The following is a 112977-nucleotide window of genomic DNA, read 5'->3' as shown; positions in this document are numbered from 1 at the left end:
GGATCGCCCTCGTCGGTTCACCGGCCGAACTGCCGGACCTCGCCGGTCCGCACGTGGGCCACCTGGATCCCGTCGTTCGTTGGGCGAGCCGCCGAGTAGGCTCGTGACATGCGGATCTCCGTCTCCTCGGACATGGACGAACCAGTCGCGCGCACCCTCGTCGACGAACTGCGCGCACGTGGCCACGACGTGGTCGCGTACGGCGCCCTGAGCCCCGGCGCCGACCCGCAGTGGGCCGCCTGCTCCGAGGCCGCCGCCCGTGAGGTGGCCGCGGGGACGGCCGACCAGGCCGTCGTGTGCTGCTGGACCGGCACCGGCGCCTCCATCGCCGCGAACAAGGTCCCGGGCGTACGGGCCGCCCTGTGCACGGACGCCTACACGGCGGACGGCGCCCGCCGCTGGAACGACGCCAACGTCCTGGCCCTCAGTCTCCGCCTCACCTCCGAGCCACTCCTCAAGGAGATCCTCGACGCCTGGTTCACCGCCGAGGCGAGCGAGGACGCCGAGGACCGGGAGAACGTGGCCCGGGTGGGACGCCTGGACGCAGGCCGGGCCCAGGCCCGGCCGTGACCCGCCTGCCGCGCGACGCCTGGCACGCGCGCTCGCCGCGTTGCCGAACCGCCGACGTGGCTCCGCCACGACGGCGCTCCGGTGCCTTGCGATCGCACGCTCCCCTACGCTCGCGCGGGAGGGCCCCCATCGCCGCCGCGCGGCCCTCCGGGCGGACGACGGGAAGGTGACGACCGGGCCTGGAAGCGCGCGTCCGGTCAGACGCTGAGCGGGCCGGCCACCTTCAGCTCCTCGTGGTCGATCAGCCATCGCACCGACTCCAGTACGGCGGCCTCCGGTTCGTAGCGCGGCGCGTAGCCGAGGAGGGTCCTGGCCTTCTCGATGGACAGGCACTGGCTGCGGTAGAGGTGCTCCCAGCTCGCCTCGGCGTGCTCCGGGGCCGTGGTCCGGCGGAACTGTTCCCAGGTGACCGGCTCCAGCGACGCGGTCCGACCGAACCAGCCGGCGGCGATGCGGGCGTACCCCCGGACGTTCAGGGCAGTGGGGGCGACGACGTTGAAGTCCTCTCCCGCCGCCGCGTCCCGGTGCTCGACCGCCCGTTCGAAGGCCTGGGCGACATCGTCAGCGTGCACATGGTGCATCAGCTCGACCCCGATCCCCGGGACCGGCAGCGGCTGTCCGGCCGAGAGGGCGTACCAGACCGCCGGGTCGAGGTTTCCCAGCGGACCGATCGGGTGCCAGCCCGGACCGACGATGTGCCCGGGGTGCAGGGATGTGGTCACCAGACCCCCGGAAGCGGTCTCCTCCTTCAGCATCCGGGCGATCCGGTCCTTCTGGATGCCGTACTCCCCGATCGGCGCGGTGCCCGTGGTCTCGGAGATCGGCAGCTTGTCGCTGGGGCCGAAACGCCACACGGTGCCGCAGTGCAGCAGGTGTCCGACCTCGCCGCGCAGCCGCTCGACCAGTGCGGTGGCCGCTTCCAGGGTGAAGCAGACCAGGTCGATCACGGCGTCCGGGGCCAGCCCGGCCACCCGGTCTCCGAAGGTGCCCTCGGCGTCCTCCTGCTGCCGGTCGGCGACGACCTGGCGCACCTGCTGCCACTCGGCAGCCTCGGTGTAGGCCGTGCGGGAGCCACGGCTGATGGTGATCACTTCGTGGCCGGCTTGCACCAGGCGGGGGACGAGGAAGGTGCCGATGTGGCCGCTTCCGCCGATGACGACGACTCGCATACGTTTCCCCTCAGGTCGAGCAGGTCAGTGTCAGGTAGGAGTATCCGGCGACACCGTCAGGCTCCACAGCGCCGCCACCAGCGGTCGGCGCAGATCGGACCGCCGAACGCACAGACCGATCGCGAAGTGTTCGGGCCGTGGATCGGCGGGAACCTCTGTCAGCCGTTCGCGCACCGCGCTGTGTTCCAGTACGAGGCGGGGGACCACGCCCGTGCCGCAGCCCAGGGCGACCAGCGTCAGCAGTCCTTCGTGACCGTCGGGCTCGCAGGCCACGTCGGGGACCGTGCCCCGGGCGCGGAACCAGCGGTCGGCGGCCTCGCGGACGAGCCCGCGGTGGGGGAGGACGAACGGCCCGTCCAGATCGGGGTCAGGACGGTCCCGCGCGGTGACGAGGACCAGGTCGGTCACCGCGACCGTCCGGCTCACCAGCCCTTCCGGCAACCGCGCCGGGATTCCCGCCACGGCCACGTCCACCTCGCCCTCGTCAAGGCGGGCCAGGGCGGCCGCCGCGTCACCCGTGCGCAGGTCCAGCCGTACCTGGGGATGGGCCGCGCGGAACGGGGCCAACAGGTCGGGCAGCAGGGACTGGCAGGCGGTCACCGTCGCGAACATGGCGAGTCGGCCGGTCAGTTCGGCCGGGTCCGGGTGCTCCTCGCGGTAGGCGCGCCACAGCTCAAGCGCCTGGACGGCGTATGCGCGGAAGCGGTGCCCTTGCGCGGTCAGCGACACCCCGCGCGGGCCGCGGTCGAACAGCCGATGCCCGAGGCCCGCCTCCAGCCGCTGCACGGTCCTCGTCAGCGTGGCCGGACTGACATGGCAGTCGAGGCTGGTCCGGCCGAAGTTCAGCGTCTGCGCGAGGTGCAGGAAGAGACGCAACTCCCGGTGATCGTCCATGTGACCTCGGCCTTTCAGGTCATGCAACAGTGCGATGCGAAAGTTGCGCTTGCTGCAATGCCCGGCCGGAGCCTACAACTCCACCATGACCTCCACCACGTACACCTCCGGCGTCTTCGCCCTCGAAACCATGGACGTCCCCGGCGGCACGGAGACCGTCCTGCGCGGCGGCCGGCACCTGTTCCCCCTGCTGCCCCAGGCCTTCACCGGGGTCCGCCGCATCGGTGTGCTCGGCTGGGGACCGCAGGGCCGCGCCCAGGCCCTCAACCTGCGCGACTCCCTCGCCGGTACCGGCATCCGGGTGGCCGTGGGCCTGCGCCCCGGCTCCCGCTCGGCCGCCGACGCGCGCGCCCACGGCTTCACCGAGGAGAACGGCACGCTCGGCGACTGGCTCGCGATCACCGCCGACAGCGACCTGGTCGTGCTGCTGATCGCGGACGCGGCACTCGCCGCCCACCACCAGGAGATCTTCGGGGTGCTGAAGCCCGGCGCGGCCATCGGGCTCTCGCACGGCTTCCTGCTCGGCCATCTCCGGGAGACCGGCGGCGAGTTCCCGGCCGGCCATCCAGTGATCGCCGTGTGCCCCAAGGGCATGGGCGACTCCGTGCGGCGTCTCTACCAGCAGGGCGCCGATGTCAACGGCGCCGGGATCAACAGCAGTTTCGCCGTGCACGCCGACCCCGACGGCCGGGCGGTCGACCTCGCGCTCGGCTGGTCGGTGGCGCTCGGATCGCCGTACACCTTCCGGACCACGCTGCACAGCGAGTACCTCTCGGACATCGTCGGCGAGCGCGCGATCCTGCTCGGCGCCGTGCACGGCATCGTCGAGACGCTGTACACGCGGTACCGCCTGGCCGGGGACGACGAGGTGACGGCGTACGAGAGGTCCTGCGAGAACGTCACCGGGCCGATCGCCCGCACCATCTCGCGCTCGGGCCTGCGGGCGGTCCGCGACGGCCTCTCCCCGTCCGGCCGGGAGGTCTTCGACCGGGCGTACACGGCGACGTACGGGCCCGCTCGCGAGATCGTCGCGGAGATCTACGACGAGGTCGCCGACGGCACCGAGCTGCGCAGCGTGATCCTGGCCGAACGCCGGCTCGGAGCGCGGGCGATGAGTGAGATCGGCGCCTCGCCCATGTGGGGCGCCGGTGAGAAGGTACGGGCGCGGCGGGACGAACGCGAACTGCCCGTCGAGCCGTTCACCGCCGGGGTCTTCGTCGCCACCATGGTCGCCCAGATCGACGAGTTCACCGAGCGCGGCCACCCCTGGTCCGAGATCGTCAACGAGTCCGTCATCGAGGCCGTCGACTCCCTCCTGCCCTACATGCACGCCCGTGACGTGGCCCACATGGTCGACAACTGCTCCCGTACGGCCCGGCTCGGCGCCCGCCGCTGGGGGCCGCGCTTCCAGGCCGCCTACGAGCAGATCGCCTACCCGGCCGCCGAACTCCCGGCGGACGAGAGCCTGGTGGCGGCCTTCGTGGGCCACCCCGCGCACGAGGCGCTGGCCGCGGCGGCGAAACTGCGGCCCACGGTGGACATCTCGGTGGCATAGGGCCGTTGTCAGTGGCGGCGATTAGCCTCCTGGGCATGATCGAGACGACTGAGGGCGACCGCGCCTTTCCGGCCGCCCTGGCCGACGTGGCCCGCGTGGAGTTCGACTACGACGACGGCGAGGGTGTCGACTTCGAGCCGTACGACGCCTTCGACGCCGCCGAGGAGACCACCGACTGGCTGCGCCACTGGACCGGCAACCACCAACTGGACGGCGACGCCTACCGGGTCTTCGGACAGGACGGCACCGGTGGCCTCGCCGCCCTGTGGTGTGTGCGGCCGGGGCGGCCCCTCGTCGAGCAACCCGTGGTGTTCCTGGGCTCGGAGGGCGAGCGCGGTGTGGTGGCGGCGAACCTGTCCGACTTCCTGTGGGTGCTCGCCGATGGCCTCGGGCCTTTGGAGGTCGTGGATCTCGAGCAGTACGAGGGCCGTCCGAGCGCGACGCTGACCGCACTCGCCGAACGCCACGCGACCACCCCGCGCCGCACCACCCGGGACATCGTCACCACCGCCCAGGCGGAGTTCCCGACCTTCTCCGAGGACATCGACGCGCTCTGCCGGTGAGCGGCGTCATGGTCGGCTCCACTCCACGGCCAGGGCTCGGCCAGGGTTGTCGGCGAGGATGCGCCGCACCAGTTCCTCACCCAGGTCGGCTGTGAGCCGCGGCCGCACCCGGCGTAACAGATACGGCATCCCCGGGCCGCCGTTGACCGAGCGGGCCGCCGCGGTCGTGGTGTCGCCGCCGAGCAGCAGCCGGTCGCCGTGCCCGGCGTCCGCGAGCTCCCGCACCGCGTCGGGCATGCGCCAGTCCGTGGCGTGGTGGGCGCGCGAGGGCCCGTCGAAGGCGAGATAGCAGCCCGACGCCGCGGCCTGGCGGTGCACCGTGAAGTCGGGGGAGCGGTTGAGATGCCCGAGGATCACGCGCTGCGGCGGCACCCCCAACTCCCCGCACAGCAGCTCCAGTACGTCCAGAGCACCGGTCCCCAGCTCCAGGTGGACGGCGATCGGCGCCCCTGTCGCGTGATGCGCCTCGGCCGCCGCGGCCATCGTCCAGCGGGCGTGCGCGTCCAGCGCGTGGAACCCGCCCGCCACCTTGATCAGCCCCGCGCGGACCCCCGACGGCCCGATGCCCTCCGTCAGTTCGGTGACGAACACGTCGGCCAGCCGGCCGCGCAACCCGGCGAGCGTGGCGTCGTCGTAGTGGACGGCCTGGTGCAGCCCGGTCGCGGCGACGATCCGCACCCCGGTCTCCCGTGACAGCGTCGGCAACTCGTCGGCCTGCCGGCCCAGCCCGTACGGTGTCCACTGCACCACGGCGCCACCGCCCTGCGCGGCGAACGCCGTCAGCTCGGCCCGCGCCGCCGGGACGCTCCGCAGCTCCTGCCCCGGCAGTCGGGGGCTGCCGAAGAACAGATGGTCGTGCGCGTCGCACACGCCGAGCGCCTCGGCGGGGACGTCCCCGGCCACCGTACGGACCGCGACCGCGCTCACCACTGACGCCCCCGCGGCAGCCGCTCCCGTCCCGGCGCCGACACGTGCAGCACCTCGAACAGATCGCCGTCCGCCTTCGGTGCTTCGTGCGCCCACAGCGAGAAGTGCACGAGCTCCCAGCGGGCCGTGTCCACGGCGGCCGCCGCGAACAGCGCGCCGTCCTCCCCGGCCAGCCGCTCAGTCTCCTCCACCGCTTCCACCATCACCTCCGCCAACTCCACGCCCTCGGGCACCGGTTGACGCCTGCGGACCGCCGACCGAGCGGGGGAGCCGACGGTGCCGCCCTCCTCGTACGACAGACCTGTCCACTGCCGCACCGACGGTCGCCCGAAGTCGTTGCTGAGCCCCTGGAAGGGGCCTCCCCAGAGGAAGGTGTTCATGCCCTCCACAGTGTCCCAGAGGTAGAAGGGGGCGTACTGGTTGACGGGCGAGCCGTTCACCCCGCGCTCGCGCATCAGATACGTCTTGAAGCCGAGCCCCTCCCAGTCGTCCAGCAGATGCCCGATCCGGGCCACCCGGGCGCGGATGACGGCCATGTCGTAGTCGGCGGGCAGCGTGAGCTCGTACTGCATGGCGTGCATCGGATGCCTCCTCAGGCGGAGTGGTCCTCGCGGACGACGTGCGCGCCCCAGTCGGCGGTCGTGCCGTCCTCGGCGGCCTCGACGACCGCGAGATGGGTCATGAAGGTGCGCGGCCCGGCCCCGTGCCAGTGCCACTCGCCCGGCTCGATCCACACCGTGTCACCCGCGCGGATCGGCTCGGCGGCACCGCCCCTGCGCTGCACCAGCCCCTCGCCCTCCAGGACATGCAGCACCTGGCCGTGCGGATGGCGGTGCCATGCGGTGTGGGCGCCGGGCGCGAAATGGATTTGAACATCCGCAGCCGGGACGGCGGGGCGGGCGCGGCGACTTCGTCGAGCCACACCGTCCCCGTGAAGTTCTCGGCCGGCCCCTGCCGGGTCTCCGGGCGCTGACGGGTGATCTGCACGTGGGTCGACTCCCTTACGACGATGGTGGTGTGAGCAGCGAGAGCAGACCCCGCACGCCCGTGTCGAACGCGGCGGGCGAGCCGGACGCGCGGGCGAGGACATAGCCGCCCTGGACCGTCGCGAGAACGGTCGCCGCGATCTCCTCGCCGTCCAGCGAGGACGCGAACTGGCCCTGTTCCTTGCCCTCTTCGACGATCCCGGCGATGCGCTCACGGATCCAGTCGATCGTCTCGTCGACGGGCGCGCGCAGTTCGTCGCTGGCGATGACGTCCGGGTCCATCGTCAGTCGGCCGATCGGGCAACCGCGCAGCACGTCCCGCTCACGCCGCAGATACGCCTCGATGCGCTCATACGGCGTGCCGGGCCCGCCGAGTACTCCCTCCGCGGTGGCCCGCAAGTCCTCGGCGGTCCGCCGGATCGCGGCCAGGGCGAGGTCGGGCTTGCCCTTGAAGTGGTGGTACATGCTGCCCTGTCCGGCCCCCGCGCGCTCCAGGATCGCCTTGGGGCTGGTCCCCACATAGCCGCGCTCCCACAGCAGCTCACGGGTGGACTCGATCAGTCGGTCCGAGGTGCTCATGCGCTCACTGTACATACTAGTAGTTACAGAAGTCGAGGCCAATTCTCGTACTCCCCAGGAGGTATCCGCACTGCCGCTGTCCGTACGACGACCCGGCCCCCTCTCCGGAGCCAGTCTCGAGTCATCACGCCAAGACGCACCAAGGAGATGACTCAAGATGCAGACACTCGCGCACTGGGACGGCGGCCCCGGCCCGTGGATCCTCTTCTTCCCGCTGATCTGGGCGGCCGTCGTGCTCGGCGTCGTCACCGTCCTGCGCCGCACCGTCTGGCGCGGCCGCCGCGGACCGTGGCGCGCCATGGCCGACGCCGGCCCCTCCGGCGACTCACCGATCGCCATGCTCGGCCGCCGCTTCGCCTCCGGTGACATCGACGAGGACGAGTACTGGCGCCGGCTGTCCGTCCTGGACGAGCAGTTCGGCCGTGCGGCGGGCAACGGCGGTGCAGCATGACCGCCACGACCGCCTCGACGAGGACGCTGCCGGCCGCCCGGGTGGTCGACGCCGTGAAGGTGTACGGCAGCGGTGACACCGGGGTGCGGGCCCTGGACGGGGTGAGCGTCGACTTTCCGGCCGGCCGGTTCACCGCGATCATGGGGCCCTCGGGCTCCGGCAAATCCACCCTCATGCACTGCGCGGCCGGCCTCGACACGCTCACCGAGGGCGCCTCCTACATCGGCGAAACCGACCTCGGCTCGCTCGACGACCGCCGTCTGACCCTGCTGCGCCGGGACCGCGTCGGCTTCGTCTTCCAGGCGTTCAACCTGGTGCCGACGCTGAGCGTCGAGGAGAACATCAGGCTGCCGCTGGACCTCGCGGGAGGCAAGGGTGACCCGGAGTGGATCGACGCGCTGATCGAGGTCGTCGGCCTGCGCGACCGGCTCCGGCACCGGCCGGCCGAGCTGTCCGGTGGACAGCAGCAACGCGTCGCCGTGGCCCGAGCGTTCGTCGGCCGCCCGGACGTCGTCTTCGCCGACGAGCCCACCGGGAACCTCGACTCCCGCTCCGGCGGTGAGGTCCTCGGCCTCCTCGGCAGCACCGTGCGCCAGACGGGCCGCACGGTCGTCATGGTCACCCACGACCCGGTCGCCGCCGCCCACGCCGACGAGGTCGTCTTCCTCGCCGACGGGCGCCTGGTGGACCGTATGGAGTCCCCCACCGCCGACCGGGTCCTGGACCGTCTGAAGGCCTTCGAGGTGCCCTCATGAACGCCTCCGTACGGCTGAGCATGTCCTCCCTGCGCGCCCACAAGCGGCGCTTCGCCGGGACCTTCCTCGCGGTGTTCCTCGGCGTGGCGTTCCTCGCCGGGACGCTCGTCATGGGCGACACGCTCCGCGCCGGTTTCGACACCGTGTTCGGCAACGCGACCAGCGGCACCGACGCCGTGGTCCGCAGTGCCGAGGCCATCACCACGCCGGGGGAGAGCCAGGGGGTGCGCGAGCCGGTCGACACCGACCTGGTCAAGACCCTCGAGCAGGTCCCCGGTGTCGCGGCGGCCGCCCCCGACATCCAGGGGGCGGGCCAGTTGATCGGCGCCGACGGCAAGCCCATCGGCGGCCAGGGCCCACCCACCCTGGCCGGCAACTGGATCGACGACCCCGAGCTCAACCCCTACCGACTCGCCGAAGGCCGTGCACCGAAGAAGTCCGGCGAGGTCGTGGTCAACCGCGGCACCGCCGAGCGGGGCGATCTGAGGATCGGCGACACGACGATCCTGCGTACGCCCGACCCCGTCGAGGTGACGATCGTCGGCCTCGCGACCTTCGGCGGCGAGGACGGCATGGCCCAGGTGACCTTCACCGGCATGACTCTGTCCGACGCCGAGAAGTACCTCACGGCCGGGCCCGGGGAGGCGTCGAGCATCCAGGTGCGCGCGGGTCCCGGCGTCGGTCAGCAGGAGCTCGTCGACCGGTTGACTCCCGTGCTGCCCGGAGGTGTCGAGGCGATCACCGGTCAGGAGTCGACCGAAGAGAACACCGATATGATCTCCAGCCAGTTCCTGGACATCTTCACGACCTTCCTGCTGGTCTTCTCGGGCGTGGCCCTCCTGGTCGCGACCTTCTCCATCCACAACACCTTCGCGATCGTCGTGGCCCAACGCACCCGCGAGAACGCCCTGTTGCGGGCTCTCGGTGCCTCCCGCCGTCAGGTCACGGCATCCACCCTGACCGAGGCGAGCCTGGTCGCGGTGACCGCGTCGGCCGCGGGCCTCGTGGGCGGCATCGGCATCGCCGCCGGGCTCCAGGCGCTGTTCCCGGCGATCGGATTCCCCTTCCCCGAGGGCGACTTGGTGATCGGCGTGCTGTCGATGACGCTGCCGCTGGCGGTCGGCATCATCGTCTGCCTGGGCTCCGCGCTGCTGCCCGCCGTACGTGCGGGCCGCACCGCACCGCTCGCCGCACTGCGCGAGACGGCCGTCGACCAGTCGGGCGCATCCCGGGTCCGAGCCGTCATCGGCGGGGGACTGGCGGCACTCGCGGTGGCCGTGACGCTCACCGGCGTCCTGGTCTCGCCGTCCATCTGGCTCGCGGGAGCCGGTTCCGTGACGGCCCTGGCCGCGTTCGTGGTCCTCGGCCCGGTCGCCTCCACGACAGCCGTACGGGTCATCGGGAGCCCCCTCGACCGGCTCCGCGGAGTCACCGGCTCCCTCGCCCGGCGCAACGCCCTGCGCAGCCCCAGGCGAACCGCCGCCACCGCGAGCGCGCTGATGATCGGCGTGTCCGTGGTCTCCCTGTTCACGGTGTTCGGAGCGTCCCTGAAGGCCACCATGGACCAGACCGTGTCCCGGTCCTTCGCGGGCGACGTCGCCGTCAGCACCCCCTCGTTCGGCGCGGGCGGCAGCGGCCTCAGCCCACGGCTCGCCGGAGCGGTCCAGCAACTGCCCGAGGTGGACACGGCCGTGGGCCTCGGTCGCGGTGTCGCCGAGGTCGACGGCAAGGGGCGCGCGTTGACCGTCACCGACCCGCTCGCACTGGAACGCACCTTCGACCTCGGCAAGGTCCGGGGTTCACTGAGCGACCTCGGCACCGACGGCGTCGCCATCACCGAGAAGGAAGCGGAGAAGCAGGGCCTCACGACCGGCGACAAGGCTCGTCTGACCTTCACCGACGGTGTGAAGGACACCTTCACGGTCCGCGCGGTCTACGGGCAGTCCGAGCTGGCGGGGGACTACGTCATCACCCGCGCGGCCTGGGCCCCGCACCGCACGCAGGACTCCGACACGCTCGTCGCGGTCTCCTTCAAGGACGGTGTGAGCACCGACGCGGGCAAGGCGGCGGTGGAGAAGGTGGCGGCGCGGTACGGCGATCCCGAGGTGCAGACCCGCGACGAGTACGCACAGTCCTCGGCCGGCGGCATCGACATGATGCTCACCCTGGTCTACGCGTTGCTCGCCCTCGCGGTCCTCATCGCCCTGCTGGGCATCGCCAACACGCTGACCCTGGCGATCCACGAGCGCACCCGGGAACTGGGTCTGCTGAGGGCCGTGGGCCAGACCCGGTCCCAGCTCCGCTCCATGGTCCGCTGGGAGTCCCTCCTGGTCGCCGCCTTCGGCACGGTCGGCGGACTCGCCCTCGGCGCCTTCCTCGGCTGGGTCCTGGTCGAGGCCTCGGACGGCGCGAGCGACAGCGCCTTCGCCTTCGCGATGCCGCCCCTGCAACTCGGGGTGGTGGCCCTGGTGGGCCTCGCCGCGGGAGCCCTCGCAGGACTGCGCCCGGCTCGGCGCGCGGCCCGTCTGGACGTACTGCGGGCGATCGCCGCCGAGTGACGGGCAAGGGCCCCCCGCACACCCACTGCGCCGGCGCGCCGGCCGCGAGTGAGCCGGAGGGGCGCGCCGGTGCCGGGACGACTGGGGGTACCCCCTCTGGGGGAGCGTGCAGGCCCGAACGGCCGAGCACGATCGTCGTCCCGGCACCGGCTGAAAGCGCCCCGCGGGCGAACGAGCGAAAAGAGCAGTCGTCACCGCCCGGTCAGCCGGCAACGGCGGACCGGGCGGGAGCGTGTTCGGGCCTGCGGCCGTCGACCCGCACCTCCGCGTACCTGAGCGCGGTCTTGTCAAGAACGGTGCGCCGCTGTGGCCGCGCGGCGGAGGGTGTCGGCAGGGTGAACCACACGGCCTTCCCCGACTCGCCCTCCGGCCGCACGCCCCAGCTCTCGCTGACCGCGGCGACCATCGCGAGCCCCCGCCCGCACGTGGCGAGCGGCTCGGTGTCCTTGATGTCGGCCACGACCGGCAGACGCGGGTCGTGGTCGTGCACCGAGACCGTGAGCCGGTCGAGCAGCAGCTCGATCTCCACGGTGCACGTCTTGTCGGGCTGGGCATGACGGTGGACGTTGGTCAACAGCTCCGTCACACCGAGCACGGCCCGGTCTATGAGGGGATCCATATGCCAGTAGCGCAACTGCGCCGAAAGGATTCTGCGGACCTGGCCGATCCGCGACGGCAGGGCTTGAAGCTCCACCGTGCAGTGCCTGCTCGGATAACTGATCACGGCTGCGACTCCCCGACGTGAGGTCCGGAAGAACACGGAGTTCGGATCGATCCAGCAGGTGCCTGCGTGAAAACGGCCGCCTGCTGTAGTGCCCGGCGGGCTGGTTCGCAGCGTGATCGCCGGTTAACCCAGAGTGATGTGAGATCAGAGTGACTCAGGAGGTGAGGTACCGCAACTCGCGATGACTCAGCCCCTACGACCCGCAGCCCTGCGTACGGCCTCGATGAACCGGCGTGCGGCGGGCGGCCCCGGCTCGCCAGGAGCGGGATCGTGATCGCCCAGGGTCAGCAGATACCGGTTGCCGTTGAGGTCCGCGAGGGCCCGGTCGTCCGCCGCGAACCAGGGCTTGGACGCGCGCACCGCCTGCACGGGTGCGCTGTCGATCTCGCTTCCGTAACTGGTGAGCAGTTCCAGTCGGCCGTCGTTGATCCGGACCTGACCGGCCCGGGTGAGCGAGCGCAGCCTCTTCCCGATCCGCACGCCCGTAGCCGTGAACTCCGGCTCCGCCATGCCGCCCCGCCCCCTTGTGAGCGTCGGTGTGCCGGCCCGTCGCTCCCGCGTGGGCCGAGAGCCGGCTCCTGTCGTGATCCAGTGTGCGCCCCCGTGCGAGACATCCGTCCCGTCCGGTGCAGTCTGCCCGCCACGGGCGTCCAGCACCAGTGCGCATGACTTCTCGCCGGGGGTGCCCGGAGCACTCGTCCGAATGCGCCCCCGTGGCCGCGTTCCGTTGTGACCCCAGGGGTGCCTTTGGGGCTCTCAAAGGTGTGTTTATGCAGGTGAGAAGCGTGCGGAAGGTGTCTATGATCGACCCATCGGCCGCGCGACGCGCCGTCGGCGCGAAGTGTTAGGAGCCCCGCCGTGAGCACCCCTCAGCAGACCCGGACCGGCGACACCCTCGATATCGACCGCAGCGACACCGCCTATCGCGGCTGGCTGAAAGAAGCCGTCCGCAAGGTCCAGGCCGACGCCAACCGCTCGGCCGACACACACCTTCTGCGCTTCCCGCTCCCGGAGATGTGGGGCATCGACCTGTACCTCAAGGACGAGTCGACCCACCCGACCGGCAGCCTCAAGCACCGGCTCGCCCGCTCGCTCTTCCTCTACGGCCTGTGCAATGGCTGGATCCGGCCGGGACGCCCGGTGATCGAGGCGTCCAGCGGCTCCACGGCCGTGTCCGAGGCGTACTTCGCCAAGCTGATCGGCGTGCCCTTCATCGCGGTCATGCCGCGCACGACGAGCGCCGAGAAGATCCGCCTCATCGAGTTCCACGGAGGCCGGTGCCACTTCGTCGACGACCCGCGCACGATGTACGAGGAGTCCGCCCGCCTCGCGGTGGAGACCGGCGGCCACTACATGGACCAGTTCACCTACGCGGAACGGGCCACGGACTGGCGCGGCAACAACAACATCGCCGAATCCATCTTCCGCCAACTGGAGTTGGAGCGTTTCCCGGAGCCCGCGTGGATCGTCGCCACGGCCGGCACCGGAGGCACCTCGGCGACCATCGCCCGATACGTCCACTACATGCAGCACGACACCCGCATCTGTGTGGCCGATCCCGAGAACTCCTGTTTCTTCGAGGGCTGGACCACCGGCGATCCGGACGTCACATGCGACTGCGGCTCGCGCATCGAGGGCATCGGCCGGCCGCGCATGGAGCCGAGCTTCGTGCCCGGGTCGATCGACCGCATGATGAAGGTCCCGGACGCGGCCAGCGTGGCCGCCGTCCGCGCCCTGGAGCGGACCATCGGCCGCAGGGCGGGCGGCTCGACCGGCACCGGACTGTGGAGCGCGCTGAAGATCATCGCCGAGATGGTGGCCGAAGGACGCCGGGGGAGCGTCGTCACCCTGCTCTGTGACCCCGGCGACCGGTACCTGGACAAGTACTACTCGGACGCGTGGCTGGCCGAGCAGGGCCTGGACATCGAGCCGTACACGGCGGCGATCGCCTCACTGCTGGAGACGGGGGTCTGGCCCGGCCACGTCTCTCCCGGCAGGTCCTCGTGCAGGTGAGGGTGCGCCTCGGGCGGACCACACGGAACGCGTTGTCCTCCGGATCCGCCGGCACGGTCCACGACTCGCCGACCTCGATCTGACGTCGGCGGAGGAACCGGAGGCCGAGACCGAACGCATCCTCGCCCTCTGGCGGCGGTTCTTGGTGACCTTGCGGTCCGTCACCGGCCTGAAGCAGATGCCCACCGCCGTGGTCTCGTCCGGCCCGGTCACGACCTCCCGCTCCCGCTCCGACACGATCCGCCGGCAGGGGGCCTGGGGGACGCCCCGGCTAGGACCCCTGCGTCGCGAGCCGCCGGTCCAGTGTCCGGACCGCATCCCGGAAGGCCCGCCCCAGCCCGGCGCGCCCGAGCTTGGCGACGACGCGGAAGGCCGCCGTGCCGTCCACGGCGAACGTCCAGCGCACACGGGTGCCCGCCCCGGCGGGAGTGAGCCGCCACTCCTCGGCGATGGCGCGGGCACCGGGAGCGTTGGCCACGTCGACGCGGTAGGCGTACAGCTCGGGGGCCTTCGCCGCGAGGACCGTCTCCCGGAAGCGCCCGCCGCCCTTGAGGTGGATCTCCCGGGTCGAGCCGTCCCCGGTCGAACGGGCCAGGGTCACCGCGGAGAACCATTCCTCCCAGCCCGGTACGTCCTCGGCGAGTGCCCGGTGAACGGCCTCCGGCGGGGCGGACATCTGCTGCGCGAACACCAGTCGTACCGGCGCGGTCCCGATGAAGTCGAGCCCCACCTCACGCAGTTGGTGAACCATGGACACACCCCCTGGCCTCGAACGGGAAGTGTCACCCTAGCTGACGCTCAGTCAGCTGTCTGTACCGTCAGCGGACTCACCGGCCACGACCAGCCGCCGCAGATGCTCGGACACCTCCGCGCGCGCCCCGGCCGGCAGCCCCGCATCCGTGACCAGCGTGTCGACCTGCTCCAGAGAGGCGAACGAACTCAGGCCCACCGTGCCCCACTTGGTGTGGTCGGCGACCACCACGACCCGCCGTGCCGACTGCACGAGACGCCGGTTGGTCTCGGCCTCCGCGAGGTTCGGCGTCGACAGTCCGGCCTCGACCGATATGCCGTGCACACCGAGGAAGAGCACGTCGAAGTGGAGCGCCCCGATCGCCTGGTCCGCCACCGGGCCCACCAGCGAGTCGGACGGGGTGCGCACACCGCCGGTCAGCACGACGGTCGCCGCGCCCTGGCGGGGGCCCGTGGTGCGCTGCGCCGCGTGGAACACGTCGGCGACCCGCACCGAGTTGGTCACGACGGTCAGATCGGGCACATCGAGCAGATGGTGGGCCAGCGCGTACGTCGTCGTACCGCCCGACAGCGCGATCGCGGTGCCCGGGGCGACCAGCTCCGCCGCCGACCGTGCGATGTCCTCCTTGGCGGTCAGCTCCAGACCCGACTTCGCCTCGAAGCCCGGCTCGTGGGTGCTCGCCTCGACCACCGGGACGGCGCCGCCGTGCACCTTCTCCAGCACACCCTGGCGGGCCAGCGCGTCCAGATCACGTCGCACCGTCATGTCCGACACGCCGAGCTTGCGGGTCAGCTCGTTGACGCGCACCCCGCCTCGGCGCCGGACCTCGTCCAGGATCAGGGCACGCCGCTGCTCCGCGAGGAGGTTCTGATTCTCACTCACGTACGCTCTCCGGTCCTTTCGCCTGGGGCCGTCCGACATGCCCTGCGCACCCTCTCCCACAAGCACATTTTGCCCGACCCTGGTGCGCGGGACGTCCCATACTCGCACGGGCCCCGGCGGGGAGCGCCATCGACCGCCCCGTCGCGCTCCTGCCGCCGGGGTGACACCCGGGCTCCGGCTGTCACCCGGATCGGGGAGATTCCGTGACAGGGGGTGTGCGCACCGCGCAGAGCGGAGATCCTGGTGTCCGCACGGACAGATGCCGACAGCGCGTCACGGGGGAAGTGCGACAACAGTGGAACGAGTCACGACGATGGGCGGGGACGGCTCGGCCGCCCGGCCAGAAGAATCCGGAACCGCCCTGGAGCTCCTGGTCCACGGAGTGGGCGGCACCACGCCGGAGAAGATGCTCGACGATCCGCGCACGGTGCGGATCACCGGCGACGACATCGCGGCCGTCTTCCGGCGCGCCGACGACGTCGACGCCGAGAAGGGACAGCGCGACGGCCGCACCGGCCCGGTGCCCGAGGCGTACGTCTGGTGCAACCTCACCTCCGGCAACGGCACCCGCGCCCTGTGGCTGCTGTTGCTGCCGTTCATGGTGGTCAACCTCGCGCACTGGATGCGTCCCACCGCACGCGGCCGCAAAAGGACCGTGCGCCTCTACGGCCTCCTGGTACGACTCGCCGGCCTGACCCTGACCGTTCTGCTGGTCGCCGCCGCCTGCGAGGTCGCCCTGGACCTCGCGGCCTGGCAGTGCGCGGGAACACGCGCGTGTGCCGAGTCGCACTCCTGGCTGGGCTTCCTGTCTCCCGACGTGTCGGACGGCGGCTGGTGGAGCAGGCCGGGCCGCCGCCTCGCCCTCGCGGCCCTGGTCCCGGCCGCGCTCACCGGCCTCCTCTGGTACCTGTCGCACCGCACCTGGAGCGCCTACGAGTCCCAGCAGCCCATGTCCCGCGAGGGCGATCCGGAGGAGGACAACGGCCGCACCGCGCTCGGCCGGCCCGGCTTCTGGTACGGCCGCCGCCTGGTCGCCCGCCTGCGGGCCGCGCACACCGCTGCGGGCCTGCTGACCATCGCCGCGGCGGTCAGCTCGACGGCGGCCCGCTTCGACCGCGAACCGGGCGGCCCCGCACTGCTCGACACGCTCGGTCGGGTCCTGGAGGCCGGTCTCGTCGCTGCCGGGGTCGCCGTCGTCTGGGTGGTGTGCCGCCGCGGCCGCAGCGAGAGGCATCTCGACCGGCAGCTCGACGAGCACCTCGTACGACGTCTGCCGCTCGCCGCGCTCGTCCTGCTCGCCCTCGCCGCGGTGTACGCCGGGTGGGCGCGGCCCGGGTGGGAGTCGCACGGCAGGCTGTCGGGGGACGCCACCTTCGGCGGCATCGCCTTCGTGCAGGGCCTGCTGATCATCGCCCTGGCCGCGGTCGCCCACCTGCTGTACCGCACGCATCCCGACCCCCGCTCCGCGATGCGGGGCCTCGGCGGACCCGCCGTGGCGATGCTGGCCTGCGCCCTCGGCGGTGTGATGTCCGGCGGCGTGTCGCAGCGCGTGGCGGACTGGCTGGACGGCACCGGAGCGACCATCCTCGGGCCGCCGGTCCTGCTGACCTGGCAGGCCTCGGTGATCCCTCTGGTCCTCGTCGTGCTGCTGGGGCACTGCGCCTGGCTCGGCCGGCGCACCTGGCGCTCCGGCCGGGCCCAACTGGGTACGGTGGAGAGCGAGTACCCCGCAGAGCCCAAGGACGCGGCACGGACCCGCCGTATCGCCCGCACCCGCGCGATGGCGGCGCTGACGGACCGGGGGCCCCGTCTGATCGGGGTGACGTCGGCCAGCACCCTGCTCCTCGGCGCCGGAGCGCTCGTGGGCGCCCTGACCTCCCACAAGACACCCGGCAAGGCCGCCGAGGGGGCGTACGCCTTCGTCGAGAGCGCCGCGGAGACCGCGCAGGCCCTCGGCTCCTGGTTGATCGGACTCGGCTTCATCCTGTTCGTCACCTGGGGCCGCCGCGCCTACAAGGACCCCTCCGCGCGCCGGACCATCGGCATCCTCTGGGACGTGGGCACCTTCTGGCCGCGCGCCGCCCACCCCTTCGCCCCGCCCTGCTACGCCGAGCGTGCCGTACCGGACCTGACCTGGCGGATCGCGACCTGGACCCGGGCCACGCGCGGCCGACTGGTCATCTCCGGCCACTCCCAGGGAAGCGTGCTCGCGGCCGCGGCGGCCTGGCAGCTGGATCCGTCGGTCCGCAAGCGGGTCGCCCTGCTGACCTACGGCTCCCCGCTGGAGCGCCTCTACGGCCGCTGGTTCCCGGCCCACTTCGGACCGGCCGCGCTGACCGCGCTGCACCACGACGTGGACTGCTGGCGCAACCTCTACCGGCTCACCGACCCCATCGGCGGCCCGGTCCGGCTGCCCGGCGACTGCGGGCCCGAGGTGGACCGGGAGCCCCTGAAGGACCCGCTCGCCTACGGCCGTACCGATCTGCACCCGCTGCCCGCGCAGATCCTGGGCCACTCCGACTACCAGGCCGACCCCGTCTTCGCCGAGGAGCGGGCGAAACTGCTGGGCCGGCTGCAGCCGGACGTGCCGGGCCCGCGGACTCAGGACGACTCGGGCAGATCCTCGGCGTAGAGCAGGGTCAGGTCGTCCGTGGTCGGGTCGTCCACCTGGGCGACCCGGCTCGCGTGCCGCTCCACCATCGCCTCGAAGGTCTGGCGCGCGGTACGGCCGTTGCCGAAGGCGGGACCCTTGGGCAGCACCGTGAAGTACTTCAGCAGAGCCTCCGCGGTACCCGGCGCCAGCCGGTACTCGTGCTCCTCGGCCTGCTGCTCCACGATGCTGAGGAGTTCCTCGGGGTTGTAGTCGCTGAAGGTGATGGTCCGTGAGAAGCGGGAGGCCACACCCGGGTTGACCGACAGGAACCGCTCCATCTCGGCGGTGTAGCCCGCGACGATCACCACGACCGCGTCCCGGTGGTCCTCCATCAGCTTCACCAGCGTGTCGATGGCCTCCTTGCCGAAGTCCCGGCCCGAGTCCTCCGGTGACAGCGCGTACGCCTCGTCGACGAACAGCACTCCGCCGCGCGCCTTGTCGAAGGCCTCCTGGGTGCGGATCGCGGTGGAACCGATGTGCTCGCCGACCAGGTCGACGCGGGACACCTCGACGAGATGGCCCTTCTCCAGGACACCGAGGGAGGCGAGGATCTCGCCGTAGAGCCGGGCGACCGTCGTCTTGCCGGTGCCGGGGGAGCCGGTGAAGACCAGGTGGCGCTTGACGGACGCCGCCTTGAGGCCCGCCTGCTGGCGGCGCCGGCCCACCTCGATCATGTCGGTGAGCGCTCGCACCTCGCGCTTGACGCTGTCCAGGCCCACCAGCGCGTCGAGTTCGCCGAGAACGGCCTTGGAGGTGCGCGAGGGCTTCTCCGGCTCCGCGGGGACGACCAGCGGCTCCTGCTCGGTGATCCGCTGCCCCGGGATCGCACCCAGCAGGCCGGTCGAGCGGGACTCGGTCTGTACGGCGGTCTCGGGGGCCGCGGGCGGGGTCAGGCCCCCGCTCTCGTCGCTGGTGCAGTCCTCGACGACCGGACCCGCGCCGGCGGCCGCGTCCGGGGCGTCCGCGAACTCGTAGCCCCCGCGCGCGCAGCGCTCGGTGCGGCACTTCTTGAGCGTCGTACGACAGCCGTCTATCACATGGAAGCCGTACCCGCCGCTGCCCGTCACCCGGCAGTTCAGGAAGCTGCCGCGGCCGCCCGCCGACACGTAGAAGCCCGCCTCGGCGGGGGAGTCGACCGTGCAGCGCTCGATGGTCGGGTCGGCGCCCTTGGTGACGATCACGCCGGTCTGGGTGGCGTCCACGGTGCAGTTGTTGAGGGTGCCGCCGCTGCCGTGGTCGCGGAACCAGGCGCCGGTCGCCGCGTCCCGGATCCGGCAGTCGTCGAGCTGCGCGGTGGCGCCGTCGCTCACCGACACGGCCGTGTTGCGGACCTGGGAGATGTCGCTGTCGACGACGTCCGCGCGGGAGCCGCGGTCCAGGACGAACAGGGCGTCCGGCACGTCGTGCACCCGGCAGGAGTCCAGTACGGCGGTGGCGCCGTCGCTGACCCAGACGGCCGGGTAGTCGCCGGTGCTGTCGAAGATCTCGCACTGGTTGGCGTCCACACGGGTGCCCGGATCCCACACCGACAGGCCGTTGCGCCCGAACTGACGGACCGTCGTGCGGGTCAACGTGAGCACCGAGCGGGAGCGCAGGTCGACCGCGTTCTCCGGGATGTCGTGGATACGGCAGTCGGCGAGGGTCAGCACCGCGTCGGTGTCGAGCGTGACGCCGTCGGTGGTGGTGCGGTGCACATCGCAGTCGGTGAGGTGGGCGGTGGCCCGGCCGGTGATCTGCACGCCGCTGCCGCGGACCTCGTAGACCTCGCAACCCACGGCCTCCAGCGCGGAGTTCTCGCCGGTGGCCGCCAGTCCCGCGCCGGAGGTGTGGTGGACCCGGCAGCGCTCCAGGCGGGGGTGGGCGCCGCCGCGCACCGCGATGCCGGACTGGCCGGCCGCCACGATCTCGCACTCCTCGAAGACCCCGCCCGCCCCGTCCAGTACGGCGATGCCGATGCCAGCCGGGTTGTCGACGGTGCAGCGCCGCACGGTCGGGCGGGCTCCGCCGCGGACCTCGATGCCGGCCGCGGACCGGGTGACGACCCGGATGTCGGCGAGCTCCGGGGTGCCCTCCTCGACGAGCAGGGCGGGCGCGGCGGCGTCCTGGCCCTCCACGTGCAGATCCTGCACCACGGCGGAGGCGCGCACCGTCAACGGCACCCCGTCCAGGGGCGCGATGCGCACGGAACCGGGCGAACCTTCAGGGCCGCGCAGGGTCACCGCCCGCTGCACGACGAGGTTCTCGCGGTAGGTGCCGGGCGCGACCGTGAGCACGTCGCCGTCGGCCGCGGCCTCCAGGGCAGCGGCGAGGGACGCGTACTCACCCGTGCGGCGCCGCCACCGCGATGTACCGGTGTGCGTCACCTGGACCGTGCCCTGTGCCATGGCGTTGCTGTGCCCCCACCTCGACGTACGCGGGTTTGTGCTGCCGAAGAACCTCGGCCGGTCCACCGTAGCGTGCGCGCGGGTGGTGGGTTGACCAGAGCCGTGAGGCCGTCAGCTGCCGGTGCCGGTCCGGCCCCAGTCCGGGCCCGCGCGGTCCCAGGCCTGGTCCCAACGGGCGTACCGGCGACGGACCATGCGCCAGACGGCGAGCCGCCTGGCGCCCTCGATCAGGCCCGCGGTCAGCAGGGCCGCCCCTGTGCCCGCGAGGACGGCATGGGTGGTGGCGGTCGTGGAGTCCAGCGGCCGGGCCGCTATGCGTCCGTGGAGGTCCGTCCACATGCTGAAGTGGTCGCCGCGGTGCGGGGTCTGGAGGGCGGCCGTCACCGTGCCCTTGTGCGTGGTGCCGTCCGGCGCGGTCCAGTCGGCCACCACCCGGCTGCGCACATCCCGTCCCGAGGCGGCCTCGGGGTCGGCGTCCAGCGGCGAGCGGTCCAGTTTGCGGATCACGGTCGCCGTCACCAGTCGGCGGGATTCCTGCTGCTCATGGACCGACCGCTGCAGCGCGTCCTGGGCCACACGCCCGGTGACGGACCCGATCACCGGTCCGGCGACCAGGATCAGCAGCAGGGCCAGCAGGCCCACCCAGGCCTCGGCCAGGTCGGTCCCACGGCGCAGCGGGTTGCGCCGCCACCGCCAGAGTCCGCTGATCGCTCGCACCGTCCGCACCCCCTTCCCGCTCCGTGATAACCCCCGGCGGAGTCGTTCACGCGCGGGACCGGCCGAAGAGAGAGCGAAATCACCTGCGGCCGGGTCCTCTCATGAACTCCTCATGAAAGTCCCAACGTGCAGGCCCCCGGGCGGTGTTCCCGTGCCCGGGGCCCGGGTTGATCTTTGACGGAACCTGGTCCGTCACCGCCGTGTCGATCCGCTGCTCGCCTATTCGAGAATCCTGACCGGGTCGCCGACCCGGATGGTGCCGCGGGACCGGGGCACCAGATTCTGCCCGAAGACGAGCTTGCTGCCGAAGCGGCGGTGCCGGCCCAGGGTGTGCAGGGGCTCCTTGCCGCGGACGGCGGCGGTCTGGTCGGTGGTGGTCACCACGCATCGCCCGCACATCTTGGCCACCCGGAAGGTCACGTCCCCGATCGCGAGGAGCGACCAGTCGTCCTCGGCCCAGGCGTCGGTGCCGCCCACGACGACGTTCGGCCGGAAACGGTTCATGGGCAGGGGCCCTTCGGCCGCGTGCCGGCCTTCGGAGATCAGGGAGTTGAGGGCGTCGAGGGAGGCCGCGGAGACGAGCAGCAGCGGATATCCGTCGGCGAAGGTGACGGTCTCGCCCGGCAGCGCGTACTCGGGTTCGACCGGGCGCCGGGTGGCGGGGTCGTCCATGTGGACGAGGCGGGTCCGAGCGCCGAGGTACTCGCTGCACCACGCGTGCGCGGCCGCGTCGGCGGCGGGTACCCCTTCGACCTTGTCCCCGAAGATGTCCAGCGTCATGGTCTCGGCCGACTCGGGAACCGGCACGGTCAGCGGGTCCATGCCGGGCGCGGACAGAACGACGCCGCCGCCGGGCAGCAGCTCGGCGGCGGCCAGCGCGAGGCGCGGCTGCTGGCGTTGTGTGACGACCTTTCCCCCGTCGTCGACCAGTGCCCAGCGCCGGTCTCCGGCCAGCCCCCAGGGCTCCACCTCGGCCTCCCGGGGTGCCAGACCCCGGAACGCCTTGACCGGATGGACGTGGATCGACAGCAGCTGCGCATTCCCCATGAGGCCATCGTGCCAGGTGGCACCGACAGCCCGGGAGGGGAATCAGTACCCGCGGTACTGCTGGTTGTTGTAGGGGTCCTGGTAGGGAGCCGCCGGAGCGGGTCGGGGAGCCGCGGGGCGCATCGCCTCGTAGCCCGTGCCCATGCCGGGGCCGGCCGGACGCGGTTGCTGCTGTTGCTGTTGCGGACCGGGGTAACCACGAGGCGCGGCCGCCTGCTGCGGGATGTACGCCCCGGGCGCCTGCTGCAGCGGAGAGGGCTGCTGTGCCTGCGGGTAGCCGTAGGAGGAGTAGGAGGGACCCGCGGGAAGAGCGGGCAGCCCGGACGACAGCGCGGGCAGGTTGCTTGCCGGGACGTCGTACGCGGCCGGGACCCGGATCGGGGCGATCTGCGGGCTGCCCCGCTCGGCCACGAGTGAGTCGTAGATCGGAGTGTCCGGGAAGGAGGCGGAGTAGTAGCCGCCGCCATAAGTGGAGCGGGGGGAGGTCATGGCACATAAGTTAAGCCCACGATGTGCTGGTTGGGGAGACCGATAAGAGGGTTGTTTTCCGTGTCGGTAGTGACGTGGGATCCCCAATGCGAGCGAACTCGGCAAAAAAGGACGCCAATCCAGGCCCGATCCGTGTAAAGGCCGAGTTCCCGGTGGGTTACCGACGGTTGACCGGCGATCTTCCTGTCCGCGGGATGGGAGTTCGCTGTCCCGGGGGAATAGGTTGAGCGGGTAGAACTCGAAGGACCTCCGGGGCGCGTCCTGGACTGCCGACACCTGATGGGGGCGGACATGTCAATGTCGAAAGGGGCGAACGCTCCGGTGCCCACGACGGCACTGCGCGTCGAATTGGGCTGGCGCTCGGGACCGGGAGTCCCCGATGCGGACGCCTCGGCTCTGCTCCTCGTCGGCGGAAAGGTCCGCTCCGACGCCGACTTCGTCTTCTACAACCAGCCGCAGCACTCCTCCGGAGCGGTACGCCACGAGGGCAAACGGACCGACGGCGGCCGGGTGACCGACACACTGCTCGTCGACCTCGCACGCGTGGAGCCGTCCGTGGAGACCGTCGTACTCGCCGCCTCCGCGGACGGCGGGACCTTTGCCCAGATCCCGGGCCTCTATATCGAAGTACGGGACGCGGCTCAGGGCACGGTGGCGGCGCGGTTCGACAGCGCGGGTGCGACCGTAGAAACCGCTTTCGTCCTTGGGGAGTTCTATCGCCGTCAGGGCGCCTGGAAGTTCCGTGCCGTCGGTCAGGGTTATGACAGCGGACTGGAAGGTCTCGCAACGGACTTCGGTATCACCGTGGACGAACCCCAACAGGCAGCGCCCATGGCGCCGCCACCCGTCCCCGCTGCCCAACCGGTCCGCCTTTCCAAGGTCACGCTGACCAAGTCGGCTCCTTCGGTCTCCCTCGCCAAACAGGGCGGCACCTCGGGCGCGATGCGCGTGAACCTCAACTGGCAGGTACGTAAACAGTTCTCGGGCTGGGGCAGCAAGCGCGGTCGCGCGGTGGCCATGCACGCCGACCTCGACCTCGACCTGTGCGCCCTCTACGAGCTCGCCGACGGCCGCAAGGGGGTCGTACAGGCGCTGGGCAACGCCTATGGAGCCCTGCACCAGCCGCCGTACATCCACCTCGACGGCGACGACCGCACCGGTGCCCTCGCGAGCGGCGAGAACCTCACCGTGAACCTCGACCACAAGCGGGACTTCCGGCGCATCCTGGTCTTCGTGACCATCTACGAGGGGGCGCGCTCCTTCGCCGACCTGCACGCCACGGTCACCCTTCAGCCGCAGCACGGCGCCGCGATCGACTTCTCCCTCGACGAGTGCACGGTGCCCTCGACGGTGTGCGCACTGGCCCTGATCACCAACACCGGCGACGACCTGGTCGTCCAGCGCGAGGCCCGCTACCTGGTGCCCGACCGCGGGGTGAGTCCGCAGCGGACGGTGGACCACGTCTACGGCTGGGGCATGAACTGGACACCGGGCCGCAAGTGAGGTCTCACCCCTCCTCGCCTGCGACGGCGTCCGGGCGCGCATAGGTGCGGCCCTTCCAGGCCGCGCCGCGCCCCCTGTAGTGCTGCCCCGCCGAGTCGACCGTCATCAGGAGGTAGAGGAACGCGGTGAACGGCAGCAGGGGTGCGAGCCACAGCGGCTGCCGGTAGTAGCGGAGCATCGGGACGTACGTCCCCGTCATGACCAGCCACGCGAGAGCACCGGGCACCACGGTCGCCGTACTCCCCGCGGCCAGACCCGTGAGGACGGCGACGGGCGGCACCAGATAGACCAGCACGAGCCCGGCCACCGTTCCGAGCAGCACCAGGGGGTTGTGGCGGAGCTGGGCGTAGGCGCTGCGCGACACCATCCGCCACAGGTCGTGCAGCCGGGGATAGGGGCGCACGCTGTCCACCCGCTCGGCGAGGCCCAGCCAGATGTGGCCGCCGCCGCCCTTGACGGCCCGCGCGAGGGCCACGTCGTCGATGACGGCCTGCCGGATGGCGTCCGGGATCCGCGCCCGTTCGGCGGTGTCGGCGCGCAGCAGGACGCAGCCGCCCGCCGCGGCCGCCGTCCGAGACCCCTTCCTGCCGATCCGGCGGAACGGATACAGCTGCGCGAAGAAGTAGACGAACGCCGGCACCACGAGCCGCTCCCACAGGCTCTCCACCCGCAGCCGGGCCATCTGCGAGACGATGTCGAAGCCCCCGGCGTGCGCGGCGGCCACCAGCCGCCGCAGGCTGTCCGGCTCGTGGGCGATGTCGGCGTCCGTCAGCAGCAGGTACTCCGGGCCACGCGCGCGTGCCAGGGCGATACCGTGGCGCACCGCCCAGAGCTTGCCCGTCCATCCCGCCGGCGGCTCGCCCGGCGAGGACACGGTCAACGGCAGCCCGCCCCCCAGGCGCGCCAGCTCGCGGGCCAGCTCCCCGGTGCCGTCCGTGCTGCCGTCGTCGACGAGGAAGACCTCCGCCGGGCCCGGATAGTCCTGGGCCAGGAGAGAAGGAAGGCTCGCGGGCAGCACCTCGGCCTCGTCACGAGCCGGCACCACCACACCCACCGAGGGCCAGGCCCGCGGGTCCCGCTCCGGGGGGAGTCTCACATCCGTGCGCCAGAAGAAGCCCTGGCAGAGCAGCAGCCACAGCCAGGCGGCGAGGGATACGGCGGCGGTCCACGCGATGGCGCTCACGCGCGCAGTCTGCCCCACGGGACCGGCGCTCAAGGGCGCATCGTCTATCGTGGCCGGGTGAAGATCGCGCTCCTGGACTCCGGAATCGGCCTGCTGGCGGCCACCGCCGCGGTACGGCGACTGCGCCCCGACGCCGATCTCGTGCTCTCCCTCGACCCCGACGGCATGCCGTGGGGCCCCCGGACGCCGGACGACATCATCGGGCGCGCTCTGACCCTCGCCGCGGCCGCCGCCGCCCATGGTCCCCAAGCCCTGATCATCGGCTGCAACACCGCCACCGTGCACGCCCTGACCGCCCTGCGCGCCCGCCTCGAACCGGATCTGCCGGTCATCGGCACCGTCCCCGCGATCAAGCCCGCGGCGTCCGGCGGCGGCCCCTTCGCCATCTGGGCGACGCCCGCCACCACGGGCAGCCCCTACCAGCGCGGTCTCCTCGAGGAGTTCGCCGACGGGGTACCGGCCACCGAGGTGCCCTGCCACGGGCTCGCCGAGGCGGTGGAGCACGCCGACGAGGCCGCCATCGACGCCGCCGTCGCCGCGGCCGCCGCCCTGACCCCCGAGGACGTGACGACCGTCGTCCTGGGCTGCACCCACTACGAACTGGTCGCCGAGCGCATCCGCGCCGCCGTACAGCGTCCCGGCCGTCCGCCACTCGTCCTGCACGGCTCCGCCGGAGCGGTCGCCGCCCAGGCGCTGCGCCGGATCGGCGAGCAGCCCGCTCCCGAGACCGCGGCCACCGGCACCCTCACGGTGCTGCTGAGCGGACGCGAGGCAAGCGCCCTGCCCGCCCCCGCCCTGGCCTACGCGGAAGGCCGGCTCCTGCGCACGACCACACCCGCGCGCTGACCGCTGCGGGGTGGCCGAGAACCCCCGCCCGGAGCAGTCACTCTCCGCGACGAGGTACCCGCACGGCGAAACCTGAGTAACCTCATAGGCATGAGGGACCACCCCCACGGCGAGCAGACCTCGCACCACACCGACGTCTGGACCGGTCGCGCCTCCAACCGGGTCCAGTGGCTGCTGGCGCTCGGCGGCGCCGCGATCGTGGCGCTCGGCGTCGAGCTCGCCGTCGACTCGGCGTGGACCTCGGGCGCCGCCCCGCTGGTCATGTCCGTGGTCGGCTGCATCGCGGCCGGGCTGCTGGTCCTCTTCCTCACGCTCGGCTTCGTCCATGTCGCCCTCAAGGTCGACATGGAGTGCCTGGAGGTGCGCTGCGGCCACATCGGCGTACCACGCCGGCGGATCCCGCTGACGCACGTCGCCGGTGCCGAGTTCGCCCCCCACGTCAACCCGCGCCAGTGGGGCGGCTGGGGCTACCGGTGGCGCCCCGAGAAAGGCACCGCGGTAGTCGTACGCCGTGGTGAGGGTGTGGTCCTCCGACTGTGGGACGGGCATACGTTCACGATCACCGTGGACGACGCGGAGTCCGCCGTACGCGTCATCCGCGACCGGCTGCGGCCCGGCGTCACGGGTCCGCGACGCTGAGACCGGGCCGATCGGTCACTTCGGGGCCGGTTCCTCGGTGAGCGGGTGCGCCGTCGCCAGACCCGCCAGGAGCCCTGCGCCCACCGACACCATCGTGAAGCTCAGCGCGTTGCCGACCGCGGCGATGCCCGCCAGCGCCGTCAGGGCCGCACCCGCGGTGAGGACGACAGGCGTGGGACGGGGAGAGCGCCACAGTGCGTACAGCAGCCAGCAGAAGGCCGCCCCCAGCAGGAGTACCCCGACCAGCCCCTGCTCGGCGGCCATCTGAAGCGGTGCCGAGTGAGGTTTCCCGTCGGGCAGCAGCGACTGGACCGCCGTCGTGCTGAGCTCACCGAAGCGGCCCGGTCCCACCCCGAGGGCGGTGTCCTCGCGGGCCAGGCCCAGGGCGTCGTGCCACAGGCCGATCCGGTGCGGGGTGAGCCGGCCGCGCAGCGACTCGGCGAGTCCGTCCGGTACCGCGTTCCCGGCCACCGCCCAGGTCAGGCCGGTCACCGCGGTCGCGGTGAGGATGAGACCGGCGATGCCCGGACCGCGGTGGCGCATCCGGCCCGCTGCGAGGGAGCAGAGCAGCACCGCCGCACAGGTGACCAGCCCGGAGGCCGACCCCAGTCCCGCCGAGGCCACCACGATGCCGACGGCCATCAGGCGCAGGAGGAGCCGCAGGGCGGGCGATCCAGCGGTCCAGGCGGCACAGCACGCAGCGCCGGTGGCGAGCGTCAGCAGTGCGGCCGTGGCGCCCGCGTGACCGAGCGGGGCGACGATCTCGGGGCCCGGCGCGAGGTGGGGGAGCCCCACCGCCAGGCCCAGCCCGGTCAGCGCGGCGGCGCAGGGGGCGGCGACCGGTAGCAGCGCCCCCGAGATCCGGCCGGCGGCATACCCCGCGGCCACGGCCAGCAAGGCGAGCAGGACGCCCTCCGGACGGCCGTCGTGCGCGGCGGCGGTGATCAACGACCAGGTGGCACTGGCTCCGAGCACCAGCACGCCCACTGCGTCGGAAACGTTTCGTCTGTCGCCGTCCTCCGTAGAACCGGCCACAGACGTCATCCCCGTGGAACCCACCCCGCCCCCCGAAACCCCGGTCCCCCGACCTGTGGTCCTCGCCGCCCGCGCGCAATCGGCCCGTACGACGGGGACTCCGGCACACCGTAACGGCTGATGGGTGATTTGTGGACGAGTTGTGCCGGGTCGCGCGGCCACATCACGGACAACGTGCCGGGCCACGGGCGACGGTCACCAGGCGGACCGCGCTGTCGAGGCCAAGGTCAACGGCCGTACACTCCCGGAGTGACCGTCACCGCAACTTCCGTGGACGAGTCGGACCGGCTGGAACCGCGGTCCGCGCCCGCCTCCCGCTGGGCCGCCCGGCTCCGCCGTCTCGTCCCGGCCGCCGCCGCGGCGCTCTCCGGAGTGCTGCTGTACGTCAGTTTCCCGCCCCGCACCCTGTGGTGGCTGGCCCTGCCCGCCTTCGCCGTCTTCGGCTGGGTGCTGCGCGGCCGCGGTTGGAAGGCGGCCTTCGGTCTCGGCTACCTCTTCGGTCTGGGCTTCCTGCTGCCGCTGCTGGTGTGGACCGGCGTCGAGGTGGGCCCCGGGCCCTGGCTCGCACTGGTGGCGATCGAGGCGATCTTCATCGCGCTGGTCGGCGTGGGTGTCGCGGCGGTGTCGAAGCTGCCGGGTTCGCCGGTGTGGGCGGCCGCCGTGTGGATCGCCGGAGAAGCGGCACGCGCGCGTGCGCCGTTCCACGGCTTTCCCTGGGGCAAGATCGCGTTCGGACAGGCGGACGGCGTCTTCCTGCCGCTCGCCGCGGTGGGCGGCACGCCCGTCCTGGGCTTCGCCGTCGTCCTGTGCGGGTTCGGCCTGTACGAGATCGTTCGGCTGGTCGTGGAGCGGCGGTGGACCGGTGCCGTGCGACGTCCGGCGGCGGCCGTGGCCCTGCTGAGCGTGGCCGTGCCGGTGGTCGGGGCGCTCGCGGCCCGGACACTGGTGAGCGACAAGGCCGAGGACGGCACCGTGACGGTCGCGGCCATCCAGGGCAACGTGCCGCGCGCGGGGCTGGAGTTCAACGCCCAGCGGCGGGCCGTGCTCGACTACCACGCGCGCGAGACCGAGCGGCTGGCCGCCGAGGTGAAGGCCGGCAAGGTTGAGAAGCCCGACATCGTGCTGTGGCCGGAGAACTCCTCCGACGTCGACCCCTTCACCGACGCGGACGCGGCCGTGGTCATCGAGCAGGCGGCCAAGGCCATCGACGCGCCGATCTCCGTCGGCGGCGTCGTCGAACGGGACGGCAAGCTCTACAACGAGCAGATCCTGTGGGACCCGGTCAAGGGCCCCACCGACACCTACGACAAGCGGCAGATCCAGCCGTTCGGCGAGTACCTTCCGCTGCGCTCCCTCGTCGGCGCGATCAACAACAACTGGACCTCCATGGTCCGCCAGGACTTCAGCCGGGGCACCAAGCCGGGCGTGTTCCAGATGGCCGACGCCAAGGTCGGACTGGTCACCTGTTACGAGGCCGCGTTCGACTGGGCGGTGCGCTCCGAGGTCACCGACGGCGCGCAGTTGATCTCCGTGCCGAGCAACAACGCGACCTTCGACCGCAGCGAGATGACCTACCAGCAGCTCGCCATGTCCCGGGTGCGTGCCGTGGAGCACAGCCGGACCGTCACCGTGCCGGTGACCAGCGGCGTCAGCGCGATCATCATGCCGGACGGGAAGATCACTCAGAGGACCGGGATGTTCGTGGCCGCCTCGCTGGTGCAGAAGGTGCCGCTGCGGTCGACGCAGACCCCGGCGACCCGGCTGGGCATCCTGCCCGAAATGGCCCTGGTGCTGGTCGCCGCGGGTGGGCTCGGCTGGGCGATCGGCGCCGGAGTGCGAGGGCGTCGCGCCGGTGACGCGTAACCGTACGCCGGTCGTACGCCCCCTGAAGATCGCCAAGGCGCCATGACCGGCCGTTAGGGTCGGAGACATGGCTACTCCTGATTTCATCCGCACCCTGCGCGGGTCCATAGGTCATGAACTGCTCTGGCTCCCCGGCGTCAGCGCCGTCGTCCTCGACGACGAAGGCAGAGTGCTGCTCAACCGCCGCTCGGACACCCGCAAGTGGTCGCTGATCGGTGGCATCCCGGAACCGGGGGAGCAGCCTGCGGCCTGTGCCGTGCGGGAGGTCGAGGAGGAGACAGGAGTGCACTGCGTCGTCGAGCGGGTGATCGTCGTCCAGGCGCTCAAGCCCGTGACGTACGACAACGGCGACACCTGCCAGTACATGGACATCTCGTTCCGCTGCCGGGCCGTCGGCGGCCAGGCCCGGGTCAACGACGACGAGTCGCTGGAGGTGGGGTGGTTCGCGGTGGACGCCCTCCCGGAACTGAACGAGTTCGGGCTGCAGCGGATCAAGCAGGCCCTGACCGACGCACCCACATGGTTCGACTCTACGAGTTCGGCGTGAAGTATGGGGTGTGACCACATGTGGTGAGGGTCGGGCGCTCCCTAGGATCGGAGCATGACCGCTAGCAGCGCCCTCCCGGGCCCCCACGCCCCCACGCTCGACCTCGGCGGCCGCACCGCCCTCGTCACCGGCGCGGCCGGCGGCATCGGCCGCGCCTGTGCGCTGCGGCTCGCTGCGGCCGGGGCCAAGGTGAGAGCGGTCGACCGGGACGCGGCCGGTCTGGACGCGCTCGCCGAGCGGTGCGCGGGGCTGGCGGGCACCGTCGAACCGCTGGTCCTCGACCTCACCGACCTGGACGCCGCCGAGCACGCCGCCGCGGGCACCGATGTCCTCGTCAACAACGCCGGCCTCCAACTGGTGCGCCCCATCGAGGAGTTCCCGCCCGAGGTGTTCCACACGGTGCTCACCGTGATGCTGGAGGCACCGTTCCGACTGATCCGCGGCGCCCTGCCGCACATGTACGGGCAGGGCTGGGGGCGGATCGTCAACGTGTCCTCGGTCCACGGACTGCGTGCCTCGGCCTACAAGGCGGCCTATGTGGCCGCCAAACACGGTCTGGAGGGTCTGTCCAAGACGGCCGCCCTCGAAGGCGCCACCCACGGAGTGACTTCCAACTGTGTGAACCCCGCCTATGTGCGTACCCCACTGGTCGAGCGGCAGATCACCGACCAGGCCCGTGCGCACGGCATCCCCGAGGAGCGGGTGGTCTCCGAGGTGCTGCTCCAGGACAGCGCGCTCAAGCGGCTCATCGAGCCGGAGGAGGTCGCCGAGGCCGTGGCGTACCTGTGCGGCCCGCAGGCGTCCTTCGTCACCGGAACGTCCCTCGTCCTCGACGGCGGCTGGACCGCGCACTGACCGGCATCCGGCCGCACGTCGCCCCGCCCGGAGTTTTCCACAGGCCTGACGGGGTGAGCGTGCGATGAGGAATCCTGTGGGCATGTCCAGCGATCACCTGCAGTCCGCCGAGCGTCCCGTCGGCAGTGCCGAGGCCCCCTTCCTCGAGTTGCTTGCCAGGGGCGCGTCCGCCGACGCCTACGAGCAGCCGGTGCTGATCGCCCGCGCCGAGGGAAGGCCGGCCGAGCGGATCGCCGCGCTCGAAGCGGCCAAGGCGGTCGCCCTGCGGGTGCGCTCCGAGCTGGAGGGCCGACGTCGGCGGGAGGCCGAGCTGTCCGCCCTGTTCGAGACCGCCCACGACCTGGCGGGGCTCAGAGACCTGGACGCCGTGCTGCGGGCCATCGTGCAGCGCGCCCGGTCCCTGCTCGGCACGGACGTTGCCTACCTCAGCCTGAACGACCCGGCGCGGGGTGACACCTACATGCGGGTCACCGAGGGCTCGGTCGCGGCCCGCTTCCAGCAGCTGCGGCTGGGGATGGGCGAGGGGCTCGGTGGACTGGTCGCCCAGACCGCCCGTCCCTATGTGACCGACGACTACTTCAAGGACGACCGCTTCCAGCACACCCTCACCATCGACGCGGGCGTCCGGGACGAGGGCCTGATCGCCATCCTCGGCGTGCCGCTGACGCTGGGCCACCACGTGATCGGGGTGCTGTTCGCGGCGGACCGGCGTGCCCGGGTCTTCGAGCGGGAGCAGATCGCGCTCCTCGGTTCCTTCGCCGCGCTGGCCGCGGCCGCCATCGACACCGCGAACCTGCTCACCGAGACCCGCTCGGCCCTGACCGAGCTGGAGCGGGCCAACGAGATCATCCGGGACCACAGCGGCGTCATCGAGCGCGCCTCCGACGTCCACGACCGGCTCGCCGAACTGGTGCTGCGTGGTGGTGGGGTGCACGACGTGGCCGCGGCCGTCTCCGAAATCCTCGACGCCACGGTCGAGTTCTCCGAGGTCGCCCCCACCGAGGCGCTGGAGGCCTCCCGGGCCGAAGGCCACGCCGTACGGCACAAGGACGACTGGATCGCCGCGGTCGCCGCCGGCGGAGAACTCCTGGGCGCACTCGTGCTGCGCGGACACCCCGGACTCGACCCCGTCGACCAGCGCACCCTGGAGCGCGCAGCGATAGTCACCTCGCTGCTCCTGCTGGCCAGGCGTTCGGCCGCCGAGGCCGAACAGCGGGTGCGCGGCGAGCTCCTGGACGATCTGCTCGACGCGCGCGACCGCGATCCTCGTCTGCTGCGCGAACGAGCCGCCCGGCTGGACGCCGACCTCGACGCCACTCACATCGTGCTGGCCGCCCGTCTCGACGGCACCGCGGCCGACGCCGACCAGGAGGCGGCCGCCCGCAGACGCCTGTGGTCCGCGGCCTCCCACCTCGCCGCCACCCGGCGCGGCCTGGCCGCCGCCCGTGACGGCGGCACCGTCCTGCTGCTGCCCCTCACCGCCGGCGACACGGCCACCGACCTGGCCCGCCGCACCGCCGGACACCTCGGAACAGCCGTTCACGAGGCGGTGACCGTGGGCGCCTCGGCCCCGGTCCGCGATCTCGCCGACCAGCCGGACGCCGTGGCCGCCGCCTACGAGGAGGGCCGCCGCTGCCTCGACGCGCTGCGCCTCCTGGGCCGCTCGGGGGACGGTGCCGCCGCCGAGGACTTCGGATTCCTCGGACTGCTCCTCGCCGGTGACCGGGACATCGCGGGCTTCGTCGACCGGACCATCGGTCAGGTCGTCGCGTACGACGACCGGCGGGGCACCGATCTCCTGCGTACCCTCGACGCCTACTTCGCGTGCGGGATGAGCCCCGCCCGCACCAAGGACGAGCTGCACGTCCATGTGAACACCGTCGCCCAGCGCCTCGAGCGCGTGGGCCGCCTGCTCGGAGAGGACTGGCAGAGCCCGGCACGCGCGCTGGAGATCCAACTCGCGCTGAAACTGCACCGGTTGTCGGCGCCGACGCGCCACTGACCCCCGCACGCACGCGCGTACGGGGGCCGGTGGGGGTCGGGCACCGCCCAGGATTCAGGCGGTCCGGGCGTCCGCGGCGGGGGACTTGGCCGCGGGCTCCGGCTCGGTGGCGGGCTCGGTGTCGGCCAGATCCCGGTGGCGCGTCTCCTTGGCGACACCTACGGCGACGACCGTCAGGACGGCCGCGGCGATGACGTACAGGGCGATCGGGGTGGAGCTGCCGTAGTCGGAGAGGAGCGCGGTGGCGATGAGAGGTGCCGGGGCGCCTGCCGCGACGGAGGCGAACTGAGCGCCGATGGAGGCACCGGAGTACCGCATCCGGGTCGCGAACATCTCCGAGAAGAAGGCCGCCTGGGGCGCGTACATGGCGCCGTGCATGACGAGTCCGACGGTCACCGCGAGGATCATGTTGCCGAAGCCGCCGGTGTCGATGAGCGAGAAGAAGGGGAACATCCACAGCCCCACGCCGACCGCGCCGAGCAGGTACACGGGGCGCCGGCCGACGCGGTCCGACAGGGCTCCCCAGGCGGGGATCACCGCGAAGTGCACGGCCGAGGCGATCAGCACCGAGTTGAGGGCGGTCTGCTTGGAGACTCCGGCCGACGTGGTGGCGTAGACGAGGATGAACGCGGTGATGACGTAGTAGCTGATGTTCTCCGCCATGCGCGCGCCCATCGCGATCAGCACGTCGCGCCAGTGGTGCCGCAGCACGGACACGATCGGCAGCTTCTCGGCCGCTCCGCCCCGCGCCGCCTTGCGGGCCTCCGCCTGCGCCAACGCCTGCTTGAAGACAGGGGATTCGTCGACGGACAGCCGGATCCACAGGCCGACGATCACCAGGACGCCGGAGAGCAGGAAGGGAATCCGCCAGCCCCAGCTGCCGAACGCGGCGTCCGACAGCACGGCGGTCAGCAGCGACAGCACACCCGTGGCGAGGAGTTGTCCGGCCGGCGCGCCGGTCTGCGGCCACGAGGCCCAGAAGCCGCGCCGCCGAGCGTCCCCGTGCTCGGACACGAGGAGTACGGCTCCGCCCCACTCTCCGCCGAGCGCGAAGCCCTGGACCAGGCGCAGCACGGTCAGCAGCACGGGAGCGGCCGTGCCGACGGTCGCGTGTGTGGGCAGCAGCCCGATCGCGAAGGTCGCCCCGCCCATCAGCAGCAGACTCAGCACCAGGAGCTTCTTGCGTCCGAGCCGGTCACCGTAGTGCCCGAACACCAGGGCACCGAGCGGACGGGCGGCGAATCCGACGGCATAGGTCAGGAAGGACAGCAGCGTGCCGACGAGCGGGTCGGAGTCGGGAAAGAACAGCTTGTTGAAGACCAGGGCGGCCGCGGAGCCGTAGAGGAAGAAGTCGTACCACTCGATGGTGGTGCCGATGAGGCTGGCGGCGACGATGCGCCTCAAGTTGTTCGGCGTCGGGGGAGCGGATGCTGCGGAGGCCATGTACGCCACTTCCTCGTGTGCGGTGGGGGACGGGTATGTATGGCACACCGTAGGAACGTGCAATTCACAGGCACATGTGGCTGCACAACACAGTTCTGGGGTGGGCTATGCGCGGCCTCCACATGTGCGTCGTCGCGAGCGCGGAACGCGTTCCGGACCTGACCGTCGGTACGGCCGCTCTGCTGTCGGCCAAGCCGGTCGCGGCTCCGACAGCGCGGGCGACAGGATCGTCCCATGCAGCCGCTCTTCGTTCTCGTGCACAGTCCGTCCGTGGGTCCATCGACCTGGCACCCCGTCGCCGACCACCTGGTGGCGGCGGGACACCAGGCACGGGTGCCGTCACTCCTGCACGTGGGCGCCGGCCCCGCACCCTTCTGGCCCCGGGTGGTCGACGCCGTACGCGATGACCTCCGCGAGATCCCGGCCGGCCGTCCCCTCGTGCTGGTCGCCCACAGCAACGCGGGCCTGTTCCTCCCGGCGATCCGCTCCGGCCTCGACCATGCGGTGACCGCCTCGGTCTTCGTCGATGCCGCACTGCCGGCCCGGATCGGACCCACTCCTGTGGCCCCGCCCGGGTTGCTGGAGTTTCTCCGCCCGAAGGCCGTGAACGGCAGACTGCCGCGCTGGACCGACTGGTGGGACGCGGCAGATGTCGCCCCCATGTTCTCCGATCCGCAGCTGCGACAGAAGGTGGTGGAGGAGCAGCCCGCTCTGCCTCTGTCCTACTACGAGCAGCACATCCCGGTCCCCGACGGCTGGGACGACCACCCCTGCTCCTACCTGCTGTTCGGCCCGCCGTACGACGGACTTGCCGACGAGGCACGCCAACGCGGCTGGCGCGTGGCCCACTTGCCCGGCGCACACCTCCACCAGATCGTCGATCCGGCAGGCACGGCCCGGCACCTCGTCGAACTCTCCGCTCACTGAGAAGTCAGCGGTGTACGCCCGGAGTTGGGAGAAGGTTAAGGTCACCCCGACCGCCCTTTCGATGCCGTACCCGACCGGGGCCGTGGCGGTCCGGCGGGCCGGATCGGAGAGGAAAGGGCGGAAACGTGCCGAGTTGGGATCGCAGGCTGACGGCCGCCGGTGTGCGGGACCGTGCCCTGCGCGCGGACTATTCGACGGCGGCCCGGGTCTTCGCCCGCAGAATCCTCGCCCACTACGCCGCCGTACGTCTGCTGGTGGCTCCGGCACTGCACCCGCACGTGGTCGCCGCCTACGCCTTCCTGGCCCGGACCGACGACCTCGCCGACCAGGGGCCGCTGCACGAACGCCTGCCTCGTTGGCGGGCCTGGGCCGAACAGGTCACCGCGGGGCTGGAGTCCGGGCGGGCCGACGACCCCGTCCTGCGGGCCTTCCTGCACACCGTGGCCGCACGGCGGCTGCCCCATCACTGGGTGCACACCTATCTCAAGGCCACCACCGAGGAACTGCACTTCACCGGCCACGCCACCGAAGCCGACTTCCAGCGCTACGTCGACAACCTCGCCCTGCCGGCCCTGATGCTGATCGAGGACCTGCAGTACGAGGGCGGCGGCGACGAGGTCTTCCGGTCCCGTTGCCGGTCGTTCGCCGAAGGTCTGCAACGCCTGGACTTCCTGACCGACCTCACCGACGACCTGGCCGAAGGGCGCCTCTACCTGCCGCAGGAGGACCTGGACCGCTCGGGCGTGGCCCGCGCCGACCTCGAACACGGCCAGGACACCCCGCCGGTACGGGAGTTGGTGGCTTTGACCTGCCGTAAGACCAGAAAGTCGTTGACCGACTCGCGAGCTCTTCTGGACTCCACCGTGCCGGGCTTCCGGCCGTTGCAGCGTGCTCTGCTGGATCTGGCCGAGCACCAGTTGGGCCGCGTCGAGAGCACCGGTACGTCCGTCACGAGGCGCGCGGTGGGCTACGGCGTCCGCGTGCCGGTCGCCGTCCTGTTCCGCGAGAGGCGTCAACTCAGGGGCGGAACAGCGCTCGACGGGTGAACGGTCCGGATCGGACCGCCTGTGCGACCGCACCCGGGCGGTCGTCGGCGCCCACCGGATCGGGCTGGTCGGCGCGATCCGGCGGGCGACCTCGAGTTGATCGGCACGCCTTGCGGACGCGCCGGACCGTCAGTGGCGCACCTTCACCTTGCTGAGCGCGGCCACCCCGAGCGCGGCCACGGCGATCTGGATCAGCCACTCGACCCAGTCGACGCCCTTGGTGTCGGCGACATCGAGGCCTGCCGCGATGCCCGTGCCGATGAAGGCGGCGACAATGCCGATCAGGATTGTCCACAGCATGCCTATGTGCTGGCGCCCGGGGACCACGAGCCGGCCCAGGACACCGATCACGATGCCGATGACAATCGCGCTGATCACGCCTGAGATCTCCATGCGGTGTCACCCCATCTGTAGTTGGTGACGCACGAGTGCCCGCCGAAGGGGCGCACACTCCACAGCCTTGGCCATCGCTTTGGCGAGATCTCGCTGAGCAAGGAGGCCACCACGGCGCCGAACTCGTCCGGTACGACCTGTCCGAGGGCGCGTCGGGCGAGACCGCGATGGTTTTCGGTGAGCTGTACCGCAAGGGTCCGGAGTGGAAGTTCCGCGCGGTCGGCCAGAGGCGTGCCGACCGGGAGGGTTTCGAGAGGGTGGTGCGTCTGACCCTCGACTGCCAGGACATCCGCTCGGACCTCGGCGGCGACCGCACCGGAAGGGTCGCGGCGTGCTGGGAGGTTCGCGCACGTTCGGCCGCCGAGGAGATGGCGGCCGCCGCGGATGACGAGTACCGGGACTGTCCGGCCGCTCGGGGGCCGCCGGGCGCCGACCGAGAGAGGGGTCTGCCAGGCGGCCCGCACGGCATCGGGGGCAGGCCCGGCGCGCGAGACGGGCCACGCCGTCGGCACCGTGTGGCCCGCCGTCGCCCTACTCACGCCGCTCGTGTCGGCTGCCGCGGCGGTCCTTCTCCTGCTCATCGGGTATGGACCGCATCTCGCCGCCCCGGCCGCGGAGTTGGGCGCTCAGGTGGCCGACGCCGGTCGGACGTGCGCGCTCCCCGCAGTCCTCAGCACGGGCTTCAGCTCGGGGCGCCGCTGGTCGGCTCGGCCCTGCGTCGGGTGCGGGACGCGGGGCGTGGACCGGGTTCGTGAGCGGTGGCGGCAAGCTCTCCTGGAGCGGGGCGTGCTGCCGTACCTGCGTCGTCGGCTGCCCGAATCCCCGACCGGTGGGCCGCACCCTCGGATCAGTTCCGCGAGTTCCCGAACAGCAGGCGATAGCCGATCAGCAGCACCAGGGAGCCGCCGATGGCCGCGCCCCAGGTGTAGAGGTCGAAGAAGTGACTCTCCACCGGGCGGTCGAGGAAGCGCGAGGAGAGCCAGCCGCCGACGAACGCTCCCGCGACCCCGATGAGGGTGGTGCCGATCAGGCCGCCCGGGTCACGTCCCGGCAGCAGGATCTTGGCGATGGCTCCGGCGAGCAGACCCAGGATGATCCAGCCGATGATGCCCACGTGGTAGTCCTCCAGTCGGGCCGGGCCGGGGCATGTCCGCCGGGCACCGATCCCCTCTAGTTGCCTGATTGCGCAAGCCTAAGGACTGAAGCGAGGGACGAACGAGCTCTGCCGTGCCTGGTGACAAGTCGTCGATGTTCTTTCACACGCTTATTACATTGCGCAATCAATGAACTGGGGGCGCTCTCGTGGCCCGCCCCCCGCCGCCCTTACACTGAGACAGCACACGTGCGTCGACAGTGACCGGGACGGGAGGGGACCGTGGCGACACTCGCCGGTGGTGGGGAGGATCCGTCCGCCGAGGTACTGACGGAGGCGGCCGCCGCCTTCGGGCTCCTCGCCTCCGCCGCCCGGCTGCACATCATGTGGGCGCTGTCCCAGGGCGATTGCGATGTTTCCCACCTCGCCGACCGGGTCGGTGGCGCGCTGCCCGCGGTCAGCCAGCACCTGGCCAAGCTGAAACTCGCCGGTCTCGTCCGCTCCCGCCGCGAGGGCCGCCGGCAGGTCTACTACGTCGACGACCCCGACATCGTGACCGTGGTCCGCGTCATGGTCGGCCAGCTCACGGCCCGCACGGCCCCGGCCGCTGCGCACGGTAACGTCTCACGCAGGGCTTGATCCGCCTCCTGCGCCAGGTGCCGTCGTGGGCGCAGGAAGCGCCGCAGGTGAAGGCGAATATGTCCGCCAGGTTGCCGCGTTCCTTCATGAGATCTCTCACCTGTGAAATCCGGCGGGCTCTGTGCTGCCCGGGCCAGGGGTTTGTTAGATTGCGCAACTACGCAACCCAGGCGATTCCTGCTTGGCCTGCCTGTACACCGCCGCGCTCGCCCGGCCGCCCACCCCATGGCCCGGCCTGAGAGGCCCGACCGTTTCCTGGGAGTGGTAGATGAGCGACCCGTGGGACGGACCGGGCGGCCAGGCCACGCGCAGCCGTACCGGCCGGGTGCCGGAGCAGCGGGCGGGCGAGTCCGGCGGAGCGCCGCGGCCCGGGGGCCGGGCTGCGGCGCGGGCCGCGGCCCGCTCGCACGGCGGCAAGCGCTCGCGCCGCCGGGCCCGTCCGGTGCGGCGCGGCAGGCGGGTGCTGAAGATCGTCGGGATGTGTCTGGCGATCCTCGTCCTGGCCACGGCCGGTGCCGGATGGTGGTTCTACCAGCACCTCAACGGCAACATCAACAGCGTCTCGCTCGACGGCAAGGGCGGTTCGGAGAAGGCCGACGAGTTCGGCCGCACCCCGATCAACATCCTGGTCATGGGCTCGGACGGCCGGACCAGCAAGGCGGACTGCAAGCTGGGCGGCGGCTGCTCCCAGACCGGCGTACAGACCGGAAACGGCAACGCGGACGTACAGATGGTGGTGCACATAGCCGCGGACCGCTCCAACGCCACCGTCATGAGCATCCCCCGCGACACCATGGTCGACGTCCCGGCCTGCAAGGACAGTGAGAGCGGCCAGTCCACGTCCGGCTACTACGGCCAGATCAACAGCGCCCTCCAGTACGGTCCCGCCTGCCAGGTCGCCACCATTCACCAGCTCACCGGCATCCCCATCGACCACTTCGTCAAGCTCGACTTCTCCGGCGTGGTCAAGATGTCCGACGCGGTCGGCGGTGTCTCCGTGTGCGTCGACCACAACGTGTACGACACCTACTCGCACCTGAAACTGTCCAGGGGCAGCCACACCCTCAAGGGTGAGGCGGCCCTGAAGTTCGTCCGCTCCCGCCACGGTTTCGGGGACGGCAGCGACCTCGGCCGCACGGTCTCCCAGCACATCTTCCTCAGCGCGGTGATCCGGAAGTTCAAGAGCGCGGGCACGCTCACCGACCCCACCGCGGTCTACGACCTCGCCGACGCCGCCACCAAGGCGCTCACCGTGGACGACGGCCTCGGTAGCGTCAAGAAGCTGATCGGGCTCGCGGCCGACCTGAACAAGGTCCCCACCCAGCGGATGACCTTCACCACGATGCAGACCGCCGCCGATCCGAACGACACCAACCGGGTGGTGGTGGGCGCGGGTGCCAAGGCCCTCTTCTCCAGCATCGCCGACGACCAGTCCCTGACCACCGGCTCCGGCAAGAAGTCCGCGGCGGCCTCGGCGACGGCCACGGCCTCGGCGGTACCCGCCTCCGAGATCGCCGTGACCGTCGAGAACGGCACCGAGATCACCGGCCGCGCCTCCGCGATCGCGAACGCGCTCACCGGCCAGGGCTTCAGCTCCGCCACGACCACCGCCAACGCGCCGAGCCCGGCGACCACCACCACCCTCACCTACGGCACCGGTGGGAAGGCCGCGGCCCAGACGGCCGCCAAGGCGCTCGGGCTGTCCACCTCGCACCTCAAGGAGGGCACCGGTACCGGTCTGACCCTGGTGATCGGCAGCGACTGGACGAGCGGCACGACGTATCCGGGCGGTTCGTCCTCGCCGGCGCCCGCCGACACGAAGGCCGCGGTCTCCAACGCGCACGCCCAGACCGCCGACGAGGCCAAGACCTGTGCCAAGGTCAGCCCCTACAAGACGGTCTCCCTCAACGGGGTCCCGATGACACCGGAGCAGGCGTACGCGGCGGCGCCCGACAAGAAGGACTCCGACGAGTGAGGCGGGACGGGCTCCGCGGTTGTACAGTTGCGCAAGCTGGCAACCATGAGTGAGAAGGGACGTGCCGCATGCTGCGCAACGGACTGGAGCCCTGGCACCTGCTGATCGTGGCGATCATGATCATCTTGTTGTTCGGCTCGAAGAAGCTGCCCGAGGCCGCCCGCGGGCTCGGCAAGTCGATGCGCATCCTCAAGAGCGAGGCCAAGGCGATGAAGGAGGACGGCACCGCGCACTCCTCCGCCGCCCCGGCTGAGTCCGCCCCGCATGTCGTCCAGTCCGCGCCCGGAGAGACCACGGCGGCGCAGCCGACGGCCGAGAGCAACACGGCCCACTGAGCTCCCGTACGGCGCCCTCGGCCGGGCCCGGCAACGCGCGGAGGCAGGCCACGCGCAGCGAGTCCGCCGTGGCCGACCTGTGCGACGGAGCAGGGTGGCGGTCTCCTCGGCGTGGCCGAGCAACTCACCGTCGCGGTCCAACAGCCGTACAGAAGAAGCCTGTTGCGGCGCGGAGTGGCATGTCATCGACGAAACCCCGCTGCCTGAACGGTGATGGCGAGTGCCTCCGGGCTCCCGTGTCCCTGATGCAGGCGGCGGCGATCGCTGTCGGTGGGGGCAACTAAGCTCCCGCCCATGAGCGAGGCAGACGAGGTCCCCGGCAGACGAGTCGTCGACGGGCGCTTCGAGTTGGAAGCGCGTCTCGGCGGCGGTGGGATGGGCACGGTCTGGCGGGCCAGGGACCTGGTGCTGCACAGGATGGTCGCGGTCAAGGAGGTCCGCCCGCCCGACCGGGACCTCGCCGAGTACGACCCCGACAGCGCGCGGATGCTGCGTGAGCGGGTGCTGCGCGAGGCGCGGGCACTGGCCCGGATCGACCATCCCCACGTCGTCACCATCCACCACATCGTCGACGGCGGCGACGGCACCTACCCGTGGATCGTCATGGAGCTGGTCAGCGGCGGCTCGCTCGCCGACCGGCTGGCCGGGGGGCCGATGCCGCCGGCCGAGGCGGCGCGGATCGGCCGGGGCGTGCTGGCCGCGCTGACCGCCGCACACGAGGCCGGAATTCAGCACCGGGACGTCAAGCCCGCCAACGTCCTGCTCAGGTCCGACGGGCGCCCGGTCCTCACCGACTTCGGCATCGCCGCGATCCGCGAGACGACCAGCCTCACCGTCACCGGCTCCATCATCGGCACCCCCGACTTCATGGCACCGGAGCGGATCTCGGGCCACGAGGGCGGCGCCGCCTCCGACCTGTGGTCACTCGCGATGATGCTGTACACCGCCGTGGAGGGCCACCACCCGCTGCGCCGGGGCAGCACCCTCGCCACCCTCGCGGCCGTCCTCAACGAAGACGTGCCGCCGCCGGTGCGGGCCGGTGCCCTGGGTGACGTACTGATGAGCGTGCTCGTACGGGATCCGGCGGCGCGGCCGTCGTCCGCCGCGCTGGACCGACGGCTGGCCGAGATCGAGTCGGGGTCCGCCGGTCCGGTGACCTCGGGGCACCGGCCCACCGCCTCATACCCGCTGAACCCGCCGTCCGCCGGTGCGGCCCCTTCGTACCCGGGGACCTTCGCCCCGCCCACGGCTCCCCTCACCGGCGCCCTCGCTCCGGCGGGTGCAGCAGGCCCCGGCGGATTCGGGCCGCCCGTGCCCGCCGGGTCCGGCCGGCCGGTGACCTCACCCGTCCGAGCGGGACGTAGGAGCTGGGCGGGACTGAGAGTTCTGCTAGGGGTCTCGGGGACCTCGGTGGCCGCTGCCCTGGTCCTGATGTGGTGGCTGCTGCCCTTCGGGGGAGACTCGGGCGGATCGGGCGACGCGGCGGGCAGCGGCGCCTCCTCCTCTCTCACCTCGGCCCCCGAGTCGACCGGCTCCCCGGCAGCCGCCCCGGCCGTCCAGCAGTCGAAGGACACGACGACCACGAGCCTGCTCACCCCCGACGGCATCCGCACCGCCATCACGGCGTTGAAGAAGGGGACCGGCAGGGACAGGTTCGGCGACTTCACCGTCTACGAGGACTTCGTGTCGGCCGAGCTGATGGTCGACGGCAGCGACAGCAAGTACGACACCTACACCTACCGTCCGGGACAGGGCGTGGAGAAGGGCATCATCAAGGGCACTCTGTCCGGCGGCGACCAGCCCTTCGGCCTCGACGGCTTCAACTGGGACAAGGTGCCCACGCTCCTGGAAGAGGCCAGGAAGAAGCTCAACGTCGACCGTCCGGACACCCGTTACGTGATGGTGAGACAGCCCAACGACGTCTTCGACACCCCCCTCGGCATGGCCGTCTACCTGAGCAACGAGTACCGCCAGTCCGGCTACCTGGAGGCGAACACCAAGGGCAAGGTGACCCGGGTGATGCCCGCCGGGGACTGAGAGTCGAGGACTGGTGGCCCGGAGGCTCGTACCGCGCTGATGCGCCGTCACCGGCTCGTCTCACAGGCGGATGACGACGAGAGCGGTGTCGTCGGCGTTGCCGGTGGGTGGGAGCAGCTCGGCCAGGAGCGCGTCGGCCAGGTCCTCGGGGCCGGCGTGGCGGTGACCGGTGAGCGCGTCGGCGAGGCGCGCCAGGCCGGTGTCGATGTCCTCGGTGCGGCGCTCGATCAGACCGTCGGTGTAGAGGACCAGCGTGGCGCCCTCGTCGAAGGGCGTGACGGCCTCCGGGCGGATGGTGTGTTCGAGGCTGGCACCGAGCGGCGGGTCGGTGGCCCGGTCCAGGAAGGTGACCGTGCCGTCGGGGTGGAGCAGGGCGGGCGGCAGGTGGCCCGCGCTGCTGTATGTGAGGGTGCGGTCGCCCCAGTCGATGAAGGCCGTCGCCGCCGTCGTCGACTCGGCGCCGTCGACGGAGCGGGCGTACAGCCCGAGGGCCTCCAGAGCCCGGGCAGGGCCGTCGGCGACGCGGGTGGCGGCGCTCAGCGCGCTGCGCAGCTGACCCATGACACAGGCGGCCGCCAGGCCGTGGCCGACCACGTCACCGACGGCCACCGCGAGACAGTCGTCGGGCAGGTCGACGAGGTCGTACCAGTCACCGCACACGTTCAGGGAGCCGACGGCGGGCCGGTATCGCACGGCCGCCTGATGGTGGCCGAGGGGTCCGGGGGCGGGCAGCAGGGCCTCCTGCAGAGCGAGGGCGACCTCGCGTTCGCGGGCGTGTGCCTTGCGCAGACGTTCGTTGACCTCCTGGAGTTCCCGGGCGCGGGTGTACAGCTCGGCCTCCAGCACGCGTGCCCGGCTGTCGCCGCCCGGTCCGCCGCGGGCGTGAATGAGTTCGGTGACCTCCTCCACCCGGTGCACGAGCAGTTTCACCTTCCCGTCGGAGCCGATGACGGGCGCGTTGACCGGACTCCAGAAGTGTTCCTGCCAGTGGCCGGGCCGCTGGGGATCCTCGATGTCGTAGCGGAGAACGGCCATCGTGTCGCGCTCCCCGGTGGCCACCGCACGCAGCATCGACTCCCGTGTCTCCCGCATACCGGCCGCGGCCGAATCATTGGGATTCTCGGGGAAGACATCGAAGATGTAGTGGCCCAGCAACTGCTCGCGGGTGCGACCGGTGAGCCGTAGGAAGTCGTCGTTGACGTCGACGTACACCAGCTCGGGCGTCAGCAACGCCACCATGCCGGGCAGAGCCCGGAAGACCGCCGCGTAATCGATCTGCGGTTTCCTCATGTGCAGCCTGCCTCGACACGAGCCATCATGATGTGATTTTCCACGATAGATGGGAACACACCGCCGCCTCGACAGCTACCGTCGTCACGCGACAGCGAACGACCTGGTCGGTTTTCTCATGGGCGCGGCCGCGGGCCGACCGCCCGAGTCCCGGAAGGACCCCCTCGCATGCGTTACGCAGTCCTCGGTACCGGCATCGTCGGCCGGACGCTGGCCGGCAAGCTCGCCTCCCTAGGTCACGACGTGGTCATCGGCACCCGCGATCCCGGGGCCACTCTCGCCCGCACCGAACCCGACGGCATGGGCAACCCGCCGTTCGCCCAGTGGCACGCCGACCACGGCCAGGTCCGTCTGGAGACCTTCGAGGAGGCGGCGGCCTTCGGCGAGACGGTCGTCAACACCACCGCGGGCGAGCGGAGCCTCGATGCCCTGCGAGCGGCCGGCGCACCCCATCTGAGCGGCAAGGTCCTCATCGATGTCGCCAACCCGCTGGACTTCTCCGGCGGGAGGCCGACGCTGGATTCCGTCAACACCGACAGTCTCGGCGAGCGCATCCAGCGGGCCTTCCCCGACGCGAAGGTCGTCAAGACCCTCAACACCATGAACTGCTTCGTCATGGTGGAGCCGGCCCGCGTGGCAGGGGAGCACACCGTCTTCGTCAGCGGTGACGACACCGGGGCCAAGAAGGCCGTCACGGCACTGCTGGTCTCCTTCGGCTGGCCCGAAGCGAGTGTCATCGACCTGGGCGACATCACCACCGCCGGCGGCGTCGAGCTGCTCCTGCCGATCTGGCTGCACCTGTACGGCACACTCGGCCACGGCGACTTCAACTTCCACATTCAGGGGGCCCGGCCCGGCGGCTGATCCCGGGTCTTCGGATCCGGCGTGAGCCGTTGAGCAGGGCCGCAGGCCGCGGAGGGGTGCGGGTGGTCGCGGGCCAGGGGCCGGTCGGTTCAGGTGAGACGGATGCCCTGGTCGGCGGTGCTTCTCCGCGGGCGGGCGGCTGGGCGGCCGTCGTGGTCAGGGCAGGGCGCTGATGGCGTCGCACGAATACGCGCGCCTTCGAGGGTGGGGGTCGGGAGGGACGAGCGCGGCCGCTGCCCCCGCGGGCCCCGGCTTCGACGGACGCTTCCGTGGGGCTCAGCGGGGCGCCACCTCCGAGATCAGTTCCCGGACGCGGGTCTCGATCCTGTCGCGGATGGGGCGTACGGCCTCGACTCCCTGTCCGGCCGGGTCGGCGAGCTGCCAGTCGAGGTACCGCTTGCCGGGGAAGACGGGGCACGCGTCGCCGCATCCCATGGTGATCACGACGTCGGACGCCTGGACGGCCTCGGTCGTCAGCACCTTCGGGATCTGGGCGGAGATGTCGATGCCGGCCTCGCTCATCGCCTCGACCACGGCCGGGTTGACGGCGTCGGCGGGGGCGGAGCCGGCGGAGCGGACCTCGATGCGGTCGCCCGCGAGATGGGTGAGGAAGGCGGCTGCCATCTGGGAACGGCCGGCGTTGTGGATGCAGACGAACAGCACCGACGGGCGCGGGGCGGGAGTGCTCATGGTGGGGTCCTTCTGGAAGTGCGGGGTGTGGTCAGGAGGAGGCGGGCTCGGGTTCGCCGCGCGGGACGCCGATCTCGCTGCTTGCGGGTGCGGGTGCGGGCGCGGGTGCGGGTGCGGGCGCGGTCTCCGAGCCGTGGATCGCGGCCACCGCGCCGAGTCCGACCACGGTGCCGAGCAACTGGGCGGCGACGAACGGGGCGACGGAGGCGGGCGCGATCCCGGCGAAGGTGTCGGTCAAGGCCCGGCCGATGGTCACCGCGGGGTTCGCGAAGGAGGTGGAGGAGGTGAACCAGTAGGCGGCGCCGATGTAGGAGGCCACCGCGGCCGGAGCAAGCGCGGCGCGTCCGATCCGGCTGAGGCCGAAGACCAGCAGGATCAGCCCGGCAGTGGCGACGACCTCGCCCAGCCACAGGTGGCCGGCCCACCGGTCGTGGGTCGAGAACCTCACCAGCGGCTCGCCGAACATCGCGTCGGCCAGGACCGCTCCACCGATCGCACCCGCGGTCTGGGCGGTCGCGTAAGCGGCGACGTCCCGCAGCGTGAGACTGCCCGGGGCACGGCGGCCGGTGAACCAGGCGGCGAGGGTGACGGCGGGGTTGAAATGCGCGCCGGAGACCGGCCCGAGCAGGGCGATCAGGACGCCCAGTCCGAAGACAGTGGCGAGGGAGTTGGCGAGCAGCTGCACACCGACGTCGTGCGACAGGTCGACGGCCTGGATGCCGGAGCCGACCACCACCGTCACCAGCAGCCCGGTGCCGATCGCCTCGGCGGCGACGCGGCGGCCGAGCGGCGCGCTCACGCGCCGGCTCCGGCGGGCTGCGCAGTGGTCAGGAATGCGCCGAGCCTGTCCAGGACGCCGGGCAGCACCCAGTAGTAGACCCAGGTTCCGCGCCGCTCGCAGTCGATGAGCCCGGCCTGGCGCAGCAGCTTGAGGTGGTGGGAGATCGTGGGCTGGGACAGGTCGAAGGCCGGGGTCAGCTCGCACACACAGACCTCGCCGCCCTGTCCGCGTGAGGCGATCATCGACATCAGGCGCAGCCGGACCGGGTCGCCCAGGGCCTTGAAGACCTTCGCCAGCTCCGCCGCCTGGTCCTGCTCCAGCGGTTCGGCGGACAGGCCCGCGCAGCAGGCGGCGTCCTGGCCGATCACCTCAAGCTCTTGTTTCGACATGCATCTATGTTGACGTTTTTCGATTCAGGGCGCAAGCTTGCATCAATGAACGTCAATACAAGCAGGGGAGAGGCCATGAGTGAGCAGTCCATCGAGCTGCGTGAGACCGTCCGGCAGCGGTATGCGGCAGCGGCCGTGCAGGTGACCGAGGGCGGCGGTGCCTGTTGCGGGCCCGAGCCGGTCGAGGTCGACGAGAACTTCGGCTCGACCCTGTATGCCGCGGCCGAGCGCGACACGCTGCCTGCCGAAGCCGTCGCCGCCTCCCTCGGCTGCGGCAATCCGACCGCCGTGGCCGAACTGCGTGAGGGCGAGCGTGTCCTCGACCTCGGTTCCGGCGGCGGCATCGACGTCCTGCTCTCCGCCCGCCGCGTCGGGCCGACGGGCAAGGCGTACGGGCTGGACATGACCGAGGAGATGCTCGCCCTCGCTCTGGCCAACACGGCGAAGGCGGGCGTCACCAACGTGGAGTTCCTCAAGGGCACCATCGAGGAGATCCCGCTGCCCGCGAACACGATCGACGTCGTGATCTCGAACTGCGTGATCAACCTGTCGGTCGACAAGTCCGCCGTCTTCGCCGAGACCTTCCGCGTCCTCAAGCCCGGCGGCCGGATCGGAGTCTCCGACGTCGTCGCCGACGACGCCCTCACCGCGGAACAGCGGGCTGAACGCGGGGACTACGTCGGCTGCATCGCGGGAGCCCTGTCCTTCGCCGAGTACCGCGCCGGCCTGGCGGCCGCCGGCTTCACCGGCATCGAGATCGTCCCGACCCACCACGTCGCCGACGGCATGCACTCCGCCATCGTCCGCGCCACCAAGCCCGCCGCCGGCCCTGACACCGGCGCGACGCCCGCGACGGACGACTCCTGCTGCGGCGTCACGGCCTGCTGCACACCGTCCGAGCAGTCGACCGACCCGTCCGTCACCGTCAGCGAGGCCAAGAGCGCCGCCGGATGCGCCTGCCAGAACTGACACTCACCGGGCGGAGCAGGCCTGCACCACGTTCAGCGTCACACCGGAACCACTGCGCTGAGACCAGGGGCGTGGTGGGTTTCCGTTCGCGGCGATGAGTTCCGGCCGGCTCGGGAGTCTGTTCCGGAGACTGTCGTAGAGACGTACGGCCGGCCCAGAGACGTACGGCCGTCGCAGAGCCCCTACGACTGTCGCAAAGAGCCGCACGACTCTGCCCGGCACGAGACATCACGGAGGAACCATGACCACCCCGCCTGACGACCCGAGCACCGCGCTGACCGACCGCCCGCCCATCGTCGACCTGGCCACCTGGCAGAGCGCCCGTGACGAGCTTCTGGTCCGCGAGAAGGCCCACACCCGCGAGGGCGACGCCATCGCCGCGGCCCGCCGCCGGCTGCCGATGGTGGAGTTCGACGGGACGGTCGAGGTCGTCGGCCCCGACGGCCCGGTGCCGTTCCTGGACCTGTTCCAAGGGCGCGACGAGCTCGTGGTCTACAAGCACATGTGGTACGACGGCGCTCCGCACCAGGGGCAGTGCGAGGGCTGCACCACCACGGCCTGGCACCTGAAGGACGCCGTCTACCTCAACGCGCGCGGCGTCTCGTTCGCCATCGTGACCACGGGGCCGTGGGACGAGGTGGCCCCCTACGTCGAGTTCATGGGTTACACCCAGCCCTGGTACTCGGTGCGGGGCGTGGACGGGCCGGTCGGCGGGGACATGGGGTACCTCACCTGCTTCGTGCGCGACGGCGCTCGCACGTTCCTCACCTACTCCACGACGGGCCGTGGCAACGAGCGGGTCAGCGGGTCCCTCGGCCTGCTCGACATGACCCCCTACGGCCGCGGCGAGACATGGGAGGACAACCCCGAGGGCTGGCCCAAGGGGCGCGGTGCGTGCTGGACCTGGCGCTCCGACGCGGAGGGGAACCCCACCTGGGGCCCGACCGGCCGCCCCGTACCGCAGTGGACCCGCCCCGGCGCGACCCCCGTGCAGACCCTCGGCCGACGCGGTCACCACCACTGACAGGCCGCCGTCGACGGCGCCGGCGAAGTGCCCGGCGCCGGTCGGGCCCCTCGGAGGACGCACCTGTCGGCGGCCCCGGCAACCGCTGCCCCGCCTACAGCCCTCTCAGCCGGCAGGTGGACGCACCGAATCCCGGATCACGAGCTGCGTGCTCAGCACGACGTGGTCGTCGGAGGCGAACCCCACCTCCCGGTCCAGGGCGAGGCGTACGGCGGTGCGGCCCAGTTCCTCGTACGGGACCCGGACCGTGGTGAGGGCCGGGGTCAGGTCGGCGGCGAACGGGACGTCGTCGAAGCCGACCACGGAGACCTCGCTCGGGACACTGAGACCGGCCTCGCGCAGGGCGGCCAGCGCGCCGAGCGCGACCACGTCGGACCCGGCGAACACCGCCGTGAACCCGACGCCCGAGCTCAGCGCTGCCCGGGTGCGCAGGTAACCCGAGGCGCGGGTGTAGTCCCCGCTCGTGTCCAGCTCATCGGCGTGCGGCATGCCATGGGCACGCAGCGCGTCGCGGTAGCCGAGGCGGCGCTCCTCCGCGCTGCTGAAGCCCGGCGCACCGCCGAGGAAGAGGACACGCCGATGGCCGGCCGTCAGCAGGTGCGCGGTGGCCTGGAAGGCACCGCCGCGGTTGTCGTAGTCCACGACCGTCGCCGGCACGCCCGCGGGCAGCGGCGGCCTGCCGCACAGCACCAGCCGCGACCCCGCGGAGTCCAGCGCCTTGGCATAACCGGCCATACGACGGTGATAGGCGGCGTCCGTCACGGTGCCACCCACGAGCAGGACCGCCGCCGCGTGCTGTTCCCGCATCAGCTGGACCAGGTCGTCCTCGCGCTGGGTGTCGTCCTTGGTGGAGCAGACCAGGCTGAGGCGGCCCCGGCTGCCGGCCTCCTCCTCGACCCCCGCCGCCACGTGGGCGAGGGAGGGGCCGGTGATGTCACGCAGGACAAGGGCGACGGGCCCGGCGACCCGTCCGGACAGGGCCTTGGCGTGGACGTTCACGACGTAGTGGAGGGAGTCGACGGCGGCCATGACCCGTTCCCTGGTCTCCGCGGACACGGGGTAGTTGCCCGCCAACGTCCGGGAAACGGTTGCTACGGAAACACCGGCTTTCGCGGCGACGTCGCGGATCGTGCTGGGCCTGTCCGCCGGCCTTCTCTTCCGCTTCGCCTTCTTCGGCTCCTGGGCGCCGACTGGCCCCTCTTCCTGGTCCGTCACGGCTCCGACGTTACTGCACCGGCTCACGCTTGTGAGTTCCGTCGGCCGGAAAGCGCTCCGTCGGCAGCGGTAAGCGTTTACTACGGCTCGCTCTCACGTCCGCCGTCGACATCGGACCGCCCGGTCCGTATCAGGCACTTTTGACCAGATCCGCCCTGCGCACCGCGTGCGCGAGCGGCAGCCCCGCGCCGAGCAGCGCCAGTTCGTCCACGACCGTGCGCCCGAGCCGTTCCAGCTCGTTGCCGAGCGAGCCGGCGATGTGCGGGGTGAGGAAGACGTTCGGTAGCCCGTACAGCGGCGAGTCCGCGGGCAGCGGTTCCGGTTCCGTCACGTCGAGCACCGCGCTGATCCGCCCGCTGACCAACTCGTCCTGGAGCGCGCCGGGTTCGACGAGCGCGCCCCGCGAGGTGTTGACGAGAACTCCGCCGTCGGGGATCAGTGCGAGCCGCCGGGCGTCGAGGATGCGGTAGGTCTCGGGAGTGTCGGGTGCGTGCAGGCTCACGATGTCGGCGGTCCGCAGCAGCTCGTCCAGCGGCAGCGGTACGGCGCCCAGCGCGGCGGCTTCGGTCGCGTCGACGTAGGGGTCGTACAGCGAGACCGCGAAGTCGAAGGGCCGCAGCAGCTCCAGAACCCGGCGTCCGACCCGGGAGGCCCCGATGATCCCGACACGTCTGCCGACGTTGCCGACCGCAGCGTGGTCGCCCATCGCCGGGAAGACGTGCTCGGCGCGGAACCGCTCCCGCAGCCGGAAGGCGTCCTTCCCGGCCAGCAGGATCGAGGCGAGCGTGAACTCGGCGACCGGCAGGGCGTTGGCGTCCACCGCGCTGGAGACGGCGATGCCGCGCTCCCAGACCGCCTCGCCGACCCAGTCGCGCACGCTTCCGCCGGCGTGCAGCAGGGTCCGCAGCCGGGGTGCGGCTGTCAGCGCCTCCGTGCCGACGGGCGGACAGCCCCAGCCGGTGATCAGCACCTCCGCCTTTGCCAGGGCCCCCGCCACGTCGGGATCGCCGAAGTCCTGTACGACCAAGGCGGGATCGATGCCGGCGAGCGACCGGAGCCGGGCCATGAGTCGGGGCGGGAAGAGCTCGGGAAGGTGCACCGGGTTCATGGCGAACACGGCGCGGGGCAGCTGCGGCATGGGCTGGGATCTCCGGCTCAATGGACCTGGTTCAGTAAACGTATTCCAGCCTAGGGACAGTTCTGCCGACCGGTCAATGCTCGCCGTGGGGTGAGCGCCTCGCCGTCCTTCCGCTCCCCGAGATCGAGGCCTGAGGGGAAAACGCAGGTAGGTGGGCCTGATTGGCCACTTCGGAGAAAGCTGGACGAAACATATGAGTCCCTTCCCCTTGTCGAAAGCCGCTCGGAGGTCCTACCGTCCACCCAGCAAACGGTTACTGCATCCGTTTCTTTCCTCGCCGGCGCTGTTCCGCCCCCTCCCGGAGGACCGATGAGCACCACCATGCGTACGAGAGCCGTGGCCGGTGCGGCCGTCGCGCTCTCGCTGTCCCTCGTTCTGTCCGCCTGCGGAGGCGGGGACGACACCGACTCGACGGCCAAGACCACCCAGGGCGATGTGCGGTTGGAGCTCTGGAGCTGGACCGAGGGGATCCAGCAGCAGGTCGCGGTCTGGAACAAGGAACACCCCGAGACGCAGGTGAAGTACGTCAACGCGGCCGGCGACACCGTCTACCAGAAGCTGCGCGCCGCGATCACCTCGGGGAACGCGCCGTGTCTGTCGAAGATGGACGGGATGAACCTGGCGAACTTCGCCGCCGACGGACTGCTCACCGACATCACCAAGCCGGCCGCCCCGTACAAATCCCGCTACACCACGCCCGCTTGGAACGCCGTGAGTCCGGGCGGTGCCACCTACGGCATCCCCACCGGTTCCTCCCCGCTGTTCACCGCCTACCGGGCGGATCTCTTCGCGAAGTACGGCGTCCAGGCCCCGAAGACCTGGGACGACGTCATCGCCGCGGGCAAGGCCGTGCAGAAGAAGGACAAGGACGTCAAGATCTTCAACATGGCGGGCGAGGACCCCAGCACCCTCGTCGACCTGTCCTGGCAGGCCGGCGCGCAGTGGTACCGGATCGCCGGTGACCACTGGGAGATCGGCTTCACCTCGCCCGAGGCGCTCAAGGCGGCCGACGTCGTCCAGCAGTTGGTCGACAACGACCTCGCCTCCAACGCCTCCTACGCGGACCCCGGCGTCTTCAGGACCTGGGACCTCGGCAGGACCATCCTGATGACCACGTCCACCTGGCAGTTGCCGATCTATGACACCAACTTCCCCAAGTCCAAGGGCAAGTGGCAGCTCGCCGACGCGCCGGTCTTCGACTCCGCCAAGCCGCAGACGTCCAGCAACTTCGACGTCACCGCCGTGCTCAAGGGCTGCAAGTACCCGGACCGTGCCGCCCAGTTCGCGGCCTGGCTGTCCAGCAGCAAGCAGTCGCTGACCGCGCTCACCGACCCCGCGTCCAAGTCCGGGCTCTTCCCGGCGGTCAAGAACGTCTCGCCGTACGTCGACAAGATCATCCCGAAGGAGATGTTCAACGGGAAGTCGGACAGCGCACAGGTGATCACGACGGCCGCGTCCCGAGTGGGGGAGCAGTGGCAGTACGGGCCGGACTACGCGGCCATGTACTCCGAGATGCAGAAACAGTGGGGCAAGGTCATGAAGAAGCAGCTCACCGTCAAGGCGATGCTGACGGGTCTTCAGGACTGGGTGCTCGCCGACCTGAAGAACAAGGGCGTCAAGGCCGACGCCGCCGGCTGATCGGGAGACTGCCTTGTCCACCCTCACACGACCGCCGAAGGTCGCCGCCGACTCCCCGGTCCGACGGACCTCCCCCCGCCGGACCGGGAGCCGGGGAGCCTACAAGGGCCTGCTGTTCCTGCTCCCCTTCCTCCTCGGCTTCGTCCTCACCTACGTCCTGCCGATCGCCTACGCCTTCAGCCAGAGCCTGCACGAGAAGAAGAGCAGCGGCATCGGCTTCGGTCCCACGAAGATCGTCTACACCGGCTTCTCGAGCTTCGCGTCGATCCTCTCCGACGGCACCTTCTGGGCCGGTGTGCTGCGCACCCTGCTGTTCGGCGGCGCGCAGATCACGGTCATGCTGGGCATCTCCCTGCTGCTGGCCCTGCTCCTCGACGGCATCGCCGCCCGAGCGGTCCGCTTCTTCCGTGCCGGTCTGCTCATCCCGTACGTCATCCCGGGTGTCGTCTCGACGCTGATCTGGCTGTTCCTCTACAGCCCGACCGCCAGCCCCATCCTCGACATGGCCGACAGCGCAGGCCTGCACTTCGACTTCTTCGGCGGCCTCAACACGTATGTGTCGCTGGGCAATCTGCTCACCTGGCAGGGCATCGGCTTCAACATGATCCTGATCTCCGCCTCGCTCCAGGCGCTGCCGCGCGAACTGTACGAGGCCGCCCGTCTCGACGGCGCGAAGGAGTGGCGGATCGCCTGGTCGGTCAAGATCCCCAACATCACCGGGATCCTGGTGCTGACCGGCATGTTCTCCCTGATCGGGAGGCTCCAGCTGTTCACCGAGCCGCTGTTCCTGCGCTATGTGGCGCCGGAGTCCATCAGCACCGACTTCACCCCGATGCTGGAGATCTTCGACCGGGCGTTCAAGACCGGCGACTACCAGTACGCGGCGGCCGAGTCGCTCGTCCTCGCGGCGGTCACCGGCGTCCTCGCCTTCGTCTTCTACCGCGTCACGAACAGGAAGATGTCATGAGCAGCATCGCCACCGGGGGCGGTGCGCGCCCCACCCGCCGCGCGGTGGCCCTCACCACCGGCCTCCTGATCGTCTTCCTGCTCTACTCCCTGGCCCCCACCTGGTTCCTGCTGGTGTCGTCCACCAAGGACCAGACCGACCTGTACTCGACCTTCGGCCTGTGGTTCTCCTCCAACCATCTCGCGGACAACTTCCAGGCCGTCTGGGACTACCACGACGGGGTCTTCGGCCGCTGGATCCTGAACTCCGTCCTCTACTCCACGGTCGGTGCCGCGGGCTCCACCCTGATCTCGCTCGCCGCCGGATACGGCCTGTCGAAGTTCGGCTTCCGGGGCCGCGGTGCCCTGTTCGGGATGATCGTCGGTGCCTCACTGCTGCCCAGCACCCTGCTGGCGTTCCCGCTCTATCTCGTCTTCGCGGAGATCGGCCTGACCAACACCGTCTGGGCGGTGCTGATCCCGTACTTCATCAACCCCTTCGGCGTGTACCTCGGCAAGGTCTACGCCGACAGCTCGGTGCCCACGGAGCTGATGGAGGCGGCCCGCATCGACGGCGCGAACGAACTGCGCATCTTCGCGTCGATCGCGCTCAGACTGATGCGCACCGGCGGCATCACCATCTTCATGCTCGACTTCGTCAACATCTGGAACAACTTCTTCCTCCCCCTCTTCATGCTCAACGGCGAGCGTTCCTTCCCCGTGACCCTGGGCCTCTTCTCCTGGGTGCAGCAGGCGCAGACCTCCCGCGACATGAACACCCTCGTCCTCACCGGATCCCTGCTGTCGATCATCCCGCTCGCCGTGTTCATGTTCGCGCTCCAGAAGTACTGGCGCAGCGGAATCCTCATGGGCAGCCTCAAGTAAAGGAACGCCATGCCCAACTCACCAGGACGTCGTGAGGTGTTGAAGTACGCCGGTACGGCGGGTGCCGCCGTCGCCGTGCTCGGACTGCCGTCGGCCCCCGCGGCGGCCGCGCCGCCCGGGACACGCGAGCCCGCTCCCCTGGACGTCGTCGTCCTCGGCGACGCGGACTCCGAAACCGCGCACAGCCTCACCGCGACCCTCTCCGACACGGTCGCCGGCGGTCTCGGCCAGCCGGCACGGGTACTCAACCCCACGGCCCCGGCGTCCTATTGGGGTGGCACGCTCACGTTCGACGTCGCCGTCCGCCCGACCGGCACCACCTACGTCACGGTGCGGCTGTGGGGAGACGACCACGACGACACCTCCGACGAGGCGGCCTCCGGTACGAACATGTGGCGCCTCCAGCTCTTCTGCGAGGGCAAGCAGGTCGGCTACGAGGACCAGGGCGCCGTCGACAGCCTCGACATCCTCGACACCGCGCCGCGCACCCCGGGCCGCTTCTTCTTCCACACGCTGCCGCTGCCGGAGAGGATGACCGCCGGCAAGGACAAGGTGACGCTGGAGATCCGCGCGATGGGCCGCATCTGGTCCTACGGCCAGGACGCCTCGCAGCTCTACCGCACCATGACCACGCCCTCGCGCGGCATCTACCGCGTCTACACCCACACCGACCCCTGCTTCGTGCCGCCCAAGGGCGAGGTCCAGGGCACCGCGCCCGACCCGAAGACCCGCACCGGCGGTGAAGAGGTCCTGGACGCTATCAGAGCGCGGGTGCAGAAGGACCAGCGGGATCTCCTCACCACCGCCGACCCGGCCACCCTGGACGGCTGGGCGATGCAGTCGCTGGCCGAGGGCTACCTGTGGTCCGGCAGTCCGGCGCACCAGAACCCGGCCGCCCTGGACCGCGTCCTCCAGGCCATCGACGGCCGCTACCTGGCCTGGAAGTCAGACGCCACCGTCATGACCGGCTCCGACCAGCAGTGGCAGGGCTTCGGCCGGGTCGGCCTGGTGCTGGCCCTGCTGTGGGAGCACCTGGGGGACCGGCTCGACGCACAGGTCACCGGATCGCCGTACACGATCACCAACCCCGGCTTCGAGAACGGCGCCGGCACGCCCACCGCCTGGCAGATGCCCGGCTGGGCCGCCGCCGGTGGCGGCACCTGGGCCCGTGACACCACCGTCTCCCGCTCCGGTACGGCCTCGCTCAAGCTCCAGGTCGGCACCACGAACGGCTACAGCTACGTCAACTCCGGTGCCAGGGTGAAAATCGGCTCCGGCACCTACACCTACGGCGCCTGGATCAGGACCGACGGTGTCACCGGTCCCGGTGCCCACATCGACCCGCTGTTCTACGACGCGAACGGCAAGCTGGTCGGCAGCGACCACAAGGTGTACGCGAGCAAGGGCACCCACGACTGGGAGTACGTCAGGTTCGTCTTCGACACCCCGGTCGGCGCGACCCGGATGGAGATGCATCTGCGCCTGTCGGGTCCCGGCACCGCCTGGTTCGACGACGTCACCCTCGTCGCCCCCGCCGACACGACCACCCCCGTGCCGCCGGTGCGCAAGGACGCCTACGTCGACATGCTCAGGTCGAGCCGGGACTACTGGCGGCAGCACTTCCCGCACTACAGCAACCAGGCGCAGATCTGCGCGATCGGCCTCTACCAGACCAACCGCGGTCTGAAGCTCCTCGCCCCGGACCTGGCCCTGCCCGAGGACAGGGCCCGCGACTACCTGTACCAGTCCATCGGCATGGTCCCCTACCTCGGCCCGGAGGACGCCGACGGCAACCCGACCAAGCCGCTCGGCGACAGCTACTACCAGGTGACGAAGGCGGGTCTGACCCGCGAACTCGGTTACGTCGGCAGCTACGGCGAGGTCATCGACTGGCTGGTCATGATGTACGAGTCGGTCACGCGCGGACACCAGGGCCAGGAGGCGCCCGAACTGCGCGAGCAGATGGTCAGGATGACCAAGGCACGGGGCAGTTTCCGTGTCATCGACGTCGACAAGGACCACTGCCGGATCTCCCGTATCGAGACCGTCATCGGCTGGCGCAACGAGGTCTATCCGGGCGAGACCGCCTACGCCTCGCGCACCGCCTGGGACTCCAACCCCGTGATGTCGGCGGCCGTGTTCAAGGACCCCGACATCGTCGGCTGGACGCAGGAGATGGTCGCCGACGGCCAACTCCACCCGCAGCTCCACCTTCAGGCCACCCACCCCTGGACCCGTGTCGGCCTCAACGCCCTGCGGTTCCTCTCCCGCGACCTTCCCGAGTTTCAGTCCCTGCCCGCCCGGCCCGGCCGGATCCCCACCGCCTGGGGCCGGCCCGACTTCGTCCTCACCGACGAGGAGAACGGTTGCGTCGCGGTCAAGAACGGGGAGGAACTCCTCTTCGCCTCCCTCTATTTCCGCTCCCGCCAGGGCGTGAACAACTACGCCCGTATCCACCACGTCACCCCCGTCGACCAGCGTTCGGCGACCGTCCGGGAGCGCTCCGCGGGCACCACCGACCAGACCTTCACCGCCCGCGACTGGGTCCTGTGGGACTACGCCATCAACGACCCCGGCGCCTCCCACATCCCGCCCGGCGGCTTCCCGCCTCCCGGCGACACCCTCCACCAGGCCCTCGAAGGCGACGTCTACCACCTCGCCCCCGTCCCCGACGACGTCCCCGACCCCACCCTCGGCGTCCACTTCGACGGGGTCGAGACCATGCTCGTCGGCCGCGCTCCCTTCTATCTGTGCGAGTACGGCGACTACCTGATCGCCATGAACACCAGTACCGACAAGACGGTCACCCTGCCCGCACGCCCCGCCTTCGGCCCCGCACGGGACCTGGTCACCGGGAAGACCGTCGGCGCGGGACACCGGCCCAGGCTCGGGCCGCTCAGCACACTTGTCCTGCACCGGGGCTGACCACGCCCCGGGGCGGACCCATGTGCGACCTACCGGGAGGGAAGCGCCTGATGGGCGGACTCCGTCTGTTCCACACCGACCTCGGTCCGGCCGGAGCGCCGGCCCTGCTGCTGGTGCACGGCTGGGGCGGTGACGGCAGGGAGTGGTCCCCGCACGCGGAGACGCTGGCGGACCGGTTCCGTCTCGTCGTACCGGATCTGCGGGGGCACGGCCGCTCACCGGTGCCGGCGGACGACAACACTCCGGTGGCCATGGCCGACGATCTCGCGGGGCTCGTCGAATCCCTGGGCACCGGTCCGGTGGTCGCCGTCGGGCACTCCATGGGCGGACAGGTGGCCAACCTGCTGGCCGTACGGCATCCCGCCCTCGTCCGGTCGGTGATCGCCCTCGATCCCGCACATGGCGCGCACGGCGCCGAGGTGGACGGGATCCCGGCCCGGCTCGCCGCATACCGGGAACGAGGGGCCCGCGCGGCCGCCGAGTTCGTGGCCGGGGCGTTCGGCCCGGAGGCACCGCGGGGCCTGCGCACGGCCCACGTCCGCACCATGCTGGGCGCACCCGACCATGTCATCGCCCAGGCGTACGCCGGCATGTACACCGACCCCGGCGCGGTCGGCATCCGCCCGCACAGCGAGGCCCACCTCCGGCTGCGCACCCAGCCGGCGCTCACCGTGTGGACGTCGGAGGAAGCGGCCGCATGGGAACGCGGCACACTGCAGGTGCCCGGCTCCCGCGTGGAGCACTGGCCGGACTCCGGGCACTATCTGCACGAGGAGCACGTCGACCGCACGATCCGGCTGCTCCGTGACTGGGCGGACCGGGCGGACCGGGCGGCCGACGGCTGAGAGACCCGCACCGACGGTCAGTCGCCGAAGTGGGCCCTGGCGACCGCGCAGGTGTCCTCGTAGAGGTGGTAGCGGGTGATCCGGCCGTCCCGGACCGTGGTGTGCAGGAAGAAGGTCCGCGTGCCGTCCACCGGGGCGACTTCCGGTACCCACGGGTTCGGTGGACGGCGCGGCCGCCTCCGGTGCAGGGTCAGCTGGGCTTCAGGACGACCGCCTGGCCGCCCGCCGGAGCCATGGCCACGCTCAGTGTGCTCTGCGCGGTGACGGACCGGGTGCTGACCACGACCGGGGTCTGGTACGGGGCGGCCCCGGGGGTGCCGTCGGCGTACACGGTTGCCGTGTAGGTGCCGTCGCCCAGGAACGACAGCGGGATCGACAGGGCCCGGGAGGTCTCGTTGGTCATGGCCCCGAGGTACCAGGTGTCGCCGCTCCGACGGGCCACCGCCACGTACTCGCCGATCGAACCGGCCAGGGTCCGGCTCTCGTCCCAGGTCGTGGGGACGGCGTTGAACCAGGGCAGTCCCGGCCAGTTCGCCGGGTTGGCGTACTTGGACGGCTTGTCGTACCAGAAGAGGAAGTTGAGGGGTTGGTAGTACACCGCGGCCATGGCCATCTGGTGGGTGTTGGTCGTCTTGTCCCGTGACTGGCCGTAGCAGATGGTGTAGTCCATCGGGCCGCCGATGTTGCGGGCGAAGGGCAGCGTCACGTTGTGCGTGGCGGTCGGGAACTGCTCGTTGCCCCGGACGCCTTCCAGGCTGATCCAGTTGGGATAGGTGCGTTCGTAGCCGAACGGCCGGACGTCGTCGTGCATGTCGATCAGCAACTGGTACCTGGCCGCCGTCTTCGCCCAGTCGGTGATCTGGTCGGTCATCGTCCGCGTGCCGTCGTTGATGAAGCCGAGCTTGATGCCCGCGACGCCCCACCCCTTGTAGAGGGCGAAGAGAGAGCCCGCGTCGGTCAGTGCGAGCCGGTTGACGTAGAGGAAGACACCGATGCCCTTGCCCGTGGCGTACGAGATGACGGACGGGAGGTCGATGGCCGTTATCGGTTTGGTCGCGTCGGTGGTCGTGAACTCGGGGCCGTACCAGCCTGCGTCGTACTCGACGTACTCCAGGCCCCGGGCCACGGCGAAGTCGACACCTGCCAGGCCCGCGGCGGTGCTGAGCTCGCAGCGGAAGACCTTGCCCGGCTTGATCCACGAGGTGTCGGCCAGGGCGCCGGGCGGGGCCAGATTGAGGATCAGCTCGGCGTTGTCGACCAGTTCGGCATGGGTGGAACCGATTACTACCGCGCGCCACGGCGTGGCGAAGGGGGTCGTGACCGTGCTGGTCGGCTCGACCGGGCCGGTGCCGCGGGCGGTGTGTTCCATCAGGTAGGCGGACAGGGTGCCGGGCTGCCCGTCGGTCGAACTGAGCATCAGGCGCGGGAAGTCGAGCCGCGCCGACTCGCAGACGCAGGCGATGAGCCCGTCCGAGAGGGTGGCGGTGAGCGGCAGGTCGGTGAGGGGGCCGTTGTCCGTGGTGGAGGTGCCGGTGACCGGGATGGAGCCCGGTGCCACCGGGAGGTAGGCGTCCTCGTCGCGGGCGCTGTAGACGGTGGTGCCGTCGGGGAAGGCGAACGTGGTCAGTTCGCTCGCGATGGTGGCGGTGCCTTCGTCGAGCAGGAGGTAGCGCAGCGCGACACCGGTCCTGTAGGCACGGATCTGGACGCCGAAGCGGGCCCCTGTGGCGGTGTCCCGCAAATTCCACCGCTGCTCCTGATAGTGGTCGGTGACGGTGGCGTTGCGCCCGTACACCGGGTTCCAGGTGGTGCGGGCGGTCCCGTGCTGGTTGCGGGTCACCGTCACGTCGCCGCCGAGGACGGTCCCGTCGCTCAGTTCGAGGCCCAGGACGGACGTGTCGACGACCGTCCTGCCGTGGTGGTGGACGGACCACCGCAGCGCTCCGTCCACCACCGACATCGTGATGGCGTTGCCGCCCATGCGGGCGGTCGCGCAGTCCGACTGCCCTGAGACAGCCGCTCCTTCGGCCGCGTAGACCGGCTGCGCGAGGCCGCCCCCCGCCGCGGCCAGACCGACGGTGACGGCCGTGCCCTTGAGGACACCCCGACGCGACAGCGCCCCCGGGCTGCCGGCTCTGTTCCGCGCGGGCTCTTCCCGGTCCTGTGTGGTTCTCATGGTGGGCGCGGCCTCTCCGTCGAGTAAACGTTTTCTACTGGAGAACGTTGTACGTGGCCGAGGGAGCCGGGTCAAGACCTGCGGGAGGCCCAGGCGCCGTGGATCCGCCTGGGCCTCGGGGGCGCGTCGGCGTCGATGCGCCGCCCCCGCCGTGATGGCGTGCCGGAGGATGCGGGCGCCGCCGAGCAGGGTCAGGAACATGCCGGCGCGCCCGACCCGACATTGAAGGCGCGGCTCTATGACGCCGGGTCACCGGCCGCCGGTCACCGGTCAGGCTGACCCGGCCCACGGACCGCTCACGGACGCGGAGTCTGCGATCACGACCTGCCCGGCTTGCCCACTGGCCGGGCAGGCAACGTCTGAACGATTCCCGGGCGGCGAGTGGGGCATCCCCGGCGGAAGCGTGCCGGGCGTTGCGACGGGGCGAACATCGCCTGCCGGCGCCCTAGTTCTTCCGCATGCGGACGGCGACGAAGAACGGCGTTTGAAGAGTCTTGAGGTAGCGGACCTCGTCGACCTGGCGGGCGGCCTCCGTGGCCCGTGGCTCCACGAATCGCTCCAACACGAAGCCGGCGTCGAGGAGTTCGCCCAGAAAGGTCTGCATGGTCATACGGCGGTGCGAGTTGGTGGTGCCGCTGTCCCCGAAACGCGTCTCGACACGGCCCTCGTCGAAGTAGGAGCCGCCGTGCCAGACCCAGTCGGCGGTCGGGTGGACCGTCGAGACCAGCAGGGTCCCGCCGGGACGCAGCACGCGGTGCAGTTCGGCCAGCAGTTGCCGACGGGCCTCCAGGTGATGGTGCACCAGGGCCACGACCACCAGGTCGAACGAGTCGGCCGGCAGGAAGTCGAGCGGTTCCTCCAGGTCGTGGTGGTGCAGCGTGACGGCGTCGTCGTCGCCGATGCGGTCGCGGGCATGGCCCAGCAGCGTCGCGCTGCCCTCGACGCCGACCACCTCGGCCGCGCCGCGTGCCCGCAGTTCCGTTATGTAGTGTCCGGCGCCGCAGCCGATGTCCAGGACGCGCTGCCCGGTGACGTCACCGGCCAGGGCGAACATGGCGGGCCGGTCGGTGTGGGCGTTGTAGGGGCCGTCGGTCGCGTTGTCGGCGAAGTAGTCGCCGAGGGCCCCCTCGTAGGAGGTGTTGATGCGCATCACCGCATGCTGTCAGGGATTCACATCATGCCGACCCCCGCGGGCCGCGCCTCAAGCAGGGACAACAGATGACGGCAGGGGGTCACGATCCCCGGCCAGCCGCAGAGTCGCGAGGGCTGCCGGCCCTGCCGTGACGCCGAAGGTGAGGGCGGCGGGGACGCCTGTGCCGAGAGTGGAGAACACATGCACGGGGCCCCACACGGCGGCGGTGTCGTCGACCGCCATGTGCAGGACCTGGCTCGCGAGCAGTCCCAGCACGGTCGCGCAGACCGCGCCCACCGCCATCGCCGGCACGGTGGTCCGGGTGAGCAGGCCGGGCAGCAGACGCAGTGACCACCACACCACGGCCAGCAGGAGCACGTCGGCGGCCCGGTACAGCAGCCAGTGTCCGAGGGACGTGGTCGCCGGACCCGTCCAGGCGCCGAGCAGCAGCCACTGGCGCAGCAGGTCACCGGGCTCGGACAGCAGGCCCGCGCCGCTGAACGAGGTCTGTATCCAGGCCGCCACCGACTGGTACGACAGGACCACCAGGGACAGTGCGACCACCGCGGTTCCGACGCTCGCCGCCAGTCGGGCAGCGCGTGTCGGCACATCGCGCCGGGGCAGTGGTTCCGCACCCTTGGCGGAGACGCGGGCCACGAGAACCGTGAGCAGGGCGGTCAGCAGTCCCGCGAACACCGGGACCGGTCCGCTCGAGGCGATCACCCCCGCCAGCTGCGGCAGGACCCGGTAGCTGCCGTGCCCCCGGGACGCGATCAGCCAGGGCGCGGAGACCGTGACCGCCAGGGTCGCGGACACCGGCCCCCAGGCCCACAGCGCGAGCAGCGTGGCCGGTGTACGGCCCCGCGCCGGCGGGATCCTGCGGAGCAGGAGCAACGTACCGGCCAGGAAGAAGGCGAAGACGGCCACGAATCTGATCTGCATCCCGGTGCTGTACAGACCGGCGTAACCGGTGTCTCCGCCCGTGCCCGCGTCCACGGATCCGTCGGACGGCAGGGCCACCGAGGAGTCGTACGACCAGGGCATGAGCCATCGCCGGAGTTCGTTCACGGAGTCCACGTCGAACACGCTGGTGCTGCCGCGCAGTTGCAGTGCCTGCGCGCTCGCCCCCGCCCACCACAGCAACAGCGTGATCAGCAGGCCTCCGACCAGGGCTGGTATGACCGCGCGCCGGTATGTCATGTTGCTTCCCCCGCCTTGCCCCTGTGTCCGTGGGTGTCTCGAACAGAGGAAGAGTAGGGCGTGGTGAACGTGTGCGAACGGGCGGGGCGATCACCCCTGCCGCTCTCCGGCGCGGACCAGGCCGGTCTCGTAGGCGATGACGACGAGTTGGGCGCGGTCGCGGGTGCCGAGTTCGGCATGGCCCGGTTGACGGCGGTCTTGACGGTGACGGGGGTGACGAAGAGGCGTTCGGCGCTGTCGTCGTGGGACAGGCCGGTGGACACCAGGGACACCGCTTCGCGTTCCCGGGGTGTCAGCGTGGCCGGGCGGCCGGGGGCGGCGAGGTCGTCCGCGGGGGGCTGGGCCATGATGCGGGCGATGAGGCTCTTGGTGGCCGTGGGGGCAGCGGGGTTTCGTCCGACTCGGCGAGACGGATGGCGTCGGGCGGTTGGGCCGGTTCCACCCCTTTGCCGAGGAAGCCGCTCGCGCCCGCACGGAGTGCCTCGATGCCGAACTCGGCCGCCTCGAAGGTGGTCAGGACGATCCCATTGATCCTTTTCGAGCCCGGGTGACTCCCGGAGCCGACCCACCGCCGATACTGTCGACGTCGCCCGAACCAACGACCAAGGCAGAGAAGTTGACCACGCAGACCCACCCCGTCGATCACGAACTCGTCCAGGCGGCAGCGCACGTCGCTCGCACACGTTGCCGAGGCGACAACCACACCATGGCAGCCGCGGCCCGTGCCCGGGACGGGCGGATCATCACCGCCGTGAACGCCTACCACTTCACGGGAGGCCCCTGCGCCGAACTGGTCCTCATCGGCGCGGCGGCCGCCCAGGGCGCCTACGAACTGAAGACGATCGTCGCCGTGGGGGACCGCGACCGAGGGGTCGTTCCGCCGTGCGGCCGGTGCCGACAGGTCCTCCTCGACTACTTCCCCGACCTCGAGGTCATCGTCGGCGAAGAGGCCCGCACCCGGACCGTGCGCATCACCGACCTGCTGCCCGAGAGCTACGTCTGGGCCGACCACCAGCTCGACGCCGAGTGACACCGAACGCTGACGACGGTGTCGACGAGAGCGTGGCATGGTCATCAGCGCAGTGGACAGCAGCCTCGTAAGCCTGCCCCGCAGCCGGCGGCCCACCCGACACAAGGAGCGACAACCATGCGGTACCGCACACTCGGCAGCTCGGACCTGAACGTCTCGGAGATCTCGCTCGGGTCGTGGCTCACCTATTCCGGCGGCGTCGAGGCGGACGCGACCCGGGCCTGCACCGAGGCGGCCTTCGACGCGGGCATCAACTTCTTCGACACCGCCAACGCCTACGGGCGGGGAGCCGCCGAGACGGCCTGGGGAGAGATCCTGTCCGCCCACCCCCGTGACTCCTACATCCTGGCCACCAAGGTCTATTTCCCGATGTCGGACGAGCCGGCCGACCGTGGACTGTCACCCGCCCACATCGCCCGGCAGATCGACGCTTCCCTCACCCGCCTCAGGACCGACCATGTCGACCTGTACCAGGCGCACCGCTTCGACTCCGGCGTGCCGATCGAGGACACCGTCGAGGCGTTCCAGAAGGTCGTCGAGCAGGGCAAGGCCCGCTACATCGGCTTCAGCGAGTGGACCCCCGAACAGATCCGGGCCGCGATCGACCTCGCCGGACCCGATCTGTTCGTCTCCTCCCAGCCGCAGTACTCCATGCTCTGGCAGGCCCCCGAGGCCGAGGTGTTCGGCCTGTGCGCCGCCAACGGCATCTCCCAGATCGTCTGGTCCCCCCTCGCCCAGGGCGTCCTGACCGGCAAGTACAAGCCCGGGCAGCCCGTCCCCGAAGGAAGCCGGTTCGCCTCCGCGGACATGGCTGTCTCCCAGGACCTCGTCTACAGCGACGCCATCCTCGAAGCGGTCCAGCGCCTCGTCCCGATCGCGGAGGAGGCGGGGATGAGCATGGCCACCCTGGCGCTCGCGTGGGTCCTGCGCCGCGGCGAGGTCGCCTCCGCGATCACCGGTGCCTCCCGCCCCGACCAGGTCCACGCCAACGCCGCCGCCTCCGGCGTGGAACTGTCCGACGACCTGCTGACCGCCGTCGACGAGGCCCTCGGTGACGTCCCCGTCACCGAACCCACCCTCGCCCCCGGCGCCGAGCCGGGCATCAAGCACCGCTGAACTCGTACGGTCGGCCAGGCGGGTCCGGCGGAAGGCCCAGGGAAACGCCGGTAAACCGGCACCTTGCTCGCCCCCGTCCCAGCCGTCGGCAAGCCGTCGTCGCCGGTCCAACCCACCGACAGCCCACCGTAGTTGGCGTCGGTGTAGGCGCAGAAGCTCCCCTGGTCGCTATCCCGTACGGGAACTCCCGCTGCGGTGCGACTCCCTGCGCCGACCCATCGTCGCCGACGGACCGCGCCGGCATCCGGCGCTCCGTCAGGCACCGTCGTACAAGCGCGGATTCCGCTCTCCTCAGCAGATCGTCCTGGGCGGGGACGGACCGCGGTACGGGCCCCGGGCCACTCCCGTCGCCGCCCTCCGCGCAACCGCCCGCCAGGGTGGTCCCACACACGGACAGGGCCACTGTGGAGACAAACCTCGAAGCTCGCACCGCGGACACCCCCGTCCTTCGCCCGGCCGTACCGCAGCGGGCTCAGCCGTTTCCGACTCCTCGTCGGCTCGCCATCCAGTACAGGGGAGCTCGGGACGGCTGTGATCCTCGCAAGTCACAGGGCGGGTCTGGCAGGCGTTGCGTGATTGACGCCCCCGCGCCACCTGCCTACCGTCGCCCCAACACGTCTGAACAGGCAGGTTGACGATGACAGACTCCTCGGGATCCCCCGACAGCAGATCCACCGCCCGGCAGCTCCAGGTGGAGACCCACGGGCTGGACGTGATCGGCGACGCCGAACGCAAGGGCACCCCGCGGACGCTGTTCTGGCCGTGGTTCGGCGCCAACGTGTCCATTCTCGGCCTGAGTTACGGCTCGTTCGCGCTGGGCTTCGGGATCTCCTTCTGGCAGGCGCTGGTGGCCGGCGTGATCGGGATCGTCTTCTCGTTCCTGCTGTGCGGCTTCGTCGCGGTTGCCGGCAAGCGGGGCTCCGCGCCGACGATGGTGCTCGGCCGCGCCGCCTACGGGGTGCGCGGCAACCGCCTTCCGTCGGTGGTCTCCTGGGTGCTCACCGTCGGCTGGGAGACCGTGCTGTGCTCCCTCGCCACCCTGGCCACCGCGACCGTCTTCGGACGGCTCGGCTGGGGCGGCGGCACCGAGACTCAGGTGATCGCCCTGATCGTGGTCGCGGGGCTCACCGTCGTCGGTGGGGTGATGGGCTTCGACCTGATCATGCGGCTCCAGACCGTGATCACCGTGGTGACGGGCGTACTGACCGTCGTCTACGTCGGGCTGGTCGCCGACCACATCCACTGGAGCACCGTCAGCGCCCTCCCGGCGGGCTCCGGCCAGGAGTTCATCGGCGCGCTGGTCTTCATGATGACCGGCTTCGGTCTCGGCTGGGTCAACGCCGCCGCCGACTACTCCCGCTATCTGCCCCGCACTTCGTCGAGCCGGGGCGTGGTCGGCTGGACCACCTTCGGCGCCTCCGTGGCCCCGCTGCTCCTGCTGGTCTTCGGACTGCTGCTGGCCGGCTCGTCCACCACGCTCAACCAGGCCGTCGCCGCCGACCCGATCGGCGCGCTCACCACCATCCTGCCCACCTGGTTCCTGGTGCCCTTCGCCGTCGTCGCGGTTCTCGGCCTGGTCGGCGGCGCGGTCCTCGACATCTACTCCTCGGGTCTCGCCCTGCTCTCGGCGGGCCTCAGCATCCCGCGCCCGCTGGCGGCACTCGTCGACGGCGTCCTGATGATCGCGGGCTCCCTTTACATCGTGTTCTTCGCCGACGACTTCCTCGGCCAGTTCATGGGCTTCCTCACCACCCTCGGCGTCCCCATCGCCGCCTGGTGCGGCATCATGCTCGCCGACCTCTCCCTACGCCGCCGGGACTACGACGAGGCCGACCTCTACCGGCCGAGCGGCCGCTACGGCGACGTGCCGCCCACCCCGCTGATCCTGACGGTTCTCGCCACCGCCCTCGGCTGGGGTCTGGTCACCAACTCGGCCGCCAGCTGGCTGGACTGGCAGGGCTATCTCCTCGACCCCTTCGGCCTCGGCGGCAAGTCCGGCGCCTGGGCCTACGCCAACCTCGGGGTGCTGGCCGCCCTGGCGCTCGGCTTCCTCGGCACACTGGCCTTCGGCCGGGGGCGGGTCCGCGCGCAGGAGGGCGTCGTATGACGACCGGGCTGCTCGCCGTCATCGACATGCAGCGCGTCTTCGCCGAACCCGGCAGTCCCTGGGCCACCCCGCGTTTCGCCGAGGCGGCGGCAGGCGTACGGCGGCTGCTGCCGGCCTTCGCCGAACGGGTCACGTTCACCCGCTTCGTCGCCCCCGGCGAACCCACCGGCGCCTGGCGGGCCTACTACGCGCAGTGGCCCTTCGCCCTCCAGCCACCGGACGCCCCGCTGTGGCGGCTCACCGACGAGTTCGCCGACCGGGCACCGCACATCATGGACGCCACCACCTTCGGCAAGTGGACCCCCGAACTCGCCGAGCGTGTCGGCCCCGAGGCCCGCCTGGTCCTGGCCGGTGTCAGCACCGACTGCTGCGTCCTGTCCACGGCCCTCGCCGCCGCCGACGCGGGCGTCGAGACCCTGGTGGTGTCCGACGCCTGCGCCGGGGCCGACGACGACTCCCATGCCAAGGCGCTGGACGTGATGGAGCTGTACGGGCCGTTGATCCAGGTCGTCACCGTGGATCAACTGATCGGAACCTGACGTCACTTGGCGATATCCGGACGGTACCGGGCAGCGCTCGGCCGTGTTGAATCGCTCGTAGCGCATCACGAACGGACGGCTCCCACACGCCAGGAGGCATCGTGACCGCCGCACCCGAGACCGGCCTCACCGAGCGGGAGATCATCGAACGGGCCGCGGCCCTCAGGCCCGCGCTGCTCGCACGCCAGGCGGAGACCGAACGGCTCACGCACTACCCCGAAGACACCCACGACGACTTCCTGAGGGCCGGCTTCTACCGGATCCTGCAGCCGCGCCGCTACGGCGGCCACGAGTTCGGCCTGCCCGTGTTCTACCGTGTGGTCGTCGAGATCGCCCGCGGCTGCCCCTCCACCGGCTGGGCCCTGTCCCTGACCGCCGCCCATGTCCTCCAGGCCTGCACGGTCTTCGACGAGAAGGCCCAGGACGAACTCTTCGGCACCGATGGCGACTTCCGGGCCGCCTCCACCGTCGCGCCGGTGGGCATCGCCCACCCCGACGGCCTCGATCACGTGATCCTCGACGGCACCTGGCCCTACTCCTCGGGCGCCCCCTACTCCACGCACTACCTCGGCCAGACCCTGCGCCCGGGCAGCCCACCTGGCCCACCCGTGCTGTTCGTCGCCCCGCGCTCGGCGTGGACGGTCCTCGACGACTGGCGGGGCGCCCTCGGCCTGCGCGGCACCGGATCCAACAGCATCCGCATGGAGCAGGCGCGTATCCCCGCGCACTTCACACGCGAGACGAGCCTGCTGGACCTGCCGGTGCAGGGCGGCAGCGTCGGCTCCAAGCTGCACGGCAACCCGATGTACGCGGGACGCGCGCCCAGCTTCTTCCACGGCGAGCTGGCCGCCGTCATGATCGGCACCGCGTACGCCGCCGCCGACGAGTACGCCCGGATCGTCGCCGCCCGCCCCCTGCTCCTGGAGCCCGACCGCACTCGTGCCGACCTGCACGACTACCAGCGACACCTCGGCGAGGCCCTCGGCGTGATCCACCTGGCCGAGGCGGCTCTCAGGCAGACCGCCGAGGACTGGATGGAGACCTGCCGCCGCAACGTCAGCGGTGAGGCACCCTTCACCGTGGTCGAGGACAACCGGCTCGCGCTCACGTTCCTGAACGCGGGGCGTATGGCCTGGGACGTCCTCCAGGGCATCCTGTTCCGCACGGCGGGCTCCCGCCACGCGCGCGACGGCGAACGGATGCAGCGCTACTTCCGGGACGCGGCCACGTACTGGACCCATGTGGGACCCAGCATGTACGAGCCTCTCCTGCGGCGGGTCGGATGCGACGCCCTCGGTCTGCCGTCGGAGCACATCGCGCTGATTCCCTGACGTCCCGAACGCATGCTCTGGGCACGCTCGGGTACGCGAGCAGCACCGCGCCCCGGGCGATCATGTCTGCGGGCGGGGCCGCACGACCGCCGCTACCAGGGGATCTGCCATGGACACACCCGCCAATGACAACACCGTCACACCGGCTCAGCGGGCGCTGGACGCGCTGACGCAGAACACCGAGGACGCGACGGCGCTGGACACGCTCGCCACCAGTGACGTGCTCATTCCGGTGCCCGACGACGCCGCGGACGAGGACACCACCGTGGCGCTGCCCGTGCTGGAACAGCAGGACGGCGCTCCCGTGGTGCCCGTGTTCACCTCGGAGACGGAGATGGCCGAACTGCTTCCGTTCGTGTCCCGCTACCGTCTGGTGCCGCTGGGCGCGCTCGCAGCGCAGTGGCCGGACGGCGATCTGTCGCTCTCGATCGACGCCAGCTCCACGCACCCGCTGACGCTCACGTCCGAGGGCGTGCGCACACTGCTGGCTCGGCCCTAGGGCTGATCACACAGTGAGGCCCGGCCACCACATGCGACGGAGGGGGAGCGGCCGGGCCCACTACGGGGTGCGAACCTGCTCCCGCCACCGCACCCCGGTTCTCGCATGCGGAAACAGAGATGAGCGGCGCCGACCCTGCTCATCCCCGGCGCGCTGTGCGATCGCCGTGACCCGACCATAGGCCCGATCCGGCAGGCCGTCGCTCCGGAATGCGTGGCGCATGTCCGCAAAGCGCGGCGGATCGGCGGGCGTAGCGGCTCACGCGGCGCGCAGTGTCTGCGAGGGTGACTCCCCGTAGCGCTCCCGGTATCGCCGCGCGAAGCGGCCCAGATGGACGAACCCCCACGCGTGAGCCACTGCCGTCACGGTCGTCGTGCCCGGTGCCGCCGCCCGCAGCTGCCGGTGCACACGCTGGAGCCGCACCTCATGGACGTATGCCATGGGCGACATGCCGACATTGCTGCGGAAAGCTTCCTGCAGTGTGCGCAGACTGACCTGGGCGATGGCCCCGAGCCGGTTCGCGTCGTACGGCTCGGCGGGCAGCTCCTGTACGGCGTCCATGACCCGCTTCACCGACGCCGGACGCATCGGTGGGGGAGGGGCCTCCAACGCGTCGCGGAAGGCGTGGTCGGTGGCCAGCAGCATCCCCTCCAGGAGGGTCTGTTCGAGACGGCCGCGGATCATCGGATGGCTCAGCAGTCCGAGCGGGACGTTCCGCTCGAGCAGGTTCCACATCGCCAGACGCATCCAGCTCTGGCCCGGCCCCCGCGAGACGTCCATGTACGGCCCGAAGCGCGGCGGGCGCCGCACCGACCGGCCCAGCAGCACCTCCAGCTGCCTGAGCACGGCCGCCTTGTCGATCTTGACGGTGAGTGCCTGGCAGTCGGCGGACCAGGCGTCGACGTGGATGTCCCGCGCCGGATCGAAGACCAGCGCCCGCCGCTCGGTCGCGAAACCCGTGACCCCGTGCCCCTCCTGGACGCTGAAGCAGCCGCCGAAGGGCACGGCGACGTGGTACACGCCCGGCTCGCCGAAACTCATCCGCATCTCGGTGCCGAAGCGGACGTCGCCCACAGTCAGCGCGCCGAGGTCGACGACACTGAGCCTGGTCTCGAACTCCGTGGCCTGGCCGACGACTTCGAGACGCAGGTCGTAGTAGTGGGCCGCGATCGCGTCGTGCGCCTCCTCCAGGGAGTTCGTCGTGTAGCTGTGGAACTTGGCGGCCCGGTCCTCTCCCACGGCCAAGGCGTCGTCACCCCTTCCCCGCTAGGCGTCTGCCTTTCAGAATGACCCGCGGACGAGCGGTCATGCCGGTCAGGAGCGGACGCGGGTTTCACAGCGCCTTTCCGGGGTTGAGAATGCCCCGCGGATCGAACACCTCCTTGATCCGGCGCTGCAACGCGTGTGCGGCGGGCCCGAGTTCCTCGGCCACCCACTGCCGCTTGAGCACCCCCACCCCGTGTTCGCCGGTGAGCGTGCCCCCGAGCCTGAGCGCCAGCGCGAAGATCTCTCCGGCCGCCTCCCACACGGCTTCCGGCAGCCGGTCCAGGTCGGGGTCGACGACGATGATCGGGTGCAGGTTCCCGTCCGCCGCGTGCGCGATGGTGAACACGGGAACGTCGTGCCGGGCCGAGATCGCCCGGATCTCCCGCACGGCCCGAGCGAGCCGGGAGCGCGGCACCGCGATGTCCTCGATCAGCGGTCGGCCCAGCCGCTCCAGCGCGGGCAGCGCCAGCCGGCGGGCCGCCAGCAGCGCCTCTGCCTCGGCGGGATCCTCCGTCGTCTCCACCGTCGAGGCCAGGGGTCCGAGCAGCCGGGCGACGGCTGCCGCCTCGGCCGCCGCACCCGCCCCGTCGCACTGCACCACCAGCAGCGCGGCCCCCCGCTCCCGCAGCGCCGGGTCGATGGCGTGCAGCACGGGCCCGTCGACGAGCTCCGCCAGCGCGGGCTCGACGCCGGCCCGGGCGATCGCGTACGACGCCTCGGCCGCCGCCTCGAAGGACGGGAAGTACGCGGCGAGGGTGGCCGTCGCCACGGGAACCGGCCTGAGTCGAAGCGTCGCCGAGGTGATCACCGCGAGGGTGCCCTCCGAGCCGGTCAGCAGCGCGGTGAGGTCATAGCCGGTGACCCCCTTGACCGTACGACGGCCGGTGCCGATCACCGTCCCGTCGGCCAGGACGGCCTCCAGACCGAGCACGCTGTCCCGGGTCACCCCGTACTTCGCGCACCGCAGGCCGCCCGCGTTGGTCGCGATGTTCCCGCCGATCGTCGACAGGGCCGCACTCGCCGGATCGGGCGCGTACCGCAGTCCGTGCGCGCCCGCCGCCCGGTCCAACTCGGCGGTGATGACGCCTGGTTCGACGACGGTGAGCTGGTCGTCGGCCGAGAGCTCGCGGATGCGGTTCATCCCGGAAAGGTCCAGCACCAGGGCGCCCTCGTCCGCCGTCGCCCCGCCCGACAGGCCGGTGCCCGCGCCGCGGGGGACGACCGGGACGCGCAGCTCGTGGGCGTGCCGCAGCGTGACGGTCACGTCCTCCGTGCGCCGGGCATGCACCACGGCCAGCGGCTCGCCAGCGGGCCGGGTGCCCGAGCGGTCGGTGGCGTGGGCGGCGAGCACGCCAGGGTCCGTGCTCAGCCTGTCGGGCGGCAGATCGCGGGCCAGCAGCCCCAGGAAGCGCGCCGACACGGTGGTGTCCTGCGTTGCCGTCATGGGTTCAGCGCCTTCGTTCCGATCGCGAGCAGGGAGATGTCCTCCTGGGGCGCGTGCACCGGCGCGCACTGGATGTCCCGGAAGTGCCGTTCCAGAGGATTGCCACGGGACAGCCCCGGATTACCCAGCAGCCGTACCGCCAGCTCCACGGCCCGCACACCGTGCCGGTCCGCCAACACGCGGGCACCCAGGGCCTGTTCCGGCGGATACGACCTGTCGCCGGTGTCCAGTTTCGCGGCACCGTCGAACACCAGTTGCTCGGCGGCGGCCAGCAGCACCTCGATCTCCCCGGCCGTACGGCGGAAGCGTTCCGTACGGGCCACCGGGTGACCGAGGTTGGCGGGCACGCGCGCGTGGGCGAAGGTGTGGAAGAACGCCTGGGCGGCCCGGGCGACCCCCAAGTAGAGGGCGGCGAGGGGGAGGTGGAGGGCGGCACCGGCCCGGTTGTCCTGCTCGGCGGCAGGACCGTGCGGCGCGAGCCCGATCACCTGCCCGTGCGGCACCTCCACGTCCCGGAAGGTCACGTCGTGGCTGCCGCTGGCCCGCAGCCCCAACTGGTCCCAGCGGCCGGTGATCTCGATTCCGGGCGAGTCGCCGGACACCGGAAAGGTGCCCACGCGCGGCTCGTCCTCGTCGGTGGTCGCCCACACCAGGAACCAGTCGAGCCCCTCGGCCCCCGTCACGAACCGCTTGGTGCCACTGATCGCCCATCCGTGCGCCGTACGCCTGGCGCGGGTCGCGGGCAGCCCGCCCCGCGCGGGGGACCCCAGATCGGGCTCCACGCGCGCGTGGTTGAGCAGCACGGGACGCTCGAAGGACTCCTTCACCACGCGCGCGTACAACTCCTCGGGCCAGTGCGGCTGTACGGCCTGACGGGCGTGGTTGGTGAGCGTCATCGCCGCGATCAGGGCGACGGACGGGTCGGCCCGGCCCAGGGAGTGCAGGATGCGGGCGCTCTCCTCGACCCCCGCGCCCCCGCCGCCGTACTGCTCGCCGATGGTGGCGGTGAGCAGGCCCGCTTCGTGGGCGATGCGCAGGGACTCGGCCGGAAAGGCGGCCGTGCGGTCGTACTCCGCGGCCAGTTCCGCGATGCGCCCGGTCACAGGGCCTTCTCGAGATCGGCGTTGAGCTCGGTCGTCCAGAACGTCTTCACGTCCAAGTGCTCCTTCAGCGCTCCGAGTTCGGTGAACACGTCCGCGACCTTCTGCTGCGAGGCGATGGTGTCGTCGCCCACCGGCCGGGCCTGCGTGGGGCGTTGCGCCTGAGCGTCCGTGAGGTCCTTCCTGGCCTGGGCGAGGGGCTGGTGGGTGGCGTCGGCGGTGACCTGGGCGAAGCCGTCGAGGTGGCCGTCGCGGACGTAGGCGTACGCCTTGGTGATCCGGGCGATCAGGTCGGCCGCGGCGGCCTTCTGCCGGGGACTGCTCAGCACGCTGTCCCGCGCCGACCAGAGGAAGTTGCCGGACAGGATGTCCTTGCCGGAGCCGACCGTCGTGGCGCCCTGCTGGTGGGCGGTGATGATCGAGGTGCCGTAGGAGGCGAAGGCGTCGATGCCGCCGCCGTTGAGGGCGGCGAGTCCGTCGTTGGGGAGCAGGGGTTTGGCGTCGACGTCGGACCACTTCAGGCCCGCCTGCTTGAGCAGCTCGTAGAGGAAGTAGTGGGCGGTGGTGTTCTGGACGTAGCCGATTTTCTTGCCCTTGAGGCCGGCGATGCCGGTCACCTTCGAGCCCTTGGGCACGACGACCTCCTGGTTCAGGGTCGCGCCTTTCTGCACGGCGACGACCTTGAAGTTCGCGCTGCCGTCGGCGGCGGCGAAGATCGGCGGGATCTCGCTGGAGGAGGCGAGGTCGAGGGCGCCGGCACGGATGGCCTGGAGCTGCTGGTCACCGCCCTGGAAGAGGCTCCACTTGATCGTGTACGGGGTGTCGTCGAGACCCGCGTATTTCAGGACGGCCTCCTCGGCCTTCCAGCCGGTGGCGCCGACGGTGAGGGTGACGGTGGAGGACTCCGCCTGCGCGTCGGTCCCGCAGGCCGTGGCGAACGGCAGGAGCACGGCGAGGGCGGCGGCGGACGTGCGCAGGGAACGTCGGAACAACACGGGGTCTCCATCAGGCGGCTTGGCCGGTGGCGGCGCGGTGGGCGAGTTCCTGCCGCACGAGCGGCAGGACGTGACGGGCGTAGTCGATGGCGTCGTTGAGCGGGTCGTAACCTCGGATCGACAGCAGGTCGCAGCCGATGTCGACGTAGTCGAGCAGGGCCTGCGCCACGGTCTCCGGAGAGCCGACCAGGGCGGTGGACGCCCCGGCCGCGTTGGTGGCGACCGCCGGGGCGGTCCACAGGCAGCGGTCGTGGACCTCGCCCCGCTCGGCGATGTCGAGGAGGCGCTGGGAGCCGACGTTGGCCGGGCGCCCGGTGGTGCGGTAGTGCCGCAGCAACTCGGTGTTGCGTGCCTGGTCCTTGAGGACGCCGAGCGTGCGGTGCGCCTTCTCCCAGGCCAGTTCGTCGGTGGGCGCGATGATCGGGCGGAACGACACCCAGATACGGGGGTGGGGACGGCCTGCGGCATCGGCGACCGCGTTCACGGCGGCGATCTGTTCGCCGGTCTCCTTCAGCGGCTCGCCCCACAGGCCGAAGATGTCGCCCTGCTGTCCGCCGACCCGGTACGCGTCGGGCGAGGACCCGCCGACGGAGATCGGGATCAGCCCGTTCACCGGCTTCACGTCCGAGTAGTAGCCCTCGAACCGGAAGTGCCTGCCCTCGTGCGAGACCGGACCGTCGGCCTGCCACACCTTCCTCAGGATCTGGATGTACTCGTCCGAACGCTCGTACCGCTCGGCCTTGTTGAGATAGTCGCCCTCCCTGCGCTGTTCCTCGTCGCTGCCGCCGGAGATGATGTGGACGCTCAGCCGCCCGTCGCTGATCCGGTCCAGAGTGGCGAGGGCGCGGGACGCGTGCGTGGGAAAGATGACGCCCGGCCGGTGCGCCAGGATCGGGCGGATGCGTTCGGTGTGGGTCGCGACGAACTGGGCGACCTGGAAGGCGTCCGGCGACGCCGAGAGTGATAGGCGACCAGGGTGTGGTCGAAGCCGCCGTCGTCCAGGGCGCGGGCGTACCTGCGCAGGTGGTCGCGGTCGAAGCCGGTGCGGCTCGCGGCGGCGGGACCGGAGGCCCCGGAGTCGGTGTGGACGGCACTGATGAACTCGACAGGCATGAGGGCTCCTAGTTGAGAAGAGACGTGTCGGCCGACTTCGCCACGTCCACGTTCGGCTCCAGAACGCCGATGCCGTTCATCAGGTCGGCCACGTCCTGGACGGTCTTGTTCACGTCGTCGGTGATCGGCAGGACCTTGCCGTACGCCGCCGAGGCCAGCGTCCTCGCGACGGAGGCGTCGGCGCCGTTGCGCGCCTCGATGGCCTTGGCGTAGGCGTCCTGGTGGGTGCTGGTCCATTCCAGGGCGGTACCGAGCCGCCTGAGGAAGTCGGCGAGCGCGGCCTTCTTCGAAGGGTCGGCGAGGGCCTGGTCGGAGGCGCCGACGAAGCCGTAACCGCTGACCCGGCCGTCGGCGCCGTCCACGAGCAGCTTGCCGCCCTGCTCCAGGCCGACGGCCTGGTAGACGCCGAAGGTCGCCCAGGCCTTGATCTTCCCGGAGGCGAAGGCGGCCTGCGCGTCGGTCGGCAGCAGGTACTGCACCTTCACGTCCGAGTAGCTGAGCCCGTTCTGCTCGAGCACATTGGCCAGCAGGTACTCGGCGATGCTGCCCTTTGCCGAGGACACCACGACCTTCTGACCCTTGAGGTCCTTGACGCTGTCGATGCCGGAGCCCTTGCCCACCACGATGCCGACATGCCGGCCGTCGTTCTTCAGGGCGGCCACGTTCTTGAACTTCACCCCACCGCTGAGCGCCTGGAGGGCGGGGAGATCCGCGGAGTACGTCGTGTCGGCAGCGCCCGCCTGCACGGCCTGGTAGAGCGGGGCGGCGCCCTCGAACTCGGCCCACTTCACCTTGTACTTGGCGCCCTTGAGGGCATCGGAGGCGGCGACGATGGTCTGGAGGGTCTTGGCCTGGTCGCCGATGACGAGGGTGCCGTCCTTCGACGAGGCGTCCGCCGAGGAGTCCGCGCCGCAGCCGGTCAGCGCCAGCAGGGCGGAGAAACTCAGTGCGGCGGCCGCGATTCTGCGGATCACGAGGAGGTTCCTTCCAACGTACGGGTCACGCCGAGCCAGTTCAGGAGGCGGGCGCGCAGGGTGACGAACTCGGGGGCGGTCAGGTCACGGGGGCGGGGCAGGTCGACGGTGAGCTCGTGGGCGATGCGGCCCTCGTCCATCACCAGCACCCGGTCGGCGAGCAGCAGTGCCTCCTCCACGTCATGGGTGACCAGGAGGATCGCGCAGCCGTGCCGCTGCCACAGCTCGGCCACCAGCTGCTGCACCCGGCCCCGGGTGAGGGCGTCGAGGGCGCCGAACGGCTCGTCCAGGAGCAGCAGTTCCGGCTCGCGGACCAGAGCGCGAGCCAGGGAGACGCGCTGGGCCTGGCCCCCGGAGAGCGTTTTGGGCCACACGGAGGCCCGGTCGGCGATGCCGACCTCGGCGAGGGCCCGCTCGGCCAGGGCACGGTCCGGACGCCCCGGCAGCCCGAGGACGACGTTGCGCCACACCTTCAGCCACGGCAGCAGCCTCGGCGACTGGAAGGCGGCACTGCGGCGGGCGGGCACGGTGACCTCGCCGCCGATCTCCTCGTCGAGCCCGGCGAGGATCCTGAGCAGCGTCGACTTTCCGCACCCGCTGTGGCCGAGCAGGGCCACGAACTCGCCGTCCCGGATGTCGAGATCGAGTGCGTGCAGCACGGTGTTGCCGTCGAAGGCCCGCGAAAGCCCCCGTATCTCCACACTGTCGGCCATGTCTACGCCTCACCCTCGAAGTTGGCCCGCCAGGTCAGCAGGCGGCGCGAAAGGATCCGTACGGCGAAGTCGCAGGCGAGTCCGAGCAGCGCGTACACGACGAGGCAGAGCACGATGACGTCCGTACGGAAGTACTGCTGGGCGTTGCTCATCAGATAGCCGAGCCCCGCGTCCGCGTTGATCTGCTCGGCGAAGACCAGCGCCAGCCAGGCGGTGGACAGCGCGTACCGGAGCCCCACGAGGGCGCCGGGCAGCGCGCTCGGCAGGATCACGTACCTGATCAGACCAAGCCTGCCGAGCCCCATCATCCGTGCGGCCTCGACGAGTTGGGAGTCGGTGGAGCGGATGCCGCCGTAGATGTTGAAGTACAGCGGATACGTCACGCCGAGCGCGACGAGGGCGATCTTCGGCGTCTCCTCGATACCGAACCACACGATGAACAGCGGGATCAGACCCACCCACGGGATCGCCCGGAACATGCCCATCGAGGAGTCGATGACGTCCTCGCCGAGCCGGAACAGCCCGGCGAGCAGGGACAGGCTCAGCGCGATCGTCGCACCGATGAGGAAGCCGGTCGCCGCGCGGCGGCCCGACGCGGCTATGGCGCTGGGGAGTTCGCCGTTCCTGGTCAGCTCCACAGCCTGGTTCAGCACGTCGACCGGCGAGGCCAGGACGGACTCCGGGAGGACCCCGGTGGCCGAGGTGAGGAACCAGAGCAGGACAAGACCCACGGGGCCCGCGGCCCTCCGCACGGAACGGGGGATCGTGACACGGCCGCCCGTCTTCGTGGTCCCGCGGATGGTGATCCGGGCGGGCTTGTCCAAGGTGGTCGGCAGTGCCGGCGAATGTGTCGTCATGGCCGGCCTCCCTTCGTGGCCGGACGGTCCGGGTCGGCGGACCACGCGGACCAGGAACCGGGGAAGAGGACCGCCTCGAACCCGGCGATCTCCAGTGCGGCGATCTGATGGGCGGCGGTGACGCCCGAGCCGCAGTACACGCCGATCCGGTCCGCCGTACCGGCACCCAGCTCCTCGAACCGCTTCCGGAGCTCCTCGGCCGGCAGGAAGGTGCCGTCCGCGGCGAGGTTCTCCCCGGTCGGCGCGGACACGGCGCCCGGGATGTGACCCGCGCGCGGGTCGACCGGCTCCACCTCTCCGCGGTACCGCTCGCCCGCCCGTGCGTCCAGGAGGAGCCCGGACAAGGGGAGTTCGGCGGCTTCGTCCGCGTCGAGAACGGGGAGCGCGCCCGCTCGCAGGACGACGTCACCCGGCGACGGATCCGCCGGAAGCCCTGACTCCAGGGGCAGTCCGGCGGCCCGCCAGGCGCTGAGTGCCCCGTCGAGCAGCGTCACCCGGTCGAGCCCCGCGTGCCGCAGGAGCCACCAGGCGCGGGCGGCGGCCGTGTTGCCCAAGTCGTCGTAGACGACGACCGGTCGGTCCTCCCGGACGCCCCATCCACGCGCCGCCTCCTGAAGGTCCCCGAGCGCGGGCAGCGGATGCCGGCCGCCCTCGGGGCTCGGGGCGGAGGCGAGTTCCGTGTCCAGGTCGACGTAGACGGCGCCCGGGATGTGTCCCTCGGCGTAGTGCTCGCGTCCGTGCGGATCGCCGAGCGCCCAGCGCACGTCCAGCAGGGTCGGGGGAGTGGCGGAGGCGAGCTGCTCGCGGAGCTCCGCGACGGTGGTCGTGACGGTCATGCCCGCTCCTCGGCGATCGGCGGAAGTTCGGGAGACAGGCGCAGCCGCTCCAGGAAGAGGACGACCGTGGCGGCGGCGGTGCGGTGCAGGGCGTCGTTGAGGACGTCGTGCCGGCCACCGTTGAACAGGACCGTCCGGACACCCGCGTACGCGGCGAGGGCCTCGTCGACCGGGCTCACCGTGTCGTCCTTGCCGTGCAGCGCCAGGACGGGGATCTGAACGCGGTCGAGGTGGAGTTCGGGCAGTTCGGGGGCCGAGTCGAGGGCGCCCCGCCGGAAGTGCGGGTCGTTCGCGAGGCGCCCCTGGTGGGTGGGGCAGCCGGTACGGACCTCGAGCTCGGCCTCCCAGCTCCCTGCCGTCCAGGGGGAGGTGGGCAGACCGACGAGGATCAGGGCGTCGGCGCCGGGCGTCCGCTCGGCGGCCAACCGGGCGGCGTACAGCGCGCCGGTGTCGGAGCCGACCAGTACCTTCGGGCCGGGCAGCGACTCGTCGGCGAGGAGCTTGGCCGCCTCGTCGAGCACGGCCGGATCGGCGGACGCGTCACCGAGGGCGCGGACCCGGTAGGCGTCGAAGGCGAGCCGGCGGCCGAAACGCTCGTACACACCGCCGTGTTCGCCACGGCCGGCCAGCACGATCAGGGTGCCGCGCGCCGCGAGACCTTCGGGTTCGTCCCAGGAGAAGGGTGAGGGCATGAGGGGGTCAGCTCCCGTTTCAGGGCAGGGGGCATCCGTACGGAAAGGAGCAGCCGGAGACGGCTGTCACGTGTCAGCGTGAGGAGAGAGCGGTCGACTCGGACCGCGAGGAGGGGTTGCGGAAGATCAGCGACAGCGCGCGCTGCACGCCACGCCGAAGTCGATGACTCGGCGCTGCGTCAGAAGGGCAGCGGTAGCGGTCGCGTGCAACATGCGTTCATCATGACCGGCCGTGACGCACCGCGTCCAACGACGATTCCGCATCGAAACCGATCAGGGATCGCGATCGATGGCGCCGAGCGGCTAGGGTCGCGGCATGCCCCAACCCGTCCTGGACATCGTGGCCCTGCGCAGCCTGACCGCGATAGCCGACTGTGGCGGCTTCCACCGCGCCGCCCTGGCCCTGACCCTGAGCCAGTCCGCCGTCAGCCAGCACGTGCGCAAACTGGAGAAAATCCTGGGGCGGCCCGTCGTGGAGCGCGAGGGACGCGGCACCCGTTTCACCGCCGAGGGGCGCCTGCTGCTCGAACAGGCCCGTCGGATCATCGCCGTCCACGACGAGGCCGTACGCACACTCCTCGGTGCCGACGGCGACACGGTCACGATCGGTTCCACCGAGCACGCCGCCGACCAGTTCCTGCCCCGGCTGACCGCCGCTGTCGAGGCGGTACGGCCCGGCTGCCGGGTCCGCTTCCGCATCGACCGCTCCGCACGGCTCGTGGAGGCCGTGGAGCGCGGAAGCGTGGATGTCGCGGTGTACGTCACCGAGGCCGCCGCGACCGAGGGCACCCGCGTCGGCGGACTACCGCTGACCTGGCACGCCGTGCCCGGCTGGGAGCCGCCGCGGGCGCCCGCTCCGGTGCCGCTGGTGGCCATCGAGGACCCGTGCGCGATCCGCCGCCGGGCCATCGCGACCCTGGCCGCGCGAGGAGTGCCCGCCACCGTCGTCGGGGACGCCGGCTATCTGGCGGGCGTCCTGGACATCGCCCGTACGGGGCAGGGAGTGGCGCTGCTGGCGGCGGTCGGCCCCGCCCCCGACGGGCTGACTCCCTACGAGGGTCTGCCCGAGGTCACCCCGATCCCCATGAGCGCGCTCGCCCGCCCGGGCGCGGACCCGGCAACCGTCGAGGCGGCCTTCGCCGCCGTACGGGAGTTGCTGGCGTAGGGTGCGTTTCCCGCGCCCCGCCGGTCAGTTGCCCTGATCGACCGGCGCCGCCCCCGGGGGGCGGAGGGCGTCGACGACGGGTGCCCAGGCCAGCTCGCCGAGCGAGGCATCGGCGCGGGGTGTCCCCCCGTAGCGGAATGTCGGCGAGGGCTCGGCGGGACCTTCGCCGGGGAAACGCGGGCGGTGCCCTGCGTCGTCGTGCGTGAGCAGATGGACGGAGCCTCCGGCCGCGCGGCGTCGTGCGGCCAGTTGTTCGGCATACCGCAGGGAGGGCCACATGGCGTCATCACCACCGGCGATGAGCAGCACGTCGGCGCGCGCCCGCTCGACCGGAATCGCGGCGGCGTCCAGGTGCGCGGCGAAGGTCCGCTCGCTGAGGTCGTACCACCCGCTGATGGCCACCGGGCCGTCGGCCCGCTCCGCCGGGCGCCAGGAGTCGTCCATGGGCACGAAAGGCAGCGGCTGCCCCCGCCAGGTCCAGGAGGAGCGATACGGATGCCGGCGACCGTCAAGACCGGGTCCGACGTTGCACCAGACCAGGGCGGTCGGCGACACGGCGACCACCACGTCCACGAGCGGCTCGTGCACCGCCGTGAGCAGCGCGGCCTCGGCGCCCTTGGACACGCCGAGTACGCCGACGCGCTCCACTCCGCGAGACCGCAGCAGATCCACTCCCGCGACGAATGTCTCCAGGGGGATCTCGCAGATCCCGGCCGACTGGCCGGGTCCGCCGAACCAGCGTATGGCCAGAGCGACAAGGCCCTGCTGAGCCAGAAGCCGCGCTCGCCGCCGGTCGACACGACCACTCGACCCCGCCAGGACCAGGACCCCGGCGCCGCTGCCCGCGGCCGGCTCCAGCAGGACCCCTTCCCAGGGAGCCGTCACCTGGTGCTCGGTGATCTGCGATGCGCTCTCTCCGTCACGCATGCGCGAGGCCCGCGTCTTCGGTCACCATGCAGGCGTCCCTAGCCGTCGAGCATCTTCGCCAGCACTTCGCGCTGCAGTGGCAGCACCTCGGCGTGCAGGTCACGGCCCTTGCGGGTGAGGGACACCCACACACCCCGCCGGTCCTCCACGCACATGGACCGCTCCACCAGGCCGTCCTTCTCCAGGCGGCCGATCAGCCGGGACAGCGCGCTCTGGCTCAGATGCACCCGCCCGACGAGGTTCTGCACCCTGCACTGGTCGCCCTCCCGGGGCGACTCGGTGGCGAGGATGTCGAGCACCTCGAAATCGCTCGCTCCCAGCCCGTGCGGGTGCAGCACGCGGTCGATCTCGCACATCGTGCGCGCGTGCACCGCCAGGATGTCCCGCCACCGTTCCTCGAGGCCGGTCGAGACCGTGTTCACCGCCATACATGCACGGTAACACCGATGGGTCCGATTGTTGTATGTGCAACTAGTGCATGCGCAAACAAACGGTTCAGGTCTGCGGATCCTGGGTGATCCCGACCAGGTTGCCGTCCGCGTCCTTGACGAAGGCGATCAGCTTGCCGCCGCCGACGTCCTGGACGTCCTGGAGCGTCTCGGCACCGGCTGCCACCAGCGCCGCGAGCGTCGCCCGGATGTCGTCGACGTGCCAGTACGGCACCGGGCCGGTCATGCCCCGGGCGTGCCCGTTCGGGTCGAGGCCGACGTCCTGTCCCGCGTCCTTGAAACCGACGTAATACGGCTCATCCGCATACGGCTCCACCCCCAGCAGCGCGCTGAACAGGGCCTTCGCCGCGGTCAGGTCCTTGACGGGGTAGATGATCGTCTTGAGGCCGGCGGTCATGGTGTGCTCCTTCGTGAGGTCGTCCCGACGGTCCGTGTCGGTGGTTTCACGCTAGGCGGGGGGAGGGCGGGCGCGCTTCTCCGATCCTGATCGGTCACCGCCCGCCGGAAACGAAGGCGCCGGGTCAGGTCGTCGTGAGCGCGTTCCGGCACGCACTCGCCAGGTCGGGCCGGCCTTCTCTTGTACGGCGCGCTCGGCGCTGCCGCCTGGGGCGTGGACGGCGGCTGCGGCGGAGGAGGTTGTGGCGGAGGAGGCTGTGGCGTGGACGAACTCACCGAGCCCGACCTGGCTGCCGGGTTTCTCACGCCCAGCGGATGTGTGTCTCCTCGTCGGCTGGGGCTGAGACACGCTCGTCGTCGACTCAGGCAAGCTGGCCCGACCGCGCGATCGTCCACGCGCGTGCCGATCCGGTCGCCCCGTCGCGGACCGCCCGCTCCTGCCGGCGGCCGCTGCTCGACGTGGGACGGAGGAGGGCCGACGAGTGCATCGCCGAGCAGCCCGAACGCACCGAGCACAACCGGCTGTCGGCGGCCTTGCCGTTCGTAACGCCGGCCAACCGGCCCGTCCCGAAGCCCTGCCTCAGGTCGACTCGCGGCGGACCAGCTCCGTGGGCAGGATCACCGCTGCCGGATCCTCTCCACCCAGCTGGGCCAGCAGCACCCGCACCATCTCGGCGCTGATGCGGTCGTAGGGCTGGCGGATCGTGGTGAGCGGAGGGGTGGCCTCGGTCGCGGCGATGGAGTCGTCGAAGCCGCCGACGGCCACGTCCTCGGGGATCCGTCGGCCCGCTCGGCGCAGTGCCGTCAGGGCGCCCAGCGCCATCAGGTCGGAGGCGACGAACACGGCGTCCAGGTCCGGAGCCTGCGCCAGCAGCCGTTCGGTGCCCGCCTCTCCGGCGGCCCGGCTGTAGTCGCCGGAGACGACGAGCCGCTCGTCGATCCCGACGCCCGCCTCCGCCAGCACCTCCTTGTAGCCGGCGAGACGGTCGACACCGCCCGGTGAGTCCAGCGGGCCGGTCACGATGCCGATCCGGCGGCGGCCCAGGGACAGCAGATGGCGGACCATGTCACGGGCGCCGTCGCGGTCGTCCGCGGCCACGTAGCTCACCTTGGAGCCGGACCTCATGGGCTTGCCGCACTGCACGACGGGCACGCCTGCCTTGTGCAGTTCCTCGGCCACCGGGTCGGCGGAGTGGCTGGTGACCAGCAGCACGCCGTCGAGGTGACCCGCCGTGATGAACCGCTTGATCCGGCGCCGCTCGTCCTCGGTGCCCGCCAGCATCAGCAGCAGGGGGATGTCGTGCGCGGCCAGCGCCTGGGTGCAGCCGCGCAGCAGCACGTTGAAGTTGGGATCCTCGAAGAACCGCTCCTGGGGCTCCGTGAGCAGGAAGCCGACCGAGTCGGAGCGGCCGGTGATCAGCGAGCGGGCGTGCCGGTTGACGACGTAACCCGTCTTGCGGATGGCGGCGTTGACCGCCTCCAGGGCGGGCGGGCTGACGTAGTGTCCGCCGTTGAGCACGCGCGAGACGGTGCCCCGCGAGACCCCGGCCTCGCGGGCCACGTCGTGGATCGTCGGTGGTCTGCGCCGGCCCCCCGCATTGTTCATGGTCAAGACTCTAAGCCCCTGTGGGCGGCACGAGGGTGCTCGAGCGGCGGGACGGCACGGGCAGGATGCGACCGAACTGGGATCGTGCACAGAAATGCTTGCTGTTAGACACTTGGCAAGGGTTGCCTTTGTACGGTTATCTTGGGCCGCACACTTCTGGAGCCGTGTGTGCACGTTCCCAACAAATCGAAACGGGAGAGACCATGCCGGAGACCACCCCCAGGGGCCTCACCAGGCTTGCCTTCGGCGGGGACTACAACCCGGAGCAGTGGCCCGAGAGCGTCTGGGACGAGGACGTCCGGCTGATGCGCGAGGCCGGGGTCACCATGGTCAGCGTAGGGATCTTCTCCTGGGCGCTCCTGGAGCCGGAACCGGGCGTGTACGACTTCGGCTGGCTGGACCGGATCCTCGGCCTGCTGCACGAGAACGGCGTCCGGGTCGACCTCGGCACGCCCACGGTCGTCCCGCCGGCCTGGTTCTACCGCGCCCATCCCGACGCACTGCCGGTCACGGCCGACGGCACCCGCCTCGCGTTCGGCTCGCGCGGTGCCATCTGCCACAGCAACAGTGCCTACCGCGCGGCCGCCGCGAACATCACCACCCGGCTCGCAGCGCGTTATGCCGACCACCCGGCCCTGGCGATGTGGCACGTGCACAACGAGTACGGCGTCCCCGTCTCCGCCTGCTACTGCCACTCCTGCGCCGCCCACTTCCGCCGCTGGCTCGAGACGACGTACGGCGGCGTCGACGGCGTCAACGAGGCCTGGGGCACCGCCTTCTGGGGCCAGCACTACACGAGCGTCGAGCAGATCGACCCGCCGCGCACCGCGGCCACCGTCGGCAACCCCGGCCAGGCGCTGGACTACAAGCGGTTCGCCGACGCCACCATGCGGGAGAACTTCGTGACGGAGCGGGACATCCTGCACCGGCTCTCCCCGGGCGTCCCGGTCACCACCAACTTCATGACCGCGCTCAGCCAGTGCGACTCCGTCGACTACTGGGCCTGGGGCCGCGAGGTCGACATCGTCACCAACGACCACTACCTCATCACCGACGGCCGCCGCACCCACGTCAACCTCGCCATGGCCGCCGACCTCACCCGCTCGGTCGCGGGCGGCGCCCCCTGGATCCTTCTGGAGCACTCCACCTCGGGCGTCAACTGGCAGCCGCGCAACCCCGCCAAGGCCCCCGGCCAGATGGCACGCAACTCCCTGGCGCACGTGGCCCGCGGCTCCGAGGGCGCCATGTTCTTCCAGTGGCGGCAGTCCCGGCGCGGCGCCGAGAAGTTCCACTCGGCGATGGTCCCGCACGGCGGCACCGACACACGCGTGTGGCGCGAGGTCGTCGAACTGGGCGCCTCTCTGGACTCGTTGAGCACGATCCGCGGCACCCGCACCCAGGCCGACGTGGCCGTCCTGTGGGACTGGCACTCGTGGTGGGCGCAGAACCTCGACTGGCGCCCCAGCGAGGACCACGACGCGCGCGAGCGTGCCGACGCCTTCTACGAGGCCCTCTACGACCGCCACTTCACCGTCGATTTCGCCCACCCGGAAGCCGACTTGTCGGCTTATCCCCTTGTCGTCGTCCCCGCCCTGTACCTGATGACGGAGGCCGCCGGGAACAACCTCAGGGCGTACGTCGAGAACGGCGGCACACTCGTCGTGTCGTACTTCTCCGGCATCGTCGACGAGCACGACGCCGTCCACGCGGGTGCCCATCCGGGCGCGCTGCGGGACGTCCTGGGCCTGACCGTCGAGGAGTTCTCGCCGCTCCTGCCGGGCGAGTTGGTGCGGATCATCGGCCCTGACGGCTCCGAGCTCACCGGCGACGTGTGGACGGAGTTCGTCGTCCCGCGCGGCGCCGAGACGGTGTGGACCTACGCCGACGGCCTGGCCGCCGGTCACCCCGCCGTCACCCGGCACCGCCACGGCGCGGGCACGGCCTGGTACGTCTCCACGCGCCTGGCCGCCCAGGGCCTCGACGCGCTGCTCGGCTGGGCCGCCGAGGACGCCCAGCTCCCCTCGAGCGCCGACCTGCCCCACGACGTCGAGGTGGTCCGACGCAACGGAGAGTCCGGTTCCTACGTCTTCGTGGTCAACCACACCGCGTCGGAGGCCAAGGTGCCCCTGGACGCGGCGGGCACCGAACTGCTGACCGGCGAACGTGCCGCGGGCCGCCTCGCCGTCCCGGCGGGCGCCGTCCGGGTCGTACGGCTCGACGGCTGAACCGACTCCCCTCCGCCCGCGAGACCACGAGCCGCGGGCGGAGGGGGCCTCACCGTTCCTGTGGACTGAGCAGGGGTGAGTCCACTCAGCCGCACGCCCCGAACGGTCCCCGGCGTTTCCAACCGGGGCGGCGACACGCATCGTGTGCGTGGTCCGGTCCCGGGAGGCCGCAGGAGCCCCGCACACTGACGCCGCGCCCGGTGTTCCAGGTCGCACGACCGCGCTGACCCGAACAGTCCAGGGCGCTGCAAGCCCGCAGGCGACGACGACACGATCGAGCTGATTCGGCCTTGTGCGCACTCCTTGGTGAGCAGTCCAACCCCAGGAGACCGCAAGCCCGCGGACCGACCTCGCGGCCCGAACGGCTTCACGGGCCCGGATCGGCCTCGCGGCCCGGACGGCTTCACGGTCGGGATCCGTCCGGGGTCCCCGCTCGGTCCTGGGTCCCGGCTCTGCCGCGCGGCCCGGATCGGCCTCACTGCCCCGGATCGGTCGCGAGCCCGCGGATCGGCGCCTGGCGGCCCGGACCGGCCTGGGTCCAGGATCCGGCATCGAACCCCGGACCAGCCCCGAGCCCTCGGAGGTAGCCGCGCTTTCCCTCTCCGACCGCCGTGCGTGCCAACAGCCCTGTGTCCCGGAGGAGTTCGATCTCGGACAAGCTCGGTGACTCCGGGACAGGGCGGCTTCGACTGCGGAACAGTGGACGCACCCGGAAGGAGGGGCGGAGGGGACGAGATGCTGAGGATCCCGGCCGGCCAGCGGCGTCTGGACATCCTGGAGCGGCTGAAGGACCTGGCCTCGCACTTCCCGCCGCAGCGGCACGGCGACCCCGCCCGGGGCGGAGTCACCGCCCGCAGGGTCGCACGCAAGCTCAGCGTGCCTCGCTCCATCGCGGAGCCCCACCTCGGCCTGCTCGTGGACCTCGGCCTGCTGCGTACCAGGAGAATCCGGTGGCGCACGTACTACCGTCACGACGAGATGCGCATCGCCGAGGTGGCGCGCATGTTCGAGAAGGGCTGGTAGCGACTCGCACCGGAAGGGCAGGCACCTGATGGACCGTTCCACCGCACTGACTCCCCGCCACTACGTCGCGATCGGCGGCCACGGACCCGAGGACGTCGTCGCCGACTCCCGCGGCCGGGTCCTCACCGGAGTGGCGGACGGCCGCATCCTGCGCATCGACGGACTGACGGAACCGCTCGCCGCCCGCGTCGAGGTGCTCGCCGAGACCGGCGGCAGGCCGCTCGGCCTCGAACTCCTCCCGGACGATGCCCTGTTGGTGTGCGACGCCGAACGCGGACTACTGGGCGTCGACCTCACCGACGGCACCGTACGCGTCATCGCCGACGAGGTGGCGGGGGAGAGGCTGCGGTTCGCCAGCAACGTGGTCGCGCTGTCCGACGGCAGCGTCTACTTCACCGTCTCCAGCCGCCGCTATCCCCTGGAGCAGTGGATCGGCGACATCGTCGAACACACCGGCACCGGCCGCCTCCTGCGCCTGGCGCCCGGCGACGACACTCCCGAAGTCCTGTTGGAGGGACTGCAGTTCGCCAACGGCCTCGCCGTGAGCGGCGACGAGTCCTTCCTGGTCGTCGCCGAGACCGGGGCCCGCCGGCTCACCCGTTACTGGCTCGACGGACCGCAGGCCGGACGCGCCGAACCCCTCGCCGAGAACCTGCCGGGCATGCCCGACAACATCTGGCGCGGCGGACCCGAAGGCCCGATCTGGGTCTCGCTCGCCGGGCCCCGCGTGCCCCCGCTCGACCTGCTGCACCGCGCCGCCCCACCGGTCCGCCGAGCCGCCGCCCGCATCGCCGTACGCGCCCCCTACCGCCCCACGGGCAGCATCGGCGTCCTCGCGGTCGACGACACGGGCGAGGTCGTCCACCACCTCGCCCGCAGCCGTTCCCGCTTCCGCATGGTCACCAGCGTCTGCGAGGCCTCCGGCCACCTGGTCCTCGGCAGCCTCTGGGAGCGCGGCATCGCGCTGTGCGAGCCGCCCGCCGCGAAGTGACCCCGGTGGCGCCCCGGCGTTACCCTGGTCTCGGTCGCGATCACCCTCGCGGCGCGGCGGTGGGGCCCGCCGTACCCGAACCGCGGCGAAGGCGCCGCCAACGGTCCCTACTTGCGATGGAGCGCGCCCGTGTGTCCGGGCCCCGGCGAGTAGGAGAGACACGACCATGACAGCCCCGGAGAGCCTCCGTGCTCCCGCCGGCCCCACGCGCCCGTCGCTCCGGCGCGGCCAGGCGCCGGTCGTCGCGGTGGTCGCCCTGGGCGGCGCGCTCGGGGCCGCCGCCCGGTACGCCCTCGCCCTCCACTGGCCCGCGCCGCCCGGCGGATTCCCCTGGGCGACCTTCTGGACCAACGTCGTCGGCTGTGCCGTCATCGGCGTGTTCATGGTCGTCATCACCGACGTGTGGGCCGCCCACCGCCTGGTCCGTCCCTTCTTCGGCACCGGCGTCCTCGGCGGCTTCACCACCTTCTCGACCTACGCCGTCGACATCCAGAAACTCGTCGATCACGGCCGGCCCGCCATGGGCCTGGCCTATCTCGCCGCGACGTTGCTCGCGGCCCTCACCGCGGTGTGGCTCGCGTCCACAGCGACCCGCCGCGTCCTGAAGTGGAGGCAGCCATGACGAGGCTGACCGGCAGCGCCCTGCGCCTGACCGTCTACGTCGGCGAGAACGACACCTGGCACCACAAGCCCCTCTACACCGAGATCGTGCACCGCGCCCACGCGGCGGGGCTCGCCGGGGCCAGCGTCTTCCGCGGCATCGAGGGTTTCGGCGCCTCCTCCCTGATCCACACCTCCCGGCTGCTGTCCCTCAGCGAGGACCTGCCGGTGGCCGTCGTGATCGTCGACACCGAGACCCGCGTACGGGAGTTCCTGCCGCAGCTCGACGAACTCATCACCGAGGGCCTGGTGACCCTCGACCACTGCGAGGTCATCCGGTACGTCGGCCGCGACGGAACCCAGGGCGCAAGACAGGGCAGAACGGGCATGAAGGGTAAGAAGTCGTTGTGAACTGGCTGCTGGTCGTCACGGGTGCCATGGTCGGTGCCCCGCTCCGCTATCTCACCGACCGCGCGGTGCAGTCCCGGCACGACTCGCTCTTCCCCTGGGGCACCTTCGCCGTCAACGTCGCGGGCTGTCTGATCCTCGGCCTGCTCACCGGGGCCGTGGCCGAGGGGGCTGCCGGATCCCACCTCCAGCTCCTCCTGGGCACCGGTCTGTGCGGGGCCCTGACGACGTACTCGACCTTCTCCTACGAGACCCTCCGGCTCAGCGAGACCGGAGCACGCGTCTACGCCGCGGCCAACGTGGCCGCGAGCGTGGTGGCCGGTCTCGGGGCCGCCTTCGCGGGGGTGGCGCTGGCGCAGGCCGTGTGGGCGTAGGCCTCGACGCTTGTCCGCGTGTAGTAAGACTGTGCCCTCCGCACCTGCCTTCCCCTGAGAAGAACTGGATCCCATGAGCGTCATCAGCGTCGGTCAGGCCGTCGTCCTCGGAGCCGTCGAGGGAGTGACCGAGTTCCTGCCCGTCTCCTCCACCGGCCATCTGAAGATCGTCGAGGGTTTGATGAACATCCCCGTCGACGACGACGCCGTCGTCGGGTTCTCGGCCGTCATCCAGGTCGGCGCGATCGCCGCCGTGCTCGTGTACTTCTTCAAGGACATCGTGCGGATCGTCTCCGCGTGGGGCAGAGGGCTGGTCAACAAGGAGGAGCGGTACCACCACGACTACAAGTTCGCCTGGTGGGTGATCGCCGCGACCGTTCCGATCGTCATCGTCGGCCTGGCCGCCAAGCCGCTCATCGAGGGACCGCTCGCGTCCCTGTGGGTGGTCGCGGGCTCCCTGATCGTCGGCAGCGGTGTGATGTGGGCGGCGGACCAGATGGGGCGGCACAAGCGCGGTGAGGACGACACCTCGTTCAAGGACGCGATGCTGGTCGGCAGCTCGCAGATCCTCGCGCTGCTCTTCCCCGGCTTCTCCCGCTCCGGCGCGACCATGTCCACGGCCCTGATCCTCGACCTGGACCGCGTGGCCGCCACCCGCCTGTCGTTCTTCCTCGGCATTCCCGCCCTCACCGGCGCAGGCATCTACGAGCTCAAGGACGCCCTCGGTACGGGCGTGGGGGCGGCGCCGCTCGCCGTCGGCACGGGCGTCTCCTTCGTCGTGGCCTACGGCTCCATCGCCTGGCTGCTGAAGTTCGTGGCCAAGCACTCCTTCAACGCCTTCGTGGTCTACCGGATCGTCGTGGGCCTGCTGCTCTTCGGCCTGCTGGCCACGGGGACGCTCGGCAGCTGACCGCCACGGGGGTGCGAGGCGGCTCTCACTCCACACACCCCCGTGCGTCCGTCCCCTTGACAGCACCCTCTCGCCGCCCGGAGTATCTCTCCCGTGAACCTGTCAGACAGCCGGACAGCCAGTCAGCCTCCGCGACGCATCAGCGCCATGGAGGCGGTGCTGGCGCATCTGCGTGACGCCATCGAGCGGGGGGAGTACGCCATCGGCGACAAGCTCCCCTCCGAGGCGGAGCTCTGCCGCACCCTGGAGATCAGCCGGCCCGTCCTGCGCGAGGCCCTCAGGGCCCTGCAGACCATGGGCCTGACCGTCTCCAAGACGGGCAAGGGCACCTTCGTCGTGGCCAACGCGGTGGAGGACCCCACCTTCGGCGACTACGCGGCCAGCGACCTCCTGGAGGTGCGCCGCCACGTCGAGATCCCGGTCGCCGGGTACGCGGCCCGGCGCCGCACCCCGGAGAACCTGGATCATTTGGCCCACCTGCTGGACCGGATGGAACGGGAGACCGACACCACGGCGTGGGTCGCGATGGACACCCTCTTCCACCTCGCCGTGGCCGAGGCCGCCCAGAACCCGGTCTTCCGCCGGGTCATCGAGGAGATCCGGGACGCACTGGCGCGTCAGTCGGCGTTCCTCAACGAGCTGGGCGGCCGCCGGGAGCAGTCCAACCGCGAGCACCGCGCGATCGTCGAGGCGCTGATCGACGGTTCCGAGCACGACGCGGTGGAGGCCATGTCCCACCACCTCGACCGCGTCGAGACCACTCTCACCGACATCGTGCGTTCCCCGCGCACGGACAGTCCCACGGAAGGCGGACCCGAGGCGTGAGCGAGCAGTCCCTGCACGACGGAGTGCAGAAACGTTCCGGCCATGTCGACGCCGGAGACGAGGGCTACAGCAAGTCCCTCAAGTCACGACACGTCAACATGATCGCCATCGGCGGCGCGATCGGCACCGGCCTCTTCCTGGGCGCCGGCGGGCGCCTCGCCGACGCCGGCCCCTCCCTGTTCATCGCCTACGCGGTCTGCGGCGTCTTCGCCTTCCTCGTCGTCCGCGCCCTCGGCGAACTCGTCCTGTACCGGCCCTCCTCCGGCGCCTTCGTGTCGTACGCCCGGGAGTTCCTCGGCGAGAAGGGCGCCTACGTCGCCGGCTGGATGTACTTCCTGAACTGGGCCACCACCGGCATCGCCGACATCACCGCCGTCGCCCTCTACACCCACTACTGGGGCATGTTCTCCGACATCCCGCAGTGGGTGATCGCCCTCATCGCGCTCGCGGTCGTCCTCACCGTCAACCTCATCTCGGTGAAGATGTTCGGCGAGCTGGAGTTCTGGTTCGCCATCATCAAGGTGGGCGCGCTCGTGGCGTTCATGCTGATCGGCATCTTCCTGCTGGTCACCCAGCACCCGATCGACGGCCACCACCCCGGCCCGTCCCTGATCACCGACAACGGCGGCGTCTTCCCCAGCGGCCTGCTGCCCATGCTCCTGATCATCCAGGGTGTCGTCTTCGCCTACGCCTCGGTCGAACTGGTCGGCGTCGCCGCGGGCGAGACCGAGAACCCCGAGAAGATCATGCCCAAGGCGATCAACTCGATCATGTGGCGCGTCGGCGTCTTCTACGTCGGCTCGGTCCTCCTGCTCTCGATGCTGCTGCCCTGGAACAGGTACACCGCGGGCGAGAGCCCCTTCGTGACCGTCCTGTCCAACATCGGCATCCCGGCGGCCGGCGGTGTGATGAACCTCGTCGTCCTCACCGCGGCCATGTCCTCGCTCAACTCCGGCCTGTACAGCACCGGGCGCATCCTGCGCTCCATGGCGATGTCCGGCTCCGCCCCGAAGTTCACCGGCGTGATGAGCCGCAGCCAGGTCCCCTACGGCGGCATCCTGCTCACCAGCGGCATCTGCGTCCTCGGTGTCGGCCTCAACTACGTGGTCCCCGCCGACGCGTTCGAGATCGTGCTGAACTTCGCCGCCATCGGCATCCTCGCCACCTGGGGCATGATCATGGTCTGTCACCTGCTCTTCTGGCAGAAGACCGAGAAGGGCGACCTCACCCGCCCCGGCTACCGACTGCCGGGATCCCCCTGGACCGAACTCGTGACGCTGGCCTTCCTCGCCTCCGTCCTGGTCCTCATGTACGCCGACGGCGGCGCCGGCCGCACCACCGTGCTGTGCCTCCCGCTGATCGTCGCGGCACTGGTCGCCGGGTGGTTCGCCGTCCGGGGCAGGGCCTCCCGCACCTCCACCGAGAGCGAATCCACCGGCGCGTGATCGCTCGCGCGCAAACCGAGCCCGAAACGACCGGCACGCACGCGTGACCCGCGTGGCGTTCCCGGAGAAGCAGGAAATGATGCACAGCAGTCCCGTCGCGGCCGCACCCCTGGTCCGTGAACCCCTCCACGCTCCCGTCGCCCACCTCATCCGCGGTGGGCTGATCGAGGGCACCCACTACGGTTCCGTCGTCGTCCTCGACGGCGACGGGGACGTCCGTTTCCAACTCGGTGACATCGAGGCCGCGTTCTATCCGCGGTCCGCGCTCAAGCCGGTCCAGGCCGTCGCCATGGTCCGGGCCGGACTGCCGCTCGACGGCGAGCTCCTCTCGCTCACCGCGGCCAGCCACTCCGGCGAGGAACGCCACCTCGCCGGGGCCCGGCGGATCCTGGAGCTCGCGGGTGTGTCCGAGGACGCCCTGCGCAACGTCCAGGACATGCCGTTCGACCCGGCCGTCCGGGACGCGTGGATCAGGGAGGGCCGCGCGCCCTCGCGGCTCGCGCAGAACTGCTCCGGCAAGCACGCGGCGATGCTGTACACGTGCGTGCTCAACGACTGGCCTCTCGAGGGGTACCTCGACCCCTCGCATCCGCTCCAGCAGGCGATCGCCGAGATCGTCGAGGACCTGACCGGGCAGCGGATCGCGCGGGTGACCGTCGACGGATGCGGTGCGCCACTGTTCGCCGTCTCGCTGCACGGCCTTGCCCGGGCCGCCGCACGGATCACCTCTGCGGCTCCCGGTACCCCTGAGGCTCGGGTCGCCGACGCGATGCGGGAGCATGCCGAGATGGCGTCCGGGGCGGGGCGGGACGTGGCCGCGCTGATGAAGGCCGTGCCCGGGCTGCTCGCGAAGGACGGGTTCGAGGGCGTTCAGGTCGCCGCGCTTCCGGATGGGCGCGCTGTCGCCGTGAAGATCTCCGACGGGGCGAATCGGGCGCGGGTGCCGGTTGCTGCGGCGGCGCTGGCGTGGGCCGGGGTTTCTGCGGATCTGCTGATGGAGTTCCAGGGGGAGGCGCTGCTCGGGGGTGGCGTTGAGGTCGGGCGTGTGCGGCCCGTTCGTTCCCTGGAGCCGGTTGCCGTGTCGGTTCGCGCCTAGGGCTGGGGCGGACCTGTCGTTCGGCGGGTGCGGGCCGTCTGTGACTGATCGCGCAGTTCCCCGCGCCCCAAAAAAACTCACCTGATCCCCATGGAAGAAGGAACCGTACCCTCATGACCGCCGTCGTCAGCCGCCGTGAGCACGATCTGCTGGGCGATCGGGATGTTCCCGTCGACGCCTACTGGGGTGTCCACACCCTGCGGGCCACCGAGAACTTCCCCATCACCGGGACGCCGATTTCCGCCTACCCGCATCTCATCGACGCTCTGGCCGCCGTCAAGGAGGCCGCCGCGCTGGCGAATGAGGAGCTCGGGCTGCTGGAGCCCAGGAAGGCCGCCGCGATTGTCGAGGCCTGCCGGGAGATCCGGGACGGGAAGCTGCACGACCAGTTCGTGGTCGACGTGATCCAGGGCGGGGCCGGCACCTCGACCAACATGAACGCCAACGAGGTCGTCGCCAACCGTGCGTTGGAGCTGCTGGGGCACGAGAAGGGGCAGTACTCGTTCCTGCACCCCAACGAGGACGTCAACCTGGGCCAGTCGACAAACGACGTCTACCCGACCGCCGTCAAGACGGCGACGGTGTTCGCGGTACGTGGACTGCTCGAGGCGATGGCTGTACTGCAGGACGCGTTCGCGCGTAAGGCCGTGGAGTTCCGCGAGGTGCTCAAGATGGGCCGTACACAGTTGCAGGACGCGGTGCCCATGACGCTGGGCCAGGAGTTCTCGGCGTATGCCGTCATGATTGACGAGGATCGGTCCCGTCTTGACGAGGCCGTCCAGCTGATGCAGGAGATCAACCTCGGTGCCACGGCGATCGGGACAGGGCTCAATGCTCCCGCCGGGTACGCCGAGTCGGCCCGGCGCCACTTGGCCGCCATCACCGGGTTGCCGCTGGTCACGGCGGCCAACCTGGTGGAGGCGACGCAGGACTGCGGTGCGTTCGTGCAGATGTCCGGTGTGCTCAAGCGGGTTGCGGTCAAGCTCTCCAAGAGCTGCAACGACCTGCGGCTGCTGTCGTCGGGGCCGCGTGCGGGACTGGGTGAGATCAACCTGCCGCCGGTACAGGCGGGTTCGTCGATCATGCCGGGAAAGGTCAACCCGGTGATCCCGGAGGTCGTCAACCAGGTCGCCTTCGAGGTGATCGGCAACGACGTGACCATCACGATGGCCGCGGAGGCGGGACAGCTCCAGCTCAACGCCTTCGAGCCGATCATCCTGCACTCCCTGTCGGAGTCCATCACCCACCTGCGTGCCGCCTGCCTCACCCTCGCCGAACGCTGCGTGGACGGCATCACCGCCAACACCGAGGCGCTGCGCCGGACGGTCGAGAACTCCATCGGCCTGGTCACCGCCCTCAACCCGCACATCGGGTACACGGCCGCCACCGACATCGCCAAGGAGGCCCTCGTCAGCGGCCGGGGAGTGGCCGAACTCGTCCTGGAAAAGGGCCTCTTGCCCGCCGAGACACTCGCCGACCTGCTGCGGCCGGAAGTGCTGGCGGGCAGCGGCTCCCCACTGGCCTGACGGCGCCCGACCTACGGTGACACGCACCAGGACCGACCCGGAGGCACAATAGTGATCATGACGTCGTCGCTCGCCTTCCAACCGGTCCTGGAGCGCATCGCCGCCGAGATCGAACGGACCCCCGGCCGCGGCCGCCCCGCCGACTACATCCCGGCGCTCGCGGCCTGCGATCCGCGCAGCTTCGGCATGGCCGTCGCGGAGCTGGACGGCACGGTGTACGGCGTCGGGGACTGGCGCGAGCCGTTCTCCACGCAGTCCATCACCAAGGTCTTCACCCTCGCGCTCGACCTGGCCCGGGAGGGCGACGAACTCTGGGAGCACGTGGGCCGCGAGCCCTCCGGCAACCCCTTCAACTCCCTCGTCCAGCTGGAGTACGAGAACGGCATCCCGCGCAACCCGTTCATCAACGCGGGCGCGCTGGTGGTCACCGACCGCCTCCACACCCGTACCGGGGACGCGGCGGGCGAGTTGTTGTCGTTCCTGCGCGCGGAGAGCGGCAACCCAGCCCTGGACTTCGACGAGGAGGTGGCCGCCTCCGAGTCCGCCCATGGCGACCGCAACGCCGCCCTGGCCCATTTCATGGCCGCGTACGACAACATCGACAACGACATCCCGGTCCTGCTCGACCAGTACTTCCGCCAGTGCTCCCTCCGGGCCTCCTGCGCCGACCTCGCCCTGGCCACCACGTTCCTGGCCCGGCACGGTGTGCGCGCCGACGGCACGCGGCTGCTCACCCAGAGCCAGGCCAAGCAGGTCAACGCGGTGCTGCTGACCTGCGGGACGTACGACGCGGCGGGTGACTTCGCCTACCGCGTGGGCCTGCCCGGCAAGAGCGGTGTGGGCGGTGGCATCATCGCGGTGGTCCCGGGCCGCTGCACCCTGTGCGTATGGAGCCCGGGTCTGGACGAGCGGGGCAACTCCGTGGCGGGGGTGGCGGCCCTGGACAGGTTCACGACGCTGACCGGTCTCTCCGTGTTCTGAGAGGGGAGAGCCCATCCCCGTGGATCTCCGTCGCTGCCAGGTCCTCGGTCTGGTCGGCACCGGCCGACGCGCACCGTGGTGGCGGGGGACTGGGCGGCAGCGTTCGCGCTGACCGGGCTGACCGTGTGTCTGGTGAGCCCGATCACCTGGGTGCACCACCTGGTGTGGCCGTTGCCCTCCTTCGCCGTGCTCGCGCGTACCGGGCACCTCCCGGATCGCGGGCACCCTGTACGCCGTGCTGCGCACCAGCGTGGTGTGGCTGTGGTTCGACGACGCGTCGGGCATCGACGGCTTCCTCGGCAGCAACACCTGCACCTGGATCACCCTGGGCCTGCTGCTGTGGCTGCCGGTGGGTCAGCCGCGAGCCGCACCCCCGACCCGGTTCCGCAGGGCCACGGCCATCGACCCCGCACCGAGTCCGGCGGCACCCAGGATGGCCCAGGTCTCCAGCCAGCCCGGCCCGTCGTCGTGCGCCGCGACCGCCGCCGCGACCGGTACGGCGTCGGGTCCCGGCCGCGGTCTCGCCCGCAGCGCGTCCAGCGAGCCCACCGGATCCACCCGCCCCGCCGCGCCGAACCCCCAGTCGAGCAGCCGGCGCGCCTCCTCGTAGACCGCGAAGCCACCGCCCGACTGAGGGTTCATCACCGTCACGACCAGCGTCCGGCCGCCCCGGCGGGCGGCGGCGACGAGCGTGTTGCCGGCATGACTCGTATAGCCGTTCTTGATCCCGATCAGCCCGTCGTAGGGCTCCACCCCGTCGGCGCCGGTCAGCAGCCGGTTGGTGTTCCGGATCCCGTACGACCATCCGCCCCGGCCGGGGAACATCGCCTCGGCCGTGCCGCAGTATCGCGCAAAGTCCGCGTTGCGCAGCCCGGCCCGGCCGAAGACCGCGAGGTCGTACGCGGAGGAGACCTGACCCGGGGTGTCGTAGCCGTCGGGGGAGCGGACGTGGGTGTCACGGGCGCCCAGGGCGCGCGCCGTGGCCTGCATCCGGGTGGCCGTCGTACGCCAGCCGCCGCTGAGCCGGGCCAGGACGTGCACGGCGTCGTTCCCGGAGTTGAGGAAGACCCCGCGCCACAGGTCGGCCACCTGGTAGGTCCGTCCCTCGGCGACCCCGACGAGACTGCTGCCGGGCCCGATGCCCGCGAGGTCCTCCGCGCCGACCGTGTGCCTGAGGCCGCCCGGCAGCACCGGCAGGACGGTCAGGGCGAACAGGGTCTTGAGCGTGCTGGCCGGCGGCAGCCTGCGGTGGGCGTCGTGCGCCGCGAGGACCTCCCCGCTGTGGGCGTCGGCCACCACCCACGACAGCGCGGACACGTCCGGGACCCGTGGCGCGCCCCGGTGCGGCCGGACCTGGGTGCCGGAGTGGTACAGCAGATCGGGCGAAGCGGCCGCGGCCAGTGGTCCGCCGGGCGCGGCGGGGTCGGAGCCCGTGTGCGCGGCCGCCGTCGCGGGGGCGCACACCAGAAGTCCCGTCATGCACAGTGCGCAGGCCGAGACGGCCAACCGGGAGGGAAATCCGATAGTCATACCGCAAAGCTAGGAACGGACCGTCCCTGCATCGCGCTGGCCGGGCCGTGGGGCGGCCGAGAGCACCCGGATGCCGCACACCGCCCGGCGTGTCAGTCCTGCGAAGCCTGCGGTGCCGTGCCGCCCAGATCGGCAGTGATGGTGCGCGTGGCGGTCATGAGCAGAGTGCCCAGATCGGGGAGGCGCTCGCGGGTGACCCGGGCCGCGGGGCCCGAGATGCTGACGGCCGTGGTGACCGCGCCGGTGTGGTCGTGCACCGGTGCGGCGACACAGCGGATGTCCTGCTCGTTCTCCACGTCGTCCACGGCGTAACCGCGTCGGCGGATGAGGTCGAGTTCGGCGCGCAGTCGGTCGGGCGAGGTGATGGTGGCCGGCGTGCGGGCGGGCAGGCCCGCCGCGATCACGCCGTCGACCACGTCGTCCCCGGAGTGTGCGAGGAACACCTTGCCGGTGGCCGTGCAGTAGGCGGGCAGCCGGCCGCCGATGCGGGAGTGCATGCGGACCGCGCGGGGGCTCTCGACCTTGTCGATGTACACGATCTCCGGCGGGTCGAAGCTCACCAGGTGGACCGTCTCGCCGCTCTCCTCCGCGAGCCGGTGCAGCACGGGCGCGGTGATCTGCCGGGTGTCGCGGCGCTCCAGATAGGCCTGGCCGAGCAGGGCGTTCTGCGGCCCGAGACGGTAACGGCCGGACTCCGGGTCCTGGTCGACCAGCCGTAGGTCCTTGAAGGGTGCGATCAGCCGCAGCACGGTGCTCTTGCTCATGTCCAGTCCGGCGGAGAGGTCGGTGAGCGTGGCGCCGTGCGGATGACTCCGCTCCTCGGCCAGGTACATCAGGATGCCGAGAGCGCGGCGCAGGGAGGAGGAGGCGTTGCGGCGGGGCGAGGTCTCGTCATGGGGGGCCATGCGCGCATCCTAACGTGCTGCATAGCAAAACGGCGTGTCACATATTGAAATCGATGGTTGACGGGTGCGAAAGGGCGGGGCTAGCTTCTGCGCAACGCATTACGAAACGTTGTTTTGCAATGCAGAACGTCACTCTTGATCGATGTCGATCGCCCCTCTCTTCGCCCTCCCCGCCCCCGTGTGTGCCCCCGAAGGGTGTTTCCTCATGAGATTCCGTCACCGTACCCGTTCGTTGATGGTGATTTGTGCCAGTGTGACCGCCGCCGCGTCGCTGTCCGCGTGCAGCTCTGCCAGCGGTACGACCGCGGGTGCCTCCGCGCAGTCCTCGACCCTCCAGCAGGTGATCAAGCGGGGCACGCTGAACGTCGCCAGCTGTCTGACGTTCCCGCCGTTCGGTTCGCTCAGCAAGGACAACAAGCCGCAGGGCTTCGACGTCGACGTCGCCACCGCGATGGCCACGGCCCTCGGCGTCAAGGTGAAGGTCGTCGACACGACCTCCGCCAACCGCATCCCGAACCTGCAGACCAAGAAGGTCGATGCGGTCGTCTGCAACTTCACCACCACCGCCGAGCGCGCCAAGCAGGTCTCCTTCAGCGACCCGTACATCGTGGCGGGAGAGACGCTGCTGGTGAAGAAGTCCAGCGGCATCTCGACGATCAAGGACCTCAGCGGCAAGACCGTCGCCGTCACCAAGGGCTCCACCAACGGCGACGCAGTCAAGGCGGGCAACCCCCAGGCGAAGATCCAGGAGTACGACACCTCCGCCGCGGCCGTCCTCGCGGTCAAGCAGGGCCAGGCCGACGCCATGGTGGAGGACTCCAACTTCCTCAACTACCAGGCCAAGCTGGACTCCTCGCTCAAGGTCACCAAGGACTCCGTCGTGCCGCTCGAGTACAACGGCATCGGCGTCCAGCTCGGCGACGCCACCTGGCTCCAGTGGGTCAACACCTGGCTGCGCGAGTTCAACACCTCCGGCCAGGCCGACGCCGTCTACAAGAAGTGGTTCGGCGTCAGTCGCCCGTTCCCGCTCAACCCCTCCTACTGAACGGCCCGTTGAGGAGTACGTATGCTCACCGACTGGGAGTACGCCCTGCGGGACTGGCACACCTACGTCGACGCGGCCTGGCTGACGCTGCGTCTGTCGCTGGAGGCCTTCGCCCTCGCGTGCGCCCTCGGCATGCTCGGCGCCGCCGCCCGCAGATCCCGTCACCTGGTTCTGCGGGCCTCGGCCGCCGTGTACGTCGAGGTCATCCGCAACACCCCCGTCCTGCTCCAGATGTTTGTCGCCTACTTCGCCCTGCCCTCCGCCGGGCTCAGGCTCAGCCCGGTACAAGCCGGGGTGCTCGCCCTCGGCCTGAACGTGGGCGCGTATCTCACCGAGATCTTCCGCGCCGGCATCCAGGCCGTTCCCGGCGGCCAGCGCGAGGCGGCCCGCGTCCTGGCCCTCGGCCAGTCACGCACCTTCGTCCACGTGGTGCTGCCGCAGGCGCTGCGCAACGTCTACCCGGCCGTGGTCAACCAGCTCGTCCAGATCATCCTCGGCTCGTCGCTGCTGTCGGCGATATCCGTCCCCGAACTCACCGGCACGGCCATGGTCATCAACTCCCGCACGCTGCTGACGGTTCAGGTCTTCGGCATCGCCGCGGTGTGCTACCTGATCATGACCAACCTGGTCGTGTTCGTGGCCGGCCTCGTCGGACGCGTGGCGTTCAAGCCGCCGTTGCGCCCCGCCGCCGTACGTCCGAAGCCGCTGGACGCCGTACGCCGACTGCTGCCGGTGCTCCCTCGACGCAAGGAGGCCTGATGGACTGGTCGGTCATCTGGTCCAACCGTGCTCTGTACGTCGACGGGCTGTGGTCCACCGTCCTGCTGTCGCTCGCGGCCATCGCCACCGCCACGCTCGTCGGTCTGCTCGTCGCGGCCGTGCGCACCAGCCGGATCCCTGTGCTGGCCCAACTCGCCCGCGGCTACCTGGAGGTGTTCCGCGGGACCCCGCTGCTGATCCAGATGCTCTTCATCTACTTCGGCGCCGCCTATCTGAGCGGGTTCGCCATCAGCGTCTTCGGCGCGGCCCTGCTCGCCCTCACCCTCTATCAGGGCGCCTACATCGCGGAGGTCTTCCGCGCCGGCATCGAGGCCGTCCCGCGCGGTCAGTGGGAGGCCTCCCGGGTGCTCGGCCTGAGCCGGGTGCAGACCTTCGGCGGGGTGATCCTGCCCCAGACCCGGGCGATCGTGCTGCCGCCGCTGGTCGGGCAGTACCTCTCCCTGATCAAGGACACCTCGATCGCCGTGGTCATCGGCTATGTCGAACTGATCCGCCAGGGACAGGCCGTCATCGACCGCGTCGGCGACCCGACGACCTCCTATCTCGCCGTCGCCGCCCTGTACTTCGTCATCTGCTACCCGCTGTCGGTCCTGGTACGGCGGATGGAGAGAAAGGCTGTCACCGCATGACCAGCACCCTCACGGACCGGCGGACGGCGAGCGTCCGCCTGACCGGCGTCCACAAGCGCTTCGGGGACCTGGAGGTCCTCAAAGGCGTCGACATCGACGTCGAACCCGGGGAGGTCGTCGTCCTCATCGGCGCCAGCGGATCCGGCAAGTCCACCCTGCTGAGGATCATGTCCGACCTGGAGCGCGCCGACAGCGGCGAGGTGTGGGTGAACGACGTCCCCCTGCACGACCGCAAGCGAGCGTCGGAGATCTTCGGTCATGTAGGCATGGTCTTCCAGCAGTTCAACCTGTTCCCGCACAAGACCGCGCTGGGGAACGTCACCCTCGCGCTGTCGAAGGTGCGCAAGCTGGGCAAGGCGCAGGCCGAGGAGCGGGGGCGGGCCGCGCTGGCCCGGGTGGGGCTCGCCGACAAGGCCGACTCCTATCCGGCCCAGCTCTCCGGCGGCCAGCAGCAGCGGGTCGCCATCGCCCGTGCGCTCGCCATGGACCCGGCGATCATGTTCTTCGACGAGCCGACGTCCGCACTCGACCCGGAACTGGTCGGCGAGGTCACCGGGGTCATGCGGTCCCTCGCCGAGGACGGTATGACCATGGTCGTCGTCACCCACGAGATGCGGTTCGCGCGGGACACCGCCGACCGGGTCGTGTTCATGGACGGCGGGGTAGTCCTCGAACAGGGGTCGCCGGAGCAGGTGTTCGGCAGTCCCGCCGAGGCCCGCACCCAGCAGTTCCTGCACCGGGTGCTCGACACGTGAGGGCTCGCGACAACGCCTCGGCGGAAGTCGTCTGCCTCGGCGAGACCATGGCCGTCCTCGTCCCGCCCGACGAGGAGCCCCTGGAACGACAGCACGCCCTCCGCCTGGAGGTGGGCGGCGCCGAGTCCAACGTGGCCTGCGGGCTTGCCGCCCTGGGGCACCGCGTGGCCTGGGTGAGCCGCGTCGGCGACGATCCGCTCGGCCGACGCGTTCTGGCGGACCTCAAGGGCCGGGGGGTCGACGTCCGTGGTGTCGAGATCGATCCGGACCGTCCGACCGGCGTGTATCTCAAGGACACCGGCCCGGCGGGCACCGGCACGTACTACTACCGCAGGGGCTCCGCGGCCACCCGCATGAGCGCCGGCCTCGCGAAGGCGTGCCACGCCCGGCTGCTGCACCTCAGCGGCATCACCCTGGCCCTTTCGGACAGCTGCGCGGATCTGGTCGCGGAGATCGTCGTCCGCAGGGCCGTCCCTGGCGCGACCGTCTCCTTCGACGTCAACCACCGCCCCGCTCTGTGGAGACATCGGGACCCGGCGACCGCCCTGCTGGAGCCGGCCCGCCGCGCCGACATCGTCTTCGTCGGACGTGACGAGGCGGAGACCCTCTGGGGCACCGCAAAGCCGGAGGAGATCCGCGACCTGCTCGCACCCGCCGCCGTCATCGTCGTCAAGGACGCGGAACGCGGCGCCACGGCGTACACCGCCGACGGTGGGGAGGTGTTCGTCGCCGCACCGGACTCGCGGATCGTCGAACGTGTGGGCGCCGGCGACGCCTTCGCGGCCGGATATCTCGCGGCCCACCTCGAAGGCAGAGGGACGGCGGTCGCCCTGCGTCTGGGCCATCTGATGGCCGCCGCGGCTCTGGCCACCGGCGGCGACGTGCCCACGGCACCCGACCGGGCCGAACTCGATGGTCTGCTCACCCTGGACGAGGAGGAGTGGTCGACGCTGCGCCTCGGCTAGCCCGCGGGCAGTGTCGGCTGGATCCGGCGCAGGAAGGTCGCGTTGTCCGGTGTCTCGCGCATGCGCTCCAGGAGGGTCTCGAGATTGGCCTGGCCGTCCCGGCTCTGCAGTGCCCGGCGCAGACCGTGCACCGTCGCCAACTCGGCTGAGGGCAGAAGGAGTTCCTCGCGGCGGGTGCCGGAGGGGTTGATGGCGACGGCCGGGAAGACGCGCCGGGAGGCGAGCTCGCGGTCCAGCCGGAGCTCCATGTTGCCGGTGCTCTTGAGCTCCTCGAAGTAGAAGTCGTCGGCGCGCGAGCCGGTCTCCACCAGGGCGGTGGCGAGGATGGTGAGCGAGCCGCCCTCCTCGGCCAGCCGGGCGGCGCCGAAGAACTTCTTCGGCCCGATCAGCGCCGTGGCGTCGACGCCACCGCTGAGGGTGCGGCCGTTGCCGGGGGCCGCGTTGTTGTGGGCCCGGCACAGCCGGGTCAGGGAGTCGAGCAGGATCACGATGTCCTCGCCGGCCTCGACGAGCCGCTTGGCCCGTTCGATCACCAGCTCGGCGAGCGCGATGTGCTCCTTCGGCGTGCGGTCGAACGTCGAGGCGTACACCTCGCCGCGCACGGAGCGCCGCATGTCGGTGACTTCCTCGGGGCGTTCGTCGAGCAGCACCACCATCAGGCGGCACTCCGGGTGGTTGCCGGCGACGGCGGCCGCGATCTGCTGGAGCAGGACGGTCTTGCCGGTCTTGGGCGGGGCCACGATCAGCCCGCGCTGGCCCTTGCCGACGGGTGCGATCAGATCGGCGACCCGCCCGGTCAGGCCGGACGCCGGGTGTTCGAGACGGATCCGCTCGCGCGGGTGCAGCGGAGTCAGGTCGCGGAAGGCCCGACGGTTCGTGCCAGGCGCGCGGCCGTTGACCCGGGCGACCTCGGTGAGGGCGCGCTGGCTGCCGCGCACCCCGTCGACGAGGTCCCCCTTGCGCAGGCCGAACCTGCGGATCAGTGCGGGGGAGACCTGGAGGTCGGTGGGCGAGGGCAGCAGGCCGGCGGTGCGCAGGTGGCCCTTCCCGCTCGCGTCGATGTCGAGGACGCCGGTGACGGCCCGGACCGGGGGCTGCTGCTGGACCGGAGGGTGTTCGAGAGTGGTGGTCATGGTGGTCGGTCCTTTCGAGGACGGAAGGCATGGGACATGCGGAAGGAAGGGGGGAAGCCGCGAGAGGGAAGGCGCGCAGCGCCTTCGGCGGCGGGAAACAGCACCCCGGGTGTGGCAGGGCCACTGATCACGAGGTGGTGAGGAGAAGCCGGTGCATCGACCGGCGAACTGAGGAGGAACTGGCACCGGCGCCCACAGCAGGGCGTACACAAGTGCTGTCGGCAGAGTAGCACGCGGCTGTCAGCGGTGGGCCAGAAGTCCGTAGAGAAGTGGGATCCGCGGCTCGGGAAGCCGCCACCAGCCGGACGGCGTGCGGTTCATGTGGGGCCAGCGGGGCCACGGCAGCTCCTCGCTCTCCCGGAGTCGCCGGACACTCAGTCCTGCCCTTGTCAACGCGCCCAGGACCTCACCTATTCCGTGCATCCACTCGTAGCTTTCGGTGGCCCCCTCGACGGGCGGGCCATCGGTGTAGGTGCGGGTCGCGTCCCGGTGCACGGGTCCCTCGCCACCCAGGTAGTCGTGGCGCAGCAGCAGCTCGGGTCCCTCGCCCGGGGCGGGCTTCGGGCCCAGCGAGTTGAGCAGCGGATGGAACTCGACGACGTACAACAGGCCGCCCGGCCGCAGCAGTTGGGCGATCACGCCTGCCCATCGCTCGAGGTCGGGGAGGTAACACAGGGCGCCCTTGCCGGTGTAGACGACGTCGAAACGCCGCCCGCCCAACGCCTCGACGGCGTCGTAGACGTTCGCCTGTACGTACTCGACGGCCACGTCCGCCCGCGCCGCGACGGCGGTCGCGGCCGCCACCGACGCCTTTGAGAAGTCGAGCCCCACCGCGCGGGCGCCACGGCGGGCCAGGGCGAGAGTCTCCGTGCCGAGATGGCACTGGAGGTGGAGCACGTCACGGCCGGTGAGGTCGCCGAGGTCCTCCCACTCGAAGGCGGCGAACCAGCGCTCGGGATCGAGGTCCTCGTCGAGGCCGTAGAACCGGCTGGCGAGGTGGACGGGGGTGCGGGCGTCCCAGTTGGCCTGGTTGGCCCGCATCAGCCGCGCGTGCTCGTCGGACGTCATGGCACCATCCAACCGCGAGCGGGCCGCGACGCGTCGCATACGAGCCATGCGAACGCCCGACGGCGATTCGGTGACGCATTTCTTGTTCCGGCGAGCGGCCCTCCCTGCGCTGCCGGCACCGCATCAGGGCGGTCTGGGACAAGGTTCGGCCATGGCCTCGGCCCGGTCGTGATCAGCACGGTGGCGATGAGCCTCGCCTCCTCCGCACTGGTCGGCTGGCTCTCCGGAGCCGACGCGGGCATGCAGGCGGCCGCCGGGCCTCTCGCCGTCGTCAACGCAGGCAGCGACAGCGCCCGGGCAGCCGCCCAGGACGCGCTCGCCCACGGCATGGCCGTCGGCGTGGTGATCTGCGGCTGCGCCCTGCTCGGCGCGCTGGTCACCCTGCTGCTGGTGCGCGGGAACGTGGCGCGTTCGACCACGGAGGCGGCGGTGCGGCCGACGGCCCGGGCAGCCGACGTAGAGACCGACATGAGAGGCCGGATCTCCGGCCCCTCATTTTTTCCTGCGCGTCGGTGTCGATTCGGGTCGGTCCTGTTCGTCGGGTGGGTGTAGGAAGCTCATGAGGACCGGGAGGATCCATGAAGTACATGCTGCTCGTCTGCGGCGACGACACCAACGACGCCTCGGACATGGCCCCCGTCGAACCCTGGGTCGAGGAACTCGGGGACCGTGGCGTACGGCAGCACGGGCACCGGCTCGCGCTGCCCGCCGACGCGGTCACCGTGCGGGTGCGCGGCGGTGAAGTGCTGCGCACCGACGGGCCGTTCGCGGAGACCAAGGAGTACGTCGCCGGCTTCGACATCCTGGAGTGCGACAGCCTGGAGGAGGCGATCGAGGCGGCCGCGAAGCACCCCGTGGCCACGGTCGGCGCGATGGAGGTGCGCCCCTTCTGGGAGGACGAGGATGCGGAGGGGGAGATCCGCCGCCTCGACGCCGAACTGACGGACGCGGCGCGCTCGGGCGACGTCGAGCGGGTGATCGCCTGCTACGCGTGGCACGCGGAGGTCGTGGAGAACGGCCGACACCGCAAGGGCGTCGAGGCGCTCCGCAAGGCCAGGGAGGCGGTGGGGCCGGTCAACCGCGAGGTGCTGGAGTTCCGGGTCCACGTCGACGAGAGCATCGCGTTCGGCCACGCCCTCATCCGCACCGACGGAAACCTGCTGCGCGTCACCACCGGCTACCGCAACGTCGGTCCGCGCTGGCTGATCGTCCACGAACACGTCACGGAGGCCACCTCATGAAGTACGCCCTGCTGATCTGCACCCCCGTGGGCGGCGCGGAACTGAGCCCCGCCGAGATCGCCGACGACCCCCGCTTCACCTCCTACATCGAGGAGGTCCGCAGCCGCGACCTCGTCAAGGGCGGCGCCCGTCTGCGCCCCGCCTCCGACGCCACCACCGTGCGCGTCCAGGGCGACGAGGTCCTGCTCACCGACGGGCCGTTCATCGAGTCCAAGGAGTACATCGCCGGCATCGACATCGTCGAGGTCGCCGACCTGGACGAGGCGATCTCCCTCGCGTCCCGGCATCCGGCGGCGCTCGGGGGCGGCTCGGTGGAAGTACGGCCAGTGTGGGAGTGACGGCTGAAGAGGCGGTCGCAGCCGCCTTCCAGGAGGAGTGGGGCCAGGTCGTCGCCACCCTGATCCGGGTGACCGGCGACTGGGACCTCGCCGAGGAGTGCGCCCAGGACGCCTTCGCCCAGGCCCTCGACCGGTGGCGGCGGGACGGCGTCCCGCGCCGCCCCGGCGCCTGGCTCACCACGACCGCCCGCCACCGGGCCATGGACGTACTGCGCCGGGAGGCGGTCGGGGCACGGAAACTACGGGAGGCGGCGATGCTCACGGCACCCGAGGAGCCGTACGACGACAGCGGCGTCCAGGACGACCGGCTGCGGCTGATCTTCACCTGCTGCCACCCCGCGCTGCACATCGAGGCCCGGGTCGCCCTGACCCTGCGCACCCTCGCGGGCCTGACCACACCGGAGATCGCCCGCGCCTTCCTCGTCCCCGAGGCGACGATGGCACAGCGCCTGGTGCGCGCCAAGAAGAAGATCCGCAACGCCGGCATCCCCTACCGCGTACCGCCCGCCCACCTCCTGCCCGAGCGCACGACCGGCGTGCTCGGCGTGATCTACCTGCTGTTCAACGAGGGGTACGCGGCCGCCTCGGGGGCCGATCTCGTACGTCGGAACCTGTGCGCGGAGGTGATCCGGCTGGCCCGCGTGCTGGCCCGGTTGATGCCCGACGAACCCGAGGCCCTCGGTCTGCTCGCGCTGCTGCTCCTGCACGACGCCCGCCGCGAGACCCGTGTGGACGCGGACGGCGAACTGGTGACGCTGGAGGACCAGGACCGCACCGCGTGGGACCACGCCGAGGCCGACGAGGGCGCCGCCCTGCTGGAGACAGCGCTGCGCCGCGGCCGTCCCGGGCCGTACCAGATCCAGGCCGCCATCGCCGCCTGTCACACCACCGCCGCCACGGCGAAGGACACCGACTGGGCCGACATCGCGGCTCTCTACGGCGAGCTGGTCCGCTTCGTGCCCTCGGCCGTGGTCCGCCTCAACCGCGCGGTGGCCGTCGGCATGGCAGAGGGCACGGACGCCGGACTGGCGCTGGTCGCGGAACTGGAGCGGGAGGGTGAGCTGAGCGGCTACCACCTGCTTCCGGCCACGCGCGCCGACCTGCTGCGCCGCAGCGGCCGTACGACCGAGGCGGCGCAGGCGTACGAGCGCGCCCTGGAATTGGTGGAGAACGACGCCGAGCGGCACTTCCTCGAAAAGCGCCTCGGGGAGTGTCGATCCACTTAACGGCCGTTCGTCGCTGCGGCGCTCCATGGGTGACGAGTGGCTCGCGGACCTGCTGGGCCGCCGCCGGATCTTCTTCCGGCGGCCGTCGTGCACTACGGGGACAGCAGCCGGGACGCGGTGGCGACGCACGCTCACGGTCGACGGGACCGAGACGTCTCAGGAGGCGGACGCGACCCTCGCCTCCGCCTCCCTCGCGATCTGCTCGAACCGCGCCCCCATGGCCGCCGCCAGGGCCTGCGCGCCCGACAGCGGACGGACCATCACCATCAGCCGGTCGATCAGGCCGTTCTCGTCGAGGTGGATGAAGTCGCAGCCGTCCAGCGCCCGTTCGCCGACCCGGGTCGCGAACACCAGCGCATGGTCGCGGCCGTCCTCGCTGCTCAGCTCACTCACATAGCGGAAGTCCTCGAAGACCTTGACGACAGCGCCCAGGATCGCCGCCGTGATGGCCTTGCTTCGACCGCTTCTCGAAACGCTCGCATCGAGCCTCCATAGTCAATTTGTTGAGTAGATTAATCACCTACTGCTAGCGTGTCCATATGTCGCTCAAGTACGCCGACTTCTGGCCCGCGACACCTCAGCAGCTCTACCGCGAGCTGGAACGACTGGCGCAGGACGGGCTGATCGAGGCCCGCGTGGTGCAGCAGGAACGCAGGCCCAACAAGCGGCTGTTCACCCTCACCGAGACCGGTCGACTCGAGCTGAGCGCGTTCGCCGCTGAACCGCCCCGCAGACCGGCCGCCCTCCGCGACGAGTTCCTGATCAAGATCCAGGCCATGGACGGCGCCGACCCCGAGGCCACCCGGGCGCTGATCGAGGAGCGCATGTCCTGGGCCCGCGGAAAACTCGCCCGCTACGAGCGCGTACGGAAGAGGCTCCTGGACGGCCGCACCGAAGAGCACTATCTCGCGGAGGCCGAGCGGATCGGCCCCTACCTCACGCTCATCGGCGGAATCGCCTTCGAGACGGACACCATCCGCTGGTGCGAACGCGCTCTTGCCATCCTGAATCGCCGCGCTCCCCTAAGCTGACGCGGATGTTCAGCCCAGAAGGCCCCAGCTTCCGTGAACTCGCCGTCCAGGCGCTGTCGTCCGTCGAGCGCGGCTACGACCTGCTCGCCCCCAAGTTCGACCACACGCCCTTCCGTACGCCGGACTCGGTGCTGGACGCGGTCGCGTCCGCGCTCCGCCGCATGGGCCCCTTCGACGCCGGGCTCGACCTGTGCTGCGGCACCGGCGCCGGAGCCCGGGTGCTGACGCGGGTCTGCCGGGAGAGTGTGACCGGGGTCGACTTCAGCGCCGGGATGCTCGACGTGGCCGGAAAGCGGACGCGGTCCGGGGGGCCGCGCGTGTCCTGGGTGCGGGGTGACGCGCGTGCCCTGCCGTTCGCCCCCGCCTCCTTCGACCTCGTCGTGAGCTTCGGGGCCTTCGGGCACTTCCTGCCACCCGAACTGCCCGGCCTGTTCGCCCGGACCCGCGAGGTGCTCCGGCCGGGCGGCACTTTCGCCTTCCCGGTCGTCGCCCCTCCCCGCCCCTCGTCTCCCGCCTACTGGACGCTCCTCGGTTTCGATGCCGCTATGCGGGTGCGCAACGCCCTCTGGCGGCCGCCGTTCGTCATGTACTACCGGGCCTTCCGGCTCGGGGACGTACGACGGGAACTGGAAGGGGCCGGCCTTCGCGTGGAGCTGTACGCCCTGCCCGAGTTCGGCGTGCGCCGGGACGGCAGCCCACGGGTCCGGATGGTCGTGGCGCGGCGTCCCGTCCAGGCGGCCAGGACATCCACCGTGTCCGGGCCGTCGTGAATCGTCGCGGACATCCCGCCGTCACAGCACGCTGTACAAGGCGTCGATCAGCGCCGTCTTGCGGGGATCGTCGGCGATGTGAGGACCCATCCGGTTCATCACGTAGCCCAGTGAGACCCCCGCCTCGGGATCGGCCAGACCGCACGATCCGCCGAAGCCGTCGTGTCCGAAGGCCCGGGGATTCGGCCCGTACGAGCCGTTCGGTCCACTCAGCCACAGGCCGAGCCCGAGCTCCGTCTCGCTGTCGAGTCCCGCGCCCAGCACCAGGTCGCGGCACCTGCCCTGGCTCTCGCGGACCCGCTCGGCGGCCTCGGGGGACAGGACTCGGTGGCCGTTGTGGGCACCGCGGCCCGCGAAGATCCCGTAGAGCGCGGCGACGGCCCGGGCGGTGCCGTGGCCGTTCGCGGCGGGGATCTCCGCGGCTCGCCACTCGGGTGTGTTCGCCTCACCGGCCCCCACCACGGGGTTGGCCAGCGCGGCGATCGCCGCGGGCGCCAACTGGGCGAAGATGGCGGCCTGTTCGCTTGCCGACGCGGCCGGCGGATGCACCAGCTCGGCGGCCCGCCCGGCCTCCTTCTCCGGCAGCCCGATGGTGAAGTCGATGCCGAGCGGCCCCGTCACCTCCCGCTCCAGGAAGGCGCCCGGCAGCAGCCCCGAGACCCGCCGGACGACCTCCCCGACCAGGAAGCCGTACGTGAACGCGTGGTACCCGGACACCGTGCCCGGCTCCCACCAGGGCTGCATCGCCGCGAGCCGCTCCGTCGTCAGCTGCCAGTCGAAGAGCTCGGTGAGCGAGTGGGGCTCGCGCAGCCCGGACAGCCCGGCCCGGTGCGACAGCAGGTGCCGTACCAGGACCTTCTCCTTGCCGGCGGCGGCGAACTCCGGCCAGTAGGCGGCGACCGGGGCGTCGAAGTCGAGCAGGCCCCGGTCGGCGAGGATGTGGGTGCACAGGGCCGTCGGGCCCTTCGTCGTCGACCACACGTTGACCAGCGTGTCGCGCTCCCAGGGTCGGGTGCGGGCCGCGTCGGCCCAGCCGCCCCACAGGTCCACGACCGTCTCACCGCCGACCACGACGCTCACCGCGGCGCCCAGCTCGGCACGGTCCCGGAAGTTCTCCTCGAACGCCGTGCGCACTGCCGTGAAGCGCGCGTCGCAGTGGCCGTGGACAGGTGGCTGGTGCTCGGACATGGGGCCCTCCGTCGTCGCCGGAAGCCCGGGCCGCGACGCGACCCGGGATCCCCGGAACATACCGACTGGTTGGACTGGAGGGAAGTTCTCCGGCAGGACTCAGGCGTACGAGCGCAGCCAGCCCAGCTTCGCCGCCTCCTGGTAGGGGCCGCCGCCCTCATGGTCGTTGAAGTCGTAGACCTCGATGGCCTTGTCCTCGTGGCTCCAGGCGTTGAAGGCCGCGAAGACGGTGGAGGGCGGGCAGGTCTGGTCCTCCAGGGCCGCCGAGAAGAGCGCCGGCGCACGGCCGCGGCCGGCGAAGTGCACGCCGTCGAAGTAGGCGAGGGTGCCGAGGACGTCCTCGAAGCGGCCGCGGTGCGTCTTGAGGTAGAGGCCGATCTCCCGGTACGGGTGACGGTCCGTCATGGTCGCCGCGCGCGGGAAGTCGCACAGGAACGGCACGTCCGGGGCGACCGCGGCCAGATCCGGGACCAGACCGCCGACCGCGATCGAGATGCCCCCGCCCTGGCTGCCGCCGAGCACGACCGTACGCGCCGGGTCGGTCAGCGGGTGCGAACGGGCCGCCTCCACCGCACGCACCGCGTCCGTGAACACCCGGCGGTAGTAGTAGTTCTCGGGCGCGTCGATGCCCCGCGTCATGAAGCCGGGGTACGCGGGCGCGCCGGCCACCGGGTCCGCGGTGCCGCCACCGCCGCCCCAGGCACTGCCCTGACCACGGGTGTCCATCACGAAGTGCGCCCGGCCCGTCGACGCCCACAGCAGATGCTCGTGCGGCAGGCCGCGCCCACCGCCGTACCCGATGAACTCCACGACCACCGGCACCGGGGCGGAGACCTCGGCAGGGATCGTGAACCAGCCCTTGACCGGGTGGCCGCCGAACCCGGCGAACGTCACGTCGTACACCTTGACCGTGGTCAGCCCCGTGTCGACGAGGTCGAAGCGGGCGTTCAGGTCGAACTCGCGGGCCTCCTGGAGAGTCTTGGACCAGAACGCGTCGAAGTCCTCGGGCTCGGCGGAGTCGCTGCGGTACTCGCGCAGCTCGTCGATGGGGAGGTCGAACAGGGCCATGTAGGACCGCCTTTGCGAAAGGAACAGTGCCGGATGATCACACCGTACGTGCGTGGTCGGACGACTCGCCAGGCCTTTGCCGTGCCGACTGGCTACCATGACGCCATGTCGACAGCCGTGGACCTGCTGGTCAAGGACGCCGGACTGCTGGTCGTGGACGGCGAGCGGGAGATTGCCGGCGGCTGGCTGGCCGTCGCGAATGGTCGGGTCACCGCCGTCGGCACCGCGGGCACCGAACCCGAGGCCCGGACGACCCTCTCGGCGGCCGGCCGCCTCGTCACCCCGGGCCTGGTCAACACGCACCACCACATCTACCAGAACCTCACCCGCTCCTACGCCCCCGCCGTGAACGGCTCCCTCTTCGACTGGCTGACCACCCTCTACCCCCTGTGGGCCGCTCTCGACGAGGAGGCCGCCTACGTCTCGGCGTACGTCGGCATGGCCGAGCTGCTCATGGGTGGCTGTACGACGTCCTCGGACCATCTCTACGTCCATCCGCGCCCCCTCCTCGTCGACGCGGAGATCCGCGCCGCCCGGGACATCGGCTTCCGTTTCCACGCGACGCGGGGTTCGATGACCCGCTCGGTGGAGGACGGCGGGCTCCCGCCGCGA

108 protein-coding genes and 4 pseudogenes (2 of these 112 only partly in view) are annotated in these 112977 nt (G+C 71.2%); 62 read left to right on the top strand and 50 right to left on the bottom strand.

The window, feature by feature from the left end:
* Together QF027_RS05195 and QF027_RS05190 are read left to right on the top strand one after the other, a co-directional pair.
* Positions 1-107: the final stretch of an NUDIX hydrolase gene (locus QF027_RS05195; RefSeq protein ID WP_306985555.1), read on the top strand. Its footprint begins 616 nt before the window's first position; only the last 107 of its 723 coding nucleotides appear in the window; the start codon falls outside the window, past its left edge; its stop codon occupies positions 105-107.
* Between the two features lies 1 nt (position 108).
* Positions 109-570 carry an RpiB/LacA/LacB family sugar-phosphate isomerase gene (locus tag QF027_RS05190; RefSeq protein ID WP_306985556.1) on the top strand — a complete coding sequence of 154 codons (462 nt, stop codon included), beginning with the start codon at positions 109-111 and terminating at the stop codon, positions 568-570.
* 197 nt (positions 571-767) lie between these two features.
* Here the strand turns inward: QF027_RS05190 and QF027_RS05185 are convergent, their stop codons facing one another.
* Both QF027_RS05185 and ilvY read right to left on the bottom strand, forming a co-directional pair.
* The gene (locus QF027_RS05185; RefSeq protein WP_307072934.1) at positions 768-1739 is read right to left on the bottom strand and encodes an NAD-dependent epimerase/dehydratase family protein; all 972 of its coding nucleotides are present in this window, start codon (positions 1737-1739) and stop codon (positions 768-770) included.
* A gap of 30 nt (positions 1740-1769) precedes the next feature.
* Positions 1770-2633, bottom strand: coding sequence for an HTH-type transcriptional activator IlvY (gene ilvY / locus QF027_RS05180; RefSeq protein ID WP_307072932.1), 864 nt, complete (start codon positions 2631-2633; stop codon positions 1770-1772).
* An 85-nt stretch (positions 2634-2718) separates the two neighbouring features.
* Between ilvY and QF027_RS05175 the strand changes: the two genes are divergently transcribed.
* Together QF027_RS05175 and QF027_RS05170 are read left to right on the top strand one after the other, a co-directional pair.
* Positions 2719-4188, top strand: coding sequence for a ketol-acid reductoisomerase (locus QF027_RS05175; protein WP_307072930.1), 1470 nt, complete (start codon positions 2719-2721; stop codon positions 4186-4188).
* Between the two features lie 35 nt (positions 4189-4223).
* Positions 4224-4751 (top strand): SMI1/KNR4 family protein, encoded by a 528-nt coding sequence (locus QF027_RS05170; RefSeq protein WP_306985563.1) that lies wholly within the window; start codon positions 4224-4226, stop codon positions 4749-4751.
* A 6-nt stretch (positions 4752-4757) separates the two neighbouring features.
* Here the strand turns inward: QF027_RS05170 and QF027_RS05165 are convergent, their stop codons facing one another.
* The 4 genes and pseudogenes from QF027_RS05165 to QF027_RS05150 form a co-directional block, all read right to left on the bottom strand.
* The gene (locus QF027_RS05165) at positions 4758-5681 is read right to left on the bottom strand and encodes a phosphotriesterase family protein (RefSeq protein WP_307072929.1); all 924 of its coding nucleotides are present in this window, start codon (positions 5679-5681) and stop codon (positions 4758-4760) included.
* Positions 5675-6259 (bottom strand): DUF4865 family protein, encoded by a 585-nt coding sequence (locus tag QF027_RS05160; RefSeq protein ID WP_306985566.1) that lies wholly within the window; start codon positions 6257-6259, stop codon positions 5675-5677. Before QF027_RS05160 ends, QF027_RS05165 begins: the two co-directional genes overlap by 7 nt.
* Before the next feature lie 11 nt (positions 6260-6270).
* Positions 6271-6665: pseudogene (locus QF027_RS05155) on the bottom strand ((R)-mandelonitrile lyase).
* Positions 6666-6679: 14 nt separating this feature from the next.
* Complete coding sequence (locus QF027_RS05150; RefSeq protein WP_242436176.1) at positions 6680-7243, bottom strand: TetR/AcrR family transcriptional regulator; 564 nt, start codon at positions 7241-7243, stop codon at positions 6680-6682.
* A gap of 157 nt (positions 7244-7400) precedes the next feature.
* Between QF027_RS05150 and QF027_RS05145 the strand changes: the two genes are divergently transcribed.
* From QF027_RS05145 to QF027_RS05135, 3 genes are read left to right on the top strand one after another with little or no spacing between them, the layout of a single operon-like run.
* Complete coding sequence (locus QF027_RS05145; RefSeq protein WP_307072927.1) at positions 7401-7694, top strand: SHOCT domain-containing protein; 294 nt, start codon at positions 7401-7403, stop codon at positions 7692-7694.
* A complete protein-coding gene (locus QF027_RS05140; protein ID WP_307072925.1) occupies positions 7691-8449 on the top strand; it encodes an ABC transporter ATP-binding protein in 759 nt (252 codons plus the stop codon). Before QF027_RS05145 ends, QF027_RS05140 begins: the two co-directional genes overlap by 4 nt.
* Complete coding sequence (locus tag QF027_RS05135; protein WP_307072923.1) at positions 8446-11007, top strand: ABC transporter permease; 2562 nt, start codon at positions 8446-8448, stop codon at positions 11005-11007. The genes QF027_RS05140 and QF027_RS05135 overlap by 4 nt, the downstream gene beginning before the upstream one ends.
* A 202-nt stretch (positions 11008-11209) precedes the next feature.
* Here QF027_RS05135 and QF027_RS05130 read toward each other — a convergent pair whose 3' ends face one another.
* Together QF027_RS05130 and QF027_RS05125 are read right to left on the bottom strand one after the other, a co-directional pair.
* Positions 11210-11731 (bottom strand): ATP-binding protein, encoded by a 522-nt coding sequence (locus tag QF027_RS05130; protein WP_306985578.1) that lies wholly within the window; start codon positions 11729-11731, stop codon positions 11210-11212.
* Between the two features lie 186 nt (positions 11732-11917).
* A complete protein-coding gene (locus QF027_RS05125) occupies positions 11918-12241 on the bottom strand; it encodes a hypothetical protein (RefSeq protein ID WP_306985580.1) in 324 nt (107 codons plus the stop codon).
* A 348-nt stretch (positions 12242-12589) separates the two neighbouring features.
* Between QF027_RS05125 and QF027_RS05120 the strand changes: the two genes are divergently transcribed.
* Positions 12590-13744, top strand: a complete 1155-nt coding sequence (locus QF027_RS05120) for a PLP-dependent cysteine synthase family protein (RefSeq protein WP_307072921.1) — start codon at positions 12590-12592, stop codon at positions 13742-13744.
* Between the two features lie 271 nt (positions 13745-14015).
* Here the strand turns inward: QF027_RS05120 and QF027_RS05115 are convergent, their stop codons facing one another.
* Entirely contained in the window at positions 14016-14495 is a 480-nt protein-coding gene (locus tag QF027_RS05115; RefSeq protein WP_306985584.1) for an SRPBCC family protein, read from the bottom strand.
* Between the two features lie 51 nt (positions 14496-14546).
* On the bottom strand, positions 14547-15377 hold the full coding sequence (locus tag QF027_RS05110) for a DeoR/GlpR family DNA-binding transcription regulator (RefSeq protein WP_306985586.1): 831 nt from the start codon (positions 15375-15377) through the stop codon (positions 14547-14549).
* Between the two features lie 313 nt (positions 15378-15690).
* On the opposite strand from QF027_RS05110, the gene QF027_RS05105 reads away from it, so the two are divergent.
* Entirely contained in the window at positions 15691-18009 is a 2319-nt protein-coding gene (locus QF027_RS05105; RefSeq protein ID WP_307082282.1) for a hypothetical protein, read from the top strand.
* Here QF027_RS05105 and QF027_RS05100 read toward each other — a convergent pair.
* From QF027_RS05100 to QF027_RS05085, 4 genes are all read right to left on the bottom strand, one after another.
* Positions 17979-20414 carry a right-handed parallel beta-helix repeat-containing protein gene (locus QF027_RS05100; RefSeq protein WP_307072919.1) on the bottom strand — a complete coding sequence of 812 codons (2436 nt, stop codon included), beginning with the start codon at positions 20412-20414 and terminating at the stop codon, positions 17979-17981. The two genes, QF027_RS05105 and QF027_RS05100, sit on opposite strands and share 31 nt — an antisense overlap.
* A 111-nt stretch (positions 20415-20525) precedes the next feature.
* Positions 20526-21131 (bottom strand): Rv1733c family protein, encoded by a 606-nt coding sequence (locus tag QF027_RS05095; RefSeq protein WP_306986811.1) that lies wholly within the window; start codon positions 21129-21131, stop codon positions 20526-20528.
* A 219-nt stretch (positions 21132-21350) separates the two neighbouring features.
* The gene (locus tag QF027_RS05090; RefSeq protein WP_306985590.1) at positions 21351-22178 is read right to left on the bottom strand and encodes an MOSC domain-containing protein; all 828 of its coding nucleotides are present in this window, start codon (positions 22176-22178) and stop codon (positions 21351-21353) included.
* A 42-nt stretch (positions 22179-22220) separates the two neighbouring features.
* Positions 22221-22667, bottom strand: a complete 447-nt coding sequence (locus QF027_RS05085; RefSeq protein WP_306985591.1) for a DUF6643 family protein — start codon at positions 22665-22667, stop codon at positions 22221-22223.
* A 297-nt stretch (positions 22668-22964) separates the two neighbouring features.
* Between QF027_RS05085 and QF027_RS05080 the strand changes: the two genes are divergently transcribed.
* A complete protein-coding gene (locus QF027_RS05080; protein WP_306986812.1) occupies positions 22965-24170 on the top strand; it encodes a TerD family protein in 1206 nt (401 codons plus the stop codon).
* A gap of 4 nt (positions 24171-24174) precedes the next feature.
* Here QF027_RS05080 and QF027_RS05075 read toward each other — a convergent pair whose 3' ends face one another.
* Positions 24175-25353 (bottom strand): glycosyltransferase, encoded by a 1179-nt coding sequence (locus tag QF027_RS05075; protein WP_307072916.1) that lies wholly within the window; start codon positions 25351-25353, stop codon positions 24175-24177.
* Positions 25354-25410: 57 nt separating this feature from the next.
* Between QF027_RS05075 and QF027_RS05070 the strand changes: the two genes are divergently transcribed.
* Both QF027_RS05070 and QF027_RS05065 read left to right on the top strand, forming a co-directional pair.
* On the top strand, positions 25411-26199 hold the full coding sequence (locus QF027_RS05070) for a glutamate racemase (RefSeq protein ID WP_307072914.1): 789 nt from the start codon (positions 25411-25413) through the stop codon (positions 26197-26199).
* Between the two features lie 90 nt (positions 26200-26289).
* Positions 26290-26838: a hypothetical protein gene (locus tag QF027_RS05065; RefSeq protein WP_306985597.1), complete on the top strand. Its 549-nt coding sequence runs from the start codon at positions 26290-26292 to the stop codon at positions 26836-26838.
* A 15-nt stretch (positions 26839-26853) separates the two neighbouring features.
* On the opposite strand, the gene QF027_RS05060 is transcribed toward QF027_RS05065, so the two are convergent.
* On the bottom strand, positions 26854-27882 hold the full coding sequence (locus QF027_RS05060) for an O-antigen ligase family protein (protein WP_307072912.1): 1029 nt from the start codon (positions 27880-27882) through the stop codon (positions 26854-26856).
* Between the two features lie 240 nt (positions 27883-28122).
* Between QF027_RS05060 and lnt the strand changes: the two genes are divergently transcribed.
* The 4 genes from lnt (at position 28123) to QF027_RS05040 (ending at position 33140) form a co-directional block, all read left to right on the top strand.
* Positions 28123-29736 (top strand): apolipoprotein N-acyltransferase, encoded by a 1614-nt coding sequence (lnt, locus tag QF027_RS05055; protein WP_307072910.1) that lies wholly within the window; start codon positions 28123-28125, stop codon positions 29734-29736.
* A 67-nt stretch (positions 29737-29803) separates the two neighbouring features.
* Positions 29804-30283, top strand: coding sequence for an NUDIX hydrolase (locus QF027_RS05050; protein ID WP_307072908.1), 480 nt, complete (start codon positions 29804-29806; stop codon positions 30281-30283).
* 54 nt (positions 30284-30337) lie between these two features.
* Positions 30338-31138 (top strand): 3-hydroxybutyrate dehydrogenase, encoded by an 801-nt coding sequence (locus tag QF027_RS05045; protein WP_306985606.1) that lies wholly within the window; start codon positions 30338-30340, stop codon positions 31136-31138.
* Positions 31139-31220: 82 nt separating this feature from the next.
* Entirely contained in the window at positions 31221-33140 is a 1920-nt protein-coding gene (locus tag QF027_RS05040; RefSeq protein WP_307072906.1) for a helix-turn-helix domain-containing protein, read from the top strand.
* A gap of 54 nt (positions 33141-33194) precedes the next feature.
* Here QF027_RS05040 and QF027_RS05035 read toward each other — a convergent pair whose 3' ends face one another.
* Complete coding sequence (locus tag QF027_RS05035; protein WP_307072904.1) at positions 33195-34583, bottom strand: MFS transporter; 1389 nt, start codon at positions 34581-34583, stop codon at positions 33195-33197.
* Between the two features lie 270 nt (positions 34584-34853).
* Here QF027_RS05035 and QF027_RS05030 point away from each other — a divergent pair, with 270 nt between their 5' ends.
* Positions 34854-35510 carry an alpha/beta hydrolase gene (locus tag QF027_RS05030; protein ID WP_307072902.1) on the top strand — a complete coding sequence of 219 codons (657 nt, stop codon included), beginning with the start codon at positions 34854-34856 and terminating at the stop codon, positions 35508-35510.
* A gap of 125 nt (positions 35511-35635) precedes the next feature.
* A complete protein-coding gene (locus QF027_RS05025) occupies positions 35636-36556 on the top strand; it encodes a squalene/phytoene synthase family protein (RefSeq protein WP_307072899.1) in 921 nt (306 codons plus the stop codon).
* 129 nt (positions 36557-36685) lie between these two features.
* Here the strand turns inward: QF027_RS05025 and QF027_RS05020 are convergent, their stop codons facing one another.
* The gene (locus tag QF027_RS05020) at positions 36686-36949 is read right to left on the bottom strand and encodes a GlsB/YeaQ/YmgE family stress response membrane protein (protein ID WP_069758748.1); all 264 of its coding nucleotides are present in this window, start codon (positions 36947-36949) and stop codon (positions 36686-36688) included.
* Between the two features lie 113 nt (positions 36950-37062).
* On the opposite strand from QF027_RS05020, the pseudogene QF027_RS05015 reads away from it, so the two are divergent.
* Positions 37063-37176: pseudogene (locus QF027_RS05015) on the top strand (TerD family protein); the annotation flags it as partial.
* Positions 37177-37796: 620 nt separating this feature from the next.
* Here QF027_RS05015 and QF027_RS05010 read toward each other — a convergent pair.
* Entirely contained in the window at positions 37797-38063 is a 267-nt protein-coding gene (locus QF027_RS05010) for a GlsB/YeaQ/YmgE family stress response membrane protein (protein ID WP_057617750.1), read from the bottom strand.
* A gap of 261 nt (positions 38064-38324) precedes the next feature.
* Between QF027_RS05010 and QF027_RS05005 the strand changes: the two genes are divergently transcribed.
* The 4 genes from QF027_RS05005 (at position 38325) to QF027_RS04990 (ending at position 43028) form a co-directional block, all read left to right on the top strand.
* Positions 38325-38681, top strand: a complete 357-nt coding sequence (locus tag QF027_RS05005; protein ID WP_306985625.1) for an ArsR/SmtB family transcription factor — start codon at positions 38325-38327, stop codon at positions 38679-38681.
* Positions 38682-38949: 268 nt separating this feature from the next.
* Positions 38950-40656: an LCP family protein gene (locus QF027_RS05000; RefSeq protein WP_307072897.1), complete on the top strand. Its 1707-nt coding sequence runs from the start codon at positions 38950-38952 to the stop codon at positions 40654-40656.
* A gap of 68 nt (positions 40657-40724) precedes the next feature.
* Entirely contained in the window at positions 40725-40991 is a 267-nt protein-coding gene (tatA, locus tag QF027_RS04995) for a Sec-independent protein translocase subunit TatA (protein ID WP_306985630.1), read from the top strand.
* Positions 40992-41285: 294 nt separating this feature from the next.
* On the top strand, positions 41286-43028 hold the full coding sequence (locus tag QF027_RS04990) for a serine/threonine-protein kinase (RefSeq protein WP_307072895.1): 1743 nt from the start codon (positions 41286-41288) through the stop codon (positions 43026-43028).
* Between the two features lie 60 nt (positions 43029-43088).
* Here QF027_RS04990 and QF027_RS04985 read toward each other — a convergent pair whose 3' ends face one another.
* A complete protein-coding gene (locus QF027_RS04985; protein WP_307072893.1) occupies positions 43089-44318 on the bottom strand; it encodes a PP2C family protein-serine/threonine phosphatase in 1230 nt (409 codons plus the stop codon).
* Positions 44319-44486: 168 nt separating this feature from the next.
* Here QF027_RS04985 and QF027_RS04980 point away from each other — a divergent pair, with 168 nt between their 5' ends.
* Positions 44487-45182: an NADPH-dependent F420 reductase gene (locus QF027_RS04980; RefSeq protein ID WP_306985636.1), complete on the top strand. Its 696-nt coding sequence runs from the start codon at positions 44487-44489 to the stop codon at positions 45180-45182.
* Positions 45183-45458: 276 nt separating this feature from the next.
* On the opposite strand, the gene QF027_RS04975 is transcribed toward QF027_RS04980, so the two are convergent.
* Genes QF027_RS04975 through QF027_RS04965 form a run of 3 tightly spaced genes read right to left on the bottom strand, consistent with a single transcriptional unit; the run spans position 45459 to position 47042 of the window.
* The gene (locus tag QF027_RS04975; protein ID WP_307072891.1) at positions 45459-45872 is read right to left on the bottom strand and encodes an arsenate reductase ArsC; all 414 of its coding nucleotides are present in this window, start codon (positions 45870-45872) and stop codon (positions 45459-45461) included.
* A 31-nt stretch (positions 45873-45903) separates the two neighbouring features.
* On the bottom strand, positions 45904-46671 hold the full coding sequence (locus QF027_RS04970) for an aquaporin (protein WP_307072889.1): 768 nt from the start codon (positions 46669-46671) through the stop codon (positions 45904-45906).
* Entirely contained in the window at positions 46668-47042 is a 375-nt protein-coding gene (locus tag QF027_RS04965; protein WP_306985644.1) for an ArsR/SmtB family transcription factor, read from the bottom strand. Before QF027_RS04965 ends, QF027_RS04970 begins: the two co-directional genes overlap by 4 nt.
* A 75-nt stretch (positions 47043-47117) precedes the next feature.
* On the opposite strand from QF027_RS04965, the gene arsM reads away from it, so the two are divergent.
* Entirely contained in the window at positions 47118-48011 is an 894-nt protein-coding gene (arsM, locus tag QF027_RS04960) for an arsenite methyltransferase (RefSeq protein ID WP_306985646.1), read from the top strand.
* A gap of 241 nt (positions 48012-48252) precedes the next feature.
* Positions 48253-49035, top strand: coding sequence for a DUF899 domain-containing protein (locus QF027_RS04955; protein ID WP_307072887.1), 783 nt, complete (start codon positions 48253-48255; stop codon positions 49033-49035).
* Positions 49036-49140: 105 nt separating this feature from the next.
* Here the strand turns inward: QF027_RS04955 and QF027_RS04950 are convergent, their stop codons facing one another.
* Both QF027_RS04950 and QF027_RS04945 read right to left on the bottom strand, forming a co-directional pair.
* Complete coding sequence (locus QF027_RS04950; protein ID WP_307082281.1) at positions 49141-50109, bottom strand: LacI family DNA-binding transcriptional regulator; 969 nt, start codon at positions 50107-50109, stop codon at positions 49141-49143.
* 271 nt (positions 50110-50380) lie between these two features.
* Complete coding sequence (locus QF027_RS04945) at positions 50381-51388, bottom strand: hydroxyacid dehydrogenase (RefSeq protein ID WP_307072885.1); 1008 nt, start codon at positions 51386-51388, stop codon at positions 50381-50383.
* 309 nt (positions 51389-51697) lie between these two features.
* Here QF027_RS04945 and QF027_RS04940 point away from each other — a divergent pair, with 309 nt between their 5' ends.
* Genes QF027_RS04940 through QF027_RS04920 form a run of 5 tightly spaced genes read left to right on the top strand, consistent with a single transcriptional unit; the run spans position 51698 to position 58626 of the window.
* Positions 51698-53026, top strand: a complete 1329-nt coding sequence (locus QF027_RS04940; protein ID WP_307072883.1) for an ABC transporter substrate-binding protein — start codon at positions 51698-51700, stop codon at positions 53024-53026.
* Between the two features lie 13 nt (positions 53027-53039).
* Entirely contained in the window at positions 53040-53993 is a 954-nt protein-coding gene (locus tag QF027_RS04935) for a carbohydrate ABC transporter permease (protein ID WP_307072880.1), read from the top strand.
* Positions 53990-54856: a carbohydrate ABC transporter permease gene (locus tag QF027_RS04930; protein WP_306985656.1), complete on the top strand. Its 867-nt coding sequence runs from the start codon at positions 53990-53992 to the stop codon at positions 54854-54856. The genes QF027_RS04935 and QF027_RS04930 overlap by 4 nt, the downstream gene beginning before the upstream one ends.
* 9 nt (positions 54857-54865) lie before the next feature.
* Complete coding sequence (locus QF027_RS04925; protein WP_307072878.1) at positions 54866-57781, top strand: Tat pathway signal sequence domain protein; 2916 nt, start codon at positions 54866-54868, stop codon at positions 57779-57781.
* A gap of 50 nt (positions 57782-57831) precedes the next feature.
* Positions 57832-58626 carry an alpha/beta fold hydrolase gene (locus tag QF027_RS04920; protein ID WP_307072876.1) on the top strand — a complete coding sequence of 265 codons (795 nt, stop codon included), beginning with the start codon at positions 57832-57834 and terminating at the stop codon, positions 58624-58626.
* Between the two features lie 190 nt (positions 58627-58816).
* Here QF027_RS04920 and QF027_RS04915 read toward each other — a convergent pair whose 3' ends face one another.
* From QF027_RS04915 to QF027_RS04900, 4 genes are all read right to left on the bottom strand, one after another.
* Complete coding sequence (locus QF027_RS04915; RefSeq protein WP_306985663.1) at positions 58817-60802, bottom strand: glycoside hydrolase family 97 protein; 1986 nt, start codon at positions 60800-60802, stop codon at positions 58817-58819.
* Positions 60803-61247: 445 nt separating this feature from the next.
* Positions 61248-61952 (bottom strand): class I SAM-dependent methyltransferase, encoded by a 705-nt coding sequence (locus QF027_RS04910; RefSeq protein ID WP_307072874.1) that lies wholly within the window; start codon positions 61950-61952, stop codon positions 61248-61250.
* Between the two features lie 51 nt (positions 61953-62003).
* Positions 62004-63134, bottom strand: a complete 1131-nt coding sequence (locus QF027_RS04905; RefSeq protein ID WP_307072872.1) for a hypothetical protein — start codon at positions 63132-63134, stop codon at positions 62004-62006.
* Positions 63131-63481, bottom strand: a complete 351-nt coding sequence (locus tag QF027_RS04900; protein WP_307072870.1) for a helix-turn-helix domain-containing protein — start codon at positions 63479-63481, stop codon at positions 63131-63133. Before QF027_RS04900 ends, QF027_RS04905 begins: the two co-directional genes overlap by 4 nt.
* Positions 63482-63750: 269 nt before the next feature.
* Between QF027_RS04900 and QF027_RS04895 the strand changes: the two genes are divergently transcribed.
* The 6 genes from QF027_RS04895 (at position 63751) to QF027_RS04870 (ending at position 69756) form a co-directional block, all read left to right on the top strand.
* A complete protein-coding gene (locus QF027_RS04895; RefSeq protein ID WP_307072868.1) occupies positions 63751-64164 on the top strand; it encodes a cytidine deaminase family protein in 414 nt (137 codons plus the stop codon).
* Between the two features lie 117 nt (positions 64165-64281).
* Positions 64282-65280, top strand: a complete 999-nt coding sequence (locus QF027_RS04890) for an aldo/keto reductase family protein (RefSeq protein WP_306985671.1) — start codon at positions 64282-64284, stop codon at positions 65278-65280.
* Positions 65281-65917: 637 nt separating this feature from the next.
* The gene (locus QF027_RS04885; RefSeq protein ID WP_306985673.1) at positions 65918-67387 is read left to right on the top strand and encodes a purine-cytosine permease family protein; all 1470 of its coding nucleotides are present in this window, start codon (positions 65918-65920) and stop codon (positions 67385-67387) included.
* Positions 67384-67926: a cysteine hydrolase family protein gene (locus tag QF027_RS04880; RefSeq protein ID WP_307072866.1), complete on the top strand. Its 543-nt coding sequence runs from the start codon at positions 67384-67386 to the stop codon at positions 67924-67926. The genes QF027_RS04885 and QF027_RS04880 overlap by 4 nt, the downstream gene beginning before the upstream one ends.
* Before the next feature lie 101 nt (positions 67927-68027).
* Positions 68028-69257 (top strand): acyl-CoA dehydrogenase family protein, encoded by a 1230-nt coding sequence (locus tag QF027_RS04875; protein WP_307072864.1) that lies wholly within the window; start codon positions 68028-68030, stop codon positions 69255-69257.
* A gap of 109 nt (positions 69258-69366) precedes the next feature.
* The gene (locus tag QF027_RS04870) at positions 69367-69756 is read left to right on the top strand and encodes an SseB family protein (RefSeq protein ID WP_306985679.1); all 390 of its coding nucleotides are present in this window, start codon (positions 69367-69369) and stop codon (positions 69754-69756) included.
* A 258-nt stretch (positions 69757-70014) separates the two neighbouring features.
* Here QF027_RS04870 and QF027_RS04865 read toward each other — a convergent pair whose 3' ends face one another.
* From QF027_RS04865 to QF027_RS04820, 10 genes and pseudogenes are all read right to left on the bottom strand, one after another.
* Positions 70015-70995, bottom strand: a complete 981-nt coding sequence (locus QF027_RS04865) for an AraC family transcriptional regulator (RefSeq protein WP_307082280.1) — start codon at positions 70993-70995, stop codon at positions 70015-70017.
* A 94-nt stretch (positions 70996-71089) separates the two neighbouring features.
* On the bottom strand, positions 71090-72466 hold the full coding sequence (locus QF027_RS04860) for an FAD-binding oxidoreductase (protein ID WP_307072862.1): 1377 nt from the start codon (positions 72464-72466) through the stop codon (positions 71090-71092).
* A complete protein-coding gene (locus tag QF027_RS04855) occupies positions 72463-73569 on the bottom strand; it encodes an acyl-CoA dehydrogenase family protein (RefSeq protein ID WP_307072860.1) in 1107 nt (368 codons plus the stop codon). The genes QF027_RS04860 and QF027_RS04855 overlap by 4 nt, the downstream gene beginning before the upstream one ends.
* Positions 73566-74561, bottom strand: coding sequence for an ABC transporter substrate-binding protein (locus QF027_RS04850; RefSeq protein WP_307072858.1), 996 nt, complete (start codon positions 74559-74561; stop codon positions 73566-73568). The genes QF027_RS04855 and QF027_RS04850 overlap by 4 nt, the downstream gene beginning before the upstream one ends.
* A 10-nt stretch (positions 74562-74571) precedes the next feature.
* A pseudogene (locus tag QF027_RS04845) lies at positions 74572-75674 on the bottom strand (LLM class flavin-dependent oxidoreductase).
* A gap of 8 nt (positions 75675-75682) precedes the next feature.
* Positions 75683-76648, bottom strand: a complete 966-nt coding sequence (locus QF027_RS04840; protein WP_307072856.1) for an ABC transporter substrate-binding protein — start codon at positions 76646-76648, stop codon at positions 75683-75685.
* The gene (locus QF027_RS04835) at positions 76645-77361 is read right to left on the bottom strand and encodes an ABC transporter ATP-binding protein (protein WP_306985691.1); all 717 of its coding nucleotides are present in this window, start codon (positions 77359-77361) and stop codon (positions 76645-76647) included. Before QF027_RS04835 ends, QF027_RS04840 begins: the two co-directional genes overlap by 4 nt.
* 2 nt (positions 77362-77363) lie before the next feature.
* Positions 77364-78218: an ABC transporter permease gene (locus tag QF027_RS04830; protein ID WP_306985693.1), complete on the bottom strand. Its 855-nt coding sequence runs from the start codon at positions 78216-78218 to the stop codon at positions 77364-77366.
* Positions 78215-79054, bottom strand: coding sequence for a sulfurtransferase (locus tag QF027_RS04825; RefSeq protein WP_307072854.1), 840 nt, complete (start codon positions 79052-79054; stop codon positions 78215-78217). The genes QF027_RS04830 and QF027_RS04825 overlap by 4 nt, the downstream gene beginning before the upstream one ends.
* Entirely contained in the window at positions 79051-79746 is a 696-nt protein-coding gene (locus tag QF027_RS04820) for an alpha/beta hydrolase (protein WP_307072852.1), read from the bottom strand. The genes QF027_RS04825 and QF027_RS04820 overlap by 4 nt, the downstream gene beginning before the upstream one ends.
* 316 nt (positions 79747-80062) lie before the next feature.
* Here QF027_RS04820 and QF027_RS04815 point away from each other — a divergent pair, with 316 nt between their 5' ends.
* Entirely contained in the window at positions 80063-80911 is an 849-nt protein-coding gene (locus QF027_RS04815; RefSeq protein ID WP_306985700.1) for a LysR family transcriptional regulator, read from the top strand.
* Positions 80912-80935: 24 nt separating this feature from the next.
* On the opposite strand, the gene QF027_RS04810 is transcribed toward QF027_RS04815, so the two are convergent.
* From QF027_RS04810 to QF027_RS04795, 4 genes are all read right to left on the bottom strand, one after another.
* Positions 80936-81838, bottom strand: coding sequence for an acyl-CoA thioester hydrolase/BAAT C-terminal domain-containing protein (locus QF027_RS04810; RefSeq protein WP_307072850.1), 903 nt, complete (start codon positions 81836-81838; stop codon positions 80936-80938).
* A 38-nt stretch (positions 81839-81876) separates the two neighbouring features.
* Complete coding sequence (locus QF027_RS04805) at positions 81877-82266, bottom strand: MarR family winged helix-turn-helix transcriptional regulator (protein WP_306985706.1); 390 nt, start codon at positions 82264-82266, stop codon at positions 81877-81879.
* Between the two features lie 67 nt (positions 82267-82333).
* Positions 82334-82684 carry a VOC family protein gene (locus tag QF027_RS04800; RefSeq protein WP_306985709.1) on the bottom strand — a complete coding sequence of 117 codons (351 nt, stop codon included), beginning with the start codon at positions 82682-82684 and terminating at the stop codon, positions 82334-82336.
* Positions 82685-83263: 579 nt separating this feature from the next.
* Entirely contained in the window at positions 83264-84295 is a 1032-nt protein-coding gene (locus tag QF027_RS04795) for a LacI family DNA-binding transcriptional regulator (protein ID WP_266376443.1), read from the bottom strand.
* A 197-nt stretch (positions 84296-84492) separates the two neighbouring features.
* On the opposite strand from QF027_RS04795, the gene QF027_RS04790 reads away from it, so the two are divergent.
* From QF027_RS04790 to QF027_RS04735, 12 genes are all read left to right on the top strand, one after another.
* Complete coding sequence (locus QF027_RS04790) at positions 84493-86514, top strand: beta-galactosidase (RefSeq protein WP_307072847.1); 2022 nt, start codon at positions 84493-84495, stop codon at positions 86512-86514.
* Positions 86515-87249: 735 nt separating this feature from the next.
* Positions 87250-87537, top strand: a complete 288-nt coding sequence (locus QF027_RS04785) for an ArsR family transcriptional regulator (RefSeq protein WP_307072845.1) — start codon at positions 87250-87252, stop codon at positions 87535-87537.
* Positions 87538-87565: 28 nt separating this feature from the next.
* Complete coding sequence (locus QF027_RS04780) at positions 87566-88528, top strand: SMP-30/gluconolactonase/LRE family protein (protein ID WP_307072842.1); 963 nt, start codon at positions 87566-87568, stop codon at positions 88526-88528.
* A gap of 166 nt (positions 88529-88694) precedes the next feature.
* Entirely contained in the window at positions 88695-89150 is a 456-nt protein-coding gene (gene crcB, locus QF027_RS04775; RefSeq protein WP_306985716.1) for a fluoride efflux transporter CrcB, read from the top strand.
* Complete coding sequence (locus tag QF027_RS04770; protein WP_307072841.1) at positions 89147-89539, top strand: DUF190 domain-containing protein; 393 nt, start codon at positions 89147-89149, stop codon at positions 89537-89539. Before crcB (QF027_RS04775) ends, QF027_RS04770 begins: the two co-directional genes overlap by 4 nt.
* A complete protein-coding gene (gene crcB, locus QF027_RS04765) occupies positions 89536-89910 on the top strand; it encodes a fluoride efflux transporter CrcB (RefSeq protein ID WP_306985722.1) in 375 nt (124 codons plus the stop codon). Before QF027_RS04770 ends, crcB (QF027_RS04765) begins: the two co-directional genes overlap by 4 nt.
* 73 nt (positions 89911-89983) lie before the next feature.
* The gene (locus QF027_RS04760; RefSeq protein WP_057617711.1) at positions 89984-90820 is read left to right on the top strand and encodes an undecaprenyl-diphosphate phosphatase; all 837 of its coding nucleotides are present in this window, start codon (positions 89984-89986) and stop codon (positions 90818-90820) included.
* A gap of 147 nt (positions 90821-90967) precedes the next feature.
* Positions 90968-91645 carry a FadR/GntR family transcriptional regulator gene (locus tag QF027_RS04755; RefSeq protein WP_306986815.1) on the top strand — a complete coding sequence of 226 codons (678 nt, stop codon included), beginning with the start codon at positions 90968-90970 and terminating at the stop codon, positions 91643-91645.
* Positions 91642-93090 (top strand): amino acid permease, encoded by a 1449-nt coding sequence (locus tag QF027_RS04750; RefSeq protein ID WP_307072838.1) that lies wholly within the window; start codon positions 91642-91644, stop codon positions 93088-93090. The genes QF027_RS04755 and QF027_RS04750 overlap by 4 nt, the downstream gene beginning before the upstream one ends.
* Before the next feature lie 79 nt (positions 93091-93169).
* Positions 93170-94186, top strand: coding sequence for an asparaginase (locus QF027_RS04745; protein ID WP_307082279.1), 1017 nt, complete (start codon positions 93170-93172; stop codon positions 94184-94186).
* A 113-nt stretch (positions 94187-94299) separates the two neighbouring features.
* A complete protein-coding gene (gene aspA, locus QF027_RS04740) occupies positions 94300-95712 on the top strand; it encodes an aspartate ammonia-lyase (protein ID WP_307072837.1) in 1413 nt (470 codons plus the stop codon).
* Positions 95713-95760: 48 nt separating this feature from the next.
* Entirely contained in the window at positions 95761-96693 is a 933-nt protein-coding gene (locus QF027_RS04735; RefSeq protein WP_306986816.1) for a glutaminase, read from the top strand.
* Between the two features lie 354 nt (positions 96694-97047).
* On the opposite strand, the gene QF027_RS04730 is transcribed toward QF027_RS04735, so the two are convergent.
* Positions 97048-98223: a D-alanyl-D-alanine carboxypeptidase family protein gene (locus QF027_RS04730; protein ID WP_307072835.1), complete on the bottom strand. Its 1176-nt coding sequence runs from the start codon at positions 98221-98223 to the stop codon at positions 97048-97050.
* A gap of 92 nt (positions 98224-98315) precedes the next feature.
* A complete protein-coding gene (locus QF027_RS04725) occupies positions 98316-99128 on the bottom strand; it encodes an IclR family transcriptional regulator (RefSeq protein WP_306985732.1) in 813 nt (270 codons plus the stop codon).
* A gap of 253 nt (positions 99129-99381) precedes the next feature.
* On the opposite strand from QF027_RS04725, the gene QF027_RS04720 reads away from it, so the two are divergent.
* The 5 genes from QF027_RS04720 to QF027_RS04700 are packed head-to-tail and all read left to right on the top strand — an operon-like array spanning position 99382 to position 103302.
* Positions 99382-100173 carry an ABC transporter substrate-binding protein gene (locus tag QF027_RS04720; protein ID WP_306985734.1) on the top strand — a complete coding sequence of 264 codons (792 nt, stop codon included), beginning with the start codon at positions 99382-99384 and terminating at the stop codon, positions 100171-100173.
* A gap of 21 nt (positions 100174-100194) precedes the next feature.
* Positions 100195-100932 carry an amino acid ABC transporter permease gene (locus QF027_RS04715; protein ID WP_307072833.1) on the top strand — a complete coding sequence of 246 codons (738 nt, stop codon included), beginning with the start codon at positions 100195-100197 and terminating at the stop codon, positions 100930-100932.
* Entirely contained in the window at positions 100932-101582 is a 651-nt protein-coding gene (locus tag QF027_RS04710) for an amino acid ABC transporter permease (RefSeq protein WP_307072831.1), read from the top strand. Before QF027_RS04715 ends, QF027_RS04710 begins: the two co-directional genes overlap by 1 nt.
* Positions 101579-102337 carry an amino acid ABC transporter ATP-binding protein gene (locus QF027_RS04705; protein ID WP_306985737.1) on the top strand — a complete coding sequence of 253 codons (759 nt, stop codon included), beginning with the start codon at positions 101579-101581 and terminating at the stop codon, positions 102335-102337. Before QF027_RS04710 ends, QF027_RS04705 begins: the two co-directional genes overlap by 4 nt.
* The gene (locus QF027_RS04700; protein ID WP_307072829.1) at positions 102334-103302 is read left to right on the top strand and encodes a sugar kinase; all 969 of its coding nucleotides are present in this window, start codon (positions 102334-102336) and stop codon (positions 103300-103302) included. The genes QF027_RS04705 and QF027_RS04700 overlap by 4 nt, the downstream gene beginning before the upstream one ends.
* Here QF027_RS04700 and rho read toward each other — a convergent pair.
* Together rho and QF027_RS04690 are read right to left on the bottom strand one after the other, a co-directional pair.
* Positions 103299-104435, bottom strand: coding sequence for a transcription termination factor Rho (gene rho / locus QF027_RS04695; RefSeq protein WP_307072827.1), 1137 nt, complete (start codon positions 104433-104435; stop codon positions 103299-103301). The genes QF027_RS04700 and rho overlap by 4 nt on opposite strands.
* A 240-nt stretch (positions 104436-104675) precedes the next feature.
* On the bottom strand, positions 104676-105503 hold the full coding sequence (locus QF027_RS04690; protein ID WP_307072825.1) for a class I SAM-dependent methyltransferase: 828 nt from the start codon (positions 105501-105503) through the stop codon (positions 104676-104678).
* 168 nt (positions 105504-105671) lie between these two features.
* On the opposite strand from QF027_RS04690, the gene QF027_RS04685 reads away from it, so the two are divergent.
* From QF027_RS04685 to QF027_RS04670, 4 genes are read left to right on the top strand one after another with little or no spacing between them, the layout of a single operon-like run.
* Complete coding sequence (locus QF027_RS04685; RefSeq protein WP_307072823.1) at positions 105672-106055, top strand: hypothetical protein; 384 nt, start codon at positions 105672-105674, stop codon at positions 106053-106055.
* A gap of 26 nt (positions 106056-106081) precedes the next feature.
* Complete coding sequence (locus QF027_RS04680) at positions 106082-106744, top strand: YciI family protein (RefSeq protein WP_307072821.1); 663 nt, start codon at positions 106082-106084, stop codon at positions 106742-106744.
* Complete coding sequence (locus tag QF027_RS04675; RefSeq protein WP_307072819.1) at positions 106741-107082, top strand: YciI family protein; 342 nt, start codon at positions 106741-106743, stop codon at positions 107080-107082. The genes QF027_RS04680 and QF027_RS04675 overlap by 4 nt, the downstream gene beginning before the upstream one ends.
* Positions 107079-108308 (top strand): RNA polymerase sigma factor, encoded by a 1230-nt coding sequence (locus tag QF027_RS04670; RefSeq protein WP_307072817.1) that lies wholly within the window; start codon positions 107079-107081, stop codon positions 108306-108308. The genes QF027_RS04675 and QF027_RS04670 overlap by 4 nt, the downstream gene beginning before the upstream one ends.
* Positions 108309-108464: 156 nt before the next feature.
* Here the strand turns inward: QF027_RS04670 and QF027_RS04665 are convergent.
* Positions 108465-108761: pseudogene (locus QF027_RS04665) on the bottom strand (nuclear transport factor 2 family protein); the annotation flags it as partial.
* A gap of 86 nt (positions 108762-108847) precedes the next feature.
* Between QF027_RS04665 and QF027_RS04660 the strand changes: the two are divergent.
* Together QF027_RS04660 and QF027_RS04655 are read left to right on the top strand one after the other, a co-directional pair.
* Positions 108848-109339, top strand: a complete 492-nt coding sequence (locus tag QF027_RS04660) for a PadR family transcriptional regulator (RefSeq protein ID WP_307072816.1) — start codon at positions 108848-108850, stop codon at positions 109337-109339.
* A 5-nt stretch (positions 109340-109344) separates the two neighbouring features.
* Entirely contained in the window at positions 109345-110109 is a 765-nt protein-coding gene (locus QF027_RS04655; protein WP_306985759.1) for a class I SAM-dependent methyltransferase, read from the top strand.
* Between the two features lie 21 nt (positions 110110-110130).
* On the opposite strand, the gene QF027_RS04650 is transcribed toward QF027_RS04655, so the two are convergent.
* Positions 110131-111297: a serine hydrolase domain-containing protein gene (locus tag QF027_RS04650; RefSeq protein ID WP_307072814.1), complete on the bottom strand. Its 1167-nt coding sequence runs from the start codon at positions 111295-111297 to the stop codon at positions 110131-110133.
* Between the two features lie 99 nt (positions 111298-111396).
* A complete protein-coding gene (locus QF027_RS04645) occupies positions 111397-112365 on the bottom strand; it encodes an acetylxylan esterase (protein WP_307072812.1) in 969 nt (322 codons plus the stop codon).
* A gap of 105 nt (positions 112366-112470) precedes the next feature.
* Here QF027_RS04645 and QF027_RS04640 point away from each other — a divergent pair, with 105 nt between their 5' ends.
* Positions 112471-112977, top strand: partial view of an 8-oxoguanine deaminase gene (locus QF027_RS04640; RefSeq protein ID WP_307072810.1) — the start only. Its footprint extends 852 nt past the window's final position; only the first 507 of its 1359 coding nucleotides appear in the window; the start codon lies at positions 112471-112473; its stop codon lies beyond the right edge, outside the window.

It is taken from the genome of Streptomyces canus (assembly GCF_030816965.1).
In the GTDB taxonomy this organism is placed as follows: domain Bacteria; phylum Actinomycetota; class Actinomycetes; order Streptomycetales; family Streptomycetaceae; genus Streptomyces; species Streptomyces canus_E.
Note: the sequence above shows the minus strand (reverse complement) of the source record. Positions and strands in the feature narration are given on the sequence as shown.

Coding starts and splice junctions, on each gene's coding strand:
- QF027_RS04785 (WP_307072845.1), top strand. CDS start 87,250: ATGCTGAGGATCCCGGCCGGCCAGCGGCGTCTGGACATCCTGGAGCGG.
- QF027_RS04650 (WP_307072814.1), bottom strand. CDS start 111,297: ATGTCCGAGCACCAGCCACCTGTCCACGGCCACTGCGACGCGCGCTTC.
- QF027_RS04835 (WP_306985691.1), bottom strand. CDS start 77,361: ATGGCCGACAGTGTGGAGATACGGGGGCTTTCGCGGGCCTTCGACGGC.
- rho (WP_307072827.1), bottom strand. CDS start 104,435: ATGACCACCACTCTCGAACACCCTCCGGTCCAGCAGCAGCCCCCGGTC.
- QF027_RS05060 (WP_307072912.1), bottom strand. CDS start 27,882: ATGACGTCTGTGGCCGGTTCTACGGAGGACGGCGACAGACGAAACGTT.
- QF027_RS05185 (WP_307072934.1), bottom strand. CDS start 1,739: ATGCGAGTCGTCGTCATCGGCGGAAGCGGCCACATCGGCACCTTCCTC.
- QF027_RS04645 (WP_307072812.1), bottom strand. CDS start 112,365: ATGGCCCTGTTCGACCTCCCCATCGACGAGCTGCGCGAGTACCGCAGC.
- QF027_RS04975 (WP_307072891.1), bottom strand. CDS start 45,872: ATGAGCACTCCCGCCCCGCGCCCGTCGGTGCTGTTCGTCTGCATCCAC.
- QF027_RS04860 (WP_307072862.1), bottom strand. CDS start 72,466: ATGACGGCAACGCAGGACACCACCGTGTCGGCGCGCTTCCTGGGGCTG.
- QF027_RS04680 (WP_307072821.1), top strand. CDS start 106,082: ATGAAGTACATGCTGCTCGTCTGCGGCGACGACACCAACGACGCCTCG.
- QF027_RS04815 (WP_306985700.1), top strand. CDS start 80,063: ATGCCCCAACCCGTCCTGGACATCGTGGCCCTGCGCAGCCTGACCGCG.
- QF027_RS05020 (WP_069758748.1), bottom strand. CDS start 36,949: ATGGAGATCTCAGGCGTGATCAGCGCGATTGTCATCGGCATCGTGATC.
- QF027_RS04900 (WP_307072870.1), bottom strand. CDS start 63,481: ATGGCCCAGCCCCCCGCGGACGACCTCGCCGCCCCCGGCCGCCCGGCC.
- QF027_RS04705 (WP_306985737.1), top strand. CDS start 101,579: ATGACCAGCACCCTCACGGACCGGCGGACGGCGAGCGTCCGCCTGACC.
- QF027_RS04715 (WP_307072833.1), top strand. CDS start 100,195: ATGCTCACCGACTGGGAGTACGCCCTGCGGGACTGGCACACCTACGTC.
- QF027_RS04915 (WP_306985663.1), bottom strand. CDS start 60,802: ATGAGAACCACACAGGACCGGGAAGAGCCCGCGCGGAACAGAGCCGGC.
- QF027_RS04810 (WP_307072850.1), bottom strand. CDS start 81,838: ATGCGTGACGGAGAGAGCGCATCGCAGATCACCGAGCACCAGGTGACG.
- QF027_RS04825 (WP_307072854.1), bottom strand. CDS start 79,054: ATGACCGTCACGACCACCGTCGCGGAGCTCCGCGAGCAGCTCGCCTCC.
- QF027_RS04660 (WP_307072816.1), top strand. CDS start 108,848: ATGTCGCTCAAGTACGCCGACTTCTGGCCCGCGACACCTCAGCAGCTC.
- QF027_RS04805 (WP_306985706.1), bottom strand. CDS start 82,266: ATGGCGGTGAACACGGTCTCGACCGGCCTCGAGGAACGGTGGCGGGAC.
- QF027_RS04730 (WP_307072835.1), bottom strand. CDS start 98,223: ATGACTATCGGATTTCCCTCCCGGTTGGCCGTCTCGGCCTGCGCACTG.
- QF027_RS04945 (WP_307072885.1), bottom strand. CDS start 51,388: ATGCCGCAGCTGCCCCGCGCCGTGTTCGCCATGAACCCGGTGCACCTT.
- QF027_RS05080 (WP_306986812.1), top strand. CDS start 22,965: ATGTCGAAAGGGGCGAACGCTCCGGTGCCCACGACGGCACTGCGCGTC.
- QF027_RS04790 (WP_307072847.1), top strand. CDS start 84,493: ATGCCGGAGACCACCCCCAGGGGCCTCACCAGGCTTGCCTTCGGCGGG.
- QF027_RS05115 (WP_306985584.1), bottom strand. CDS start 14,495: ATGGTTCACCAACTGCGTGAGGTGGGGCTCGACTTCATCGGGACCGCG.
- QF027_RS05170 (WP_306985563.1), top strand. CDS start 4,224: ATGATCGAGACGACTGAGGGCGACCGCGCCTTTCCGGCCGCCCTGGCC.
- QF027_RS05040 (WP_307072906.1), top strand. CDS start 31,221: ATGTCCAGCGATCACCTGCAGTCCGCCGAGCGTCCCGTCGGCAGTGCC.
- QF027_RS04760 (WP_057617711.1), top strand. CDS start 89,984: ATGAGCGTCATCAGCGTCGGTCAGGCCGTCGTCCTCGGAGCCGTCGAG.
- QF027_RS04885 (WP_306985673.1), top strand. CDS start 65,918: ATGACAGACTCCTCGGGATCCCCCGACAGCAGATCCACCGCCCGGCAG.
- QF027_RS04990 (WP_307072895.1), top strand. CDS start 41,286: ATGAGCGAGGCAGACGAGGTCCCCGGCAGACGAGTCGTCGACGGGCGC.
- QF027_RS04870 (WP_306985679.1), top strand. CDS start 69,367: ATGGACACACCCGCCAATGACAACACCGTCACACCGGCTCAGCGGGCG.
- QF027_RS04675 (WP_307072819.1), top strand. CDS start 106,741: ATGAAGTACGCCCTGCTGATCTGCACCCCCGTGGGCGGCGCGGAACTG.
- QF027_RS04800 (WP_306985709.1), bottom strand. CDS start 82,684: ATGACCGCCGGCCTCAAGACGATCATCTACCCCGTCAAGGACCTGACC.
- QF027_RS04890 (WP_306985671.1), top strand. CDS start 64,282: ATGCGGTACCGCACACTCGGCAGCTCGGACCTGAACGTCTCGGAGATC.
- QF027_RS05000 (WP_307072897.1), top strand. CDS start 38,950: ATGAGCGACCCGTGGGACGGACCGGGCGGCCAGGCCACGCGCAGCCGT.
- QF027_RS04820 (WP_307072852.1), bottom strand. CDS start 79,746: ATGCCCTCACCCTTCTCCTGGGACGAACCCGAAGGTCTCGCGGCGCGC.
- QF027_RS04905 (WP_307072872.1), bottom strand. CDS start 63,134: ATGACATACCGGCGCGCGGTCATACCAGCCCTGGTCGGAGGCCTGCTG.
- QF027_RS04925 (WP_307072878.1), top strand. CDS start 54,866: ATGCCCAACTCACCAGGACGTCGTGAGGTGTTGAAGTACGCCGGTACG.
- aspA (WP_307072837.1), top strand. CDS start 94,300: ATGACCGCCGTCGTCAGCCGCCGTGAGCACGATCTGCTGGGCGATCGG.
- QF027_RS04920 (WP_307072876.1), top strand. CDS start 57,832: ATGGGCGGACTCCGTCTGTTCCACACCGACCTCGGTCCGGCCGGAGCG.
- tatA (WP_306985630.1), top strand. CDS start 40,725: ATGCTGCGCAACGGACTGGAGCCCTGGCACCTGCTGATCGTGGCGATC.
- QF027_RS05160 (WP_306985566.1), bottom strand. CDS start 6,259: ATGCACGCCATGCAGTACGAGCTCACGCTGCCCGCCGACTACGACATG.
- QF027_RS04770 (WP_307072841.1), top strand. CDS start 89,147: ATGACGAGGCTGACCGGCAGCGCCCTGCGCCTGACCGTCTACGTCGGC.
- QF027_RS04910 (WP_307072874.1), bottom strand. CDS start 61,952: ATGCGCATCAACACCTCCTACGAGGGGGCCCTCGGCGACTACTTCGCC.
- QF027_RS05090 (WP_306985590.1), bottom strand. CDS start 22,178: ATGGGGAATGCGCAGCTGCTGTCGATCCACGTCCATCCGGTCAAGGCG.
- QF027_RS04655 (WP_306985759.1), top strand. CDS start 109,345: ATGTTCAGCCCAGAAGGCCCCAGCTTCCGTGAACTCGCCGTCCAGGCG.
- QF027_RS04930 (WP_306985656.1), top strand. CDS start 53,990: ATGAGCAGCATCGCCACCGGGGGCGGTGCGCGCCCCACCCGCCGCGCG.
- QF027_RS04690 (WP_307072825.1), bottom strand. CDS start 105,503: ATGACGTCCGACGAGCACGCGCGGCTGATGCGGGCCAACCAGGCCAAC.
- QF027_RS05135 (WP_307072923.1), top strand. CDS start 8,446: ATGAACGCCTCCGTACGGCTGAGCATGTCCTCCCTGCGCGCCCACAAG.
- QF027_RS05035 (WP_307072904.1), bottom strand. CDS start 34,583: ATGGCCTCCGCAGCATCCGCTCCCCCGACGCCGAACAACTTGAGGCGC.
- QF027_RS04940 (WP_307072883.1), top strand. CDS start 51,698: ATGAGCACCACCATGCGTACGAGAGCCGTGGCCGGTGCGGCCGTCGCG.
- ilvY (WP_307072932.1), bottom strand. CDS start 2,633: ATGGACGATCACCGGGAGTTGCGTCTCTTCCTGCACCTCGCGCAGACG.
- QF027_RS05175 (WP_307072930.1), top strand. CDS start 2,719: ATGACCTCCACCACGTACACCTCCGGCGTCTTCGCCCTCGAAACCATG.
- QF027_RS05105 (WP_307082282.1), top strand. CDS start 15,691: ATGGGCGGGGACGGCTCGGCCGCCCGGCCAGAAGAATCCGGAACCGCC.
- QF027_RS04955 (WP_307072887.1), top strand. CDS start 48,253: ATGACCACCCCGCCTGACGACCCGAGCACCGCGCTGACCGACCGCCCG.
- QF027_RS04725 (WP_306985732.1), bottom strand. CDS start 99,128: ATGGCCCCCCATGACGAGACCTCGCCCCGCCGCAACGCCTCCTCCTCC.
- QF027_RS04880 (WP_307072866.1), top strand. CDS start 67,384: ATGACGACCGGGCTGCTCGCCGTCATCGACATGCAGCGCGTCTTCGCC.
- arsM (WP_306985646.1), top strand. CDS start 47,118: ATGAGTGAGCAGTCCATCGAGCTGCGTGAGACCGTCCGGCAGCGGTAT.
- QF027_RS04965 (WP_306985644.1), bottom strand. CDS start 47,042: ATGTCGAAACAAGAGCTTGAGGTGATCGGCCAGGACGCCGCCTGCTGC.
- QF027_RS05045 (WP_306985606.1), top strand. CDS start 30,338: ATGACCGCTAGCAGCGCCCTCCCGGGCCCCCACGCCCCCACGCTCGAC.
- QF027_RS05065 (WP_306985597.1), top strand. CDS start 26,290: ATGAGGGACCACCCCCACGGCGAGCAGACCTCGCACCACACCGACGTC.
- QF027_RS05085 (WP_306985591.1), bottom strand. CDS start 22,667: ATGACCTCCCCCCGCTCCACTTATGGCGGCGGCTACTACTCCGCCTCC.
- QF027_RS04780 (WP_307072842.1), top strand. CDS start 87,566: ATGGACCGTTCCACCGCACTGACTCCCCGCCACTACGTCGCGATCGGC.
- QF027_RS04980 (WP_306985636.1), top strand. CDS start 44,487: ATGCGTTACGCAGTCCTCGGTACCGGCATCGTCGGCCGGACGCTGGCC.
- QF027_RS04755 (WP_306986815.1), top strand. CDS start 90,968: ATGGAGGCGGTGCTGGCGCATCTGCGTGACGCCATCGAGCGGGGGGAG.
- QF027_RS05145 (WP_307072927.1), top strand. CDS start 7,401: ATGCAGACACTCGCGCACTGGGACGGCGGCCCCGGCCCGTGGATCCTC.
- QF027_RS04710 (WP_307072831.1), top strand. CDS start 100,932: ATGGACTGGTCGGTCATCTGGTCCAACCGTGCTCTGTACGTCGACGGG.
- QF027_RS05140 (WP_307072925.1), top strand. CDS start 7,691: ATGACCGCCACGACCGCCTCGACGAGGACGCTGCCGGCCGCCCGGGTG.
- QF027_RS05125 (WP_306985580.1), bottom strand. CDS start 12,241: ATGGCGGAGCCGGAGTTCACGGCTACGGGCGTGCGGATCGGGAAGAGG.
- QF027_RS04830 (WP_306985693.1), bottom strand. CDS start 78,218: ATGACGACACATTCGCCGGCACTGCCGACCACCTTGGACAAGCCCGCC.
- QF027_RS04745 (WP_307082279.1), top strand. CDS start 93,170: ATGCACAGCAGTCCCGTCGCGGCCGCACCCCTGGTCCGTGAACCCCTC.
- QF027_RS04985 (WP_307072893.1), bottom strand. CDS start 44,318: ATGAGGAAACCGCAGATCGATTACGCGGCGGTCTTCCGGGCTCTGCCC.
- QF027_RS05050 (WP_307072908.1), top strand. CDS start 29,804: ATGGCTACTCCTGATTTCATCCGCACCCTGCGCGGGTCCATAGGTCAT.
- crcB (WP_306985716.1), top strand. CDS start 88,695: ATGACAGCCCCGGAGAGCCTCCGTGCTCCCGCCGGCCCCACGCGCCCG.
- QF027_RS05190 (WP_306985556.1), top strand. CDS start 109: ATGCGGATCTCCGTCTCCTCGGACATGGACGAACCAGTCGCGCGCACC.
- QF027_RS05150 (WP_242436176.1), bottom strand. CDS start 7,243: ATGAGCACCTCGGACCGACTGATCGAGTCCACCCGTGAGCTGCTGTGG.
- QF027_RS05100 (WP_307072919.1), bottom strand. CDS start 20,414: ATGGCACAGGGCACGGTCCAGGTGACGCACACCGGTACATCGCGGTGG.